The sequence below is a fragment of the Paeniglutamicibacter sp. MACA_103 genome (genome assembly GCF_045798555.1).
GTDB lineage: Bacteria > Actinomycetota > Actinomycetes > Actinomycetales > Micrococcaceae > Paeniglutamicibacter.
The window spans coordinates 1-112,991 of sequence record NZ_JBIXLN010000004.1; the positions used below are offsets into that span (position 1 = coordinate 1).

General features: G+C 65.1%; 102 protein-coding genes, 3 tRNA genes, 1 pseudogene and 2 riboswitches (1 of these 108 running past the window's edge). Of the genes and pseudogenes, 50 read left to right on the forward strand and 56 right to left on the reverse strand.

Going from position 1 to position 112,991, the window contains the following annotated elements; genetic code table 11:
* The first annotated feature begins 2 nt into the window (after nt 1-2).
* The 3 genes from ACIPVK_RS02710 (at nt 3) to ACIPVK_RS02720 (ending at nt 3,104) form a co-directional block, all read left to right on the forward strand.
* Nucleotides 3-1,082, forward strand: coding sequence for a carbohydrate ABC transporter permease (locus ACIPVK_RS02710; RefSeq protein ID WP_407610449.1), 1,080 nt, complete (start codon nt 3-5; stop codon nt 1,080-1,082).
* Nucleotides 1,082-2,029 (forward strand): carbohydrate ABC transporter permease, encoded by a 948-nt coding sequence (locus ACIPVK_RS02715; protein WP_407610450.1) that lies wholly within the window; start codon nt 1,082-1,084, stop codon nt 2,027-2,029. Before ACIPVK_RS02710 ends, ACIPVK_RS02715 begins: the two co-directional genes overlap by 1 nt.
* A gap of 82 nt (nt 2,030-2,111) precedes the next feature.
* Entirely contained in the window at nt 2,112-3,104 is a 993-nt protein-coding gene (locus ACIPVK_RS02720; protein WP_407610451.1) for a hypothetical protein, read from the forward strand.
* Nucleotides 3,105-3,128: 24 nt separating this feature from the next.
* Here ACIPVK_RS02720 and ACIPVK_RS02725 read toward each other — a convergent pair whose 3' ends face one another.
* From ACIPVK_RS02725 to ACIPVK_RS02750, 6 genes are all read right to left on the reverse strand, one after another.
* A complete protein-coding gene (locus ACIPVK_RS02725; protein ID WP_407610452.1) occupies nt 3,129-3,962 on the reverse strand; it encodes a glycerophosphodiester phosphodiesterase in 834 nt (277 codons plus the stop codon).
* A 48-nt stretch (nt 3,963-4,010) separates the two neighbouring features.
* Entirely contained in the window at nt 4,011-4,841 is an 831-nt protein-coding gene (locus tag ACIPVK_RS02730; protein WP_407610453.1) for an HAD family hydrolase, read from the reverse strand.
* A 15-nt stretch (nt 4,842-4,856) separates the two neighbouring features.
* Nucleotides 4,857-5,768: a carbohydrate kinase family protein gene (locus tag ACIPVK_RS02735; RefSeq protein ID WP_407610454.1), complete on the reverse strand. Its 912-nt coding sequence runs from the start codon at nt 5,766-5,768 to the stop codon at nt 4,857-4,859.
* Between the two features lie 10 nt (nt 5,769-5,778).
* Nucleotides 5,779-6,651 carry an alpha/beta hydrolase gene (locus ACIPVK_RS02740; RefSeq protein ID WP_407610455.1) on the reverse strand — a complete coding sequence of 291 codons (873 nt, stop codon included), beginning with the start codon at nt 6,649-6,651 and terminating at the stop codon, nt 5,779-5,781.
* Complete coding sequence (locus ACIPVK_RS02745; RefSeq protein WP_407610456.1) at nt 6,651-7,460, reverse strand: enoyl-CoA hydratase/isomerase family protein; 810 nt, start codon at nt 7,458-7,460, stop codon at nt 6,651-6,653. Before ACIPVK_RS02745 ends, ACIPVK_RS02740 begins: the two co-directional genes overlap by 1 nt.
* Nucleotides 7,461-7,583: 123 nt before the next feature.
* The gene (locus ACIPVK_RS02750; protein WP_407610457.1) at nt 7,584-8,336 is read right to left on the reverse strand and encodes a substrate-binding domain-containing protein; all 753 of its coding nucleotides are present in this window, start codon (nt 8,334-8,336) and stop codon (nt 7,584-7,586) included.
* A gap of 29 nt (nt 8,337-8,365) precedes the next feature.
* Here ACIPVK_RS02750 and ACIPVK_RS02755 point away from each other — a divergent pair, with 29 nt between their 5' ends.
* Entirely contained in the window at nt 8,366-8,752 is a 387-nt protein-coding gene (locus ACIPVK_RS02755; protein ID WP_407610458.1) for a DUF5997 family protein, read from the forward strand.
* A gap of 27 nt (nt 8,753-8,779) precedes the next feature.
* Here ACIPVK_RS02755 and ACIPVK_RS02760 read toward each other — a convergent pair whose 3' ends face one another.
* Together ACIPVK_RS02760 and ACIPVK_RS02765 are read right to left on the reverse strand one after the other, a co-directional pair.
* Complete coding sequence (locus tag ACIPVK_RS02760; protein ID WP_264271022.1) at nt 8,780-9,211, reverse strand: universal stress protein; 432 nt, start codon at nt 9,209-9,211, stop codon at nt 8,780-8,782.
* 60 nt (nt 9,212-9,271) lie between these two features.
* Nucleotides 9,272-9,970 (reverse strand): dienelactone hydrolase family protein, encoded by a 699-nt coding sequence (locus ACIPVK_RS02765; protein ID WP_407610459.1) that lies wholly within the window; start codon nt 9,968-9,970, stop codon nt 9,272-9,274.
* 265 nt (nt 9,971-10,235) lie between these two features.
* Between ACIPVK_RS02765 and aqpZ the strand changes: the two genes are divergently transcribed.
* The gene (gene aqpZ, locus ACIPVK_RS02770) at nt 10,236-11,054 is read left to right on the forward strand and encodes an aquaporin Z (RefSeq protein WP_407610460.1); all 819 of its coding nucleotides are present in this window, start codon (nt 10,236-10,238) and stop codon (nt 11,052-11,054) included.
* A gap of 181 nt (nt 11,055-11,235) precedes the next feature.
* Here aqpZ and ACIPVK_RS02775 read toward each other — a convergent pair.
* A tRNA-Leu gene (locus ACIPVK_RS02775) sits at nt 11,236-11,319 on the reverse strand.
* A 281-nt stretch (nt 11,320-11,600) separates the two neighbouring features.
* Between ACIPVK_RS02775 and ACIPVK_RS02780 the strand changes: the two genes are divergently transcribed.
* The 7 genes from ACIPVK_RS02780 to pknB are packed head-to-tail and all read left to right on the forward strand — an operon-like array spanning nt 11,601 to nt 20,795.
* Nucleotides 11,601-12,347: an FhaA domain-containing protein gene (locus ACIPVK_RS02780; protein ID WP_407610461.1), complete on the forward strand. Its 747-nt coding sequence runs from the start codon at nt 11,601-11,603 to the stop codon at nt 12,345-12,347.
* Nucleotides 12,344-12,826: an FHA domain-containing protein gene (locus ACIPVK_RS02785; RefSeq protein ID WP_407610462.1), complete on the forward strand. Its 483-nt coding sequence runs from the start codon at nt 12,344-12,346 to the stop codon at nt 12,824-12,826. Before ACIPVK_RS02780 ends, ACIPVK_RS02785 begins: the two co-directional genes overlap by 4 nt.
* A 2-nt stretch (nt 12,827-12,828) precedes the next feature.
* Nucleotides 12,829-14,250 (forward strand): PP2C family protein-serine/threonine phosphatase, encoded by a 1,422-nt coding sequence (locus tag ACIPVK_RS02790; protein WP_407610463.1) that lies wholly within the window; start codon nt 12,829-12,831, stop codon nt 14,248-14,250.
* Entirely contained in the window at nt 14,247-15,653 is a 1,407-nt protein-coding gene (locus tag ACIPVK_RS02795; RefSeq protein ID WP_407610464.1) for an FtsW/RodA/SpoVE family cell cycle protein, read from the forward strand. Before ACIPVK_RS02790 ends, ACIPVK_RS02795 begins: the two co-directional genes overlap by 4 nt.
* Nucleotides 15,650-17,101, forward strand: coding sequence for a penicillin-binding transpeptidase domain-containing protein (locus ACIPVK_RS02800; protein ID WP_407610465.1), 1,452 nt, complete (start codon nt 15,650-15,652; stop codon nt 17,099-17,101). The genes ACIPVK_RS02795 and ACIPVK_RS02800 overlap by 4 nt, the downstream gene beginning before the upstream one ends.
* Complete coding sequence (locus tag ACIPVK_RS02805) at nt 17,098-18,798, forward strand: protein kinase domain-containing protein (protein ID WP_407610466.1); 1,701 nt, start codon at nt 17,098-17,100, stop codon at nt 18,796-18,798. Before ACIPVK_RS02800 ends, ACIPVK_RS02805 begins: the two co-directional genes overlap by 4 nt.
* Nucleotides 18,799-18,815: 17 nt before the next feature.
* The gene (gene pknB / locus ACIPVK_RS02810) at nt 18,816-20,795 is read left to right on the forward strand and encodes a Stk1 family PASTA domain-containing Ser/Thr kinase (RefSeq protein ID WP_407610467.1); all 1,980 of its coding nucleotides are present in this window, start codon (nt 18,816-18,818) and stop codon (nt 20,793-20,795) included.
* A gap of 91 nt (nt 20,796-20,886) precedes the next feature.
* Here the strand turns inward: pknB and ACIPVK_RS02815 are convergent, their stop codons facing one another.
* Genes ACIPVK_RS02815 through ACIPVK_RS02825 form a run of 3 tightly spaced genes read right to left on the reverse strand, consistent with a single transcriptional unit; the run spans nt 20,887 to nt 22,468 of the window.
* Nucleotides 20,887-21,531, reverse strand: a complete 645-nt coding sequence (locus tag ACIPVK_RS02815; RefSeq protein ID WP_407610468.1) for an anthranilate synthase component II — start codon at nt 21,529-21,531, stop codon at nt 20,887-20,889.
* Entirely contained in the window at nt 21,528-21,695 is a 168-nt protein-coding gene (locus ACIPVK_RS02820) for a hypothetical protein (protein WP_407610469.1), read from the reverse strand. Before ACIPVK_RS02820 ends, ACIPVK_RS02815 begins: the two co-directional genes overlap by 4 nt.
* Before the next feature lie 11 nt (nt 21,696-21,706).
* Entirely contained in the window at nt 21,707-22,468 is a 762-nt protein-coding gene (locus ACIPVK_RS02825; RefSeq protein WP_407610470.1) for a class E sortase, read from the reverse strand.
* A gap of 181 nt (nt 22,469-22,649) precedes the next feature.
* Here ACIPVK_RS02825 and ACIPVK_RS02830 point away from each other — a divergent pair, with 181 nt between their 5' ends.
* Nucleotides 22,650-22,901 (forward strand): cell division protein CrgA, encoded by a 252-nt coding sequence (locus ACIPVK_RS02830; RefSeq protein WP_407610471.1) that lies wholly within the window; start codon nt 22,650-22,652, stop codon nt 22,899-22,901.
* Here the strand turns inward: ACIPVK_RS02830 and ACIPVK_RS02835 are convergent.
* Nucleotides 22,898-23,212, reverse strand: coding sequence for a DMT family transporter (locus tag ACIPVK_RS02835; RefSeq protein ID WP_407610472.1), 315 nt, complete (start codon nt 23,210-23,212; stop codon nt 22,898-22,900). The genes ACIPVK_RS02830 and ACIPVK_RS02835 overlap by 4 nt on opposite strands.
* A 22-nt stretch (nt 23,213-23,234) precedes the next feature.
* A riboswitch (guanidine-III (ykkC-III) riboswitch) is annotated at nt 23,235-23,298 on the reverse strand.
* A gap of 73 nt (nt 23,299-23,371) precedes the next feature.
* Here ACIPVK_RS02835 and ACIPVK_RS02840 point away from each other — a divergent pair.
* Nucleotides 23,372-23,881, forward strand: coding sequence for a DUF3817 domain-containing protein (locus tag ACIPVK_RS02840; protein ID WP_407610473.1), 510 nt, complete (start codon nt 23,372-23,374; stop codon nt 23,879-23,881).
* A gap of 130 nt (nt 23,882-24,011) precedes the next feature.
* Here ACIPVK_RS02840 and ACIPVK_RS02845 read toward each other — a convergent pair whose 3' ends face one another.
* Entirely contained in the window at nt 24,012-24,920 is a 909-nt protein-coding gene (locus tag ACIPVK_RS02845; protein ID WP_407610474.1) for an ArgP/LysG family DNA-binding transcriptional regulator, read from the reverse strand.
* Between the two features lie 69 nt (nt 24,921-24,989).
* Between ACIPVK_RS02845 and ACIPVK_RS02850 the strand changes: the two genes are divergently transcribed.
* Entirely contained in the window at nt 24,990-25,610 is a 621-nt protein-coding gene (locus ACIPVK_RS02850) for a LysE/ArgO family amino acid transporter (protein ID WP_407610475.1), read from the forward strand.
* Nucleotides 25,611-25,647: 37 nt separating this feature from the next.
* Here the strand turns inward: ACIPVK_RS02850 and ACIPVK_RS02855 are convergent, their stop codons facing one another.
* The 3 genes from ACIPVK_RS02855 to ACIPVK_RS02865 form a co-directional block, all read right to left on the reverse strand.
* Nucleotides 25,648-26,613, reverse strand: coding sequence for a GNAT family N-acetyltransferase (locus ACIPVK_RS02855; protein ID WP_407610476.1), 966 nt, complete (start codon nt 26,611-26,613; stop codon nt 25,648-25,650).
* 582 nt (nt 26,614-27,195) lie between these two features.
* Nucleotides 27,196-28,059, reverse strand: coding sequence for a rhomboid family intramembrane serine protease (locus tag ACIPVK_RS02860; RefSeq protein WP_407610477.1), 864 nt, complete (start codon nt 28,057-28,059; stop codon nt 27,196-27,198).
* 251 nt (nt 28,060-28,310) lie between these two features.
* Complete coding sequence (locus ACIPVK_RS02865) at nt 28,311-28,856, reverse strand: peptidylprolyl isomerase (RefSeq protein ID WP_407610478.1); 546 nt, start codon at nt 28,854-28,856, stop codon at nt 28,311-28,313.
* A gap of 257 nt (nt 28,857-29,113) precedes the next feature.
* Here ACIPVK_RS02865 and ACIPVK_RS02870 point away from each other — a divergent pair, with 257 nt between their 5' ends.
* The gene (locus ACIPVK_RS02870; RefSeq protein WP_407610479.1) at nt 29,114-30,004 is read left to right on the forward strand and encodes a hypothetical protein; all 891 of its coding nucleotides are present in this window, start codon (nt 29,114-29,116) and stop codon (nt 30,002-30,004) included.
* Nucleotides 30,005-30,113: 109 nt separating this feature from the next.
* Here the strand turns inward: ACIPVK_RS02870 and ACIPVK_RS02875 are convergent, their stop codons facing one another.
* The 11 genes from ACIPVK_RS02875 to dnaA form a co-directional block, all read right to left on the reverse strand.
* The gene (locus tag ACIPVK_RS02875) at nt 30,114-31,019 is read right to left on the reverse strand and encodes a DMT family transporter (RefSeq protein WP_407610480.1); all 906 of its coding nucleotides are present in this window, start codon (nt 31,017-31,019) and stop codon (nt 30,114-30,116) included.
* Nucleotides 31,020-31,181: 162 nt separating this feature from the next.
* A tRNA-Ala gene (locus tag ACIPVK_RS02880) sits at nt 31,182-31,254 on the reverse strand.
* 8 nt (nt 31,255-31,262) lie between these two features.
* Complete coding sequence (locus ACIPVK_RS02885) at nt 31,263-31,379, reverse strand: DLW-39 family protein (RefSeq protein WP_209905891.1); 117 nt, start codon at nt 31,377-31,379, stop codon at nt 31,263-31,265.
* Between the two features lie 41 nt (nt 31,380-31,420).
* Nucleotides 31,421-31,494 (reverse strand) — tRNA-Ile (locus tag ACIPVK_RS02890).
* A 121-nt stretch (nt 31,495-31,615) separates the two neighbouring features.
* Nucleotides 31,616-32,197: a DUF3566 domain-containing protein gene (locus ACIPVK_RS02895; RefSeq protein ID WP_407610481.1), complete on the reverse strand. Its 582-nt coding sequence runs from the start codon at nt 32,195-32,197 to the stop codon at nt 31,616-31,618.
* On the reverse strand, nt 32,194-34,884 hold the full coding sequence (gene gyrA, locus ACIPVK_RS02900) for a DNA gyrase subunit A (protein WP_407610482.1): 2,691 nt from the start codon (nt 34,882-34,884) through the stop codon (nt 32,194-32,196). The genes ACIPVK_RS02895 and gyrA overlap by 4 nt, the downstream gene beginning before the upstream one ends.
* Before the next feature lie 54 nt (nt 34,885-34,938).
* Complete coding sequence (gyrB, locus tag ACIPVK_RS02905) at nt 34,939-36,999, reverse strand: DNA topoisomerase (ATP-hydrolyzing) subunit B (protein WP_407610584.1); 2,061 nt, start codon at nt 36,997-36,999, stop codon at nt 34,939-34,941.
* Nucleotides 37,000-37,290: 291 nt separating this feature from the next.
* Complete coding sequence (locus ACIPVK_RS02910; RefSeq protein ID WP_407610483.1) at nt 37,291-37,842, reverse strand: DUF721 domain-containing protein; 552 nt, start codon at nt 37,840-37,842, stop codon at nt 37,291-37,293.
* The gene (gene recF / locus ACIPVK_RS02915) at nt 37,839-39,041 is read right to left on the reverse strand and encodes a DNA replication/repair protein RecF (RefSeq protein WP_407610484.1); all 1,203 of its coding nucleotides are present in this window, start codon (nt 39,039-39,041) and stop codon (nt 37,839-37,841) included. The genes ACIPVK_RS02910 and recF overlap by 4 nt, the downstream gene beginning before the upstream one ends.
* A 172-nt stretch (nt 39,042-39,213) precedes the next feature.
* A complete protein-coding gene (dnaN, locus tag ACIPVK_RS02920) occupies nt 39,214-40,344 on the reverse strand; it encodes a DNA polymerase III subunit beta (protein ID WP_407610485.1) in 1,131 nt (376 codons plus the stop codon).
* 965 nt (nt 40,345-41,309) lie between these two features.
* Nucleotides 41,310-42,722, reverse strand: a complete 1,413-nt coding sequence (gene dnaA / locus ACIPVK_RS02925) for a chromosomal replication initiator protein DnaA (RefSeq protein ID WP_407610486.1) — start codon at nt 42,720-42,722, stop codon at nt 41,310-41,312.
* Between the two features lie 501 nt (nt 42,723-43,223).
* On the opposite strand from dnaA, the gene rpmH reads away from it, so the two are divergent.
* The 10 genes from rpmH (at nt 43,224) to ACIPVK_RS02975 (ending at nt 51,374) form a co-directional block, all read left to right on the forward strand.
* A complete protein-coding gene (rpmH, locus tag ACIPVK_RS02930; protein WP_217390880.1) occupies nt 43,224-43,361 on the forward strand; it encodes a 50S ribosomal protein L34 in 138 nt (45 codons plus the stop codon).
* Nucleotides 43,362-43,436: 75 nt separating this feature from the next.
* Complete coding sequence (gene rnpA, locus ACIPVK_RS02935) at nt 43,437-43,805, forward strand: ribonuclease P protein component (protein WP_407610487.1); 369 nt, start codon at nt 43,437-43,439, stop codon at nt 43,803-43,805.
* Nucleotides 43,789-44,157 (forward strand): membrane protein insertion efficiency factor YidD, encoded by a 369-nt coding sequence (gene yidD / locus ACIPVK_RS02940; RefSeq protein ID WP_407610488.1) that lies wholly within the window; start codon nt 43,789-43,791, stop codon nt 44,155-44,157. Before rnpA ends, yidD begins: the two co-directional genes overlap by 17 nt.
* 6 nt (nt 44,158-44,163) lie before the next feature.
* Nucleotides 44,164-45,129, forward strand: a complete 966-nt coding sequence (gene yidC / locus ACIPVK_RS02945; RefSeq protein ID WP_407610489.1) for a membrane protein insertase YidC — start codon at nt 44,164-44,166, stop codon at nt 45,127-45,129.
* Between the two features lie 2 nt (nt 45,130-45,131).
* A complete protein-coding gene (locus ACIPVK_RS02950; RefSeq protein ID WP_407610490.1) occupies nt 45,132-45,680 on the forward strand; it encodes a protein jag in 549 nt (182 codons plus the stop codon).
* A gap of 26 nt (nt 45,681-45,706) precedes the next feature.
* On the forward strand, nt 45,707-46,348 hold the full coding sequence (gene rsmG, locus ACIPVK_RS02955) for a 16S rRNA (guanine(527)-N(7))-methyltransferase RsmG (RefSeq protein WP_407610491.1): 642 nt from the start codon (nt 45,707-45,709) through the stop codon (nt 46,346-46,348).
* A 65-nt stretch (nt 46,349-46,413) separates the two neighbouring features.
* Nucleotides 46,414-47,541: a ParA family protein gene (locus tag ACIPVK_RS02960; protein WP_407610492.1), complete on the forward strand. Its 1,128-nt coding sequence runs from the start codon at nt 46,414-46,416 to the stop codon at nt 47,539-47,541.
* Nucleotides 47,542-47,826: 285 nt separating this feature from the next.
* Nucleotides 47,827-49,026, forward strand: a complete 1,200-nt coding sequence (locus ACIPVK_RS02965) for a ParB/RepB/Spo0J family partition protein (RefSeq protein WP_407610493.1) — start codon at nt 47,827-47,829, stop codon at nt 49,024-49,026.
* Nucleotides 49,027-50,759: 1,733 nt separating this feature from the next.
* Entirely contained in the window at nt 50,760-51,101 is a 342-nt protein-coding gene (locus tag ACIPVK_RS02970) for a YciI family protein (protein ID WP_407610494.1), read from the forward strand.
* Between the two features lie 72 nt (nt 51,102-51,173).
* Nucleotides 51,174-51,374: a hypothetical protein gene (locus ACIPVK_RS02975; RefSeq protein ID WP_407610495.1), complete on the forward strand. Its 201-nt coding sequence runs from the start codon at nt 51,174-51,176 to the stop codon at nt 51,372-51,374.
* A 4,843-nt stretch (nt 51,375-56,217) separates the two neighbouring features.
* On the opposite strand, the gene trxA is transcribed toward ACIPVK_RS02975, so the two are convergent.
* The 5 genes from trxA to ACIPVK_RS03000 all read right to left on the reverse strand — a co-directional run bounded on the left by trxA (nt 56,218) and on the right by ACIPVK_RS03000 (nt 61,681).
* Nucleotides 56,218-56,541: a thioredoxin gene (gene trxA / locus ACIPVK_RS02980; protein WP_264271063.1), complete on the reverse strand. Its 324-nt coding sequence runs from the start codon at nt 56,539-56,541 to the stop codon at nt 56,218-56,220.
* Between the two features lie 49 nt (nt 56,542-56,590).
* Nucleotides 56,591-57,574, reverse strand: coding sequence for a thioredoxin-disulfide reductase (gene trxB / locus ACIPVK_RS02985; protein WP_407610496.1), 984 nt, complete (start codon nt 57,572-57,574; stop codon nt 56,591-56,593).
* 110 nt (nt 57,575-57,684) lie between these two features.
* On the reverse strand, nt 57,685-59,274 hold the full coding sequence (locus ACIPVK_RS02990; RefSeq protein WP_407610497.1) for a hypothetical protein: 1,590 nt from the start codon (nt 59,272-59,274) through the stop codon (nt 57,685-57,687).
* A 144-nt stretch (nt 59,275-59,418) separates the two neighbouring features.
* Entirely contained in the window at nt 59,419-61,152 is a 1,734-nt protein-coding gene (gene murJ, locus ACIPVK_RS02995; protein WP_407610498.1) for a murein biosynthesis integral membrane protein MurJ, read from the reverse strand.
* Nucleotides 61,136-61,681, reverse strand: a complete 546-nt coding sequence (locus ACIPVK_RS03000; RefSeq protein WP_407610499.1) for an NUDIX hydrolase — start codon at nt 61,679-61,681, stop codon at nt 61,136-61,138. The genes murJ and ACIPVK_RS03000 overlap by 17 nt, the downstream gene beginning before the upstream one ends.
* Before the next feature lie 171 nt (nt 61,682-61,852).
* Between ACIPVK_RS03000 and ACIPVK_RS03005 the strand changes: the two genes are divergently transcribed.
* Both ACIPVK_RS03005 and ACIPVK_RS03010 read left to right on the forward strand, forming a co-directional pair.
* Nucleotides 61,853-63,292, forward strand: a complete 1,440-nt coding sequence (locus ACIPVK_RS03005) for a CCA tRNA nucleotidyltransferase (protein ID WP_407610500.1) — start codon at nt 61,853-61,855, stop codon at nt 63,290-63,292.
* Between the two features lie 399 nt (nt 63,293-63,691).
* Complete coding sequence (locus ACIPVK_RS03010; protein ID WP_407610501.1) at nt 63,692-63,838, forward strand: hypothetical protein; 147 nt, start codon at nt 63,692-63,694, stop codon at nt 63,836-63,838.
* 305 nt (nt 63,839-64,143) lie between these two features.
* Here ACIPVK_RS03010 and ACIPVK_RS03015 read toward each other — a convergent pair whose 3' ends face one another.
* On the reverse strand, nt 64,144-65,028 hold the full coding sequence (locus ACIPVK_RS03015; protein ID WP_407610502.1) for a hypothetical protein: 885 nt from the start codon (nt 65,026-65,028) through the stop codon (nt 64,144-64,146).
* Nucleotides 65,029-65,370: 342 nt separating this feature from the next.
* Between ACIPVK_RS03015 and ACIPVK_RS03020 the strand changes: the two genes are divergently transcribed.
* Nucleotides 65,371-66,681 carry a PQQ-binding-like beta-propeller repeat protein gene (locus ACIPVK_RS03020; RefSeq protein ID WP_407610503.1) on the forward strand — a complete coding sequence of 437 codons (1,311 nt, stop codon included), beginning with the start codon at nt 65,371-65,373 and terminating at the stop codon, nt 66,679-66,681.
* 143 nt (nt 66,682-66,824) lie between these two features.
* The gene (locus ACIPVK_RS03025; protein WP_407610504.1) at nt 66,825-68,510 is read left to right on the forward strand and encodes a formate--tetrahydrofolate ligase; all 1,686 of its coding nucleotides are present in this window, start codon (nt 66,825-66,827) and stop codon (nt 68,508-68,510) included.
* 134 nt (nt 68,511-68,644) lie between these two features.
* Here ACIPVK_RS03025 and ACIPVK_RS03030 read toward each other — a convergent pair whose 3' ends face one another.
* The 7 genes from ACIPVK_RS03030 to ACIPVK_RS03060 form a co-directional block, all read right to left on the reverse strand.
* Nucleotides 68,645-69,730 (reverse strand): inositol-3-phosphate synthase, encoded by a 1,086-nt coding sequence (locus ACIPVK_RS03030; RefSeq protein WP_407610505.1) that lies wholly within the window; start codon nt 69,728-69,730, stop codon nt 68,645-68,647.
* A gap of 129 nt (nt 69,731-69,859) precedes the next feature.
* A complete protein-coding gene (locus ACIPVK_RS03035; protein ID WP_407610506.1) occupies nt 69,860-71,092 on the reverse strand; it encodes a DUF6716 putative glycosyltransferase in 1,233 nt (410 codons plus the stop codon).
* Complete coding sequence (locus ACIPVK_RS03040) at nt 71,089-72,120, reverse strand: hypothetical protein (RefSeq protein WP_407610507.1); 1,032 nt, start codon at nt 72,118-72,120, stop codon at nt 71,089-71,091. The genes ACIPVK_RS03035 and ACIPVK_RS03040 overlap by 4 nt, the downstream gene beginning before the upstream one ends.
* Nucleotides 72,092-73,456 (reverse strand): polysialyltransferase family glycosyltransferase, encoded by a 1,365-nt coding sequence (locus ACIPVK_RS03045; protein WP_407610508.1) that lies wholly within the window; start codon nt 73,454-73,456, stop codon nt 72,092-72,094. The genes ACIPVK_RS03040 and ACIPVK_RS03045 overlap by 29 nt, the downstream gene beginning before the upstream one ends.
* Nucleotides 73,453-74,478: a glycosyltransferase family 2 protein gene (locus tag ACIPVK_RS03050; protein ID WP_407610509.1), complete on the reverse strand. Its 1,026-nt coding sequence runs from the start codon at nt 74,476-74,478 to the stop codon at nt 73,453-73,455. The genes ACIPVK_RS03045 and ACIPVK_RS03050 overlap by 4 nt, the downstream gene beginning before the upstream one ends.
* A 130-nt stretch (nt 74,479-74,608) precedes the next feature.
* Complete coding sequence (locus ACIPVK_RS03055) at nt 74,609-75,502, reverse strand: N-acetylneuraminate synthase family protein (protein ID WP_407610510.1); 894 nt, start codon at nt 75,500-75,502, stop codon at nt 74,609-74,611.
* Nucleotides 75,503-75,587: 85 nt separating this feature from the next.
* A complete protein-coding gene (locus ACIPVK_RS03060; protein ID WP_407610511.1) occupies nt 75,588-76,811 on the reverse strand; it encodes a cytidylyltransferase domain-containing protein in 1,224 nt (407 codons plus the stop codon).
* 118 nt (nt 76,812-76,929) lie between these two features.
* Here ACIPVK_RS03060 and ACIPVK_RS03065 point away from each other — a divergent pair, with 118 nt between their 5' ends.
* The 7 genes from ACIPVK_RS03065 to ACIPVK_RS03095 all read left to right on the forward strand — a co-directional run bounded on the left by ACIPVK_RS03065 (nt 76,930) and on the right by ACIPVK_RS03095 (nt 80,926).
* Nucleotides 76,930-77,460 (forward strand): GNAT family N-acetyltransferase, encoded by a 531-nt coding sequence (locus tag ACIPVK_RS03065; protein WP_407610512.1) that lies wholly within the window; start codon nt 76,930-76,932, stop codon nt 77,458-77,460.
* Nucleotides 77,461-77,512: 52 nt separating this feature from the next.
* Nucleotides 77,513-77,965, forward strand: coding sequence for a MarR family winged helix-turn-helix transcriptional regulator (locus tag ACIPVK_RS03070; protein ID WP_407610513.1), 453 nt, complete (start codon nt 77,513-77,515; stop codon nt 77,963-77,965).
* A gap of 148 nt (nt 77,966-78,113) precedes the next feature.
* The gene (locus ACIPVK_RS03075) at nt 78,114-78,347 is read left to right on the forward strand and encodes a hypothetical protein (RefSeq protein ID WP_407610514.1); all 234 of its coding nucleotides are present in this window, start codon (nt 78,114-78,116) and stop codon (nt 78,345-78,347) included.
* A gap of 358 nt (nt 78,348-78,705) precedes the next feature.
* Complete coding sequence (locus tag ACIPVK_RS03080) at nt 78,706-79,230, forward strand: alternate-type signal peptide domain-containing protein (protein WP_407610515.1); 525 nt, start codon at nt 78,706-78,708, stop codon at nt 79,228-79,230.
* A 26-nt stretch (nt 79,231-79,256) separates the two neighbouring features.
* Nucleotides 79,257-79,799, forward strand: coding sequence for a hypothetical protein (locus ACIPVK_RS03085; RefSeq protein WP_407610516.1), 543 nt, complete (start codon nt 79,257-79,259; stop codon nt 79,797-79,799).
* Nucleotides 79,800-79,835: 36 nt separating this feature from the next.
* Entirely contained in the window at nt 79,836-80,438 is a 603-nt protein-coding gene (locus ACIPVK_RS03090) for a signal peptidase I (protein WP_407610517.1), read from the forward strand.
* Complete coding sequence (locus tag ACIPVK_RS03095) at nt 80,435-80,926, forward strand: hypothetical protein (RefSeq protein ID WP_407610518.1); 492 nt, start codon at nt 80,435-80,437, stop codon at nt 80,924-80,926. Before ACIPVK_RS03090 ends, ACIPVK_RS03095 begins: the two co-directional genes overlap by 4 nt.
* A 13-nt stretch (nt 80,927-80,939) precedes the next feature.
* On the opposite strand, the gene ACIPVK_RS03100 is transcribed toward ACIPVK_RS03095, so the two are convergent.
* Entirely contained in the window at nt 80,940-83,327 is a 2,388-nt protein-coding gene (locus ACIPVK_RS03100; RefSeq protein WP_407610519.1) for an ATP-binding cassette domain-containing protein, read from the reverse strand.
* Nucleotides 83,328-83,614: 287 nt separating this feature from the next.
* On the opposite strand from ACIPVK_RS03100, the pseudogene ACIPVK_RS03105 reads away from it, so the two are divergent.
* A pseudogene (locus tag ACIPVK_RS03105) lies at nt 83,615-83,839 on the forward strand (ABC transporter ATP-binding protein); the annotation flags it as partial.
* A gap of 300 nt (nt 83,840-84,139) precedes the next feature.
* On the opposite strand, the gene ACIPVK_RS03110 reads toward ACIPVK_RS03105, so the two are convergent.
* From ACIPVK_RS03110 to ACIPVK_RS03125, 4 genes are all read right to left on the reverse strand, one after another.
* Nucleotides 84,140-85,282, reverse strand: a complete 1,143-nt coding sequence (locus ACIPVK_RS03110; protein WP_407610520.1) for a glycerate kinase — start codon at nt 85,280-85,282, stop codon at nt 84,140-84,142.
* Nucleotides 85,279-86,694 carry a C4-dicarboxylate transporter DctA gene (gene dctA / locus ACIPVK_RS03115; protein ID WP_407610521.1) on the reverse strand — a complete coding sequence of 472 codons (1,416 nt, stop codon included), beginning with the start codon at nt 86,692-86,694 and terminating at the stop codon, nt 85,279-85,281. The genes ACIPVK_RS03110 and dctA overlap by 4 nt, the downstream gene beginning before the upstream one ends.
* A gap of 172 nt (nt 86,695-86,866) precedes the next feature.
* The gene (locus tag ACIPVK_RS03120) at nt 86,867-87,964 is read right to left on the reverse strand and encodes a tartrate dehydrogenase (RefSeq protein ID WP_407610522.1); all 1,098 of its coding nucleotides are present in this window, start codon (nt 87,962-87,964) and stop codon (nt 86,867-86,869) included.
* Nucleotides 87,965-88,077: 113 nt separating this feature from the next.
* Nucleotides 88,078-88,983 (reverse strand): LysR family transcriptional regulator, encoded by a 906-nt coding sequence (locus ACIPVK_RS03125; protein ID WP_407610523.1) that lies wholly within the window; start codon nt 88,981-88,983, stop codon nt 88,078-88,080.
* A 142-nt stretch (nt 88,984-89,125) separates the two neighbouring features.
* Here ACIPVK_RS03125 and ACIPVK_RS03130 point away from each other — a divergent pair, with 142 nt between their 5' ends.
* Complete coding sequence (locus ACIPVK_RS03130) at nt 89,126-90,238, forward strand: hypothetical protein (protein ID WP_407610524.1); 1,113 nt, start codon at nt 89,126-89,128, stop codon at nt 90,236-90,238.
* Nucleotides 90,239-90,332: 94 nt separating this feature from the next.
* Here the strand turns inward: ACIPVK_RS03130 and thiE are convergent, their stop codons facing one another.
* Nucleotides 90,333-91,013, reverse strand: a complete 681-nt coding sequence (gene thiE / locus ACIPVK_RS03135; RefSeq protein ID WP_407610525.1) for a thiamine phosphate synthase — start codon at nt 91,011-91,013, stop codon at nt 90,333-90,335.
* A gap of 14 nt (nt 91,014-91,027) precedes the next feature.
* A riboswitch (TPP riboswitch) is annotated at nt 91,028-91,163 on the forward strand.
* Between thiE and thiO the strand changes: the two genes are divergently transcribed.
* The 5 genes from thiO to moeB all read left to right on the forward strand — a co-directional run bounded on the left by thiO (nt 91,158) and on the right by moeB (nt 95,500).
* Nucleotides 91,158-92,390, forward strand: a complete 1,233-nt coding sequence (gene thiO / locus ACIPVK_RS03140; protein ID WP_407610526.1) for a glycine oxidase ThiO — start codon at nt 91,158-91,160, stop codon at nt 92,388-92,390. It overlaps the preceding riboswitch by 6 nt.
* A complete protein-coding gene (gene thiS / locus ACIPVK_RS03145; RefSeq protein WP_407610527.1) occupies nt 92,387-92,626 on the forward strand; it encodes a sulfur carrier protein ThiS in 240 nt (79 codons plus the stop codon). The genes thiO and thiS overlap by 4 nt, the downstream gene beginning before the upstream one ends.
* Nucleotides 92,627-92,680: 54 nt before the next feature.
* Nucleotides 92,681-93,484: a thiazole synthase gene (locus tag ACIPVK_RS03150; protein WP_407610528.1), complete on the forward strand. Its 804-nt coding sequence runs from the start codon at nt 92,681-92,683 to the stop codon at nt 93,482-93,484.
* A 23-nt stretch (nt 93,485-93,507) separates the two neighbouring features.
* On the forward strand, nt 93,508-94,188 hold the full coding sequence (locus tag ACIPVK_RS03155) for a 4a-hydroxytetrahydrobiopterin dehydratase (RefSeq protein ID WP_407610529.1): 681 nt from the start codon (nt 93,508-93,510) through the stop codon (nt 94,186-94,188).
* A 115-nt stretch (nt 94,189-94,303) separates the two neighbouring features.
* Entirely contained in the window at nt 94,304-95,500 is a 1,197-nt protein-coding gene (gene moeB / locus ACIPVK_RS03160) for a molybdopterin-synthase adenylyltransferase MoeB (protein WP_407610530.1), read from the forward strand.
* Here moeB and ACIPVK_RS03165 read toward each other — a convergent pair.
* Nucleotides 95,497-95,763, reverse strand: coding sequence for a DNA gyrase subunit A (locus ACIPVK_RS03165; protein ID WP_407610531.1), 267 nt, complete (start codon nt 95,761-95,763; stop codon nt 95,497-95,499). The genes moeB and ACIPVK_RS03165 overlap by 4 nt on opposite strands.
* 481 nt (nt 95,764-96,244) lie before the next feature.
* Here ACIPVK_RS03165 and ACIPVK_RS03170 point away from each other — a divergent pair, with 481 nt between their 5' ends.
* Together ACIPVK_RS03170 and ACIPVK_RS03175 are read left to right on the forward strand one after the other, a co-directional pair.
* Entirely contained in the window at nt 96,245-96,379 is a 135-nt protein-coding gene (locus ACIPVK_RS03170; RefSeq protein WP_407610532.1) for a zinc-binding dehydrogenase, read from the forward strand.
* A 57-nt stretch (nt 96,380-96,436) separates the two neighbouring features.
* The gene (locus tag ACIPVK_RS03175) at nt 96,437-97,564 is read left to right on the forward strand and encodes a PQQ-dependent sugar dehydrogenase (RefSeq protein WP_407610533.1); all 1,128 of its coding nucleotides are present in this window, start codon (nt 96,437-96,439) and stop codon (nt 97,562-97,564) included.
* A gap of 70 nt (nt 97,565-97,634) precedes the next feature.
* On the opposite strand, the gene ACIPVK_RS03180 is transcribed toward ACIPVK_RS03175, so the two are convergent.
* Nucleotides 97,635-98,678, reverse strand: a complete 1,044-nt coding sequence (locus ACIPVK_RS03180; protein ID WP_407610534.1) for an NAD(P)-dependent alcohol dehydrogenase — start codon at nt 98,676-98,678, stop codon at nt 97,635-97,637.
* Nucleotides 98,679-99,052: 374 nt separating this feature from the next.
* Here ACIPVK_RS03180 and ACIPVK_RS03185 point away from each other — a divergent pair, with 374 nt between their 5' ends.
* Nucleotides 99,053-99,856 (forward strand): IclR family transcriptional regulator, encoded by an 804-nt coding sequence (locus ACIPVK_RS03185; RefSeq protein ID WP_407610535.1) that lies wholly within the window; start codon nt 99,053-99,055, stop codon nt 99,854-99,856.
* Here ACIPVK_RS03185 and ACIPVK_RS03190 read toward each other — a convergent pair.
* From ACIPVK_RS03190 to ACIPVK_RS03210, 5 genes are read right to left on the reverse strand one after another with little or no spacing between them, the layout of a single operon-like run.
* Entirely contained in the window at nt 99,853-100,839 is a 987-nt protein-coding gene (locus ACIPVK_RS03190) for a glycerate kinase (protein ID WP_407610536.1), read from the reverse strand. The genes ACIPVK_RS03185 and ACIPVK_RS03190 overlap by 4 nt on opposite strands.
* Nucleotides 100,836-101,825, reverse strand: coding sequence for a 2-hydroxyacid dehydrogenase (locus tag ACIPVK_RS03195; protein WP_407610537.1), 990 nt, complete (start codon nt 101,823-101,825; stop codon nt 100,836-100,838). Before ACIPVK_RS03195 ends, ACIPVK_RS03190 begins: the two co-directional genes overlap by 4 nt.
* A complete protein-coding gene (locus ACIPVK_RS03200; protein ID WP_407610538.1) occupies nt 101,825-102,787 on the reverse strand; it encodes a hydroxymethylglutaryl-CoA lyase in 963 nt (320 codons plus the stop codon). The genes ACIPVK_RS03195 and ACIPVK_RS03200 overlap by 1 nt, the downstream gene beginning before the upstream one ends.
* A complete protein-coding gene (locus tag ACIPVK_RS03205) occupies nt 102,784-104,028 on the reverse strand; it encodes a CaiB/BaiF CoA transferase family protein (protein WP_407610539.1) in 1,245 nt (414 codons plus the stop codon). The genes ACIPVK_RS03200 and ACIPVK_RS03205 overlap by 4 nt, the downstream gene beginning before the upstream one ends.
* A gap of 29 nt (nt 104,029-104,057) precedes the next feature.
* A complete protein-coding gene (locus tag ACIPVK_RS03210) occupies nt 104,058-105,494 on the reverse strand; it encodes a GntP family permease (protein ID WP_407610540.1) in 1,437 nt (478 codons plus the stop codon).
* 349 nt (nt 105,495-105,843) lie between these two features.
* On the opposite strand from ACIPVK_RS03210, the gene panD reads away from it, so the two are divergent.
* Nucleotides 105,844-106,266, forward strand: coding sequence for an aspartate 1-decarboxylase (gene panD, locus ACIPVK_RS03215; protein WP_407610541.1), 423 nt, complete (start codon nt 105,844-105,846; stop codon nt 106,264-106,266).
* 48 nt (nt 106,267-106,314) lie between these two features.
* Nucleotides 106,315-108,003, forward strand: a complete 1,689-nt coding sequence (locus tag ACIPVK_RS03220; RefSeq protein WP_407610542.1) for a long-chain-fatty-acid--CoA ligase — start codon at nt 106,315-106,317, stop codon at nt 108,001-108,003.
* A 102-nt stretch (nt 108,004-108,105) separates the two neighbouring features.
* Here ACIPVK_RS03220 and ACIPVK_RS03225 read toward each other — a convergent pair whose 3' ends face one another.
* Entirely contained in the window at nt 108,106-110,007 is a 1,902-nt protein-coding gene (locus tag ACIPVK_RS03225) for a metallophosphoesterase family protein (RefSeq protein ID WP_407610543.1), read from the reverse strand.
* 223 nt (nt 110,008-110,230) lie between these two features.
* Between ACIPVK_RS03225 and ACIPVK_RS03230 the strand changes: the two genes are divergently transcribed.
* Nucleotides 110,231-111,379, forward strand: a complete 1,149-nt coding sequence (locus ACIPVK_RS03230) for an esterase-like activity of phytase family protein (RefSeq protein WP_407610544.1) — start codon at nt 110,231-110,233, stop codon at nt 111,377-111,379.
* A 122-nt stretch (nt 111,380-111,501) separates the two neighbouring features.
* Here the strand turns inward: ACIPVK_RS03230 and ACIPVK_RS03235 are convergent, their stop codons facing one another.
* Nucleotides 111,502-112,991, reverse strand: the 3' portion of a protein-coding gene (locus tag ACIPVK_RS03235) for a LuxR C-terminal-related transcriptional regulator (RefSeq protein WP_407610545.1). Its footprint extends 100 nt past the window's final position; the window shows 1,490 of its 1,590 coding nt (coding positions 101-1,590); the start codon falls outside the window, past its right edge — the gene reads right to left on this strand; it ends in the stop codon at nt 111,502-111,504.

Consider the following 112,991-nt stretch of genomic DNA (forward strand, 5'->3'; position numbering starts at 1 on the left):
CCATCGTCATCGGGGTGTTCCTTGCCGTGGTCCTTCTGCTGCTCTTCCTCATCGAACTGGCGCCGCGACGCGGGCGCAAATACACCCTGATCCGCGCCGCGGCCTGCGTCGTGTTCCCGCTGGCAATGGTCGCGATCCTGGATTCCTACACCTGGGCCATCATCGCCGCCGGGTTCCTGGGCCTGCTGCTTTTCTGGTTCGACCTTCGCTCGCGGCACGGGACCGGCTACCTCTTCGCACTCTTCGGGTTCCTCTCCCCCGCGCTGATCCTGCTGGCGGTGGGGCTGGTCATCCCGACCATCCAGACCACCATCGCCTCGTTCATGAACTCGCGCGGCACCGAATTCGTGGGGCTGGAGAACTTTGCCTGGATCTTCACCCAGCCGGCCGGCATCCGCACGGTGCTCAACACCGTTCTCTGGGTGCTGATCGCCCCGGCGGTCTCCACTATTGCCGGCCTGGCCTATGCGGTGTTCGTCGACAAGTCCCGCGGCGAGAAGTTCTTCAAGATCCTGGTTTTCATGCCGATGGCGATCTCGTTCGTCGGGGCATCGATCATCTGGCGCTTCGTCTACACCGCGCGGCCCGCCGATGCCGACCAGATCGGCCTGCTGAACCAGCTGATCGTCACCTTCGGCGGGGAACCGGTGCAGTTCCTGCAGAACGAGCCGTGGAACACCGTGGCGCTGATTGTCGTGCTGATCTGGGTGCAGACCGGCTTCGCCATGGTGCTCCTCTCCGCGGCGATCAAGGCGGTGCCCATCGAGCAACTGGAGGCCGCCGAGCTGGACGGAGCCACTGCATGGCAGCGCTTCGCCAACGTCACGCTGCCGGGCATCCGCTCCACGCTGGTGGTCGTGCTGACCACCATCTCGATCGCCTCGCTGAAGGTCTTCGACATCGTGCGCACCATGACCGCCGGTGCCAACGAAACCTCGGTGATCGCCAATGAGATGTACACCCAGTTCCGCAACTTCGAGGCCGGCCGTTCCGCGGCGTTCGCCGTCATCCTCTTCGTCATGGTGATGCCCATCGTCATCTACAACGCCCGGCAGATCAAATTGCAAAGGGAGATGCGCTGATGTCCACGGTAGCCAAGCCACTGCCCCTCGAAACGGCCGCCGGGGCTGCCCGGCGGCGCCGGCCCGTCTCGCTGGCAAAATCCCGGCTGACCAGCCGCTGGGCCACGCTCGCGGCGCTGGTGATTGCCGCTCTGTGGACCATCCCCACCATCGGCCTGCTGGTCTCCTCTTTCCGGCCGGCGCAGCTGGTGCGCACCACCGGCTGGTGGACGATCTTTGAAAACCCCGGATTCACCACCGAGAACTACACCTCGGTGTTGCAGGCCGGCAACTCCCAGCTGACCATGGCGGGGTCGTTCCTCAACTCCATCGCGATCACCCTGCCGGCCACGGTGATCCCGCTGGTGCTGGCCACCCTGGCGGCCTACGGATTCGCCTGGATGCGTTTCCCCGGCAAGGACCTGCTCTTCATCTTGGTCTTTGCCTTGCAGATCGTGCCCATCCAGATGGCGCTGGTACCGATGCTGCGGCTCTTCGCCGCCGGGGAGCTTTTCGGCTACCCGGTCATCGGGGCGTTCGGCCAGGCCGGATACGCGCAGGTGTGGATCGCCCACACGATCTTCGCGCTGCCGCTGGCGATCTTCCTGCTGCACAACTTCATTGCCGAGATCCCCAACGAGATCATCGAGGCGGCCCGGGTGGACGGGGCCAGCCACGGGCAGATCTTCTTCCGCATCGTGCTGCCGCTCACGGCCCCGGCCATCGCCGCATTCTCCATCTTCCAGTTCCTCTGGGTCTGGAACGACCTGCTGGTGGCGTTGATCTTCGCCGACGGGCCGGTCGCCCCGATCACCAAGCTGCTGGCGGAGATCACCGGCAGCCGCGGGCAGGACTGGCACCTGCTCACCGCCGGTGCCTTCCTGGCGATCATCGTGCCGCTTGCGGTGTTCTTCGCCCTGCAGCGCTACTTCGTGCGCGGGCTCATGGCCGGATCCGCCAAGGGCTAGGAAGGCCGCGCGGGCGCCCGCACCGGCCCCCGGGGCAGGGCCTCACAGGAAAGCCGACGCTTCACTGGCTAGGATGGTTGACGTGGCTCAGTGGATTAAGACATGGATGGATGACGGCTGGCGTGCCGAGGTGCTCGCGTGGGTGGACATGGCCTGCGAGGCATATTCCCTCAAGCGCATAGGTACACTTCAGGACGCATCTTCGTCGATCCGCGCGAAGCACCTGCGCGTTCCCACGGACGCCGGGACGCTCTTCTTCAAGGCAGTGGCGCCCGGCCAGCTTTTTGAGCCGCCGGTGACGGCGGCCGCCGCGACCCTGGCCCCGGACAGGTTGGTCATGCCCCTGGCCATCGACCCGGAACGCGGCTGGATGCTCTCCCCCGACTACGGTGCGACGCTCGACGAGCTGGCCACCACCCCCGAACTCTGGGCGCGGGCGCTCGGTGCCCTCGGCACCCTGCAGCGCGAGGTGGTGGACTCCGAGGAGGCCCTCTTCGACGCCGGCCTGCAGATCCAGGACCCCGCGTGGATCCCCGAGGAGTTCAACAACGCGCTCACGCTGCACGCCTCGCTGCCCGCCGAACACCCGCTGGGCATTCCGGCGCGCGACGCCGACCACGCCTTCTCCGCCTACAAGGACATCGAGGAGGCCTGCGCACAGCTTATCGCCGGGCCGATCCCGCTGAGCCTGGAACACGGCTCCTTCGACCGCCGCCGGGTGTTTGCGCCCACCGACGGGCAGACCGCGCCGCGGATCCTGAACCTGGGGGACGCGCACTGGGCACACCCCTTTGCCTCGCTGGCCCGGCCCATTGAGAGGATGCGGATCGATTTCCGCTCCCCGGCCGACGACCCGCGGATCATGGCCGCCATCGGCGCCTACCTGTCGGCGTGGGACGACTACGGGTCCCCGGACGAGCTCTACGAGCTGGTGGCACCGGCCCTGCGGATCTCCCCGCTGCACACCCACGAGACCTGGCTGCAATTGCTGGCCGATGCCGACGAGCCGGCGCTGCGCCGCTGGGCCCCGAAGGTGCTCGAGCCGCTCGCGTCCCTGGCGACCGCCAGCGCCTGAGCCCGGCCGCACGCCGTGCGGCCTTCAGCGCTCCTGCCGGGCTTGCGGCCAGGTGCCGCGTTCCTTCATGACACGGGCCAGCACGTCGGCGCGGTCGCTCATGATCCCGTCGACCCCCATCTCCAGCAGCCGGTGCATGGCTGGCTCGTCGTTGACGACCCACACGTGGACCTGCAGCCCGGCGGCGTGGGCATGGTCGAGGAACCTTTGCGTCACCACGCGGATGGGCCCGCGCCGTTCGGGGACCTGCAGCACATCGACCCGCCGGAACAGGGCACGCGGCAGCGGGGCCAGGGCGCCCAGCAGCACCGCCAAGCCCACCCCCGGTACGCCGGGGCTGGCTGCGATCCGCGGCCCCGGGGCCCGGCCGCCGGCCAGCAGGCGCTGGACGGTGCGCCGGCGCCGCCCGCTGAAGGACGCCACCAGCACCCGCTCGTGCGCACCGTGGCGCGCGATGGCATCGGCCAGCAGCGCGGCGGATCGGGCATCCTTGACATCGACGTTGAAGTGCGCGCGCGGAAAGGCGCGAAGCAGCTGGTCAAAAGCGGGAATGGGCTCGCCCTTGACCCGCAGGGCGGAGAGTTCGGCGGCGGTGCAGTCCGCCACCTTGCGCCGGTCCCCGGTGAGCCGGAACAGGTCCTCGTCGTGGAACACCACCAGCACCCCGTCCTGCGTGGCGCGGACGTCGGTCTCCAGGTAGGCGAAGCCCAGCTCGTGTGCGGCGGCGAAGGCCTTCAGCGTGTTCTCCGCGCCGTCGGGCGCGAACCCGCGGTGGGCGAACGCCAGCGGGGAGCCCGCCAGCGCGGAGCCCGCGGTGTTGAGCAGGTAGCGTGCGGTGCCGACCCGTGCGGTGTCCATCTTCTCCCCTTCCTCGGTGCGGATCGAGGGGATCCCGCCGTTCCCTGGCTAGCGGTCCCCGGGCAGCTGCCCGTGGGCGGCAAGGATGCCTTCCAGGATGCAGGCGACCCCGTCGTCCTCGACCCCCGGCGCCCGGTAGGCGGCGGCGTCCAGCGCCGAGCGGTGCCCGGAGGCCATCGCGTATCCGTGCCCGGCCCAGGCCAGCATCTGCAGGTCGTTGGGCATGTCCCCGAACGCCACGACCTCTCCCGGGTCGATGCCCAGGTCCGCGGCGTAGGCGGCGAGGGCCACCGACTTGTTGACGTCCACGTGCGCCATTTCCAGCAGCGAGACGTCGAACGCGGAGTGGGTCACCGACACCAGGTGCCCCAGGTCCTGCGCGACGGCCGCCATGAAGTCGTCGGAGTTCCGGGTGCGGGACTTGGCCAGGAACTTCACCACTCCCTCCTCGCGCAGCGCCGCGGAGCGCAGGTCAAGGGTGTTGACGGTGTCCAGCCTGGCGGTCTCGGCGCTATCGGCAAAGCCGGGTTCCAGGTGCAGGCCGCGGGTGGTCTCCGCGGCGAAGGTGGCACCCGGTTCGGCGCGCAGGATGATGCGCCTGGCCTCGATGAGCAGGTCCGGTTCGATGGTTTCGGCGCCCAGCAGCCGCTCGGTCTCCAGGTCGTAGAGCACCGCCCCGTTGGAGCAGATCACCGCGCCCAGGTGGCCGAAGGCCGTACGGATCGGTTCGAGCCAGCGCACCGGGCGCCCGGTGACGAACACGATGTGCATTCCGGCCTCGCGGGCGTGCCTGAATGCCTCGATGGTGCGCGGGGAAATCGTCCCGTCCGCGCGAATGATGGTTCCGTCCAGGTCGCTGGCGACCAACCGCACTTCCATGTCCCTCGCGCCCTGCTAGGAAATTTCGTTTCGGGCCGGCGGGTTGGCGCCGGGCCGCGAGACCGTGATGGCGGCGGCCCGGGCCGCGTAGTCAAGGACCTCGGCGAGCGTGGCGGTGTCCAGCTTGTGCAGGGCCTCGCGCCGCGCGCTGCCCAGCAGGCCGCGGACCTCGAGGGCGGAAATCATCGCCGAGATGAACGAGTCCCCGGCGCCCACGGTGTCGGCGACATCGACGACGGGCGCCTGGGTGCGTGCGGTCCCTGCCTTCACCAGCCCCCAGGGTCCGGCCGAGCCGTAGGTGGCCACGACCATTGCCGGCCCGGAGGCCAGCCAGGCCGCGGCGGTGTCCTCGACGCTGCGGTGCGGGTAGAGCCATTCAAGGTCGGAGTCCGAGGCCCTCACCACGTCGGCAAGCGCCACGAAGCGTTCGACGTTGGCGACCGCCGCACCGTGGTCGGTGACCAGCGAGGGGCGGATGTTCGGGTCGTAGGTGATGGTTGCGTGCGGGCGGGCCGCCTCGATGAGGCGCAGCACCTTGGACGCGCCCGGTTCCACCAGCGTGGCCAGCGAGCCGGTGTGCACCAGCTGGGCCTCGGCCAGCGCGGGGGTGTCGGCCGGCAGCTCCGGCAGGTCCCAATGCACGTCGAAGGTGTAGCTGGCGGCGCCCACGGGATCCAGGATGCCGCGCGCCGTGGAGGTCGGGTGTTCGTCGGGGCCGGCGATGTGCAGCACGTTGTTCGAATCCAGCGCGTGCCGGATCATCTTCCCGTATTCGTCGTGCCCCCAGCGTCCGATGAAGGTCACCGGGTGTCCCAGCTTGGCCAGGCCCACCGCGACGTTCAGCGGGCTGCCGCCGACGAAGGAACGCGGCGCGCTGATCCCGCCGGAAAGCACATCGACCAGGGCCTCGCCTATGACCGTCAGCACATCGGGCTCCTCATCGTTTTTCGGGGGGTGACGACTTCAATATACCGGTCGGTAGCCGGTGTACCGGCAGTTTGTGAGACTGCTCGCCCCGCGCAGCGCCGCCGCCGAGTTCCAGCAGGGCCGCCACGGTGGCCTCCCACGCCGGGTCCCCCGGGGTGATCAGCCCGTAGTGGTCCCCGTCGAATTCGCGGTAGTCGACGTTCGACCCGGCTTCCCGCGCCCGGGCGGCAAAGGACCGGGCCAGGTCAACCGGCACATCGGCGTCGGTGCGCCCGTGCAGCATCACCAGCGGCGCCTGGGGCAGGGGCCGGGCCGCGGGATCGGCAATGGCCCACTGCACGGGGCCGGTTTTCGGGGAACACCCCATCAACGTCCCGGCGGCGTCATCGCTCAGGCCCAACCGGTGGGCCAGGGCCAGGTCCAGCACGCCGGCCTGCGAAACGACCCCGTCCAGGGAGCGGCCTCCGTCGGGCAGCGCGCCCGGCGCCCCGGTGGGAAGCAGGGAGCGCCCCGCGGCCCAGAGCGCCAGGTGTCCGCCGGCCGAATGCCCGATCGCGATGCGCGGGCCGTCGGAGAGCCCGGCCGCGGCCAGCGCCGCATCCAGGGCGTCGATCCCCGCGGCGATGTCCAGGAAGGTCCCGGGGTAGCCGCCGTCTCCCCCGGCGGTGCGCCGGTATTCCAGGTTCCACGCCACGATGCCGCGAGCGGCCAGGTCGGCGGCCAGCGGGCGGCCCAGCTCGGCACCGTAGGTTTGCCGCCAGAAGCCGCCGTGCACGATGACGGCGACCACCTCGTGCAGCCGGGTCCCGGGAACCCACAATTCGGCATACTGGCTCGGGTGTTCCCCGTAGTCGTGCCGCACGGGGCGTGCTGTGCCCGCCACTAGCGTCCCGGGAACTCCGGGGACGCCTTGGCCACGAAGGCCGCGCGTCCCACGACCGAGTCCTCGGTCCCGAAGGCCTTGACGAAGGAGCGGGCCTCGGCCTCGAGCCCGTCGACCACGTTCAGCCCGGCGATCTCGTTGAGGGCGCCCTTCACGTTGGCAACCGCGGTCGGGGCCTTGGTCGCGATTTCCGCGATGGTTTCCTCGGCGGCCGCAAGCAGGGCCGCGTTGTCCTCAAGCACCCGGTTCACCAGTCCGATGCGCAGGGCCTCGGCGGCCTTGATGCGCCGGCCGGTGTAGATCAGTTCGCGGGCCATGCCGACGCCCACGCGCTGCTGCAGGCGCACGGAGCCGCCGAAGCCGGGAACCAGCCCGAGGTTGACCTCCGGCTGTCCGAAGCTGGCGTTCGCGGAGGCGTAGAGGAAGTCGCACGCCATGGCCAGCTCGCAGCCGCCGCCCAGGGCAAAGCCGTTCACCGCGGCGATCACGGGAACCGGCAGCGCCTCCAGGCGCAGCGTGACCTCGTGCATGCGCCGCCCGTAGGCCAGCGCGGCCTCGGGATCCATGGAATTCATCTCCACGATGTTTGCCCCGGCCACGAAGGACTTGTCCCCGGCCCCGGTGACGATGATTCCGCGCACCTGCCACCGGGCGTCGGTGCCGATGCCCGCCAGCACGCCGGTGAGGGCGTGGAGGTCCTCGACCACGGCCGCGGCCAGCGCGTTCATCGACGCGGGCTGGTTGATGGTCACGACCAACGCCTCGCCGCGCTGCTCGACGAGCAAAGTCTCGTAGGTCCCGAAATCCATGTGCACTCCCTTGTGATTGGCTTTTGAGACCAGCGTCTCATGTTTGCCCATCGCCTCCGGGTTGGCGCGCAGGAGAAACGGGTCCAGCCCGGCCCCGGGCCCGGGTGGGCACGGGCGGGCGAATCAGCGCTTGCGGCCCCGGGAGGCGGGCTTCGTCCCGCGCTTGGCGCCGGGCCGGCCCGAGCGTGCGGACTTCTTCTTGGCTTCCTTGGCGTTCTTGGCCGCCGCGGTGTCGGCGATCTGCCGCTTCTTGCGCGCTTCGACGGCCTGCTCCTGCTGCTTCTGGGCCACCGATGCCTGCCGGGAGGAGTTTTCCCCGCGTCCGCGCACCACCCCGATGAATTCCTCGAGCACCGGATCGGTGGGGTCGTCGCCCTCCGGGGCCAGCCAGGCGATGCCGATGACGGTATCCGGGACCCCGGACAATTCCTTGTGCACGACGTCCTTGCGGCTGTGGAGGCGCGCCACGCCCAACGGCAGGACCAACAGTCCGGCGCCCGAGGAGCACACCTCCATGGCCATCGCGGTGCCGCCGACGGATTCGGGGTAGTCGGCAAGGTCCAGGAAGTTCTCGCCCTTGAGCTCGTCGAGGGGCACGGGCTCGTCGTGAAGCTCGATGTCGTGGTCCTTGGGCGCGCAGACGACCTGTTGCTCTTCATAGAGCGGAATCACGTGGATCGCGGGGGTCTTGGGCGATGTTCCTGCCGCGAAGCGGACAAAGACGGCGTCCGACTCCCCGTTCGGCAGGCGCGCCAGGATCTCCCCTCCGTCGTAGCGCAGGGCCAGCAAGGGGTTTTGTGGATAGCGTTCGTTCCACCGGCTCAGCCATTTGCCGGGCGTGACACCCGGTACATAGGCGATTTTTAGTCCTGTCACCACCCCAGCGTACCGGTACGCTTGTTCACATGAGCGAGAAAACCCCACAGAACATGAAGCCGGCGACTGCCGCAAAGAAATTGGGCATCTACCTGCCCGCAGCTCCGGCCGAGTTCCAGGAGGGTCCGGTGTCCCGGGCCGAGCTCGACGAAATGCTGGCCAACCCGCCGGCGTGGCTTGAGGAATTGCGGGCCAACGGCCCGCACCCGCGCCCGGTCGTGGCGCACAAGCTGAATGTGTCGATTTCCGGCCTGGCGCGTGCGGAAATCACCGAGGCGCTGACCACCGAGGAAATCGAGGCACTGCTGGCAGATCGCCCGCAGTGGCTGCAGGAGGAGCGTGCCTCGCTGGCCGCCGTCCGTGCAGAGGAAAAGCGTGTCCGTGATGCTGCGGCCGCCAAGGGCGACCGCAGCTAACCACAGAAGAATCAGGGCCGCAGAGTATTACTTGACGGTCTTGACGATGTAGACGTCGCACGGTGCCGCGTGTGCCACGGAGGTGGCCACGGAGCCGAGCACGCGGCCCAGGCCCTTCATGCCGACGTTGCCGACCACGATCAGGGTGGCGTTCAGGCGCTCGGCCTCGGCGACCAGCACTTCCTGCGGCTTGCCGTGCGCCGCGGCCGCGGTGATCTTGGCGGTCGGCTCGGTGATGCGCAGCCCGGCCGCGCACTGCTCGGCGACCTTTCCGGCCTGCTCCGCGTCGTCAAGGATCCAGGTGTCGGTGCCGATCTTCACGACTTCGGTGTTGTCCGAGGTGTGGGCGGTCACGACGACCAGTTCGGCATCCATGCTGGTGGCGATGCGTGCCGCGCGTTCGGCGGCCCGCTGTGCGGTTTCGCTGCCGTCAACACCGACGATGATGGTTTCTGCCATGTTCTGACGCTCCTTTTGGTGTGGCCACCTGCGGCGGCCGGGGTTGGGTGGGAAAACTGTCTAGGAAATATTCTGCCGCAGGAAGTCAACCGACCTGTCCCACGCCAGGCGCGCAGCCTCGGGACGGTAGTTCCCCGACGGGTTCGCATCGTTGTGGAAGGCGTGCGGGGCGTCGTAGTAGTGGAACGTGACCTCGGTACCGGATTCCTCACGGATCTGCGCCTCCTGGGCGTACGCCTTCGCCACCGGGTAGGAAGTGTCCTCGTTGGCGTAGTGCCCCTGGATCTTGGCACGCACCCCCGAATACCCCTGCGGCACGCCTTGGCCCACCCCATAGAAGGGAACGGCTGCGGAGATCTTCTCCCCCTGCTGCGCCGCAAGCGCAAGCACGAAGCCGCCACCCATGCAGAACCCGATGGTTCCCACGGTGGCGCCGGTGACGGCATCCAGGTCCTGCAGGTAGTCGACGGCGCCCGCCAGCAGCTTTGCCCCGAGCTCCTCGGGAAGCTTCGCCATCATCTCGGCGGCTTCCGCCCCGTCGTGGGCCACCGAGCCGCCGAAGAGATCCGGCGCCAGGGCAACGAAGCCCTCTGCCGCCAAGCGGTCGGCCACGTCGCGGATGTGGTCGGTCAATCCCCACCATTCCTGGATGACGATGACACCGGCACCCTTGCCGCCTTCGGGCAACGCGAGGTATCCGTGTGCGCTCTGTCCTTCGGAGGGAAATGAGACGTTCTGGTGCGGTGTCTTGGACGCCATGCTTCCGATTGCTCCTGTCCTACATGCTTCTTCGCCGGTGGAAAAGCTCGAATGCCTTCCAGTCTATGCACGGCCATGGGGCTCCTCGCCATGAACCACCGATGGTTTCCTCACATCGGCGTTTTGCCACCGGACACACAAACCATGGAATCGCGATGAATTTTCCCTTTCACGTGACGGATTTTCCAAGCGGGTAGTGACCGCGACGCCTCCCCCGGTCTACGGTTAGGTGTCAAAACCGTTCGCTATTCAGTTTGGAGCCAAAATGTCCCATCCCATGTCATCGCGTTTGGCAGCCGAGTTTCTCGGTACCGGCGTACTCGTATTTGGAGGGTGTGGAGCTGCCATATTCTCGGCCAAGGTCGTCGCATCGAACACCATCAACATGGGGATCGGGTTCCTCGGAGTGGCGCTCGCCTTCGGCCTGACGGTCCTGGTCATGGTCTATGCAGTCGGCCACATCTCCGGTGGGCATTTCAACCCGGCGGTGACCTTCGGTGCCGCGTTGGCCGGACGCGTCGAATGGAAGGCCGTCCCCGCCTACATGATCACCCAGGTTGCCGGCGCCTCGGTGGCGGGCCTGGCCCTCTTTGCCATTGCCAGCGGCAAACACGGCTTTGATCCGGTCGCCTCCGGCTTCGCAACCAACGGCTACGCAGACCGTTCCCCCGACGGCTACGGCCTGCTTGCCGCCTTGCTGGTGGAAATCATCCTGACCGCGGTGTTCCTCTACGTCATCCTCGGTTCCACCGACGAGCGGGCGCCCAAGGGATTTGCCGGTATTTCCATCGGGCTCACCCTGACCCTGATCCATCTGGTGTCCATTCCGATCACCAACACCTCCGTGAACCCGGCCCGCTCCCTGGGTGTGGCATGGTTTGCCGGGCCGGAAGCGCTGGGTCAGGTGTGGTTGTTCATCGTTGCGCCGTTGATTGGGGCCGCCATTGCCGGCATGACCTATCCCCTGCTGTTCGCCTCCCCGCTGATCGAATCCGCCCTGCAGGCCGAGGAAGACGAGCCGGATCCGACGCTGTCGGAGGACGCAACCGCGGCCGAGGCCGGGGCCGGAAGCGAGGCCAAGTAGGTTCCGCGCCGGATTCACGCCCCTGACGAGGAAATCCCGATCCGGGCCCGTTGGGCCTTCGCGGATTGCCACGGACGGGGTCGCGGGGCGTCTGGGGGCATCAAGCCCGGCAATGGACTCACCGGGCAACGCAATCGACGAAAAACCCCCGGTCCAGGGACCGGGGGTTCTTTCTCATATGTGCGCGAAGGGGGACTTGAACCCCCACGCCCTTGCGAGCACTGGCACCTGAAGCCAGCGCGTCTACCAATTCCGCCATTCGCGCATTCACTGCTGTTTTCGTCGATGACTTCAACAGCGAGATCAATCATATACACAGGTTGCCCGGATCCACTAATCCACGGCGTCTTTGTGATCAGAGCCACGTTGGGGCAACCATTGCCCCCGTCCGTTCGTTGGGGAACTGAGGGCCACTTTCACCACATTTCGACCCACATGAATTTCAAGCCAAGTAGTATCGAACAAGGCGCAAGGCATCCACGCCCTGCACCGCAATGCCACTAACCGTGGAACAACACGCGTTAGAACCAGGAAGGGAGCGACGCGATGGGCCTCATCGACAATGTTGAGCGCGGACTTGAAAAGCTTGTCACCAGCGTCTTCCGCGGCTCCGGCAGCTCCGAGGTCAAGCCCGTGGAGATCGCTTCACGCCTGCGCAACCAGATGGATGCGAAGTCGCTGACCATTTCTCAGGCCCGCACCCTGGCGCCGAACCTCTTCACCATCCGCCTTGCGGACAATGATTTTGCCAGGGCCCGGGAATGGGGCGCCCCGTTGGCCAGGGAGCTGTGCACTACAGCCCTGGACCACGCCAAGAGCCAGGGCTACACCCTGCAGGGCGCCGTCGAGGTGAACTTTCGCAAGGACAGCGAACTCAAGCCGGGAGGCTTTGAGATCGACGCCACTTTCTCGGAAGCCTCGGCAGCCGAAGTGCGGAACTCCCCCGTCGCACCGCCGGCCCCGCCCGCACCTCCGCGCGGGGTGTCCAAGACGAAGCCGGTGCTCGACATTGCCGGCCAGCGCTATGCCTTGAACCATCCCACCATCGTCCTGGGGCGTTCGGCGGAGACCGACATCCCCATTGAAGATGCCGGCGTTTCACGCCGGCACTTGAAGATCGAGCAGCGTGGCACCACGACCTGGGCCGTTGACTTGGGCTCCACCAACGGGAGTTTCGTCAATGGCCAGAAAATCGTCGGCGAAACCGAGCTGCATGACGGCTCCAACATCGCCATGGGCCAAACGCGCATCGTCTTCAGGCTCCTCCCCCAATCTCAAGGAGACCGTGCGTGAACGACCTCGTGTTCACCGTGCTGCGGCTCGGATTTCTCATTTTGCTCTGGCTGCTCGTCTTGAGCATCATCGGTGCGCTTCGGCGCGATCTGGCCATCGGCGGCAGGGCCCGTGTTGGCGGCCCGTCCGCCCGGGAAATCCGCAAGGACCCCTCACTGGCATCGCCGCCGGAGGCCCCCGCCAAGCAGCAGGCAAAGACGCTGGCGATCCTGGAGGGTCCGCTGACCGGCCTTGAGCACCAGCTCACGGCCGGCCCGGTCCTGCTGGGCCGCGCCCAGGAGGCAACCATCGTGCTTGAGGACGACTACGCCTCCGGCCGCCACGCACGCCTGTTCCCCCAGGGAACCCGTTGGTTCATCGAGGATTTGGGTTCGACCAATGGCACGTTCCTGGGTGAAGCCCAGCTCACCCGTGCCCAGCCGGTCGAACTCGGCCAGAAGATCCGGATCGGCAAGACGGTCATGGAGTTGAGGCCCTAGACATGGCGTTGATGCTGAAGTTTGCGGCGCGAAGCGATGTCGGCAAGGTCCGGTCCAAGAATGACGACTCCGCCTACGCGGGACGCTACCTGGCCGTGGTGGCCGACGGCATGGGCGGGCACGTCGGCGGCGATGTCGCCAGCGCCTCCACCGTGCTGGACCTCGTCCACCTGGATGTCCCCGAGACTCCCGACGCGGAAACGGTGCTGCCCGATGAAATCCAGGCCGCAAACCTTGTCCTGAACGAACTGGTGAACGCCAATCCCAAGCTTTCGGGAATGGGCACCACCGTCACCGCCATGCTGTTGACCGGCGACGTGCTGCAATTTGCGCACATCGGCGATTCACGGGCCTACCGCCTGAAAAACGGCGTGTTCGAGCAGATCAGCCACGACCATACATTTGTCCAGCGCCTGGTCGACGAGGGTCGCCTGCGCCCCGAGGAAGCGGAGCTGCACCCCCACAAGAACGTGCTGTTGCGCGTGCTGGGCGATTCCGATGCCAGCCCCGAACTTGACGTCAACCAGTACCCGGTCGAGGCCGGGGAACGTTGGATGCTCTGCTCCGACGGCCTGAATGCCGTGGTGCCCGATTCCATCACCGAACGAATCATGCGCGGCACCGCCTCCCTCGAGGAGACGGTCGAGGACCTCGTCGAGACGACGTTGGCCCACGGCTCCCCCGACAACGTGACCATCGTCGTCTTTGAGGTCGTCGAGGACGACGGCGCCGACGAGCCGCTGCCGGCCGTTGACGACGTCCCGGCCGGCGAACCGGCCCCCGACACCGGGCAGCTGACCATTGCCGCCGGAGGCGACCTCGAGGCCAGCGCCGCGCTGATCCGCCACGAGATGTCCAAGCGCCCGCACCTCTTGGTCGGCGCGGCCGAACTGGCCACGCAGACCGGCAAGATCCCGGTCGTCACCCAACGCTCGGGCGAAAAACGAGCCGCGGCGATACTCACACACAAGACTCCCGCAGCGCAGGCATCGGCGGAACAAGACGAATTTGCGGCCCTGGACCGCAGGCCCCGGCGCTGGCTAGTCCCGACGTTCCTGGCGCTCATGGCCCTGATCCTTGCCGCGGTCTGCGTCTGGGGCTATCTGTGGACGCAGACCCAGTATTTCGTGGGCAACCAGGACGGCCGCGTGGCAATCTTCAAGGGCGTTTCACAAGACCTGGGTCCATTGAAGCTCTCGCACGTGGACACGGTGACCGAGATTCCCATGGACGCCCTTCCCCAGTACACGCAGCAGCGCATTGATTCCGCCCTTCCGGCCCGGGACCTGGCCCATGCCCAGACCATGGTCGGGGAACTTTTGGTGACGGCCAAGCAACGATGCCCCGTGATCGTTCCGGAAAACCCGGGCGAGGCCGGGACACTTCCGATCCTGCCCCCTTACTGCCAGGAGATCAGACCGTGAGCGAGCTGGAAACCGCACCCGTACCCCGCCGCAACATGGAATTGCTGTTGCTCCTTCTGGCGTTGGCGGTCGCCATGGGTGCCTACTACCTCGTAGGCATCAACAGCGACGACGGACCGAGTCGGGAATTCATCACCCAGGGCCTGTTCCTGGCAGGGCTGGCCTTGGTCTTCCATGTCATCCTGCGCATTTGGGCTAAATATGCCGATCCGGTGATACTTCCCGTCACGGTTGCCCTCAACGGCATCGGCCTGGCCATGATCCACCGGATCGACCTGGCACGCAACGACGACCAGGCCTTCCGCCAGATCCTCTGGACCGGGGTGGCGATGGCCGTTGCCTGCGTGACGCTGTGGGCCATCCGCGACCACCGCGTGCTGCGCCGCTTCACCTACATCGCCCTGGCGGTCTCGGTGCTGTTGCTGCTGCTGCCGCTGATCCCCAAGGTCGGCGTGGTGCTGAACGGCGCCCGAATCTGGGTGCATTTCTTTGGCTTGTCCTTCCAGCCCGGCGAACTGGCCAAGATCACCCTGGCTATATTCTTCGCCGGCTATTTGTCCTCAAACCGCGAGCTGATCCTGCTTGCGGGCCGGAAGATCGGCCCCCTGCAGCTTCCCCGCGCACGGGACCTCGGCCCCATGGTCGTCGCCTGGCTGGTGAGCATCGGCGTGTTGGTCGTCCAGCGCGACCTCGGCTCCTCCATCCTCTTCTTCGGCCTGTTCATGGTCATGATCTACGTCGCCACGGCGCGAGTGAGCTGGATCGTCATCGGAACCCTGATGCTGGTCGGCGGCGGCACCTTTGCCTACCTGACCATGAGCCACGTAACCCGGCGCATCGACGGCTGGCTCAACGCCTTCGACCCCGACATCTACCACGCCAGCGGCGGTAGCCGGCAGATCGTCGAGGGACTCTTCGGGCTCGCCAACGGCGGCCTGATGGGCACGGGCCTGGGCAACGGCAGCCCCTACATGGTGCCGCTGGCCAACAGCGACATGATCGTTGCCTCGCTCGGCGAGGAACTCGGCCTCATCGGCCTGAGCGCCATCGTCCTGCTCTACTTGATCCTTGTCAGCCGCGGCATGCGTGCCGCCCTGGGATCCCGCGACACCTTCGGCAAACTGCTGGCCACCGGGCTTTCCTTCACCATTGGGCTGCAGTGCTTCGTGGTGATCGGCGGAGTCACGCGCCTGATCCCGCTGACGGGGCTGACCACGCCGTTCATGGCCGCCGGCGGCTCGTCCCTGCTCTCGAACTGGATCATCGTCGCCTTGCTGCTGCTGATTTCGCACAATTCACGCCGCCCCATGCTCTCCGGCGTCTCGGCCACGGCAGAGGTGGCCACCAAGGCGCCCCGCCGTTCCCCGGGCCTCCTTGAGTCGCTAAAGGAGACCAAGCGATGAACCAAGCCATTCGCAACACCTGGATCGCCGTGATGCTCCTGTTCGTGTTGAGCCTTGGCGCGCTGAGCTACGTCCAGTTCCTGGCCTCGGAGAACCTCAACGAGAATGCGCTGAACAACCGGAAGCTGTTCCGTGAGTTCGATCTTCCCCGCGGGGCCATCCTGGTCGACGGCAAGCCCATTGCCGAGTCCAAGCCCTCGGAGGGACAGTTCAAGTACCAGCGCGTCTACACCGATCCCGAGCTCTATTCCCACTTGACCGGCTTCTATTCGTTGTCCAACGGTTCAACACAGCTCGAATCCGAGATGAACGACGAATTGACCGGCCAGAGCCAGAACCAGTTCTTCGACCGCGTGGTCAACCTGTTCTCCGGCAAGGCCAACGAGGGTGCCTCGGTCGAGCTCACCATCGACGGCGAGCTGCAGAAATACATCTACGGCCTGATTCCGGACGGAACCCGCGGGACCATCATCGTTTCCGAGCCCAAGACCGGAAACATCCTGGCCATGGCGTCCAAGCCCAGCTACGACACCAACAAGCTGGCGGTGCACAGCTCCAGCCAAGCGGCGGCCAACATGAAGGAGCTGCTGGAGGTCAAGGGCCTGAGCCCGTACCGGAACCCGGCCATCGGCAACCTCACGGCCCCCGGATCGACGTTCAAGATCTTCGACATGGTCGCGGCCCTGGAATCCGGGAAGTACACCGCCGACACGGTCCTGAAGAACCCCTCGAGCGTGATGCTGCCGGGAACCAAGACGCCCCTGCGCAACTTCTACGGCGGCAATTGCGCGGCGATCCCCGAGGCAACGTTCGCGGACATCGTGGCGCAAAGCTGCAACACCCCCTTCGTGGGCATCAGCGAGGACCTGGGCAGGGAACCGTTCGAGGACGTCACCGAGCGCTTCGGCTTCGGCCAGCAGGTTGAGATCCCGATGCGCGTGGTCCCCAGCGTCTTCCCCCCGGGCCTCGACCCGGCGGCGCTCGGCCAGTCGGTGATTGGCGAGCGCGATGTGCGGGCCACGGCCATGCAGATGAACATGGCCGCCATGGGCATCGCCAACGACGGGGTGATCATGCAGCCGAACCTGGTCAAGCAGGTCATTGCCCCCGACCTCCGGGTGCTTGCGGAGAGCAAGCCCAAGGAATTCAGCACCGCGACCAGCAAGGAGGTCGCCGACCAGGTCACCGACCTGATGCGCGGCCCGGTCAAGAAGGGCACGGCGGTCCGGGCACAGGTACCGGGTCTGGACATCGCCGCGAAGACCGGCACCTCGGTGGTCCAAAACACCGAAGAGGACCTGGTGAATTCCTGGATCACCGGGTTCGCCCCGGCGGACGACCCGCAGGTCGCGGTGACGATCGTGTTTGAAGAGATTGATTTCAAGACTGGTTCCTCGTTGACCAGTCCCAACCTGAAGAAGATTCTAGAGGCGGTGTTCAACCAGTGAGGCCAATTTCCGGTATCACCCTGGGCGGTCGATACAAGCTGACCGACCGTATTGCCATTGGTGGCATGGGTGAGGTGTGGAGGGCCAGGGATCAGGTCCTTGGCCGCCTGGTGGCTATCAAGATCCTCAAGGAGGAGTACACCGGCGATCCCGGCTTCCTCCAACGTTTCCGGGTCGAGGCCCGCCACACGGCCCTGCTGAACCACAACGGCATCGCGAGCGTCTTCGACTACGGCGAGGAGGAGGGCTCCGCCTACCTGGTCATGGAACTGGTTCCGGGCCAGCCCCTGTCGACCATCATCGAACGCGAACGCGTGCTCTCCCCGGACCGCACCCTGTCGATCATTTCGCAGACCGCCAAGGCGCTCGCGGCCGCCCACGTCCAGGGCCTGGTGCACCGCGACGTGAAGCCGGGCAACCTGTTGATGCTGCCCGACGGACGCGTCAAGATCACCGACTTCGGCATTGCCCGCATCGCCGACCAGGTCCCGCTCACGGCCACCGGCCAGGTCATGGGAACCGCCCAGTACCTCGCCCCCGAGCAGGCCACCGGCCAGCAGGCCACGGGCAGCTCGGACATCTACGCCCTGGGCGTGATCGGCTACGAGTTGCTTGCAGGGCGCCGCCCGTTCACCGGCGAATCGCAGATCGCCATCGCTCTGGCCCAGGTCAACGACACCCCGCCGCCGCTGCCGGAGACGATCCCGGTGCCCGTCCGCTCGCTGGTGATGTCGATGCTGGCCAAGGACCCGTCCGACCGCCCGGCCAACGCCGAGGCACTGGCCACCGCCGCCGACGCCATCCGCGCCGGAAACCCCGAAACGGCAACGCTTGCCGTGCCCGGGATGCTGCTCTTTTCAGGATCCGATGCCGCCACCCAGGCCATCAACCATGCCCCGATCACCCGGGGCAATGAGACCGTTGCAATGCCCCCTGCGGACCAGCCGGCGGCACCGCCAGCCACCAATGCCCTGCCGCAGGTTCCCTCGCAGGGTGCGGACGACAAGAGCTTCGATTCCTTCATGGGCGCCTCGCAGAGCTGGGAAGAGGAACCCGTTGGCGACTACGAGTCTGAGGTTGCCGACCGCCGCACCCCGCAGAAGAAGCGCAACCCCTGGACCGCGCCGCTGATTGCCCTGATCGCCTTGGTGGTCCTTGCAATCCTCGGTGCCTGGTTGTATCCGCTGCTCACCGCCCACAACTCGCCGGAAACCAGCCCGACCCCCACCATCGCCACTACACAAAGCAGCGAGGCGACCTCGGAAACCCCGTCGGAGACGCCCACCCCGACGCCTACACCGACACCTACGCCCACGCGGTCGAGCACTCCCACCGTCACGACGGTGGCCGTTCCCAACCTCTTTAGCATGGATGGGGAACAGGCTGCGGCAGCCCTGCGCGAGTTGGGTCTGACGCCCAACGAAGGCGAAGCCCAGGAGAGCGACCGTGTAGCCGGCACCGTGATTGACCAGAGCCCGCGCGTCGGCGTGAAGGTTGAACCTGGTACCACCATCACCTACATCCTGTCGCTGGGCCCGGCCGAGCCGACGCCTACACCGACACCCACGCCGACCGAAACCCCAAGCGAGACACCGACAACGCCTACGGAGAGCACCACGCCGACAACCGAGACCACGGAATCATCGGCGGACGCCGGTGCATCCAAGACCAGCGGCTCGCCCTCGGCGACCGAATAGATGATGGTGTTTTCACAGTGACCGAGGAACGAATTCTCAACGGCCGCTACGTCGTGGGCGAGCTCATTGGGCGCGGCGGAATGGCCGACGTGCACCTGGGCGTCGACCAGGTCTTGGGGCGCAAGGTCGCCATCAAGCTCCTGCGTGCCGAGATGGCACGCGACCCCATGGTGCAGGCGCGCTTCCGGCGCGAGGCCAAGGCGGTGGCCGGTCTCAACCACCCCAATATCGTCTCCGTCTTCGACACCGGCGAGGAAGAGCAGGAGTTTTCCGGTTCAACCGTGGAACTTCCCTTCATCGTGATGGAGTACGTCCGCGGACGCACCCTGCGCGACCTGCTCAAGTCCGGCGAGGTGACCCGCGATCTGGCCATCGAGTACGTGCTCGGGGTGCTCGAGGCGTTGGAGCACTCGCATTCCATGGGAATCGTGCACCGCGACATCAAGCCGGCGAACATCATGGTCACCGAACGCGGCGCCCTGAAGGTCATGGACTTCGGCATTGCCCGGGCCCTGGCCGATTCGGCCAGCACCATGACCCAGACGCAGACCGTGGTGGGCACCGCCCAGTACCTCTCTCCGGAGCAGGCCCGCGGCGAGGCCGTCGATGCCCGCACCGACCTGTATTCCACCGGCTGCCTGCTTTACGAACTGTTCACCGGACGGCCGCCCTTCACCGGGGATTCGCCGGTCTCGGTCGCCTACCAGCACGTGGGGGAGTATGCCCCGGCCCCGAGCACGTTGGTGCAGGCGCTGGACCCGATCTTTGACGCCGTGGTGCTCAAGGCCCTGGCCAAGGACCGCGAGGACCGCTACGCCGATGCCGCAGCGTTCGCGACGGCGCTTTCCAATGCCCGCAGCGGCATTGCCCTGCCAGCGGAGGAGCTCACGGCACCGCTGCCACGCGCCCAGGCAAACTCCGGGCATCTGTCGGCGGTCGCCCCGTTTGCGGCGCCTGCCGCAGCCTTTTCGCCGTCGACCCCCGACAGCACCGCGGCGGTGCCCGTCAACCAGACCGGATACCTTGAACCGGTAGCGGGGGATTCCCGCTGGGAAGCACCTCCGATCTGGGAACAAAACCTCCAACGCGAGCTCAACGAGCACCGCGCCAAGTCAAAGCGCAACTGGACCGTGGCGGTTTCGCTGGTGCTGGCCCTTGCCTTGGTGGTTTCCGGCCTCCTCTTCTACAACTGGATGCGCGCAGAGGCAGAACGCAACGCCCCCGTCGCCATCCCCACCTTGAAGGAAATGACCCAGGCGAAAGCCGAGGCAACCCTCACGCAGCTGCAATTGGTGCCCAGGGTCGAGTCGGTCTTCGACGACAAGATCGCGACAGGCCTGGTGGTCGAGTCGGATCCGGCCGCTCCCCGGGAAGTCCGCAAGGGCACCACGGTACGGCTGATGGTTTCCAAGGGACCTGAGGCCCGCGTCTTGCCGGAGAGCCTTTCCGGGCAGTCCGAAGTGGGTGCACGTCAGACGCTGCAGGACCTGGGGTTCGAGATTGGAACCGTTTCCCGGGTCAACCACCCCTCGATTCCCACCGACTGGCTGGTGAACACGGAACCGAAGCTTGGCAAAAAGGTCAAGGTCGGCACCAAGATCGATTTGGTCCTCTCCACCGGGATGGTCAATGTTCCGCAGCTCATTAATCTCACGGTCCCCGAGGCCACGAAGCTTCTTGAGGACCCCGAGGTGGGACTGGGGATCAAAACGGTTGAGGAACCAAGTGCCGTGGCTGAACCGGGCACGATCATCAACCAGGATCCGCCTAGCGGAACCACGACCCCGCAGGGCGGCACCGTCACCGTCACGGTTGCCGTGAAGCCCGAGGAACCGTCGCCGACACCGACACCGACACCGACTGACACCGCCACGGAAGCCCCCAGCGCCCCGCCGGAGTCCACCGGGACCACCCCATCTCCCGCGCCGACAGACAAATCGGGGAAGGGCAAGGAGCCTGGCCTTCAGCTACCGGTATTGCCGGTGCCAAACCCGTAGCCGGGCGGCTGCCACCCAAATGCGGCGAGAGTGCCGAGGGGCCCTGACACCAAAGTTCTTCGGTGTCAGGGCCCCTCCGCGTTAGATAGGTTCAGGCCTCGCGGATCAGCGGGCTCAGCGTTGCCGCATGCTCCGCGGCGCCGGCCAGGCCCAGGGATTCAAGCCAGTTCCCCAGCATTTGGTATCCGCCTTCGGTGAGGACCGATTCGGGGTGGAACTGCACGCCCCACAGGGGAGCGTCGCGGTGGGCCAGACCCATGATCACGCCGTTTTCCGTCTCCGCGGTGATCGCCAGGGAAGCGGGAATGCTGGAGCGCACGGCCGCCAGCGAATGGTAGCGGGTGGCGGTGAACGGGCTGGGGATGTGGGCGAAGATCGGGTGCCCGGTGTGGAGAACCGGGGAGGTCTTGCCGTGCATGAGCTCCTGCGCGTGCGTGACAACCCCGCCATAGGCCTCGGCCAGCGCCTGGTGGCCCAGGCAGACCCCGAGCATCGGCTTCCGGTGCTCGCCGCACCACTTGATGGTCTCGATGCAGACGCCGGCTTCCGCAGGGGTGCCGGGGCCGGGGGAAACCAGGACGCCGTCGCGTGCCTCGGCCAGTTCGATGACCTCGGCCAGGGACAGGTCGTCGTTGCGTATCACGGTGGTTTCGGCGCCCAGCTCTTGCAGGTAGCCAACCAGGGTGTAGACGAAACTGTCGTAGTTGTCGATCACCAGGATCTTGGGGGTGCTCACAGCAGCATCAGGCCAATCGTTGATTCGGTCCACGGGCTGTATTGGCTCAGCCAGGGGAAGACATAGGTCATGAGCAATAATACGGCGCACGCTATCAGCGCCACCGCCAGGATGACGCGGAACCACAGCGGTCCGGGGAGATGGGAGAAGATCCATGCATACATGTGTCGTGTTCCTAGTTTTCCATCGTCTTGGTCACCAGGTCGGCGATTTCCTGCGGGGGACCGGCATCGGCGGGACGCCAGGACTCCAGTTCGGCATACGCGATGATGCGCATCCGGGTGGTGAAGGGCGGATGGCAGCTGGTCATGGTCAGCATGGAGGCCGTCGGCTCGACCCCCGGCTGGTGCGGAACCGGCAGGAGCACCTCGCTCTGCGAGGGGTCAACGATCTCGGTGTCGCGCCACTCATAGGTGTAGAACCCCTCGCGTGTCTGCAGGTAGATCTTGTCCCCGTCCTGGAACTTGTCGATGTTCCAGAACACCTGGCCGTGCGTCTGCCGGTGGGCCGCAACGGCAAAGTTTCCCGGCTCACCCGGCTCCTGTGTTTCGGGATAGTGGCCGATGCCCACCGAGTTCAGCACATCCATGCCGACGCCGTTGGTCACCGGGTGGGCGAAGTCCTTCCCGAACCGCGGGATGTAGAAGATCCCGAAGGTTTCCCCGCCGGGGATCGTGGTGGTCGGGGCTGGGCCGAAATCCTCGTCCGGTCCCGCCTGCGAGTTCGGGGCATCGGGTCCCCCGACGTTGAGGCCCTGGGCAAATTCGGAGGTCACCTGTGATTGCGTGCGGCCGGCATCGATGTTGGTCCACCACAGTTCCCAGCCGACAAAGAGCAGCAGGACTATTCCAAGCGTGATGAGGATTTCACCGAATCCGCCCAATAGGCGCTGGCCGGTCGTAGCCTTGGCCCGCGTCCGCAATGCGGATCGTGTCATGCGAACTTCCCTAACTGTCACTTGGAGCACCGTGAAACCCGGTGGTGTCCAGTTTGAGCGGATAGTATTGGATGTAAGCGTGTTGGCGGGAGGAAGTTCCAGCCGACACCCACTTACCAGCCTACCGTTCGGACACGTACTCGTTGGATCGTGCCGGCGCCTGAAGACTCAAGGAGCAGCAGTGCCTGAATCCAAGACACGTCGGAAAAACCGCAAGCCGCAGGATGGCAGCCACGCGCAGACCTACGACAAGCCGTTGCCCAAGTGGTACAAGCCGGTCATGTTTGGCCTGATGATCCTCGGCCTGGTCTGGATCATGGTCTACTACATTTCCCAGACCCTGCTCCCGATCCCGGACATCGGCGGATGGAACATCGTCATCGGCTTTGGATTGGCCATGGTTGGCTTCTTCATGACCACGGGCTGGCGCTAGCCCACGGCTTTCAGCCCGACGATGCAGCCCACCAGCCCGATGATCAGCACGACCTTGATCAAGCTGATGGTCTCGCCGCCAAAGGCCATGCCGTAGACCACCGCAAGGCTTGCCCCGATTCCCACCCAGACCGCATAGGCGGTTCCCGTGGGGATCTCCTTCATGGCCCAGGCCAGTCCGGCCATGCTGATGATTAGCCCCGCCCCAAAAATCACGGTGGGGACGAGCTTGGTAAATCCCTCCGAGGCCCCCAGCGCGATGGCCCAGACGGCCTCAAATAGGCCTGAGACGATAAGTACTATCCACGACAAGTCGTAAGCACCGATTCCTTTCGGTGGCCGTCTTGTCGCTGTCCGGGTACGGCTCCCTCGTCCGGGGGAGCAGGGGCGCTCCGATAGGCACAGCCTAGCAACCTCCCCGGGCCTGCACACACCGTTCACGCCAACGACCAGAAAGGCATTCCAAAACCCATGGTTCGCCCCAGTCTTGCCGGAGGGTCTTCCTCCGTCGCCACCCTGTCAAAGCTCTCGCCGAAGCGCCTCTACGGTTTCCTGGCTGCCGGCGAGATGGTCACGTGGGCGTTGCTGATCATCGCCATGGTCATCAAGTACGGCGTGGGACCGGAGATCTACGTCCGCATCTTCGGCATGCTCCACGGCGTGGTGTTCATTGCCTACGGCCTGGTGACACTCTTTGTCTGGGCAAACGAGCGCTGGAGCATTCCCCGCGGGGTGCTGGGGCTGGCCTCCGCGGTCATTCCCTTCGCCACCCTCCCCTTCGAGCGGGCCATGTTGCGCCGCGGGCTGCTCAGCGACTCCTGGCGGCTGGCACCGGGCGGGGAGGCCCCCCAAGGGCTCGTCGAGAAGCTGCAGGCCACGGCATTGCGCCGCCCCTGGCTGGCGGCTGGTGCCGGCTTGGTCTTGGTTGCGGCGATCACTGCGGCGCTTCTGTTCGTCGGCCCTCCCGGTGGAGGAAACTAGCACCGCCCTGATTTCCGGGCGTACCAGGGCCGGGATCCTGCCGCCCGATCCGGGCCCGATGGTATTCCAGCTACCCCTGGAACCCAGGTGAGACGAAGTATTGCCGTGGATCGGCTTCCTGCCGGAAACCTCAACGCTCCGGGCGCAGCCCCGCGGTCCAGGCCGCGTCCAGCACCAGCCCGGTAAGCAGGTCCAAGGCGTGGGAGGGCACTTTCCACCGCTGCCAGTACAGGCGGACCTCGCTGGTCCACGCTTGGTTGATGCAAACCAGTGATCCGTCGCGAGGGTCCTGGATCTCGGGAATCATCCCCCAGCCCAGCGAAGCCGCCACGGCCGCCACATAGACCCTCGAATCGGGAACAAAATGCTCCACCGGTGGTTCGGGTGCCCGGCCGCCGACGATCCGTCGGCGAAGCGCCCGCTGCAGGTCGTCGCTCCGATCGAAACTCACCATGGGCGCGAGCGCCAGCTCGGTCTCCGGGTCGGCCCCTGCGAGCCATCGGTCCACGAAACCGGGACTGGCCATGGCCCGGTAGCGCATGGTTCCCAAATACACCGAGGAACATCCCTGGACGGGAGTGCTCTTAGTCGTCACCGCGCCCATGACCTGGCCCGACCGAAGCAACTCGGTGGAATGGGACTGGTCGTGGCGCAGGATCTCGCAGTTCATGACGTCCTGGGCGGCCAAGCCGTCGAGTACGGGGGCGAACCAGCTGGCCAGCGAATCGGCGTTCACTGCAATGCTGAGATCCGTGCGCCGGGACACCTGGTCGGTGGTCGGATCCAATCCAAGCGCCCGATGCGCTTCCGTGGACAACATCTGGATCTCGCGCGCCAAGCGCAGCAGCACGTCACCGCTGCCGGTGGTCCGAATCGGTCGGGAACGAATGAACAGCACGCTGCCGGAACGTTTTTCCAGGGCCTTGAGCCGTTGGCTCACGGCGGACGCTGTGATGTTCAGTTGCCGTGCAGCCCTTTCCAGGGTTCCGGCATCGATCACGGCCTTGAAAGTCTGAAGCTGCTCCGCGGGAAAGTCCATAGTTAGAAACCCTAATGGACCCTAAGAATCTTTAGCTAGACACGTCTTTGCCGGTCCACCTAATCTCGGTTGGTGACCTTCTTTCCTTTTGTTTCCGGCCTGGCCACGGGCCTTTCCTTGATTGTTGCCATCGGTGCCCAAAACGCGTTCGTCTTGCGCCAGGGCATCCGAAAGGAACATGTTGGCATGACGGTTCTGATTTGCCTGGCTTCCGATGCCGCCCTGATCTTCGCCGGTGTGGCCGGACTGGGTGCCCTGCTGGCGGTGGCCCCGTGGTTCATCGGCGTTGCACGAATCGGCGGTGCCGGATTCCTGCTGGCCTACGCTTTCTTTGCCGCCCGGAGGGCGACCAGCCCCCGGGGGATGGACACCAGCACCGCCATGGCACCCACCCCGCGGCACTCGGTGGCCCTTACCGCGCTCGCCCTGACGTGGCTCAACCCGCACGTCTATCTGGACACCGTGGTCCTGCTCGGCTCCATCGCCGCTGCCCAAGGCGGCTCCGGCCGCTGGGTTTTCGGAGCAGGCGCGGCACTTGCCAGCGTCCTGTGGTTCGTCGGCCTGGGATTCGGGGCGCGCTACCTGCGCGGATTCTTTGCCAGCCCCCGCGCCTGGCGCATCCTCGATGCCGTCATCGCCTCGCTCATGGCCCTGCTCGCCCTTTCGCTGCTGTTGCCGCTATTCGGCTGACCGCCCGAGCCGGGCCCGGACGCCACGCACCCACGGCTCATCTGGCCTGGACGGTCTTTCGGTACACCGTCCCCTGACGGACCAGCTCGAAACCCAGAAGGCGGTAGAGGCCCGCTGCCCGGGTTGGGCTTTGCGCGTCCACCGTCAGGTCCACCTTCGTGATTCCGGCGTCGAATGCGGATTGGACGGTCGCTGAGAGGGCCCAGGCCGCATAGCCGCGCCCCCGGGCTGCCCGCGCGGTTCCCACGCGGGAGACGTACAGTTCCCCGGGCACCCATTCGGCGGCCAAGACATAGCAAAGGACCATGGCTGGCGTCGTGCCGGCACCGGTTTCCAGAAGCACCCGCGAGTATTCGCTCCGGAAGGAACGGGCACTGGTCACGGCCGCCCATTCCTCGACGCTCTTCGGGGTCGAACCCCAGTGATCGGCGAATGCCTCGTTGTCCAATACCCGGACGGGCTCGGAAAGATCGGGGGAGTAGGCGACCAGCCGCGCATCCCCGGGGCCGGCCGCGGGACGTCCCCGAGGCTGGAAGCCAGCAGGCTTCACCGACATGTCCTGGAAATAGCGTGCCGCCTCGTAGCCCCGTGCCAGGGCCATGGCACCGGCGCTGTGCCCCGGCGCGTTTCCCCAGATGTCGATGGTGAAATCGATACCGGGATGGCGTTCCGCCATCTTTTCCGCCGCCCGGGATTCAAGGGTGTCCATGATTGCCGCACCATGGCCCAGCCGGCGGTATTCGGGGGCGACGCCGCCACCGATGGAAACCCGCCCGCGACCGTCGCGCAACTGTTCACCGAGCCGAAGCTGGCCGAAACCGATCATGCGGTCGTTGTCCCAGAGCCCCAGGGTGTCTCGCTCGGGATCGACGCCAGGTTCTTCGAGCTCTTCGGCGAGGTCCTCGACTTCATAGAATTCCTCGGTAGCGTCGGCGACCGCCAGCCGGTTGGTCAGACCGGCCCACGCAGGGACGTGTTCGGGACGGATCCAATCGCGGCGCATTTGGGGCCTCCGGGGTCGACGTGAAAACTCAGGGCTGGTGCAAAACTTCTGTCGGGTCCAGCTTTGCAGTCTTGCCCCACGATTCACAGAGGGAAGATCGTGACAAAACGGTGGGCGGACTTAGCAACATGCTGTGCACGAAAGTTATCCACAGGTGGGGATAAGGCTGTGGGTTTCGCCCTACTGCGCGCCAAACTAGCGACATTATGCGGTTTCGGCCATTGTGAATTACATGTGCGTAAGTTATTAACACTGTGGATAAGGAGTGTGGACAACGAGGGTCGCACGCGCCGCCCGGCGTCCGATTTTCCGCATGCCCTCGCGGATTAGTTAATATTTTCGAAGAATGTGAGTCGGTTGGTTTTCGAATCGGAGACCAATCACTGCACAGGTTGTGCACTAAGTTATCCACAGGTGTGGATGAAATTGTGAATACTTGGCGAAAACTGTCCACAATGACGACGGACCGGCGTCAGCGCGGGCGCTGGAGCCGGTCCGTTCCGTGTGAATTACATGGTTGTGAGTTATTAACAGTGTGGATAACCCGTGTGGACAACTTTTGCCGCCGCCACCTCTATTTTCCTATCCGAGTCGAATGTTGGCGGCACCATAGAAAGTCAAGGCCACCAGCAGCAGGACCAGCAATGCCGTGCCTGCCCACTGCATCAGGGCCCGCTGTTGTCCCTTCGGCGCGTAGGCCATGACGGCGGCCGTGGCGGCACCAACCACCAGCCCGCCCACGTGGGCTTCCCAGGCGATCCCCGGGAATATGAACCCGATGGCAAGGTTGATCGCGATCAGGACCAGAATCTGCATGGTCTGCACCCCGCGTGACCGCAGCAGCACGAACATGGCGGCAAAGAGGCCGAAGACCGCACCGGAGGCACCGAGAACCGGAGTCCGCGGATCGGTGATCAGGAGCACCGCAACGGAACCCCCCAACCCGGCGGCCAGATACAGGGCCAGGAATCGCAATCGGCCCAGCATCGGTTCGAGCACGCGACCGCAGATATACAGGGCGTACATGTTAAAGGCGACGTGGCCGATGAAGGATGTTGAATGGGCAAATGTCGAGGTGAGCATGCGCCATGGCTCGGGCTCCAGGTACGGACTGGTGTACAGCCCCGCATAGACAAGGTAGGTGCTGAAGTTGGGCAGCAGCATTTGCAGGCCGAAGACGACCATGTTGATCGCGATCAGCACGTAGGTCACCAGGGGACGTCCGTCCGTGGTCCTGCCACCAAAGACCGTGCGGGTGCTCGGCAACTGCTTGTTGGCCTCGCGCACACAGTCCACACATTGGGTTCCGACCGCCGCCGTCACCTGGCATTCGGGGCATGCGGGGCGCGCGCACCGCTGGCAGGTGACGTATGAAATCCGGTCGGGGTGCCTCGGACACACAGGGGCCTGCGCGGACTGGTTCGGGTTGGACAGTCCATAGGACATGGAATCGGTGCTCCTGGGTAAGTACGTTCATTGCCCCGTTGTCACGGGACCGGGGTTCGGGTGCCGCGGGCCCGGATCCGGGACCCGGGCCCGCGGCGGGGCGCATGGCCTGCCCGATCATGCAAAAGGCCCCATCCACCCGTCCCGCCGTCATCATTCACTTTGCAGGGCGAGGTGAAAAACAAACGGACGGGGCGGCAGATGGGGCCATCCACGGTTACCGGCGCATAAACCGCGCCGGAAGCACGTGGCTAGAGTGCCTTGACGTCGATGCTGCTGATGACGACGTCTTCCAGCGGCTTGTCGCGGCCATCGGTCGGAACGACGTTCAGCTGGTCAACGAGCTTGCGCGAAGCCTCTTCGGTGACCTCACCGAAGATGGTGTGCTTGCCCTGCAGCCAGGTGGTCGGGATCGAGGTGATGAAGAACTGGGAACCGTTGGTGCCCTGGCCCATCTGGATGCCGGCGTTGGCCATGGCCAGCTTGTAGGGCTCGCGGAAATCAAGCTCGGGGTTGATCTCGTCGTCGAAGCGGTAGCCCGGTCCGCCGGTGCCCTGGCCCAGCGGATCGCCGCCCTGGATCATGAAGTCGGAGATGATGCGGTGGAAGATCGTGCCGTTGTACAACGGGGTGTTGGCCTTCTCCTCGCCGCTGCGCGGGTCGGTCCAGGTCTGTTCGCCGGTGGCAAGCCCGACGAAGTTCTTCACGGTCTTGGGGGCGTGGTTGCCGAAGAGGTTCACGACGATGTCGCCCAAGTTGGTGTGGATGGTGGCTGTATGCGTAGGGATTGCAGTCATGCAGTTATTCTTCCATGCGCGCTTGAACCGCCGCTGCGAATGGCTACGCGTTCAGTGAACACAGCTACACGATTGTTTATATGCTGCTCAGGCAATGGCTGTAACCCAAGCGTAGGTCGTAGGCTAGGACGAAGCTTACGAAACGATCTAAGGGGTTCACTGTGAAGTCAGACCGTATTGCTCGAGACTTTGGTGAAAGTGTTGCCACCGGCGCCGAACAGGCATTGGATTGGGCAGCACCAAAGGTGGACACGGCCGTGAAGTGGGCCGTTCCGCGCATTGAAAAGGGCATCGAGACGGCATCCCCGAAGATCCAAGAGGGTCTGAACTGGGCTGCCAACGAACTGTCCGAGACCGTCGCGAAGGTCAGTCCCATGATCCAGGAATCCCTTGAACGGGTGGGCCCGCGGATCTCCGCGGCCATTGACGAAGCGACCCCCCGCGTGCAGAAGGCCGTTGACCGCGCCACTCCTGCGCTGAACGAGGCACTCGAGAAGGCGACCCCGGCCCTGAGCCACGCGCGCAATGTCGTGCTCAACGACTACCTGCCGGCGGCCAACGAAAAGATTGGCCAGGCGGCGGAGTTCACCGCGCGCAAGCTTGAGCAGGCCAGGGTCCCCGAGGCACTCCACCAGGTTTCCGACAAGCTCACGCCCAGCCCCGAAACCATCGAGCGTGTCCAGAGCGGCGCAAGCGCCGCCATGGGCCAAGTCAGCAAGGAGCTGAACAAGGTGCAGAAGCCCGCGAAGAAGAAAAAGGGGTGGCTCGTCGTAGCCGTCATTGCTGCCGCGGGCGCCGCGGCCGTAGCTGCATGGCGCGCCTCGAAGCCCATCGATGACCCGTGGAAGACCCCGGCACCGGTCGAGCCGACCACCGTGCGCGCCAGCGGCCCGGTGGAGGTCCCTGCAAGCGTGGAGGAAGTCCGCGACGAAGTGGCTTCATCCGCGGCCGAAGCAAAGGACGGCGCCACCGAAGCTGCCAAGGAAGCTGTCGCCGACACCAAGGAGAAGCTCTCAGCGACGGCCGAGGAGATTTCCGAGGCCGCCACCACGGCCAAGCACAAGGCCGAGGAAGCCGTGGACGCCAGCGCGGCCAAGGCCGCCGAGGGGGACACCGCGCCGAAGCCCGGGCCCCGCACCCGGAAATAGTTCTTCCCGGCCCCGCGGCATCCACGCCGGATGCCGCGGGGCCAACGACTTCAAGCAGCAGGGCAGCACGTGGCCCGTCGCCGACTCCGGTATCCGGGGGAGGGATGGATCAGGTGTTGCCCTGTTCTTTTGGCTGCGGTTCTCCGATGGCTTTGGCCTGTGCGTGTCCCTGGCCCCGCACCACGAAGAACAGGCCCACCAGGATGACCGCGAGCCCCGCGACGGTGCCGGCGGGCAATACCTGGCCGAGGAACAACGCGGCAAGCAGTGCGGCCCCCGGGATTTCCAGCAGGATCAGGGTGGACACCGTCAGCGGGCCCAACGAGCTCAAGAGGTGGTTCAAGGCCGAGTGGCCCAGGACCTGGGAACACAGCGCCAAGGCCAGGATGCCGATCCAGCCGTTGACGTCGAATCCCCAGACCGGTTCACCGGCCAGCAGGCACATCATCAGCAGCAGGATCGAGGTCAGCCCGTAGCAGACGGTGGTATAGGAGCTGGTGCTCATGGTCGCCCGGGCCTTTGACCCCGCCAACGTGTAGGCCGCGGCCAGGACGCCGCCTACCAGGGCAAGCCCGTCGCCGAGAAGTGCCTCCGTGCCCGAACCGATGTCGAACCCGGTGATCACCAGGACACCGGCGAAGGCCAGCAGGACGCCCAGTCCCACCCGCCAGCCGTACCTTGTTCCGCGCAGAGACTGGAAGAGGGCAATCCACGCGGCCTGCAGGCAGACGAGCGCGGTGGCCGCGGCAACGGTGGTCATGCGGATCGAGGTCATGAAGAAGGCAAAGTGCAGTGCCAGGGAGACCGCCGCCAGGGTACTCCAGCCCCATTCCCGGCGGCGCAGCCGGCCGAAGCTGCGCGGATCGTTCACCAGCGCGGGAACGGCCATCACGGCGGTGCCGACGGCGTTGCGCCACAGGGCCATGGAAAGGGCCGGAACCGCGGGAAACGCGGCAATGAGCGGGCCCGATGCGGCAACGCCTAGGACGCCCACCAGGGCCAGAAGGAAAGTCACTTGCCCACTCTATGGGTCGATGCGTCAGGCGGCCGAATGTGGGCTGCGGGGGAGCGGTCCCCGCTTTCCTGCCACGCTGGCGGACCCTGCTAAAACCCGGGACGGAAAGTCCGGATTAACCAGAAAAGGCCCGGAACTTTCGTTCCGGACCTTTTCCTTCGGTGGAGACTAGGGGGGTCGAACCCCTGACCTGAAGCTTGCAAAGCTACCGCTCTACCAACTGAGCTAAGTCCCCGAATGAATTCAGTTTACCTTATCGGTACCCTGACTCCAGGTGGCCTTTTCGGCCGAAGACTCCTTGTACTTCCGATAACCAATAATGCCTGCGGCTACTGCCACCAACACCAGAAACTTCCGCATGGGAACTTTCCTTTCACCTACCGGTCGGACGAGGGAATCCGTGGGCGTACCTGGACTTGAACCAGGGACCTCTTCGTTATCAGCGAAGCGCTCTAACCGCCTGAGCTATACGCCCTCTATGTTCCCGCCGGGAACGAGATAAAACTCTACCCGAGAAACCGCCCAAGAAACAAATCGGCCCTCGAAGGTCCCTTCGCGAAGGGTTTCGAGGGCCGAAATTGGCGTGTTTCCGCGAATTAATCGTCGGTCAGGGTCACGCCGATGCCGCCGACGAGGGTCGACGAGAGGTTGTAAAGCACCGCGGAGAGCATCGACAGCGCCGTGAGTAATACCACATTCACCACGGCGATGATGGTGGCGAACGAGGCGACCTGGCCCAGCGAGGCGATCTCCATCAAGTCGAACCCGGTTTCCGAGCCGATGATTTCGCGCAGCAGCCCGTTGATGGACTCGAAGATGCCGGTCAGGTCAAGCACCGACCACAGGACAACGCTGGCGACAACGGTGACGATGCCCAGGGCGACCGAAAGCAGGAATGCCATCTTCAGCACCGACCAGGGGTCGACCTTGGAGATGAGCAGGCGGGCCTTGCGGACCTTGGCCTTGGGCGCCGGGCGCACCAGCTGCTGCGGGCGGCCCTGTGCCGCGCCGGCAGGGCGGGGGGCGCCGGCCGGACGCTGTGCGGCCGCGGGCCGGGGCGCGGTTCCTGGCCGTGGTGCTCCCGCGGGGCGTTGGGCCCCTACGGGTGCCTGTCGTGGCGGTGCGGGACGGGTACCACCAGTGCCGCCCGCCGGGCGGGGCGTATTCGGGGTGCTCACGCGTTACCTCCGTCGTTGGTGGCCTCGTCGTCGTTCCCAAGGTTTTCCTCGGTTCCCGCCGGGTTTTCATCACCCGGAAGGGCCTCGGAGGCCGTTTCTTGTGTCTTTTCCGCGTTCAACGGTACTGCATCTTCCTCGGCGTTCTCTCCGAGGCCGCGCTCGGTGTTCCTCGCGACGGCGATGATGCGGTCCTTCTTGTCCGGCTTGGCAAAGATGACGCCCATGGTGTCGCGGCCCTTCGCCGGAACCTGCGAAACGTCGGAGCGGACGACCTTGCCGCCCTCCATGACCACCAGTACCTCGTCCTCATCGTGGACAATCAGGGCCCCGACGAGGTCGCCGCGGTCCTCGGCCAGCTTGGCGACCTTGATGCCGATGCCGCCGCGGGACTGCACGCGGTACTCGTCCACGGAGGTGCGCTTGGCGTAGCCGCCCTCTGTGACCACAAACACGTACGAATCCTCGGTGACCACGTCGGCTGCCAGCAGCTCGTCCGCCTCGCGGAACTTCATGCCGGTCACGCCGCTGGTCGCACGTCCCATGGGGCGCAGCGCGTCGTCGGTGGCGGTGAAGCGCACCGACTGGCCCTTGCGGGAGACCAGCATCAGGTCGTCGGTCTCGGAAATCAGCTGTGCGGAGACGAGCTCGTCGCCCTCGCGCAGGTTGATGGCGATGACCCCGGCGGTGCGGTTGGTGTCGTAGTCGGTCAGGCGGGTCTTCTTGACCAGGCCGTTGCGGGTGGCGAGCACCAGGTACGGCGCCTGCTCGTAGTTGCGCAGGTCCAGGACCTGGGCGATGTGCTCGTCGGGCTGGAAGGCCATCACGTTGGCCACGTGCTGGCCCTTGGCGTCGCGCCCGGCCTCGGCCAGCTCGTAGCACTTGGTGCGGTACACGCGGCCGTGGTTGGTGAAGAAGAGCAGCCAGTTGTGCGTGGTGGTGACGAAGAAGTGCTCCACCACGTCGTCGCCGCGCAGCTGCGCGCCCTTGATGCCCTTGCCGCCGCGGTGCTGCGAGCGGTAGTTGTCGCTCCGGGTGCGCTTGACGTAGCCGCCGCGGGTGATGGTGACGACCATTTCCTCTTCGGGGATCAGGTCCTCGACGCTCATGTCGCCGTCGTAGCCCATCAGCACCTTGGTGCGGCGGTCGTCCCCGTGCTTCTCGACGATCTCGGCGAGTTCCTCGGAGATGATGGTGCGCTGGCGCTGCGGATCGGCGATGATGACCTTGAACTCGGTGATCATGCCCTCGAGCTCGGTGTGGCGGTCCTGGATCTTCTGGCGTTCCAGGGCGGCGAGGCGGCGCAGCTGCATGTCCAGGATGGCCCGGGCCTGCAGTTCGTCGATCTCCAGCATTTCCATCAGGCCGTCGCGCGCGGCCTCGGTGGTGGAGGAGCGGCGGATCAACGCGATGACCTCGTCCAGCGCGTCAAGGGCCTTGAGCAGGCCGCGCAGGATGTGCGCTTCCTCCTCGGCCTTGCGCAGGCGGAACTGCGTGCGCCGGATGATGACTTCCATCTGGTGGGTGACCCAGTGGCGGATGAACGCGTCCAGCGAGAGGGTGCGCGGCACCCCGTCGACGATCGCGAGCATGTTCGCGGAGAAGTTGGACTGCAGCTCGGTGTGCTTGTAGAGGTTGTTCAGCACCACCTTGGCCACGGCGTCGCGCTTGAGCACGATGACCAGGCGCTGGCCGGTGCGGCCACTGGTCTCGTCGCGCAAGTCGGCGATGCCGGAGATCTTGCCGTCCTTGACCAGCTCGGCGATCTTCACCGCAAGGTTGTCCGGGTTGGCCTGGTAGGGCAGCTCGGTGACGACCAGGCAGGTGCGGCCCTGGAGTTCCTCGACGGAAACCACGGCGCGCATGGTGATGGAGCCGCGGCCGGTGCGGTAGGCGTCGGCGATGCCCTTGGTGCCCAGGATCATGGCGCCGGTGGGGAAGTCCGGGCCCTTGATGTGGCGCATCAGCTCTTCGAGCAGTTCCTCGCGGTTGGCCTCCGGGTGCTGGAGGTACCACTGGACGCCGGAGGCGACCTCGCGCAGGTTGTGCGGCGGGATGTTGGTGGCCATGCCCACGGCGATGCCGGAGGAGCCGTTGACCAAGAGGTTCGGGAAACGCGCCGGCAGGATGGTGGGTTCCTGGTTCTTGCCGTCGTAGTTGTCCTGGAAGTCAACGGTGTCCTCGTTGATGTCCCGGACCATCTCCATGGCCAGCTGGGCCATCTTGGTTTCGGTGTAACGCGGGGCGGCCGCGCCGTCGTTGCCCGGCGAGCCGAAGTTGCCCTGGCCCAGGGCCAGCGGGTAGCGCATGGTCCAGTCCTGGATCAGGCGGACCAGGGCGTCGTAGATCGCGGTGTCGCCGTGCGGGTGGTACTGGCCCATGACCTCGCCGACCACGCGGGCGCACTTGTTGTAGGAGCGCTCCGGGCGGTAGCCGCCGTCGTACATCGCGTAGATCACGCGGCGGTGCACGGGCTTCAGGCCGTCGCGCACGTCCGGCAGCGCGCGTCCCACGATGACCGCCATGGCGTAGTCAAGGTAGGAGCGCTGCATCTCGGTCTGCAGGTCGATCTGGTCGATCTTGTCGACGCCGAGGTTTACCGCCACGGCGTCGTCGATCACCGCGCCTTCAACGATCTCGTTGGCGGGCTCGGTGCCGTCCTGCGGGTTTTCGGGAGTCTGATCGCTCATCGATTTCTTCCTCTAGTCAAAAGTCTGTGTCTAAAACGCGTGCGTGCGGGTGGACTAGATGTCCAGGAAGCGCACGTCCTTCGCGTTTTGCTGGATGAAGTTTCGACGCGATTCGACGTCCTCGCCCATCAGCACGGAGAAGATCTGGTCGGCCGCGGCGGCGTCGTCCATGGTGATCTGGCGCAGCGTGCGGTGCTCGGGGTCCATGGTGGTGTCCCAGAGTTCCGAGTAGTCCATCTCGCCCAGGCCCTTGTAGCGCTGGATGCCGTTGTCCTTGGGCAGGCGCTTGTTCTTGGCGGCGCCGGTGGTCAGCGAGTCGTCGCGTTCCTTGTCCGAGTACACGTATTCGTGCGCGGCGTTGGACCACTTGATGCGGTACAGCGGCGGCATCGCCAGGTACACGTAGCCGTTTTCGATCAGCGGGCGCATGAAGCGGAAGAGCAGGGTCAGCAGCAGCGTGGTGATGTGCTGGCCGTCGACGTCGGCATCGGCCATCAGCACGATCTTGTGGTACCGCAGCTTGGCCATGTCGAATTCCTCGCCGATGCCGGTGCCGAAGGCCGTGATCATGGCCTGCACCTCCGCATTGCCCAGGGCGCGGTCCAGGCGGGCGCGCTCGACGTTCAGGATCTTGCCGCGCAGCGGCAGGATGGCCTGGACCCGCGGGTTGCGCCCGCGCTTGGCCGAGCCTCCTGCGGAGTCGCCCTCCACGATGAAGACCTCGCACTCGGCGGGGTTCTTCGAGGAGCAGTCCGAGAGCTTGCCGGGCATGCCGAAGGATTCCAGCGGCGACTTGCGTCGCGCGTTGTCGCGGGCCTTGCGCGCGGCCAGGCGGGCCTGGGAGGCGAGCTGGGCCTTGCGGATGATGTCGCGGGCGGTGTTCGGGTTGCGCTCGAGCCAGTCGCCGAGTTCCTCGTTGACCACGCCCTGGACGAAGCCCTTGGCCATCGAGTTGCCCAGCTTGGTCTTGGTCTGGCCCTCGAACTGCGGCTCGGAAAGCTTGACGGAGATGACCGCGGTCAACCCCTCGCGGATGTCGTCGCCCGTGAGGTTCTCGTCCTTTTCGCGCAGGATCGTCTTCTCGCGCGCATAGCGGTTGATCAGCGAGGTCATCGCGGCGCGGAAGCCCTCTTCGTGGGTGCCGCCCTCGTGGGTGTTGATGGTGTTGGCGTAGGTGTGCACCGACTCGGAGTACGAGTTGGTCCACTGCATGGCCACCTCGACGCTGATGCCCTTGGTGGTGTCCTCGGACTCGAAGGCGATGACGTCCTCGTGGACGAGCTCGACCTTCTTGGAGGAGTTCAGGTGCTTGACGTAGTCCAGCAGCCCGTCCTTGTAGAGGTAGTCCACCACGCGGTGCTTCGGGGTGGCGTCGTTGACCTCGTCTTCCTCGGTGGCGATCTCGTCACCGTCGTCGGCCAGGGTGCGCTCGTCGGTGAGCGTGAGGCGCAGGCCCTTGTTCAGGAAGGCCATCTGCTGGAAGCGGGCACGCAGGGTCTCGAAGTCGAAGTCGATGGTGTCGAAGATCGATGCGTCCGGGTAGAACGTCTGGATGGTGCCGGTGGCCTCGGTGTCCTCGCCCTTGACGAGGGTGCCCTGCGGCTTGCCGCCGTCGGCGAAGGACATCCGCCAGACGCTGCCCTGCCGGCGGATCTCGGTGTCCACGCGCGAGGACAGGGCGTTGACGACGGAGATGCCCACGCCGTGCAGCCCGCCGGAGACCGCGTAGCCGCCGCCGCCGAACTTGCCGCCGGCGTGCAGGATGGTCATGACGACCTCGACGGTCGGCTTTCCCTCGGTGGGGTGGATGTCCACGGGGATGCCGCGCCCGTTGTCTTCCACGCGCACGCCGCCATCGGCCCGCATGGTGACCTTGATGTGGTCGCAGTATCCGGCCAGGGCCTCGTCCACGGAGTTGTCCACGACTTCGTAGACCAGGTGGTGCAGGCCGCGCGCGGAGGTCGAACCGATGTACATGCCGGGGCGCTTGCGCACCGCTTCGAGGCCTTCAAGAACCGTGATGTCCTGGGCGCCGTAGGTGTGTTCCACCCGGCCGTTGACACTCTCTTCCGCCGGCTGCGCCGCGGGGGATTCGGCGGCCTCGACGGAATCGATAGGTTCCTGGGGTGTGGTGTTATCGGTAGACACAGGTGCTACAGACTCCTCAAACAGTGGAAGGCCGAACACCGAAGGTGCCCGATCATGAACCAGCGTCTTGTCGCACGGACAAAACGCCTGTTCCAATTCTACCGCGCCGGGCCAAATTATCCGGCCATTGACGGGCGGCAACATGCCGCCACTGGCCGCCAAGCAGGCTTAGGAGCGATTGATCCGGCCTCAGGTGGGGGGCTATGTGCCGTGCGCGGTCTCGGTGCGCCAGTCGGCCAGCTACGCGTTTTGGTTTTCCTACCCGTAGGTGTCGCGCGGACCGCGGCCCTTAACCGAGCGGCCGCCGTGGCGCCAGGTGGGTGCCGCCGGGCCCAGGACCCGGATCACGGTGATCACGCCGGCCCCCAGTTCCTTGTCGAAATGCTTGAGCAGTTCGTGGGAAAGCAGCCGCATCTGGGTGGCCCAGGTCGTGGAGTCGCAGCGCACCACCACGGTGGAATCCTCGAAGGACTCGGGGACGCAATGCGCGGCAATCTGCGGCCCCACCAGCTCGCTCCAGCGCGAAAGCACCGATCCCACGGCCACCGGCGCGCTCCAGCCCCGGTCGCGCACGATCTTGCCGAAGAGGTTGCCGATTTCCTGGGGGTCGCGCCCGTCGGTGTATTTCGCCGGCGCGGAGCTGGCCCGCCGCCGGGCCTTGCGCGCTGCCGCATTTTCCTCGAACTTGGCGGCCTTGGCCGCGTCGATCCGGGCCTCGCCCCGGCTCAGGGCGGACTCGCGCATGCGGTTGAGGATGGCGCGCGCGGCGTCCAGCGCCTCGGGGGCGTGCGGGTCCTTGTCCTCGCTCACGAGTGCACCACTCCCGGGCTGACCTTCAGGAAGGTGCCGCCGAGCTCCTCGGGCACGTCCGAGGCGACCGCGGCGGTGACAATCACCTGGTCCGCGCCGGCCACGATGGAGGCCAGGCGGGTGCGCCGGGTGGCATCGAGCTCGGCAAACACGTCGTCCAGGATCAGGATCGGTCCGGCCCCTGGCCGCGGATCGTCCTCGCCCATGACCTTGTAGGCAGCGAGCCGCAGCGCCAGTGCCAACGACCAGGTTTCCCCGTGGCTTGCGTATCCCTTCGCCGGGGCGCCGCCCAGGGTCAGCAGGACATCGTCGCGGTGCGGGCCGACCAGCGTGATGCCGCGTTCGAGTTCCTTGGCGCGGGTGTTCATCAGGGCCGCGAGGAACATTTCCTCGAGTTCCTCCGTGGTGGCGTCCAGCAGCGCGGCCGGGGCCACCCGTGAGGCATCTTCCTCGTCGGCCGGCGCCCCGACGGCGGACTCGTCCCCGTCGAAATCGGCCATGACCGTGGATTGGTAGTAGGCGCGGGCATCCTTGTTGGCGTCGGCCAGCGATGCATAGGCCGCACCCATGTAGGGCGAGAGCAGGCGGAGCACCTCAAGGCGTCCGCGCAGCACCCTGGCCCCGGCACGGGCGAGATGGGTGTCCCAGACATCGAGCGTGGATTCGTGGGCGCTCGAGGGCTTGCCCCCGACGCGGGCGGACTTCAGCAGGGCATTGCGCTGCTTGAGCGCTCGCTCGTAGTCCCCGCGGGTCGCGGCCTCCCCGGGCCGCAGGGTGACCAGCAATTCGTCAAGGAAGCGGCGGCGGTTGGAGGGATCTCCCTTGACCAGGGCGAGGTCCTCCGGGGCAAAGAGCACCGTGCGCACGATTCCCAGGATGTCCCGCGCGCGGACCGGGTTGGCGCGGTTGATCCGGGCACGGTTTGCCTTGCCGGCGGTGATTTCGACCTCGAGGGTCGTGACCAGCTTCGCCCGCTGGACGCGGGCCCGAACCAGTGCCCGCTCGGTGCCAAAGCGCAGCAGCGGCGCATCGTTGGTGACCCGGTGGGATGAAAGCGTCGCAAGGTAGCCAATGGCTTCGACGATGTTGGTCTTGCCAACCCCGTTGGAACCTACCAGGACGTTGGTGCCAGGCCCCAGCTCGACATCGGCTTGCGCATAAGAGCGGAAGTCGGTGAGAGAGACATGTGAGATATACACCTAAACGTCCTGCGGTGGGATCAAGGGGCGGGGTGCCAAAGATCGGGTGGTGACGGCTTGGCGGGAACCGCCAAGGAAAGTTGTGTTCGACCGCTCCGGTTGGAGCGGACGTGGAGCGGTCGAACACGAGATTGCGACGGGAAAGAAAACCAGGTTTTCCCCCGTGGGCAACCTAATTGGGCAAGTTTGGTAGGCGCACCGGCATGACCAGGTAGCGGTACTGGTCGCTGTCCTGTCCGTCCAGGGAGGACTGCGCCGTCATCATGGCGGGCTTCGGTGCACTGGTGAAGGAGAAACGCACGAACTCGCTGTCGAATGCGTTCAGTCCCTCGCTCAGGTATGCGGGGTTGAACGCGACGGTGATTTCCTCGCCGTCGATCTGCGCCTCGATGGACTCCTCGGCCTGGGCATCTTCACCGGTGCCGGCATCGAGGGAGAGCTGGCCGCCGGCGAAAGATAGCCGGACCGGGGTGTTGCGTTCGGCAACGACCGCCACGCGGCGGACCGCCTCCATGAGATCCGAGGTGCGCACGGTGGCGTGAATCGGCGTGTTTTCGGGGAAGAGCGAACGGATCTTCGGGTAGTCCCCGTCCACGAGCAACGAGGTCGTCCGGCGGTTTCCGCTTTCGAAGCCAATGAGTTCGTTGCCCTCGCCCAGTGCGATCTTCAGTTCGCCGGCGGAGCCCAAGGTCTTCGCGACCTCGTTCAGGGTCTTCGCCTTGACCAGGGCAGACGTGGAAATTCCGGCCTGCGAAGGCTTCCAGCGGACCTCGCGCATGGCCAAGCGGTAACGGTCGGTGGCCAGGAAAGTGATCAGGTCGTCTTCGATTTCCATCTTGACGCCGGTAAGGATCGGCAGTGTGTCGTCCTTGGACGCGGCGACGATGACCTGGTTGATCGCTTGTGCAAAAGCCTCGCCATCAACGACGCCGGTCACCTCAGGAAGCGTTGGAAGTTCCGGATATTCGGCCACGGGCATGGTGGCCAAGTGGAAGCGGCTTCGTCCGCAGGTGAGAGTGACCTTGGTGCCATCGGTTTCAATGACTGCGGTGGCGTTTGGAAGGCTGCGGCAGATTTCTGCCAGCAGTTTGCCCGATACCAGGATGGTTCCCTCCGCAGCGACATCTGCAGCGATCTCGAGGTGGGCAGAGATCTCGTAGTCGAATCCTGCCAGGGAAACGGTGCCACTGGTTGCGGTGATGAGAATGCCTGAGAGCACCGGGGAGGGCGGCCGTTGGGAAAGTGAACGGGCGGTCCAGGATACGGCTTCGGCCAATACATCCTTTTCAACGCTGAACTTCACGAAGTGGTCCGCCTTTCACGACGAAGTCGACAGTACATGACTTAAAGCAAGCTTAGCGGCTCGGAAAAAATCCAAAACCAGAACCGATCCTGAGAACGGTGTGAGTTGGCACGCTCGCTTTGTGAACCGACTGCATCTGATGGCAGAACTACGGCACAGCCTTCGAGCATACCGGCTTTTGCAAAGCCTTGATGATGACCCCGCTCGCGGCTTGGAGGGAAGCGGGCTTTGGTGGACTGGAGCTGAGCCCCACGTATGCCGGGATCAAGGAGGCAGCCGGTGTCTCCGGATTTTCGGGAACAACCATCCGGGTCCCAGTCGGCGGAGCACGACGAAATCACAAGTTCGGGGTTCAGCGAAGAGCAGGTGTATTCGGGGCCCACGTATTGCCCGGAGACGGTTGCCTGCGGACATTTATCCAAGGGAAGGCCTCTCCACCGGCGTGGACAAGGAATTCAAGTTGCGTGGATGTTTCGGCGCAGAAGGCGGTCAAGACAAAAGTTGGGGGAGGCAGCGTTCACTCGATGACCATGTGGTGTCCGATGCAGGTTCCAGCTTCACCAACGCGTCGTTCAACCGAGTACTTTCGGCGATCGGATCTCTTGACCAACCTGCAAGGCGCAATCCAGGACAACTAGGTCCGTGGGGAGGCATTTGACGTCGTTTGGGCGCTTGGGTGCAGAAAGGGACTTGTTATCTGGATGAATAAGAAAGATGGGATTAGTAGTGTTAATAACCCCTGTGGATACTGTGGATAAGTGCGCTCCGCCGCGGGAACGCACCAATTATGCATGTGCACAACATGTGACTGGGCGTGACACTCAGTGTCACGCCCAGGTGGATAACTTTCCGCATGAATTAAGGGATCCACAGCAGCCCCTGTAGTTATCCGCAGGGAATCGATGTAGTCCACTTAATGATCCACAGGTTTATCCACACCTGTGGTTATTGGATTTGCGGACCGTCTAGCCTTCGCGTTGGCGTTGCTTGATTCGGTTGGTCAGCTCAGTCACCTGATTGAAAATGGCCCGACGCTCGGCCATAAGTTCGCGAATCTTGCGGTCGGCGTGAATCACCGTGGTGTGGTCACGGCCGCCGAGCTCCTGGCCAATCTTTGGCAGCGACATATCCGTGAGTTCACGCAAGAGGTACATGGCGATTTGTCGCGCCGTCACCAGCGTCCTGGTTCTGGACTTGCTGTTGAGCTCCTCAATCGTGAGATTGAAGTACTCGGCGGTCTGGGCAACGATGGTGGCCGGCGTAATCTCTTGCGCGCCTTCGTCGGTGATCAAGTCCTTCAGGACCGTTTCGGCAAGGCTCATGTCCACGGTTTGGTTGTTGAGCGACGCGAAGGCGGTCACGCGGATCAAGGCGCCTTCAAGTTCACGGATATTCGTGGAGATCTTTGAAGCGATGTATTCCATGACCTCGTCGGGCGCTGAAAGATTCTCGGCAGTGGCCTTCTTGCGCAGAATGGCAATGCGGGTTTCAAGCTCCGGCGGTTGGATGTCGGTGAGCAGGCCCCATTCAAAACGTGAGCGCATGCGGTCTTCGAACCCCGACAACTGCTTTGGCGGCAGGTCAGAAGTGATCACCACCTGCTTGTTGTGGTTGTGCAGTGCATTGAAGGTGTGGAAGAACTCTTCCTGGGTGGCGTCTTTGTTGGCCAAGAACTGGATGTCGTCAATGAGCAGGATGTCGACGTTCCGGTAGGTCTGCTTGAAGCTGGCGCCCTCATCGTCCCGAATGGAGTTGATGAAGTCGTTCGTGAATTCCTCGGAATTCACGTAGCGGACTCGGATCCCGTTGTAGAGGTGGCGGGCATAGTGGCCAATGGCGTGAAGCAGGTGGGTCTTGCCCAGACCGGAATCCCCGTAGATAAACAAAGGGTTGTAGGCCTTGGCCGGTGCCTCGGCGACAGCCACGGCAGCGGCGTGGGCGAAACGGTTCGAAGATCCGATGACGAACGTATCGAAGATGTACTTGGGGTTCAGCCGGCCGAATTCCTGGGAGTTGGAAGGAGGCGAAGGCTGGGGAAGGGCATCGCTGATGCGAGCCTTGGGAACGGGCGGCAACTCGACGGGGGGGGCCGGCACCTCTTCCGGGACCAGGTCCGAGTCGATGCTGAACGCGCAGCGGATGTCTGATTGAAATACAAGCTTGAGCGACTGCTCAAGGGGATCCTTGAGCTGGGTCTGGAGAACGTCGCGAGTCAACTCGTTGGGGACTGCCAGCAAGAGTGTCGTTCCGATGAGCCCCTGGGGCTGAGCCAAGGCGGCAAATGCACGCTGCATGGGAGTCACTCGGTCGTCTTGTTCGATATGGCGAACTACCTGGCGCCAGGCACTGCCGACACTGTTGGTCTCGTCCGTGCTCACAATTAGGCCCCTTCGTTCTGTTACATCGACCAAACGGGCGACGAATGGGGCCCAGAACTACCGGACCCCAACGGAATGATTCTAGCCGTCATCCACAGCGTTATGCACAGACGGTGGATAACTTGAGGTGGATATCTCCCTAGGGCTTGCAAATCTGCGGGGTACCAAGTAAAAATTGACGTTTAGGATCAAGGTGTCAGACCCGGTATTCGGATATTTCCACGGTTTATCCACCGCGGTATCCACAATTAAGATCACACCGTGCACAGGGGCCCGACTGGCCATCGGTGGGCTCAATTTGACGTACCTTCACTTCCACCCCTATCGTTGTGTAGTCCTATGTGCGCACTTTTGGCACTGTGAGATGCCTTCGTAGGTCTGTTGACTGTCGAAAGCATGGAACAGTCCACGAGGGCCACCTGAATACGAGCGTCGGCCTGTTCTTCCCTACTTATTAGCAACGGGCAAGGCGCATCACATGATCGTCTTGGAGTTACTACCGTGAGCAAGCGGACTTTTCAGCCGAATAACCGTCGTCGTGCCAAGAAGCACGGTTTCCGACTTCGTATGCGTACCCGTGCAGGCCGTGCCATCTTGGCAACCCGCCGTGGCAAGGGCCGCGTCGAACTTTCTGCATAACCATTAAGCACTACTGTCCTGAAATAGCGCAGGTTTTCGTGGGTTCTTTGTTTTTCAGACTCGACGCGTGACGTCGTGTTGCCAAAGAATCAGCGATTGCGCCTTTCGCAGGACTTTACAGCCACTGTACGTTCCGGCGCCCGCACTGGGCGTCGGAACGTAGTGCTATATGCACGGGTTCGCTCTGTCGAACCCCAGGGTAATAACCGTTTTGGTTTTATCGTTTCCAAGGCCGTTGGCAATGCCGTGCACCGCAACCTCGTCAAGCGACGAATGCGTGCATTGGCCAAGCAGTTTACTGCGGATGCCATCGGCCTCGACGTCGTGCTCCGGGCATTGCCTGGATCCGCAGACGCCGAATGGGACGAGCTAAGCCAGCAGGTCCTCTCCGGACTTGAATCGGTTGTCCGTAAGGCAGGTGCCAAGCATGAAAAAGGATCCTAGGCCCAGAACCGGGCTCATCTGGTTCCTGATAGATATTCCCAGGAATCTTCTCATCGGGTTCCTCATGGTTTATCGCAAGATCATTTCGCCGGTCTACGGCGATGTTTGTCGCTACTTTCCCAGCTGCTCGGCCTACGGCCTTGAAGCGGTTACGGTACATGGCGCCATCAAAGGCATCGGATTAACCATCTGGCGTGTCTTAAGATGTAATCCTTTTAGCCATGGCGGGATCGATTACGTTCCCGACGGCCGACGAATTTGGCCAGAAGGCAAGACCCCCAAGATCATGGTGATGAATCATCCTCCGATTCCCGCCGACGAAGATGCCGCAGATGCGGCCAGAGGAGCATGACCGGTAATGACAAACTTCTTTGACCTGCTACTGAGCCCTTTTCGGTATGTAGTCTCGTGGATCCTCATGGCCTTCCACGAATTGTTCACCCGGATCGGACTTGATCCCAACTCGGGCTGGACATGGGCGCTGTCCATCATCTTCCTGGTGCTCTTGATTCGTACCGCCCTGATTCCGGTCTTCGTCAAGCAGATCAAGGCCCAGCGCGCCATGCAGGCCCTGCAGCCGGACCTGCGCAAGCTTCAGGCCAAGTACAAGGGCAAGAAGGACCAGCTCTCGCAGCAGGCCATGATTGCGGAGCAGCGACAGCTGTTCAAGAAGCACAAGACGAACCCCCTGTCGTCATGCCTGCCCATGCTCGTCCAGATGCCGTTCTTCTTCGCGTTGTTCACGGTTTTGAACAATGCCTCAAAGGCCAGCGCAAACAATGCCGGCGTTGGCGCACTTTCCGCCGATCACATCCGCAGCTTTGATTCTTCTTCCATCTTCGGAGCGCGCCTTTCAGACACCTTTCTGAACACCTTGAACTCGGGTTCCCCGAGCGCCGCGGTGATCATTGTCGCCGTCATCATGATTCTTGCCATGACGGCCTCGCAGTTCATCACGCAGAAGCAGATCATGTCCAAGAACATGACCAAGGAAGCCCTTGAGGGCCCCTTCATGCAGCAGCAGAAGATCATGCTCTACATCCTTCCGCTGGTCTTCGGCGTTGGTGGCATCAACTTCCCGATCGGTGTCCTGATCTACTGGACCGCCACGAACCTCTGGACCTTGGGCCAGCAGTACTACGTCATTCGTAACAACCCGACTCCGGGTTCACAGGCGGAGCGCGAGCTCAATGAGCGTCGTGCCGCCAAGGGACTTCCTCCGATCGGCCAGAAGAAGGCAGAAGCCGAAGCAGCTGCGGCGGTTGTCGAGGAGCCAAAGGTGCAGCGCGTACAGCCCCAGCGCAAGAACAGGAAGAAGAAGTAGCCATGAGCAATGTTGAGCAAAGCGATGCTGTCGATACCCCAAACCCCGTAGAGGAAAACGAAGTTCCTGATGAAGCCAGGAGCATCGAAGAGGAAGGCGACATCGCCGCGGACTACCTCGAGGAATTGCTTGATATTGCCGACCTCGATGGTGACATCGACATTGAAGTGCGTGGTGGGCGGACCTACATTTCAATTGCCGGCGAGCCCGAGGACGAAAAGTCGCTGCGCCGCCTGATCGGTTCCAAGGGTGAGGTATTGGACTCCCTGCAGGAGCTCACGCGACTTGCCGTCCTGACCGCCACGGGTAACCGTTCGCGTCTTGTCCTGGACATCACCGGCTACCGCCAGGGGCGTGCCGGAGAACTCAAGCGCATTGCCGAAGAAGCCGCGGCCAAGGTCGAGTCCAGCGGTGAAAGCGTGGCCCTCGAGCCAATGAGCGCCTATGAACGCAAGTTGGTACACGACTGCGTGGCCGCCCTGGGAATGCAAAGCGAGTCCGAGGGTGAGGGCCCCGGCCGCCACATCGTCGTGTCTCCCGCAGACTCCTAAGCCCGGAACCAAGGAACAACACTTTTATGAGCAACGAAGTAGAACTTACCGCCGAAGAGAGCCAGGCCGCCCGGACCGTGTTCGGTGACCGCCTGGGGCTCGCAGAGCGCTATGTTCAGCATTTGGCCACATCCGGCATGGAGCGCGGCCTGCTGGGCCCTCGTGAAGTCCCACGCCTGTGGTCTCGGCACGTCTTGAACTGTGCCGTCGTTGCCAACCTGATTGACGAGGGTGCCCATGTGGCAGACGTGGGTAGCGGGGCGGGACTTCCGGGACTGACGTTCGCCTTGGCCCGTGCCGACCTTCAGCTGACGTTGATCGAGCCACTTGAACGTCGCTGCATTTGGTTGCATGAAGTCGTCGAAGATCTTGGGTTGGAAAACGTCACCGTGATGCGTGGGCGCGCCGAACAAGTCGTTGACCACGTGAATGCGGACTTTGCCACGGCTCGCGCCGTATCGGCCCTTACGAACCTAGCCGGGCTTACCATCCCGTTGCTTCACGGGAAGGGGACGGTCCTTGCCATCAAGGGCCGCTCCGCGGCCGAGGAAGTCGAGAAGGCTGCGAAGATGATTCGTCGTCTCGGTGGCAAGAAAACCGAGGTCGTAACGGTCGGAGAAGAGATTCTCAGCGAACCGACGACAGTGGTGCGTATCAACGTAGGCTAGCGCATAAGCGATAGGCTGTATCAGGTGGCTCCATGCCACCTGCTGAGTTAGTAGAAAGAACTGTTTTGAAGCGTAGCGTTAACAAGATTCCACCGTTTGCAGCGCTTTTCGCTAGTTTTGGCTCACCGAACACTCAAGAGCAACCTAAAAAGATTGATTTGACCGAGACCGACGTTGTTTCACGTGAAACAATCTTTACCGCTGCAGCGCTTCTCGACGAGAACGAAACGGTGGAATTGACGGATTCCGATGGAGAGGACCCAGTGGTGGCGAAGGAACCTGCGATGGCACGAAACGTTTTCGATACCACTGACGACAGTTCTCCGCTGGCAAGCCAGCTGGCAAGTGAACACAAACGGCGTGAAAAGCTGAGCGGCCGAAAGCTGCCCAAGCCCGACACCACCCGCTACATGACCGTCAGCAACCAGAAGGGTGGCGTCGGTAAGACGACCACCACCGTGAACATTGCGGCAGCACTGGCCATTGCCGGCCTGAACGTCCTGGTGATTGACATCGATCCACAGGGCAACGCTTCGACCGCGTTGGGGATCGAGCATCACGCGGATGTAGACAGCATCTACGATGTCCTCATCAATGACCTGCCGCTTGCCGATGTCGTGGCCACTTGCCCGGACATCGACAACCTGACAGTGGCACCCGCAACCATCCACTTGGCGGGCGCGGAGATCGAACTGGTTTCGCTGGTGGCTCGCGAGCAACGGTTGCGACGTGCCTTGGAACAGTATGCACAATATCGTGACGAGAATGGCATGGACCGTCTGGACTATGTTTTCATCGATTGCCCGCCCAGCCTTGGGCTGTTGACGGTCAACGCCTTTGTTGCTGCCCGCGAGGTATTGATCCCGATCCAGTGCGAGTACTACGCATTGGAAGGCCTCAGCCAGCTACTGAAGAACATTGAGATGATCCAGAAGCATCTCAACTCGGATCTCACCGTCTCGACGATCCTCTTGACCATGTATGACGGCAGGACAAACCTTGCGGCACAGGTTGCGAGCGAGGTACGTGAGCACTTCCCCAACCAGGTGTTGCAGGCGCTGATTCCCCGGAGCGTCCGCATTTCTGAAGCGCCCAGCTATCAGCAAACTGTCATCACTTATGATTCGAGTTCCACGGGAGCGCTTTCGTATTTGGAGGCAGCTGCCGAAATCGCGGAGCGCGGTAACCACTAATACCGTGGAGCCCTCGGCCAATTTTCTTATCGGGTGTGCGGCATTGCGCTAGTCACCTGTTCGCAATCCATTAAGTATCCGATTTAGGTTGTTTTATCGCATGAGTGCCGAAGAATCGCTTGTGCGACGGATGCCTACGTGGCCTAGGGTCAGGTAGGGTGCAGAAAGCCGAACTTCCGGCGTCTGCGAGCCACACCCGTGAGCCGCGTTCTCAACAATCAAGCACCACCCAGTAGAATTGCCATGGGTCATGGTAGTAACGGTGTCGAAAGGGAGTAACATCCAATGTCGGAAAAGCGACGTGGTTTAGGACGAGGTCTTGGTGCATTGATTTCGAGCAGCCCTGTCGCGGAATCCGAGGAGGAGACTCCTGCGAAAGTTTCACGTGAAACATCTAGGCCGGCAGCCAAAACGGCAAAGGATCCGGAACTGACTGCCCCCAAACCTAAGACCGCCGCTAACGGCAAAAAAGCCCGCCCGGTCGACATGTTTTTCGTGCCTGGTAAGACCGAAGAAGAGGTTGCCGCGGAGAAATCCAAATCGACCTCAGGGCCGTCCGCGGCCGCCAAAAAGCGCCGCGCCCAGATGCCGGGTCTCATTGCATCCTCGGGACGCGCGGGTGAGGTGGAAGCGATTGATGCCGAGGTCAGCAACCTGGTAGAGGTGCCCGGCGCGAGTTTTGCCGAGCTGGCCGTGGATCAGATCCATCCGAACCGCAAGCAACCGCGTTCGTACTTCGACGAAGAACACATGGGCGAATTGGTCCATTCCATTCGTGAAGTCGGGCTGCTGCAGCCCATTGTTGTTCGCCCCTCCCGGGAGAACGACAAAGAACCGTACGAGATTGTCATGGGTGAACGCCGCTGGCGTGCCACTCAGGCAGCAGGCCTGACAACGATTCCGGCAATCGTCCGCGAAACGCAGGATGACGATCTGCTCCGAGATGCACTCCTGGAAAACCTCCATCGTTCGCAGCTCAACCCGCTCGAAGAGGCTGCGGCGTACCAGCAGCTTCTAAGCGAATTCGATTGCACACAGGAAGTCCTGTCGGAGCGCATCGGTCGTTCACGGTCGCAGATCTCCAACACGATCCGACTCATGAAGTTGCCTGCACTTGTGCAGCGACGCGTTGCCGTGGGAGTCATATCCGCGGGTCATGCGCGTGCGCTCTTGGGTCTTGCCAACGCGGCAGAGATTGAGCAATTGGCACAGCGGATCGTCAACGAGGGGATGTCTGTCCGGGCCACCGAAGAAGCCGTGGCGCTGAGTGACGGTCAGCAGAAGCCGCGCAAGGCCGCCGCGCCGAAGCTTACGCCGCGCCATGAACGATTGGATTTCCTGGCGACGTCACTCTCGGATCGCCTTGATACAAACGTCAAAATTTCGCTAGGCGCCCGCAAGGGCCGTGTCAGCATCGAATTTGCCAGCGTCGATGACCTGAACCGAATCATGAGCGTGCTGTCGCCGGAATCCGAAGCCAAGTAGGCCATGCAGCTGTAGTAGTTGGAGTGTTTCACGTGAAACACTCCAACTTCTGCTTTAACCATGTCCCCGGTTCGACTCATAGCCACCGAGACCTTCTTTCCTTCGGTGACGCCGCCAGCGACCATACCCGACCGCTCATGGGCCGCAGGCGCCCCGGGGGAGGGCCTGCGGCCTCATGTACGGCCCAAGGGGAGAATGGCCCTTCTGCGGGCCCCTGATGGCTCCTGGGGCAGGTCGTCGATGGAGCCGGTATCGACGATGACCGGTTCACGCATGTCTAAGACATGCGGCGAAGAGGAACGGGAACCCTTGTAGGGGCTCTCCTGCTTTTGATGGACGTGGGAAGCGGCGGCGGACATGGCCTGACTGACGACGTGAACGGATGATCGTCATTCCCGGCACATCCCCGATACCCGAGGCCATCGCACTGCGCAGCGCTTGCCTGGCAGCCACGCTTGGCGCCGCATGGGGGCCGCCCATAATGCGGTCGAGTGTCGCCCATCCCTCGACGTGCACCAACCTGAGGAGGAAGTCGATTAGACGCAGCCCCAGGATGACCCGCTGATTGCCTCGAGGCGAGTGGAAAATCGAGTTTCGTCCACTTCGGGCGCAATTGACAGATGATTGCTGCATCGCCCTGCCGGGCGCCACCCATCCATCCGCGTGAAGCACGTGGAACATGGCCACGACTCGGCCTCGGGGGGTAGGTTCCCAGCTCAAGCGTCGTGTGGGTTCTGAGCCTGCGAGTTCGCACTCGACTGACTGGAATTGAATAGCGGTGCCTTTACCACTTGCGAAGGGCCGAGTCGGGAGACTGCATCGCTGGACTGGGATCTTGGTTTCCCATCGCAGGTCGCATTGGGCGTCCATGGAGTTGCTGCGGTAGTCGCGTTGCCCGAGCAGTGGACCGCTCCAGCAACCGTGGTCTGATCAGGAAGTGATTGGCCATTTTGACCGGACCAATCGGTTCCATTCAATGTCAGGACGAAGCCCCGCATTCCATATCCGAGCCCGTGCGAGACCAAGAGAGCACCGGGAACGATGGATGTTTCACGTGAAACAAGATGACCTTCGTTGCTCACCGGCGACGTCGGCGTTGCGGTGACCTGTTTCGAATTCGCTGACGTTCCAACCGGACGCGGACGAGGAAGATGTAGAACGGCGGTCTCCCTCAGAAGCCTCCAAAGAACCTGTTCGATCAATTCGCGACGTGAAAATCATGCTGCCGTCCTTCAACGTTTGGTTTGGCTAGCCCCTCCAATGACGCCATTTCGCGTCTTGCGAAGTTGATGGTTCGGGGGAGTGAGTTGTCTTGGCAATTGGATCCTCGACGCCCACACAGTGTTGGGACATCCCTGGCATGGGAAGAAGGGATCGCACCGGGCTTCGCGATGCTCCTAATCGTGTCCCGCGCACTTGTACAGGACGAAACGTGGAACACGCCGACGACTCCCGGGAGGATGGTGCAGAGACCACCATCATCCGGAGACCTCGACCCGCGACACCCGCCGATCGCGATCGTGACGAAGGGAATCCTTGCTGCCCACTCCTTCGCGGGCCGAGAGAATTTGATCGCGATCTCCGACGGTACCGCTCGAGCAGGTTCTACGTGTCGGTCGCGACGCCCTACCTTGACCAGTGTTGGGCGCGGAAGCAATAATCGGGCTGGGCACCAGAGCGGTGCCGCAGAGAAGATCCGACGGAATGTACCGCCGGAGCAGAGGAGTCGTCTAATGACGAAGTTCCTGATCTCCTTCCCTGGTGAGGCCATGGTGTTCCCCGAGGAGGACTTCGAATCGGTGGCCAAAGCCGCGCATGCCGTCATCGACGATGCCAAGGCGGCGGGCGTGTACGTCTTCGCCGGCGGGATCAATGAGGATATAGATCCGGTGCTTGTGGCCGGCGACGGAACCATCACCGAGGGCACATACCCAGGCCACAAGGTGCCCAACGGCGGCTACACGGTGCTCGAGCTGCCCTCACGGGAGGCAGCATTCGAGTGGGCCGCGAAAATCGCGGTCGCCTGCCGTTGCCCGCAAGAAGTCCGGCAGTTCCAATACGACCCGGCCAGCTGACGAGGGCAACCTCAGCCAGATCGGCCGTGCGTCGTTCACCGTGCGCTCCTAGTGAATGGCGTGCAACAGCGCATGAGGCGGGTGGCCTCGACCAACGGCAGCTCGAAGGTGGACTCGTTGATCGGATCCGGGCGCAGCCGTCTCGAGCCGAGTTGGGAGCCGTCGATGGAACGCGCCTTCTACGCGCACTTGGCCGAGGGACATCTGCGCGTACGATACGACCTGGCCGAATATGGGCTCCCACCCCACGCGGCCACCGACGCGCCTTTCTGACCTTCAGCGTCAACCGTGAAGCACAACCATGCACTGCCTTCATCTCGGAGTGACCTACGATCATCGAGGCGCAGGCGACCTGCACATTCCTGTTGTGAGGGAAATTTCAGCGACGCAGTGCCACCCGATGGCCTCGCAGTCGGAGCAGGGTGCAGATGAGCTGGATCGAATCCAGCACTACCGCTGCAGCGAACTGCATGTGCAAGGAAGCATGAAATCATCTCTCGGACGCCAATATGGCGGGAAACCAAGCCGACGTGGTCTGATTCTTAGCGATGAAATCGCCGACTTAAGCCTGACGAAACACATTTCGACAGGGAAAGGGGGCAAACACGGCCCGGGCTACCTCCGAAGAACACGCACGAACCCTCGGGCCAATGCCGCGTGGCCAGCAAGGGAGACCCATCCTGGACCCAAGAGTCGGAGCTAAGCAGGTCACGGCGCCATCGTCATCGGGAGGCGCCGCGTGGCACACAGCTTCAGTCTATTTGGCAGGAGGAGCCCTCCTACTGGGGACATGGCTCCACAAGCCAGGTCACGTCCTTGACTGCATTCGAAGTCCATTGGCCGGTCCGGTGGGGTCCAGGGCTCGCGGCGAGGAGCGTTAATCGCACACTGGAAGTTGGAGCCATGCCGAAAGGGTTCGTGGTGATGGAGCAGGATCCGTCAGTTCCTTGGCCCGCCGGTGGTAACAAGGACGCCCCAAGGTCTGTCTCGCACCAGAGCATATTCGAAGACCTAGCTTGCAGGATTGCCTTCCCGTCCGGCAGATCTCCTGAGGCTGCCTGCCCCTAATGCGGGAACGACGGTCATGACTAGACAGGAGCACACCGCGGAGGCCGGGGCCACTAGCTGCGCTAGACCGTGACCTCGATACTTGAATTCACCGATGGCGAAGATACCCCGCTGAGCGCAAGGAGACACCTGAGCCAGATGCCGCCGCTGGAAATATCTTGCCGCGCTATTCGGCGTCGCTGTCGACGGTACACATCCGTGAATCGCTGGAGGGAACGCGCTCTTATTGCGGTTCAAAAGACATCGATAAACTAGCGGCTGCCATTGCTCCCAGCGCTGGGTCGAATATTCAAACCTCAGGTCGTCTTGGAGTTCCATACAGGGTCAGGGATTGTCGGGGGGGGGTGGAGAGCCCGTCCAGTCCTTCAGTAACGCTCCGCGTAGGCGAATCCAATGGCCTCTGGTATTCAATTCGCTTAGCGAAGTTGTTGGGAGGCAGGACGCCCGGACTTCGATTGCGAATCTTCCCCGCTTGGATTTCGCCACGAACCACATCTTGAGCGCCAGGAGGTCGGTCCCGGCCCTGGGCCCACTTCGGCGCTATCGGATTTGGCGAACGGCAGCTGGGTAGGTGGGGGCTATGACAGTCAGCAGATATGGGGCCGCACGGCAGAAATTCCCAAACGGCGTCCGGTACGGCTTCCCCGGACGCCTTGGCCCCAATTCCCCACGAGGACTGACACGATTCCTCCGGGCGTTGAGAGCACTACGCATGTGGGCATCCGCTCGCGATCGAGACCCTCATTGGAATAGACAGGATCAGCAGAGAAGTGTCCTCAGAAGATGATCGGGCAGGCCCCGGGCTCACATTCCGCCCGCAAAGGTGGTTTCCGGGGATCGAAGGAAAATGGCGCGGCGGCCACGCCCGCCGGCCCGTGCGTGGCCGATGCCGAAATCGTGGCCGTGCCCGCCGAGGCCGGCCCGTGGTCCAAGATTGCGTTGAACCGTGGTCGCAGAACATCCGAAATACTAGGGCAGGGCTGACCACCCTGGTAAGGCATTTGAAGCGCATAAGGAGCGCCGCGCCTTTGTCGCCGCGCAGCAATGCCAGCTTGGCAACGCAGCTGGCAAAGGGGGGCCGCACCGAGTGGAGGGGCGAATCGTCCCCTTACCAGGGGATGCTCAGGACCTGGCGGGGGAGAGCGAATGTCAGCCGCGGAAGCGGTCTGAGAACGGACGGATTTGGATCAGGGGTAGGACGGCCCCTATAGCAAGCTGCCGTGGAGATGAAGGATCTGAGCGTCACCGGCGGATCCTGGCCGTGCAAATTGATCCATTGCTGAACGAGCCGCAGCTTGGGATCTCGGACAGGTTTCGAACAGCAGTCTTGGTGGCGACAGGAAAGACCGGCCGCGACCGACGCCAGAAACTGCTTGGTCATGGACTTGACGCTGTGCGTCAGCAAGCGGACCCATCGCGTCTGATTGACGCCTTCGCCGTTGGCCTCTGGCATGATGATGTGGACCGCGCCTCACGAACCTGTTTCGTTGGATCACGTACGGACGGCATCTATTTCCATCGGTGCCGATGACAATCAGGGGCAATATGCCCACATCCCGGGGCTTCTTGAAGGGCGCATAATTGCCGAGGTGCGGGCGAGACCCGGCGAGAGGCGCCTACTCGAGGAAGCCGTCATCCTTGCGGTTCTCCCAGTCATCGGAGCCGACCGCGGAGACGGCGAAGGCAAGAGCCGCGGAAGGTGCGCGGAGAATGCCAGCATCCCGCCTCCTCGGGACCAGATGGTGTGGTCCGCAGCCAAGAGCATCAGGACAGTGGCGTTGGCAATGTGGAAGTGGAAGAGAGCGGTCCGTCAGGGGCTGGTAACAACGTTTCACGTGAAACATGCACGACGGGGTGTCTGGTGTTGCTCGCGGCGCTGACGGGTGTTTCACGTGAAACATCGCAGAACATCGTCCAATCCAGCATTGCATGTTTCACGTGAAACAGTATTGATCCACGCCAGCATATCGGCCTGTTCGCTCGCAGTGCGGTTGCGCGGCCTTGCTGCTGGCGACACTCCGCCGCACGGCGGGGGGGAGTGGTGAAGAAGAGCGCAGGTGTCGCGTACGGGGCGCCGGAGGGCCCGCCGCACACGCGGTGCTCATGGGGGCCGGCTTGTCCCTCCAGGCGGCGTAGTGGCCGTTCTCTGGCGCCGGAGGCAAGGTCGGGCATGCGTCATCACAGGCGCCTCGGGTAATACTCCCCGCTGGGGCGGTCGGCTTTGCCGCGGCGGGAACGTGCAAGGGGCGGCGCGCGGCCGGAGGCCGGTCCGTGTGTGATGGACGAGAACTGGCTGCGGAGCGTTCATCACCGGCAAAGAAGCCCGAACCAGGAACTACTCATTGGCGCCAACGAAACCAGCCAAAAGGGCGAGGTCGTAGGCGCCGACCACGAGTCGGAGCAATAGACGGAGAGATGCTGGGGCAGAGCCCGGGGATTCAACGAATGCGGCCAGCGCGCGGGGCGCGCACGCTAAGACAACGGGCACCAGCGCCCGGCAGCAGAGCTCCGCTGCCGGGCGCTGACCGCAGTCAATACGATGGCTCCACCCCATCCTAAGGAGGGATTCCCAGGACGGCGCGTGAGACCCGGTCCAACCCAGGAGCGGCGGCCCCCAAAACGGGGGAGGGGGCATCAGTTGCGCACCGCCACGCGGAAGCCGGTCATTGAGGCTTGCGGCCCTACCGGGAACAGCCCCGCAACTCACGGCAGGCTGTGCCGACGTGGGACACCGGTGGCACCGTTCATACGCTTCGGCACAAGCGGGCAAGATTGCCGTGCCCTGCGCCAGAAGGGCGCCGCCAAAGAGCTCTCCATGGGGCAGGACAAGTTCGATTGGCTTCGTGAAACCCTGCTCGCGATCCGCAATTCCCAGAATGACCAACAGGCATGTGCCGATTGGATCCCGATGCCGGCATGAGTATTCGAGCGTTTGGGGTCCACCCCTTATTGCCTTTGGGAGCCACTGGTATTGCCCCTGGGAACTGGCACCTCCCACGGAGGGAACCGCTGCAGCCAACGCCTCGATCTGATCCTGAACGGACCCGCTCAGCTCCCACGAGTCGCACCGTTCGGCCTCGATCCAGATTGTGGTTTGGATGATCCCATCGATGCGATCGCCGGAGAGTGGCTTCCGGCTCAAGCCCTTGTACGGATACGGAGACCGGAATACCATCCACACCGGTCCGTGGCGGTCTTACCGGAGAGCCAGGTGCAGGCGGAGCGAATCACCGACCGGAAGGCGCTCAGGGGCGCGGACGGAAATGCTCCCAAGCACCATGATGGCAATGGAAAATTGGATGGTTCCCGAGACCGCAGCAGGCGGCTTCCACGGAAAATATCCCCGGCATTCCGGAACGCCCCCCAACCTCAATATTGCCGCCACCGAAATGGGAACCGAGTCCAGGGATAAAACTGTCGGCCTCAGCGGCATGGGTGGATGGACAGAGCTGGTCGGGTGTCCGGAACGGGACGACTGCGATCGACGAGGAGCATGGTCATCGAGGCGTTCGAGCTCGAGGCGTGGCGGCAGCCTGCCGCACCCGCTCGGGTCCTGCCCCGCGCAGGTCCCGAGGAGCGAGAGCGACCCGTGGCCGACAAGCGCCGGCTCGCGTAAGGAGATGGCCAGCCAGGCTCAGCCAACGGCACGAGGTGCCGGACGCATGTCTCCCGGGCCGCAAGCGGAAGGGAGACTTTGGTGGAGTGTCCTCAAACGGGGAGCCAGCGATTGGTGGCGCTGCCCTTCTGGAACACCACTCGAATAGTGACTGAGTATCAGTGCTTGCCACCGGTGAAAGAGTATTCCCAAGGTAAGTTTCGATTCCTCGGGTCCGGGATGAAGCGAAATCGGGGAATCTGCCGCGAAGAGAGTGGCGAAATCGGAACCATTTCATAAAACAACTAATAATTGTTGCTTACGAAGCAGAATTCTGCCAGCGGGCGTCCTACAACGCTTTCTCCGTGAGCGGGCTCGGGGTAGGGCTTAAAAAGCTCGGTGCAGCCATCCCGAAGGAGTGGCTGCACCGAGCGGACAGAAAAGTTGCGTGCCTTACAGGTAGGCAGCGAACTCCTTTTCCAGGACCGGCTTCGGCTTGGCGCCGATCGAAGTGGCGACGTGCTCGCCACCCTGGAAGACGTAGACGGCCGGGATGCTGGTGATGCCGTACTTGGCGGCGATGGCCGGGTTGTCATCTACGTTGACCTTGACCACGTCGACCTTCTCGGCGTGCTCGGCGGCGATCTGCTCAAGGATCGGGGTCAGCTGGCGGCAGGGGCCGCACCACTCGGCCCAGAAGTCCACGATGACGGGCTTGGCGGCCTCGAGGACATCTGCCTGGAACGTTGCGTCGGTGACGTCTTTGGTCTGGCTCATGGCCTGCACCTTTCGTAAGAGTTTTCTTCCCGGGGTGGGAAGGGTTGGTCTAGTTGGAGACGGGGACGGCCTGGGCGGCCGCGTTGGCCTGCACGTCGGCGAGGTAGTGCTCGACGTCCAGAGCCGCGGCGCAGCCGGAACCGGCGGCGGTGATGGCCTGGCGGTAGGAGGAATCGATGACGTCGCCTGCGGCGAACACGCCCGGGAGGCTGGTCTTGGAGGTTCGGCCCTCGACGGCGATGGTGCCCTCGGCGGTCAGGTCCAAGACGTCCTTGATCAGGTCGGTGCGCGGGTCGTTGCCGATGGCCACGAACATGCCGGTGACCGGGACGTCCTGGCGGGCGTCGGTCTTGAGGTTGCGCAGGGTCATGCCGGTGACCTTCTGCTCGCCCGTGATGCCGACGACCTCGGAGTCCCAGATGAATTCGATCTTCGGGTGGGCCAGGGCGCGGTCGGCCATGATCTTGGAGGCACGCAGGGTGTCGCGGCGGTGGACCACGGTGACCTTGGAGGCGAACTTGGTCAGGAAGAGGGCTTCCTCCATGGCGGAGTCGCCGCCGCCGATGACGGCGATTTCCTGTTCGCGGAAGAAGAATCCGTCGCAGGTCGCGCACCAGGAAACGCCGTGGCCGGCCAGGCGCTTCTCGTCGGGCAGGCCGATCTCGCGGTAGGCGGAACCGGTGGACAGGATCACCGCGTGGGCGCGGTACACGGTGCCGTCGCCCAGCGTGACGACCTTGATGTCGCCGGCCAGCTCGACGGCGGTGACGTCGTCGAAGAGGATCTCGGCGCCGAAGCGCTCGGCCTGCTTCTGCATGCTGTCCATCAGGTCCGGGCCCATGATGCCCTCGGGGAAGCCGGGGAAGTTTTCCACGTCGGTGGTGTTCATGAGCTCGCCGCCGGCGGTCACCGAACCTGCGATGACCAGGGGCTGAAGGTTCGCCCGTGCCGTGTAGACGGCCGCGGTGTAGCCGGCGGGGCCGGAACCGATGATGATGACGTTGCGGATGGCATCTGGTGCTTCTGTGGCCACGGGTCGGTGAACCTTTCGTGAGTGCGGGCTGGTGTCAACCACGCCGCGGGTAAGGGGGACTGTCCGGCATAACAGCGAATGCCGTGTTGGTATTCCCGGCCCTGTATGGGCTAGGAGACGCGGAACTCGCCGATCTGCAGGCCGTAGGGGCGGGAGGCATTGGCACCCGAGGCCCGGCGGGGCAGCTCGGTGACGTTCAGGAATACGTATTGTCCCTTGACAGCCGCACCTTCCTCGCCACTGACCGGGACGGTGACGGTGGGTCCGGTGAAGGATCCGCTCGACACCACCTTGGCATCGGCTAGGTCGTCCGTCTTGCCCACGCGGAGCTCGAAGGAGCCGCCGGTGCTGTTCAGGCCCTCAAGCTGGATCTCCGAGACGTCGGAAAGCTTTTCCAGCTCGGCGATGAACACCATGTTGGATGCCAGGCCACCGAACTGCGGTGAGGTGAAGGAATAAGACTTGTAGAGGCTCGCCGGATTGCCGTCTATGGCCTTGGCCAGCGTGGCGTCGGTGTCCGCGTTGAGATCCTGGTTGCCCGGGACCATGCGTGAGAGATCGGCGACCACCGGCTTCACCGGTGCGGCGCTCAGCGATTCCGAGGCCTGCGGGCTGCCGGACTCGCTTGCGCTCTGCGTGGGGGAGCTGCTGGCAACCGGTGCCGGCGTGCGGCCGCCCAGGGCGTTGAAGGCGAAGACGACGGCAAGGACCAGTACTGCGCACAGCAGCGCGCCCACGAGCAGGCGCGTGGTCTTCTTTCCGCCTTCTCCGGCTTCCTCTTCCTCGTAGTCGTCCTGCGGCGGTTCCGAATAGGACTGGGCAGCTGCCGGGAAGCTGGCGGCGACGCGCTGGCCGGATTCGTCGACGGTGATGCCGCGGGACTTCTGCGCCGCGGCAAGGGCCGCAGCCGATGTCACGACGGGCTCATCGGTGTGGTCCGTCGCTTCCATCCGGGTGACCTTGGGAGTCGGCTTGACGGCGGGCGGTGCCGTGGGCGCCGGAGGAGTGGTGGGGGTCGCCTGGGTTGCGGCGGGGGTTTCGCGCTGCGCGGGCGCGGGGGAGGGCGCTACCGGGGCAGGGACGGAGGGCGAGGACGCCGAAACGGCCGGGGCCTGTTCCGTGCTCGAGCCCACCGAAGCCGCTGGCAGGACCGGCGGGACGGACGGCGGGGCCTGCTTGCCGCGGGCGAAACGGCCCTTGAGGCTGTTCAGCTTTTCATTGAGGCTGATCTCCGGCAGCCTGTCGAGCATGGACGGGCGCTGCTCTTCCTGGGCGCGCTGGTCCTCGTAGTATTCGGCGTCGTCCTCGTAGCTCGCAGGTTCCTTTGAACGGGTCACGCCGAAGATCTCGGTGCCCAGGGTGTCGGTGTAGAACGGCTCGACGTAGGGGGCATCGACCTGGACCACCAGGTCCAGGAGGTCTGCGGGCTCCGCAAGGTTGGTCACCAGGTAGGTGTTTCCCTCGGAAATTCCCAGGTCCAGGACCTGCACCGCGGCATAGCGTTCGCCGGTGGCGATTTCACGCGCACTCGTTGCCAGCTGCGAGGCGTTGGTCGTGGAACCGACAAGGATGCTGACGGGTCGGTTGAGCACCTGATCGATGCCACTGAGGACCTGGTCTCCGTCCGCCGAGGTCAAGACCGATTCGGTGACCTGGTAGCGGCCGCCAAGCATGGCTCCGGCGTCGATGGGCTGCGACACGATTCCCTCCCGGGATTACATTTGCGTTGCCGGCACCCTCATGGGTGCCCCGTTCCATGTTACCGGGATGGGCCGAGGATTTCGCGAAGTCCGGGGGCGATGTCGGGTGCGTGCCGGGCGCCCGGCAGAAGCGCGGGGCCCGATTTACCGTCGCAGGGCGGGGATCCGTCGGGCCAGCGGGCCCAGGAAGTCCTCAAGCTCCTCCGAGCGGACCAGGCGCAGCAAAATGATGTAGACCACGGCCATGACGGAGCCGACGACGGCAATCGAGATGACCGCGGCACCGATGGAACTCCATGCAAATCCCCAGTCGTAGCCGCCCAGCAGCCACAGCACCCCGGCCCCCACCGCCCCGGAGGCGGCAGCCATCACGCCGATCCTGACGTAGGCGTCCGCGACCCTGGCGCTGCCGTAGTCGCCGTAGCGGCGCACGATGAGGAAGTGGGCAATCACGGCGGAGAGCACATTGGTCGCCCCGTAGATCAGGGCCACGGCCCGGGCAATTTCCGTTGCGGGCAGGACCTGCACCGCAACGAAGGCCAACACGACGCAGAGGGTCGCGATGACGGTCTGGATCAGCATGGGGGTCTTGGTGTCTTCCTCGGCAAAGAACACCCGGATCATGAAGAAATGGATGGACTTGAACGGCAGCCCGAGCGTCGTGAGCAGGAGCAACTGCCCGATGGCGGCACCCTGCAACATCGCGGTCGACGAGCTGCCGGCAAATAGCCGGCCCAGCGGTCCCGCGAGCACGATGAAGGCCACCGTGGCAAAGACAATGGGCACGGCGCTGGTGCGCAGCCCGCGGGACAACAGCGGCGCAATGTCCCCGCGCCGCTTCTCGTGGAAGGCCTTGGTGAACTCGTTGAAGAGCATCGTGGCCAGGGTGAGGGCGAAGATGGAGTGGGGCAGCACGGTGATCAGCTGGGAGGTGTTCAGCGCCTGCTCGCCCGGAACCGAGGCCCCGCCGTCGGGCAACAGCAGACGCGCCGGGGAAGCGGCCGAGACGAACTTGGAGTTGACCAGGGAAGCGATGTTGCCGACCATCATCGACCCCAGCGTCCAGGCAGCCAGCTTGCCCACGTGGCGCAGGCCCATGCCGCGCCAGGAGAAATCCGGGCGCAGGTTCAGGCCGATCCGGCGCAAGGGCCAGAAAAGGGCCAGGGCCTGGACCACGATGCCCAGCGTGGCGCCACCCGCGAGCAGCACCGTCTGGTCCGAGGTCCAGGTGTCCATCTGGTCGTTGCCGCCGCCGTAGGCGCCGAAGAGCACGATGAACGTGCCGATGGTGCAGATCTGCACCAGGTTGTTGGCCACCGGCGCCCACATGTAGGCACCGAAGCGGTTGTGGGCGTTGAGTACCTGGCCGATGACGGCGTAGACGCCGTAGAAGAAGATCTGTGGCAGGCACCAATACGCAAACGTGGTGCCCATGGCGATCATGGGAGCCGTCCAGTTCAAGGTCAGGATCTTGATCAACGGTCCGGCCATGGAGACCAGCAGCACCGTCGCAAGGCCCATCACCACGATGGTGAGGGTCACGAGCTTGGAGGTGTATGCGGATCCGCGGTCGGCGGCCTTCGAGGCCTTGATGAGCTGGGGGACCAGCACCACGTTGAATATGCCGCCGGCCAGCAGCATGAAGATGATCGTCGGAATGACGTTCGCCTTCTCGAAGATGTCGGCCATCGTGGTGCTCGAGCCGATGGCAACGGCCAGCAGCGCGGTGCGGATGAACCCGAGCACGCGGGAGACCATGGTGCCCGAGGCCATCAGCGCATAGGCCTTGGAATGGCCGCGCGATTGCTGTTGGGTCGTGGCCTGCGGGGTCTTGGGCGGCGTGCTGGGGCGCGCGGGGTGTTTAGATACCTGGGACATAGTTGGGGAGTACTTCACGCGCAAGATCGGCGATGCGCCGCTCATTGGGGAAGGACAGGCGTTTGCCGAGATCAAGCAGCGGGACCCACGCCACGTCCACTGCTTCGTGGTCCGGGTCGTTTTCGATGGTCAGCTCGCCGCCGGTGGCACGCAGCAGGAAGTGGTGCACGGTCTTGTGGACGCGGTAACTGGTCACGGTGAACCAGTAGTCGACCGAACCCAGGGGAGCCAGGATGTCGCCGGCGATCCCGGTTTCCTCCTCGATCTCGCGGACTGCCGCCTCTTCGTTGGTTTCCGCGCCCTCGGGGTGGCCCTTGGGCAGGCACCATTCAAGCCGTCCGCCGCGGTTGTACCTGGCAATAATGGCCACCGGCAGGCTGGGAAGCGACGTGTCGATGACAACGCCGCCGGCCGAAATTTCCTCCACGGTGGGCAATGGGTGGTGACCGGTGCTCACCTGCGCCTGCGCATGCGCCATTGACGCAGTCAACGGCGTGCGCTTCGGGGCGCTGGGAACTGGATGAGCCATGGCAACCACTCTATCGGTTTTGCGTCGCATCGTGGCTTGCCCCGCCCGCTCGGCGCGTGATATCCATTCTTCGTTGCGGGGCTGCCGTCCTCCGGCGTGTGGAAGCTAACGCCGAATTGGGCCGGCCGCGAACGTGGCGCTGGCCGGAAAGTCTGGCACCCTTAAAGAACTATGCAGCAGCTACCGTCCCCTCAGGTCCTCACCGATATTTTGCCCCCCGTCATCTTTGAGCTGGGGCAGCGGTTTGTCGATTCCGGTTTCGAACTCTCCCTGGTGGGGGGCCCGGTGCGCGACCTCTTCCTGGGCCGGGTGTCCCCGGACCTGGACTTCACCACCAGCGCCTCCCCGGATGAAACCCTCGCGGCGGTGGCCGGCTGGGCCGATGCCACCTGGGAGGTGGGACGCGATTTCGGCACCATTGCGCTGCGCAAGGGCGAGCACACCATCGAGGTGACCACCTACCGGGCCGACGCGTACGATCCTTCCTCCCGCAAGCCCATCGTGGCCTTCGGCGACAAGCTGGAAGACGATCTCTACCGCCGCGACTTCACCATGAACGCGATGGCGCTGCGCCTGCCGAGCCTGGAGCTGGTCGATCCGTACAACGGCGCCGCCGACCTGGCCGAGGGCGAGGTCCGCACGCCGGGGGCTCCCTCGATGTCCTTCTCCGACGACCCGCTGCGGATGATGCGTGCCGCACGATTCGCGTCCCAGCTGGGGATCGGGGTCGCGGCCGATGTCCGGGTGGCGATGACGGAAATGGCCGAGCGGATCAAGATCATCTCCGCCGAGCGCGTCAGGGACGAGCTGGTGAAGCTGATCAACGGCGTTGATCCGCGCGCCGGCATCGACCTGCTGGTGGACACGGGTCTGGCCGACATCGTGCTCCCGGAGGTTTCGGCCCTGCGCCTGGAGCTCGACGAGCACCACCGCCACAAGGACGTCTACCAGCACTCCTTGACGGTGCTGGAGCAGGCCATGGAACTGGAAAGCGCCGCGGACGGTCCGGTTCCGGGCCCCGATTTCACTTTGCGCTTCGCCGCACTGATGCACGACATCGGCAAGCCGGCGACACGCAGGTTCGAACCCAACGGGGCGGTCAGCTTCCGACACCACGACGTCGTCGGCGCCAAGCAGGTCAAGGCCCGCATGCGCGCCCTGCGTTTCGACAACGACACCACCAAGGCGGTTGCCCGCCTGGTTGAGCTGCACATGCGCTTCTACGGTTACGGGGACGCCGGGTGGAGCGACTCGGCCGTGCGCCGCTACGTGCACGACGCAGGCGATTTGCTGCAGCGGCTGCATCGGTTGACGCGGTCGGATGTGACCACGCGCAACCGCAAGAAGGCCGACCGGCTCTCCTTCGCCTATGACGATCTCGAGGCACGCATCGAGGAAATCAGCGGCAAAGAGGAAATGGCGGCCGTGCGGCCGGACCTCAACGGGCAACAGATCATGGAGATCCTCCAGATCAAGCCCGGCCCCGTGGTGGGTCGCGCGTACAATTTCCTGCTGGAACGCCGTTTGGACAACGGCCCGATCGACGAAGACGAGGCAATTGCCGCGCTTCGCCAGTGGTGGGAACTGCAGCCGGAGTCAACCGAGCAATAGTCCGGGGAGTCCCTGGCAAAACCTTGCCCCGGCGTGTCGCACACAACACGCCGGGGCGAGGTTTCTCTTTTTAAAGTTTTCGCAAAATGAGTGGCGTAACCCGCGGGCAGTGTGTATCGTGGAACCTGTGATTGAGAAGTCTCAATGAGACATCGAGATCCACCAGACAATATTGGCGCCAGAACCCCTGGCATGTTCTTCCAGAAAAGGAGGTGGGAATGATGATTACTTCAAAGAATTTCGGCGGCTTCTATGTGCCCCGTCATGGCTTCGGCGGCTTTACCGCTCGAACCACTTCCCCCGCCTCCGGAACGGCGCCCTGCTAGCACTTCCCTAGCTTTTCAAAGTTCCCGAGGCTGATGAGTCATTTATCGACCAAATCCTTGAGGAACTTTCATCATGTCTACCCAGATCTCATCGATCTCCACTCAGGCTGCTCGCTCCGCTGAACTGATCTTCACCGGGCCGGAAACGCTGCATGCCCGCACCACGCGGCCCACGGAACAGGCCACCTTCCGCTCCTCCAACACCGTTGAGGGGAGGTAATCACCGTGAGTGCAAAAGACCGCAAGTCAAAGAACAAGTCTTGGCTTCAGACGCAGTTCAACCCCGATGCACGGGACCGCGAACTACGTCACCACCTTCCGATGGACATGATCTTCCGCGTGCGGTGAGTGAATTAGGATCAGGAATCCACAACGCCTGATTCGGAATTCAAGTCACTCACCCACCCAGGAGCATGACCCATGAACAAGATCGAAACCCACAGTGCAAAGCCCGCCGGCTTCACCGGCGGGCTTTGCCGCTTAAAACCGCTCCTCGACCTCTAGCCCTGGAGCACCGGCGGATGCTTAGCCAACCTGGGCACGCCAATGGCGGAGGAATGCCAGCCCTGCATGGTCGTGGATGACTTCCTGGCCTAGCCCCAGGTCCCTCGCGGTGAGCACCGGGTAGGGCTTCCCGGCCGGAATGCCGTCGCCAGGGCGCACGTCGACGTGGCTGACTCGGTGGCCGTGTTCCGCCAGCCAATCAGCCATGGCGTAGTCGGTCCGCGAATCGCCGACCGTGAACCATTCTGCGGGGACGATTCCGTCAGCCGCCAACAGCTCCAGTGTGCGCCTGGCACCGAGGTCCTTGCCCAGCTCCACCGATTCAATGTCGGTGGAGATGATGGTTGGATCCACGCGGTACGAGATTTCCTCATTCGCGTCCGGATGGCTAACCTCCAGGCGTTCAACGCCCATGCCCCCGCGGACCATCGCGTCCATGGCGGCAGAGTCGAAGTGCTCTTGGGCGCTCCGGTAGTCGCGGTTCTCCGCATCGATGTTCTGTTCCACCGAAACCATGGCTCGTTTGGTCTCGTCGAAGAACATGTGTTCATCGAAAGCGGAGGCCACCAGCTCTCGAATCTCATCGGAGTAGTGCCCGGGGACCGCGAGCTCGTGATCCACGTGTACTTCTCCGGCGCCGGTTGCGTCGAAGGTGAACCACGTCGCCCCCTTTTCGCAGATGGCGTGGATCTTCAGGTTCCCGGGCATGCCCGCTGCGATCATGGGACCCATCACCTGGCGCTTGATGAACTCGTCGGAACGCCCGGTGTTGAAGACAACGGGGATTCCCGAGACGGCAAGTTCCAGCAGCAGGGAGATGATCTCCGGGGCAACATCGCGCGTCACTGGGGACGCGATGGGGCCGTCGACATCGAGAAGCAAGGCAAATGGGGGAGTTGTGGGCATGACGTCCATTCTCCCATTGCGCGGTGGAGCAACGGAACCGCTGGCCCACCGCGCCGGAAGGCCACGGGTCGACTCCCAAAAATAGTTATCCACAGATTCGATGGCACCAGTCAAACAAGCGATGGAAATTTCTAGGATGGGGGCATGATCAAGGGAAAACGGAAATATGCCGTTGCAGTGGGGTTGTGTTGCGTTGGGCTGATGATTGGTTCCTGCACCCAGGGACCGGACCCGGCCCGTGGAGGCGTTTCGGACAAGGGAGCCGTAGCGCCCGAGGCCGATGCCGCGGCGGATCTGGCCAAGAGTCGCACCCAGATGGTCGAGCCTGCCTGGAGCGTGAAGATGAAGGTGCTGGACCGCCCCCAGGTCGTCAAGGGTGTGGTGGTGGTGCTCTCCGAAGGCGCAAAGGGCCTCGAGCTGACGGGGTTGAAGGAAGCGACCGGCAAGAAACTCTGGGCTGTGCCGGTGCACCCGGGTTGGGTCCCCAGCGGCGTCAACATGGGAGTGAACCTGAGCAAGACGGCCAAGGGGAAGAACGTGGCGCTGTTCCTGCAGAAGTCGAAACCCCGCGACGGCTGGACTGGCGACGTCTGGACCATGCCGGTTGCCGTGAACATCACGTCCGGCAAGGTCGTCTACAAGGGGCCGGCGCAGGTGATCACATCCCGCCCGCAAACATGTCCGGATGGCAAGGACATGTGTTACCTCTCGATCAATCCGTACATCGATGACAAGCAGAGGATGCGGGTCGATCTGGATCGCGGAACCCAGCGCACCCTCACGCCGCGGCACAAACTGGGGGATTCCATCTTCCCGATCAGCGGCGGGGAGCTCTATGGGCACTACAGCGGCAACAAGAGCAATCTCCTGCGCCTCAAGGGCAATGACAAACTGTGGGGACTGTCGTTGGCCAAGGCCATGGGGTCGACCTACACCCCGGGCGAAGGATGGAACATTGACTACTCGGAGAAACTCGGGATCTACTCGGGATGGATCGGCCACGAATCCAAGGAGACCAAGGGCAGCAAGGGAAAAGTGATTGCCCGGGATTCGGATTTCAGCCAGGAAATGATGATTGGGCTTGACGCCAAGACAGGAAAAACCCTGTGGAAGGCCAAGGGGGCCAGCACCTTCTGCCTGCCGCCCATGGGCAGGCGGAACACGGTGCTGGAGGATGGAAAATCCTATCCGGTGAGGTGCGTATTCGATTCGGGAACACTGGAAGAAGCCGAGGGCACCAAAAGCAAAATCAAGAACGGGAAACTCCACCTCGAAGGGTTTGACCCGAAGACCGGGAAAGTCATCTGGAAGACCAAAAATTACACGGTCGCCACCGACATAGACGTCGCCCATGTGCCCGACGATGGAGGAGCAAGCCTGTTTCTGGCCAAGGAAAAGAAGCCGACGGTGCTTGACACCCGGACCGGTGAAACCAGGAACATCACGGCGGAAGAGCGCTTCCTCTGCACCAAGGGGGTCCAATACGCGAAGCCCCAGGAAGGAACGGGTGGGACGATTCTCTTCCCCTGCACCGCGGATGGCAAGGAAGCCAAGGGCGTCAGCGCCGGAGCCCTTCAAGCCCAGGACGGTGAGGGCAGCCGTGTGGTTCTGGGGTTTGCCGGGTCGGTTGTTGCCTTCCCCTCGGAACCATAGGTCAAGACCTGCTGGGATCTCGGCGGCCGGGCATTCCCGACGTTCCGAGGCGGCGGTGATAGCTTGAGGGTGTATCGAGGAAAACCAAAGCCTTGGTCTTCCTCAATCCCCCCGCCACCGGGAATCCAGATAGGGGACACACGATGACAGCGATGCCAGAGACCGACATGAGTGATCTAGCGATTGCCTCGCGGGCCGTGCTCAAGCCAATTTCCGAGATTGCCGAATCGGCGGGGATCCCCGAGGATGCGCTTGAGGCCTATGGCCGATACAAGGCCAAGATCGACCCCGCACGCTTGACAGCCCGCGGCGTGAAGCCCGGAAAAGTGGTCTTGGTCAGCGGCATCTCCCCAACGCCTGCCGGGGAAGGGAAATCCACCGTCACCGTGGGTCTGGGGGATGCGCTGGCCGCCACTGGAACCAAGACGATGATTGCCCTGCGCGAACCGTCCCTGGGGCCGATCTTTGGAATGAAGGGCGGAGCCACCGGAGGCGGTTATTCGCAGGTCCTTCCCATGGATGAAATCAACATGCATTTCACCGGGGATTTCCATGCCATCACCAGCGCAAACAACCTGTTGATGGCACTCATCGACAACCACCTGCACCAAGGCAACGCATTGGGCATCGACCCGCGTCGAATCACGTTCAAGCGTGTCATGGACATGAACGACCGGGCCTTGCGCAATATCGTGATCGGGCTGGGAGGCCCGACCGAAGGCATTCCTCGTGAAACGGGGTTTGAAATCACCGTCGCCTCGGAAGTCATGGCGGTCTTCTGCCTGGCAACGGGTCTCGATGACCTGCGTACCCGCCTGGGTCGGATGACGATCGGGTACACCTACGACGGGACCCCGGTCACCGTCGCTGATCTCGGGGCGGCCGGCGCCATGACAATGCTGCTCAAGGACGCCATCAAGCCCAACCTGGTCCAGACCATGGCCGGAACGCCGGCATTCATCCACGGCGGACCGTTCGCCAACATCGCCCACGGCTGTAACTCGGCCATCGCCACCAACACTGCCCGTTCCCTGGCCGACATCGTGGTCACCGAGGCGGGCTTCGGGGCGGACTTGGGCGCCGAGAAATTCATGGACATCAAGGCCCGCTATGCCGGATGCGAACCCGATGCCGTGGTCCTGGTGACCACCATTCGCGCCTTGAAGATGCACGGCGGAGTGCCCAAGGACGCGTTGAAGAAAGAGAACGTCGAGGCAGTCCGCAGCGGCATGGCCAATCTCGTCCGACATGTCACGAACGTCAAGAAATTCGGGGTCCAGCCGGTCATCGGCATCAACCGGTTCACGATGGACACCGAGGACGAGATCGCGATCGTCACCGAGTGGGCAGCCGCGAACGGCATTGAATGCGCCGTGGCGGATGTCTGGGGACAGGGCGGAGCCGGCGCCGAAGAGCTGGCAGCCGCGGTGTTGCGGGCCATCGAGGCACCGGGCAATTTTGCCCCGCTCTACGAACTGGACCGGCCTGTCGAGGAAAAGATCCTGACCGTGGTGCGTGAGATCTACGGAGGCGACGAAGTCGAGTACTCCGCGGCCGCCCAGCGGATGCTCCGGCAAATCCACGAAAACGGCTGGGACAATCTCCCGGTGTGCATGGCCAAGACCCAATACTCGTTCTCCGACGATCCGACGCTGCTGGGTGCCCCCGAGGGCTTCACGCTACATGTGCGCGACCTCATCCCGAAGACCGGCGCCGGGTTCATCGTGGCGATCACCGGAGCCATCATGACCATGCCGGGCCTGCCCAAGGTTCCGGCGTCCCTGCGCATGGACGTTGATGAAAACGGGCAGGCCGTCGGTTTGTCATAGGCCCCAGGTCCCGGGACGCGGCAACGCGGGCCGGAATCCGAACGGAAATTCCCGATACGAGGTTAAACGGCGAAGCCACCACGAATGCACGTGGTGGCTTCGCCGAATCGCCGAGGCGCCGGTGCGGCTGTTCCTTAGCGCTCGATGTCGCCGCGGATGAAGGCCTCGACCTTTTCCTTGGCAATGTCGTCGTTGTACTGCTCCGGCGGGGACTTCATGAAGTACGAGGAAGCCGAGAGGATCGGTCCGCCGATGCCGCGATCCAGGGCGATCTTGGCGGCGCGCACGGCGTCGATGATGACACCTGCGGAGTTCGGGGAGTCCCACACCTCAAGCTTGTACTCCAGCGACACCGGGGCATCGCCGAAGTTGCGGCCCTCGAGGCGCACGAAGGCCCACTTGCGGTCATCAAGCCAGGCAACGTAGTCCGACGGGCCGATGTGCACGTCGTCGGCGCTCAGCTCGGCCGAGGTGTTGGAGGTGACGGCCTGGGTCTTGGAGATCTTCTTGGATTCCAGGCGGTCGCGCTCGAGCATGTTCTTGAAGTCCATGTTGCCGCCGACGTTGAGCTGGTAGGTGCGGTCCAGCGTCACGCCGCGGTCTTCGAAGAGCTTGGCCATCACGCGGTGCGTGATGGTGGCGCCGATCTGGGACTTGATATCGTCGCCAACGATCGGGACGCCCGCGGCGGTGAACTTGTCGGCCCACTCCTTGGTTCCGGCAATGAAGACCGGCAGGGCGTTGACGAAGGCCACGCCGGCGTCGATGCATGCCTGTGCGTAGAACTTGGCGGCGGCATCCGAGCCGACCGGCAGGTAGCAGACCAGGACGTCGACCTGTGCGGCCTTGAGCACTGCCACCATGTCGACGGGCTCGGCGGAGGACTCGGTGATCGTCTCGCGGTAGTACTTGCCCAGGCCATCGAGGGTGTGGCCGCGCTGCACCGTGATGCCCGTGGTCGGGACGTCGGCGATCTTGATGGTGTTGTTTTCGGAGGCGTGGATGGCGTCGGCCAGGTCCAGTCCGACCTTCTTCTCGTCCACGTCGAAAGCCGCTACGAATTGCACGTCATTGACGTGGTACTTGCCGAACTGGACGTGCATCAGGCCGGGAACAGTGGCCTGTGGGTCCGCATCACGGTAGTACTCGACACCTTGAACCAATGACGTGGCGCAGTTGCCTACGCCAACAATTGCAACCCGAATCGGATTTTCCGACACATTGTCTCCTCAAAATCAAAACTTCTGGGCAGGGGAAGGCCCACCGTCCAGCACATCTACAATGCTAAGTGAGAAATCGAGACGGTTATTCCCAACGGGCTTCTTCAGTGGTACAAGCGGGTGTGCGGATCAGGTCCGAGCGCCGCGTTCGCGCCGCCACCAGCGACGGATCCGCAGCAGCGCCTCGAGCGCCGGGCGCGGCAGGGAGGTACGCACCCGTTGCCGGAAGGCGACGTCCCTGACCATGGCCAGCTGCTCATCGGAGGTGGTCAGCGTCTGGTTCTGGGCGCGCTGGGCGTAGTGGGAAAGGGCCGAGACGAACTCCGGGCCGCGGCGGTGGAAGTAGTTTTCCCGCAGCCACGCGCGATTCGGGAAAGAAAAGTGCAAGGCCGCCGCGTCATCAAGGGTTCCCAGCAGCCCGGAACCGCGGAAGACCGAGTTGAGCATCTCGTCGTTGAGCCCGAAATCGGTCAGCACCAGCACCGGCAGGCCGCGGTCGACCGCTTCCAGGGCCGCGGTGGAGGAGACGGTGAGCAGGGCGGAACCGGGAACCAGCACCCGGTCCATGGCGCCGGTCACGAACTCCACATGCCCGGACCCGACCTTTCCGGCGGCCACCAGGTCGTCCCACAGGGTGTCAAAGGGGTGCGCCTCGGCGTGGGTCTGCGGTTCCCCTGCCCGCGCCCTGAGCTTGACGAGTACGCGCACCGCCGGATTCAGCCGGGCCACCTTCTCCAGCGCCAGCAGGATCTCTTCGCGCTCCGCGCGCTGGACGGGGACCTTGGCCTGGGAGGCGAACACCACGGTGTCGATGGGCGCGGACACCGGCTGCGGGAATCCGGCGGTCTTCAGGAAGGGGAGCTTCGAGACCAGGATGTCGGGGCAGTGCCCGGTTTCCAGTTCGGCCAGGTGCGAGAACTCGCGGGCCTCGGCATGGGAATGCACGATGAAGGCGTCCGCGCTGCGCCGGTAGGCCCAACCCTTGGCGGTGGCGGGGTACGCGACGCCGGGCAACGCGGAGATGAGTGCCGCGGGGCGCGGCGCATTGGCCTTGGAACGCAGGAGCTTGGTGAAAAGCTCGCTGACAACCGGTCCGGTGGCGGCGGCAAAGATGATGTGTTCCTCCAGCGAGTCGTAGTTCAGCGCGGCGCGCGGAACTACGGGGATGTCCTCGGCCTCGAAACAGGTGCCCGCGGTGGCGGCGGCAATCTGCTCGGCGGTGGGGGCGATGGGTGTGCGCACCAGCACCACGCGGCGATCCCACTCCGGTCCGAGGGCCGAAAGCGTGGTGCAGGCCAGCTTCAGGTACGAGTCCGAGTCGGCCACCGCCACGATGCTGGGCCTGAATGAAAGGGTGTTCATGAGGTCAATAGCTCCAGGGACGAGGACAAGTGGGAACGAAGTTCTGGGGAAGCGGCCGGCTTCCACCAGTCGGAGGGGATGCGCTGGCCGATGATCCGCACCCCGGACTCGCCCAGCAGCAGCCGCAGGGAGGGCAGCGCGGTGGACGGCAACGCACGCACGACCTGGCCGCGGCGCAGGGAGCGCAGGCGCATCTCAATGGGGATGGTGTGCTCGCGGACAACGATCCGCTCATGCTCCGCGAGCCGGGCGAGGAACTTTTCGGACTCGCGGCGGTGCGGGAAGTAGGCGACGGGCTCGTCGAGCGTCAGCGAATCCAGCCACCGGAAGTACGGCTCCTGGTGGATGAGTCCGTCCACGGCCATGGCCGAGCCGACCACCACGGTGGGCTCGTTGATGCGTTCGGTCATCGGCTGGGTGTTCAGCCATTCGAAGCGGTGCGCCTCCAGGTGCCCGCCCAGTGCCAGGAACCGCTGCGCGATCCCCGGATCCACCGGGAGGGCCGTGAAGACCAGCAGGCGGCCGGCCCGGGCCAGGGCGCGCAGGCGGTACCACGTGGCGATGCCCAGGGCCCGGCGCGCCGGGTTCGGGCGGGAGCGCGGGCGCACCAGGGAGGTCGGCTCGGTGGAGACCAGCGCCTTGATGAGCCCCAGGGTGGCCAGCCCGTCGTCGATGATCACGACTTCCTCCACGGCGATGTGCCCCAGCAGGGCGCGCTGGACTCGTCCCGAATACGCATCCCCGGTCACCCAGCGCCGGGCGCCGGCGGAACCCGGCGCGGGCGGGGACGCGCCGGCCGGCGCGAACTGCACGCCCGCCGGCGCCTGGGCAACGAGCGTGGCCAGGGTGGCGTCAAGCGTGGTCGTGCCCCCGCGCGGGTGGATCCGGCTGGTGGTTCCCAGCAGCCCGGCCCCGTGCGCCTCGATGGCGGAGAGCAGCTGCAGCGGGGACTCCACCCACACCTCGGCATGGCCGAAGCGGGGACGCGCGAGGGTTGATTCAGCGGGATACACGGGAAGAAGTCTCATGCAGCTTTCGTGCCAATTTCTCGAGCGACCGGGAGCCGGCCCGCAGGGCACGGCGCTTGATGCTCCGTCCCCAGGCGCGGCGGCGGTTCGCCCGCGTCGGATGGGCCCAGGTCGGGGGCAGGTCAAGGGCGGCCAGGCGGCGACGCTTGAAGTGCGCGGCAAATCGCGAGTAGTCCACGGCCAGGAACGCCGCGGCCTCCTCGCGCAGTCCGGGCAGGTTCTGGTACTGCATGCAATAGGCGACTGCGCGCAGCAGCGGCGTCAGTTCGTCGTTCGGCCCCGCTTCCGCGGGCGTTGGGAGCTTCTGGACGAGCAGGGCATCGACGATCGAGACGGGGATGCGGTTGGAGTTCTGGTAGGGGCTCAGTTCCTGCAGCAGCTCCCCGGTGCCCACGGCGATGACGGGGGTGCCGAGCATGTACCTGGCGCTGATCAATGCCGTGGAGAAGCAGGAGATGACCACCAGCGGCTTCATGAGCGTGATGACGGTTTCGGCCAGCAGGTCGGTCTGAAGGATCCGGAACCCCAGGCCCAGGGATTCTGCGCGGGCACGCAGCTGCAGTGCGGCCGTGGGCCCCGAACTCGGGTGCGGCTTGAAGACCACTTCCGATGCCCCGGCATCTTGGGCGGCCAGCAGCATGCCGTGGTGCAGCTCGAGTTCCGCGGCCGCGTCGAGGATGCCCAGCGAGCCCAGGTACTGGCCCACCACCAGGGCGGCACCGGAGGGCAGGTCGAGCTCGGCCGGATCCACGTCCGCTGCCAGTTCGGCAAAGACGGCGGCCAGCGACTCGAGCCGAAGGACCTTGCGTTGCACCGGGGCCTCGAGCAGCAGCATGGGCTCGAGCCCCGGGACAAGGTCGATGTGGATGGTCTCACGCAGGCGCTGGAGCATCTGCATCGACTGCTTGTTGCGTGTGGGACCGTAGGACATCAGTCCGTCCGAATGCACCGAGATCGGTGCGTCGAAGAAGATCCGCGCCAGTGCCTGGGCCGGGTTGACCTGGATGGATTCGAGCACCAGGGACACCCGCTCCTCGCCAAGGCCCCAGCGGTGGCGCAACAACTTCTCGAAGAGCGGCAGCTCCTCGTTCCGGGGGTTGAATTGCCCGGGGCGACGCGGCCACAGCAGTTCGCCCAGGTCCACCACGTCGTCGAAGCGCGCGGCCAGGGCATCGAATCCCGGGTTCTCGCGCAGCGGGGTGGTGATTTCGGGCATCTGGCTGCCGTTGACCAGCACCAGGACGCGGCGCTCGGCGTCCGGGAGCAGGCCCGCATCCACCATCGCCGCCAGCGAGACGACCTGGAAGTAGGCGGAGGCCTGGATAAGTTGGATCATTTGCTTTCCCCCTTGGCCGCGGCGGATGGCCGCAGGCCGGTCAATGTCTTGCGGCGCTTCGCGTCGAGTTCGGCCAACCCGTCATCCAACAGCGGCGCGGGCATCGCTGCGAGCCGCTCCGCGATGCCCGCGCGCAGGGCCTGGCGCAGGGCGGGAGGGAACTGGTCCGAGCGGCCCAGGTGGTGGCAGGAGATGGCAAGGAACTGGCGCAGTGCCTTGGGTCCGTGGGCCTCGTGCGCCGGGTCGCTCAGCACCATGTCCAGGATCCCGGCGAAGGCGCGAAGGAAATCCAGCTGGCGGTCGTCGAAGACCTGGGTGAGGGAGGCGGGAAGACCGCGGCGGTAGAAAACCCCGTGGGCGTTGAGTACCGCGTAGCTTTTTGCGTTGAGGGCGAGCTCCCAGAACCAGGGCCGGTCCTCACAGGTGCGCAGCTCCTCGTTGAAGCGCGGCGCGGCGGACTCCAGCACCTCGGCGCGGTACATGCCCGCCCAGACCAGGGGGTAGTCGATCATGGTCGCGGTGTGGATGGGGGAGATGTCGTCGGCCGGATCCAACACGACGTTTCGGTTCGCCTGCGGCGCGCGGTACAGCGTCCGGTTTCCGCCGGTGACGCGGACGTGGTCGCAGCGCACGTAGTCCACGTCCAGTGCCTCAAGCCCCTCGGCCAGCTGCGCGAGGTGGTTGGGGGCAAACCAGTCGTCGGGATCCAGGAACACCACGTATTCGCCGCTGGCGTGCTCCAGCCCGGTGTTGCGGGCGGCGGACACCCCGCGGTTGGTCGGGTGCGTGATGATCTTCAGGCCCGGGATCCGTGCGCCGAACTCCGCGGTGATCGCCGCGGTGGCATCGGTGGATCCGTCATCGACCACCAGGACTTCCAGTTCCCGTCCCTTCAGTCGTTGACGGGCCAGGGACGCCAGGGTGTCGCCAATGAAATCCTGCTGGTTCATCGCGGGGATGATGACGCTGATGCGCCCGGGGATGCGGGACGTGGCGGGAGGAAGCTCGGTGGTGGAAGGCATGGGGATCTCGGGGTGGTCCTTAAGTCTGGGGAAGCCGGTCGGCGGCGTTTTGGCCGCCTCATGCCGTTGGGGTGCCCGCCGGAAGGCGGACACCCCAACGGTCCTGAAACTATGCGAGGAATGCTACAGCTTAGGCATCAACGCGGCGCAGGCGGGACAGCGGTGCCAGCTCGCCCGGGAAGACCTTCTTGACGCCGTCGCCCATGGCCTGCTCCAGGATGCGGATGTCGCGGATCAGTGCCTCGAAGCCCTTCGGCTCCAGCGAGGAGGCCTGGTCCGAGCCCCACATGGTGCGGTCCAGGGTGATGTGGCGCTCGACGGTGACAGCGCCCAGGGCGACGGCAGCCAGCGAGATCTGCAGGCCGCGCTCGTGGCCCGAGTAGCCGACCGGAACCTGGTAGCGCTCCTGCAGCGTGGTGATCATGCGCAGGTTGGCCTCCTCGGGAGGCAGCGGGTAGGTGGAGGTTGCGTGCATCATGACGAGCTTGTCGGTGCCGAGGGTCTCCACGGCCTTGTCGATCTGCTCGATGGTGGACATGCCGGTGGAGAGGATGATCGGCTTGCCGGTCTCGGCCAGTGCCTTGAGCAGCTCGATGTCGGTGACCGAGGCCGAGGCGACCTTGTGGGTCACCGCGCCCTGCTCTTCCATGAACTCGACCGAGGGAACGTCCCACGGGGAGGCGAAGGCGTGCAGGCCCTGCGCGGCGGCGTAGCGGATCAGTTCCTTGTACTGCGCGGCATCGAACTCGACGCGGTAGCGGTAGTCCAGGTAGGTCATGTCGCCCCACGGGGTGGAGCGGATCTTGTCGCGCATGTCCATCGGGGTGGAGATGTCCGGGGTGCGCTTCTGGAACTTCACGGCGTTGGCGCCGGCCTTGGCGGAGACATCGATGAGCTGCTTGGCGATCTCCATGTCGCCGTTGTGGTTGATGCCGATCTCGCCGATGACGTAGACCTGCTGGCCGGCTCCCAGGAGCTGCTCGCCGATGGCGACGGGTGCGGTTTCGGTGGTGGTGATAGTCATGGGGGACTTGCCTTTCATCGTTTGCCGGACCGTTCGGGTTGGTTATGTGAGGGTCGCGGCGAGGATTGGTGGAAAACTATGGGGCCTAGTGGACCAGGGATGGTTCCAAGGGGCCGGATGCCGGGGCGGAGGCCGCCACGGTGTTTTGGATGGTGATGCCGGCCAGGATGAGGTCGGCCGCCTCGCGCACCGCACCGAGGCCGCCGGGCCGCGAGAGGCGGTGGCGGGCCGCCGGGTGGACGGATTCGCGTGCGTCCGCCACGGTCATCGGCCAGCCGACCTGGCTCATGGCGTCCAGGTCATTCACGTCGTTGCCCAGGTAGGCGACCCGTGCCGGATCCAGGCCGCGCTCGGCCATCCATTGGTTTAGGACTGTCGCCTTGTCGTTCACGGACTGGGCGACTTCCACGCCGAGCTTGGTGGCCCGGGCGGTGACTACGGGGTTGGTTTCCGTGGACAGGATCAGTAGCTGGATCCCGGCCTCCTTCAGCAGCGAGATGCCCATTCCGTCGGAGCGGGAGACCCGCACCGCTTCGCTGCCGTCCTGGTTGAGGTAGGCGGTGTCCGCGGTGTGCACTCCGTCGAAGTCGGTGACCAGCGCATCCACGTCGATCCCCGTCACGGGCCCGGTGTGCGACAGGCGCCATGCGGCCAACTCCAGGTCGGCCTCGGTGTCGATGTCGATGCCGTGCTCCTCCGGCACCTGGGCCAGGGCCAGGGAGCCGAAGAAACGGTGTTCTGCCTCGAGAAATCCGGCGGTGTCCATGACATAGAACGCCCCGGTTTCGCGGAACCGCGGTTCGCGGTCCTGTCGGCGCGGACGCCTGGCGGCGTCGTGTCCGCTGGCGTGGGCGGCGCCCGTTTCATCGCAGCTCCAGTGGAACCCGTGGTCGGGAACCGCGGCAAAGCTGACATCCGCCGCTCCGCTGGCGACCGTGTTGATGGCCGCCTGCAGGTCGTCCGGGTCGATGACCGGCGAGGTGCATTGGATGAAGATGGTGATTTGGGGGAGTACGTCCAGCGTGCCCAGGGCGTGCAACAACACCGATTCGCTGCTTGCTGTGTCACCGGCGATCTCTGCCGGGCGGTCGATGACTGTTGCGCCGTGCTTAAGCGCTTCCGCCTTGATGTCCGGGTGGTCCGTGCTGACCACGACGTCGAGAACTGACGGCGTGGCAAACGCGGATTCAATGGCCCGTGCCAACAAGGTTTGGCCGCCGATCCTGCGCAGGTTTTTTAGCGGGATTCCCTTCGATCCCCCGCGGGCCGGGATGATGGCCAAGGTCTTCGCTTCACTGTTCGTCCTCACAACCAAAGACGCTATCGACGCAAGTCAACGAACCGACCGCATTTAGGTTAACGGGAGGCGACAACTTGGGAACCAGTCGAAGATATTGCAAATAATCCCTTGTCAGTACACTGTTTCCATGGATGAGATTAAGGATTGCCTGTCGCTCAGGAGCCTCCTTGCCGCCGACGCGCCGTCCATCGCGGGCTGGGCGCGGGATCCGGAGTTCTGTCGCGAGGCGGGATGGTCGGTGGACCTGGGGCACCGGGCGCACCTCGAATTCCAGGAGCGGATCATCTCATCGCCGCCACCCGAGCTTGTGCGCTTGGGTGCCGTCGTTGCTGGCGTCCTGGTTGGCTATGTGGATATGCACGGCAGTGAACCGGGTACGCGCGAGTTGGGTTTCCTGATCGGGGAGAGAAGCCGCTGGGGCCGTGGTCTTGGCCGTCAGGCAGCGGCCGCCGGCCTGGACTACGGTTTCGGGGAAATGGGGCTGGAGGTGATCTGGGCCGAGGTTCTGGAGCGCAACGCACGCTCGATGAGCATCCTGCGGGGTTTGGATTTCACCGAGACCGGCACGGGAGGGGAAGGTGAGTTCATGGGAGAGCCCAGCGTCTACCGCCGATTCGCGCTGGATGCCGCGGACTGGGCCTCGCACGACGGGCGATGAATTCCCTACCTATGATGGAAGGGCCGATCCATCCACAAAAGCAGGGAACAAAGTGAGTGAAGAACCGCTGGCCGATCCGCTGGCGTTAGAGAACCAGGTTTGCTTTGCGCTGTCCTTGGCATCCCGCAGCGTGGTCGCGGCCTACCGGCCGGTCCTTGAGCCACTGGGGCTGACCCATCCGCAATACCTGGTCATGCTGGCCCTCTGGGAGCATGAACCTCTCTCCATCAAGGAATTGAGCAACCTGCTCCAGTTGGATCCCGGCACGCTTTCTCCCTTGGTCAAGCGGATTGAGGCACTTGGTTATGTGCAGCGTAGCCGCAGCGCAGCCGATGAGCGGACTCTCGAAATAGTCCTGACCGAAAAGGGCAGGGATGCCCGCGAACTTGCCCTGGAGGTGCCCAAGGAAATGATGCGGCGTCTCGACATGGACGGCGAAGAACTCGTCGCTCTCCACAAGACCATGCAGAAGGTTATCGGGGCCGCCTCGAGGGCTTCCCGCTAAGGGTTTTGATATTCATCCGTAGCTACCGCCACAAGAATAATTGGTGCACCAATTATTCACTTACAATTGGACTTGAGAGAGCTGGAAGCCCGAGGAGACTCCACCCGCAGCCACGGGTGGTTTTCCCACAGAAAGAGACCGGTAACCCATGAGTGACAAAAGATTGCCCATCGTCGAGGACACCACGGGACTGAGCCGCACCTACCGCGCCCTGTGGCGCTTGCAGTTTCTGGGATATTCCGTTTTTGGGCCCGCGGACCAGCTGCCGCACCGTGATCCGCGAGAACGCCTGAAGCGGGATCGTGCCCGGAAGGTGCTGAACGCCCACGAAGCGGCAGGGACCCAGGCTCCCGATGAGGTCATCGCGACAGCGCAACGCTGATCCAGCACATCTCGACTGATACAAAGTCGCCATAAAGGGCAATCTCCCCCTACCGGGACATTGCCCTTTGTTGTTCCTGGTGGGCTCCTCCGGCTGGTTTTGCCCTGGTGGGACCGCCTTGCGTACCCGCAAGCCGTGTGTTTTCCCCTGTCCGGGGCGCACGTTTTTGTGGCCGGCGTTGAGGAAACGCACGAACGATCAAGGTTTCGGCAAGATCGGCAACAGGGTCGCTTGAGCCGATTGCGGAAAGCTTGGCGGAAGCCTGCGGAAAAACCGATCTCCATCTTGTGTTTCGACGTGCACAGTTGACCTTGCACCGGTCGCTGGGGCCGGCGCAAGACTTTTGAGGATCGACATCATGAACAAGATGGCCAAGGGAACTCTTGCAATCGGCCTCGGCGTGGCACTGCTGCTCGGAGGCGGCGGAACGCTCGCCGTTTGGAACGCCTCCGTGGACACGCCGGCAGGGACCATCGCATCGGGCGACCTTCAGCTGACTGCGGGCGCTGGAACCTGGACCAATGGCGCGGGCACGGCGATCCAGCTTGATTCCTACAAGGTCGTCCCGGGCGACGAGCTGCGCTTCACGCAACCCGTCACCGTGAAGCTGGACGGAGATCTGATGAGCGCTTCGCTCACCCTGACGAACAGCTTGGCCTCGGCCGCCTCCTACCTCCAGGTCGGCAGTGCCACCCTGAAGGATCCAAGCGGAAACATTGTCACCGCCCCCCTTAACGCCGGCTCGGACGGTGATTACACCGCCTCGGTCAGCGTGAAGTTCCTGGAATCCACCACCGGGACCGTGGGGACCAAGGCGAGTAACGCCCTGGGAAGCATCGGCTTCAAGCTGGAGCAGATCGCGCCCGGCACCCCTTCCCCATAAGAAGCGGGCAGCACGAGGAGCACCGAATGGGCACCAAAACCACGCTTGGGATGGTTGCGATCTTGGGGGTCGCAACCATCCTGGCGCTGTTCACGGTGCAGGGAACCCTGGCCATGTGGAACCAAACGGCCACCTCGAAATCCCAGGTCGTCACCGGCGCCGACTTCTCACTGACAGTCAAGGCCTCCGGTGCCACGGCCCAACAGCTCTCGGTTTCAGGGCAAACCGTGACGATTCCCGGTATCACCGGAATGCTCCCGGGAACGACTCGCACCACCGCCGTCACGCTCACCAATTCAAGCAACGCCGGAAGCGGGACCTTCCGCATCGGGGTGGTACCGGGCCGGCCAACAACAACCGGGGCGCTGGCGTCACATATCGCCACCGACCTCTACGGGGTCCAAGGCACGGATTGCACCGCGACCCGAGTTTCCACGGCGATGGAGCTGGGGCAGGACCAAAATGGAACCCTCTGCCTGAGCGTCTCACTGAGCGCCAACACCCCGGCAACCCTCGGGGGAGCGGAAGCCGGCATCGGTTTCAACCTCAACGCCACCCAGCTCCAGTAACCCTCCACGCGCCCCGCGCAGTTAGGAAAGGTCCCGATGTCCCGGCACACGGCAGAGGATTCATTTTCCCTCCGCATCATATTGCGCCGGGCCGGAACCGCATTGAGCTTCGTCAGTCTTGTGGCCGCGGCCCTGGCTGCACTGGTGCTCGTTGCGGTCCCGCTGCTCACCGGGTCGCAGACCTACTCGGTGCTGACCAACTCCATGAAGCCGAACTACGGGCCGGGAACGCTGTTGGTCATCAAGCCGACGCCATTCGAATCGCTGAAGGTCGGCGACGTGGTGACCTACCAGCTTGCTTCCGGCCGCCCGGAGGTCATTACCCACCGCATCGAATCCATCGCCGCGGACCAGGAGGGCCACCGGACACTGGTGACCCGGGGCGACAACAACGATGTCGCCGACGACGCTCCCGTCACCGAGGTGCAGGTGCGGGGGAAGCTGTTCTACGCGGTGCCCTCCGCCGGGTTCGCGGCAAATTGGCTGGGAAGCCACGACCGCGGACTGGCGGGCAACCTCGCGGCGGCCGGACTGATTGGATACGGCGCATTCACCATCATCCGGGGTCTGCGCGCGCGCAGGCGCGACGCGGCGGTCCGCGGCCCCGGGAGCGAAAACGACGGGCGGGTGTCGGCATGAGCGCGCGCGGCAACCTCCTCCGGACACGTCAGCTGCGCACCGCGGCCATTGTCTACGCGGTCATCGTGGTCCTGGGGCTCGGTGCCACCGGCGCACACGCGCTGTGGTCGCTGAACGGGTCGGTGGCCTCAAACGCCACCGCCGGTGCCTGGGCGCCGCGGGGAGTTGACGCCGCAACGGTGACCTGCAGCCGCAAGGACGGGCCGCTGCTGGGCGATTCATACTCCGACCTGACCCTGAACTGGGGCGCGGTCGACGCCACCGGATACACGGTGCAAGCCGTGCGGAACTCGGTCACGACCACAAAAACCACATCGAACACAACGGCAACCTTGCGCCTGGACGGCGCGGCCCTGTTGGGCACCTACGTGTATGCGGTGACAATCACGCCCACGGCCTCGGGGCTCAGCGGGCCGCCGGCGCGCGTCACGGCGGAGCTGTCCAAGGTCCTGCTCGTGACCAGCGTGAAGTGCACCCCGGCCGCGTAGCGGGCCGGGACGGCTACGCGCCGATGTAGGCGGCCAGGTGCTTGCCGGTCAGCGTGGAGCGGTCGGCGACCAGGTCCGCGGGCGTGCCCTCAAAGACGACGGAGCCGCCGTCGTGGCCGGCGCCCGGACCCAGGTCGATGATCCAGTCGGCGTGCGCCATGACCGCCTGGTGGTGCTCGATCACGATGACCGACTTGCCCGACTCCACCAACCGGTCCAGCAGGCCCAGCAGCTCCTGCACGTCCGCCAGGTGCAGGCCCGTGGTCGGCTCGTCCAGGATGTAGATGCCGCCCTTGTCGCCCATGTGGGTGGCCAGTTTCAGGCGCTGGCGCTCGCCTCCCGAAAGCGTGGTCAGCGGCTGGCCGACGGTCAGGTAGCCCAGGCCCACCTCGGAAAGCCGGGTGAGGATCTTGTGCGCCGCGGGCAGCTTCGCCTCGCCGACGGCGAAGAATTCCTCGGCCTGCGCCACCGACATCGCCAGCACCTCGGAGATGTCCTTGCCGCCCAGGTGGTAGTCGAGGACCAGAGAGTCGAAGCGCTTGCCCTCGCACTCCTCGCAGGTGCTGGAGACCCCGGCCATCATGCCCAGGTCGGTGTAGATGACCCCGGCGCCGTTACAGGTGGGGCAGGCGCCCTCCGAATTCGCGCTGAAAAGCGCCGGCTTCACGCCGTTGGCCTTCGCGAAGGCCTTGCGGATAGGTTCCAGCAGCCCGGTGTAGGTGGCGGGGTTGGACCGCCGCGAGCCCTTGATCGCACCCTGGTCCACCGTGATGACACCCTCGCGCCCGGCGACCGAGCCGGTGATGAGCGAGCTCTTGCCCGAGCCGGCGACGCCCGTGAGCACCGTGAGCACGCCCAGCGGGATGTCCACGTCCACGTTCTTGAGGTTGTTGGTGTTCGCCCCGCGCACCTCGAGCGCCGAGGTCCAGGTGCGCACCGTTTCCTTCAGCGCCGCCCGGTCATCCAGGTGGCGCCCGGTGATGGTGTCACTGGCGCGCAGGCCCGCCACGCTGCCCTCGTACATGAGCTGCCCGCCGGCGGACCCGGCCTTCGGGCCCAGGTCCACGACGTGGTCGGCGATGGCGATGGCCTCGGGCTTGTGCTCGACGACCAGCACGGTGTTGCCCTTGTCGCGCAGGGCCAGCAGCAGCTCGTTCATCTTGTCGATGTCGTGCGGGTGCAGCCCGATGGTCGGCTCGTCGAAGACGTAGGTGACGTCGGTGAGCGAGGAACCCAGGTGGCGGATCATCTTGGTGCGCTGCGCCTCGCCGCCCGAGAGCGTGCCGGAGGGACGTTCCAGCGAGAGGTAGCCCAGCCCGATGTCGACGAAGGAGTCCAGCGTGTCCCCGAGCGCGCCCAGCAGCGGTGCGACCGAGGGCTCGCGGAGCCCGCGCACCCAGCCGGCCAGGTCGCTGATCTGCATGGAGCAGGCATCGGCGATGGACTTCCCGTCGATCCTCGAGTTGCGGGCGTGCTCGGCCAGGCGCGTGCCGCCGCACTCGGGGCAGGCGGTGAAGGTGATGGCGCGCTCGACGAAGGCGCGGATGTGCGGCTGCATGGCCTCGACGTCCTTGGCCAGGAACGACTTCTGCATCTTGGGGATGATGCCCTCGTAGGTGAGGTTGATGCCCTCGACCTTGATCTTGGTCGGCTCCCGGTGGAGCAGGTCATGCATTTCGGCCTTGGTGAACTTGGACAGCTTCTTGTCCATGTCGAAGTAGCCGGACCCGGAGAAGATGCGCCCGTACCAGCCGTCCATCGAGTAGCCGGGAACCGTCAGTGCCCCCTCGGACAGCGACTTGGTCTCGTCGAACAGCGCCGTGAGGTCGAAGTCGTTGACCTTGCCGCGGCCCTCGCAGTTCGGGCACATCCCGCCGGTGATGGAGAAGGAACGCCGTTCCTTGACCTTCTTTCCGGCCTTCTCGATGGTCACGGCGCCGGCGCCGGAGACCGAGGGGACGTTGAAGGAGTAGGCCTGCGGGGAGCCGATGTGCGGCTGGGCGAGCCGGGAGTAGACGATGCGCAACATCGCGTTGGCGTCGGTGACGGTGCCGACGGTGGAGCGCGGGTTCGCGCCCAGGCGTTCCTGGTCCACCAGGATCGCGGTGGTCAGCCCCTCGAGGGTGTCGACCTCGGGGCGGGCCAGGGTGGGCATGAAGCCCTGCACGAACGCGGAATAGGTCTCGTTGATCATGCGCTGTGACTCGGCGGCGATGGTGCCGAAGACCAGCGAGGACTTGCCGGAGCCGGAAACGCCGGTGAACACCGTGAGGCGGCGCTTGGGGATCTCGACGCTGATGTCCTTGAGGTTGTTCACCCGGGCCCCGCGCACGCGGATCACCTCGTGGCTGTCGGCGGCGTGCACCGGTGCTGGCGTGGTTCTCGTGGTCTCGCTGGTCATTGCATCTCCCATTCGTGCCGGTTCCGCGTCCCCGGAACCCCCGGAGCCTACCTTAGTGCCCCGCGCCCGGGACGGCTTCTTGGAAACTGCCCGGAAATTCCGTGCCCGACGGGGCGTGGCATCCGCCCGAAGGCGGGGACAAGTACCCTTGTGGAGGCCATGCACGGGGCTAGGTTCGGTACATGTCCGGTTCCCCACACCACCGCGCAGCCGAACCCCGGTGCGGAAGGATTGGCGGGAACATGCTGCTGCGCCTGCTCCATAACCACCTAGCGCCGACATGCTGGTCCGAGGTGCTGGTGCAGAAGGCCATGGCCGCGCTGCGCAGTGACAGGACCAGCTTCGTGATCGCCCAGAGGCTCCCCGCGACCCGCGACGCCGATTGGATCCTGGTGATGGATGCCGGGCGGATCGCCGAACAGGGGAGTCACGCGGAATTGCTGGCGGCCGGCGGCGCCTACCCGGAGCTTTACAACGCGCAATTCGCGCTGCCCGTCGATGACGGGATTTAGGCGCCGGTCACGAGGACTCAGCCCCACTTATCGACTCAAATTCTCCAGAAATTCCTGCTGGTGGGCATGTGTCATGAACTATACAGAAGTAGCACATGACAGGTGGACCTTTTGTGATCCGACATCCGGATCCTGCCGGGAGCTGTTGTGGACAGCAATTTATGGAACTGATGATTCCAATCCAACGATTTTGCGTGAGTAGTCAGGGGCAAGATCTAGGACAGATATGACCGGACGCCACAATGCGGGCCGACGGGCATTGATTCCCGGTCGGCCCGCTGGTGATTCTCCCAGGGTGGCTTAGGTGTGGAGGCGCCCCTGCGTCAGCTGGTGGCCGCAGGAGATCCGGGCCCCGATCTGCCGCAACAGGTCGGCCGAGAGCTCCGGGTCGCGTGAACTGTCGCGCCGAGTCATTGACTCCAGCGAGTGGATCGCCTCGATGTGGTAGTCCGGGAGTGACTTCACATCCAGGGCGTTGTGCCCGACCACCGCAATGACCGGGACAGGCCAAGCGCGGCGGGCAACGACCACTGGCAGCTTCCCGGCAAGGGTCTGCGTATCGAGCTTCCCTTCGCCGGTGATGACCATGTCGCAACCGGCCAACGCCGTCTCGAACTTGAGCAGGTCCAGGAAGAAGTCGGCTCCGGAGACCATGCGTGCGCCCAGCAACATCGCGGCGAAACCCAGCCCGCCGGCGCTGCCGGCCCCCGCCGCCCGGGCACATTCAGCGGCAGGAAGCCCGGCTTCCTCCAGTCGCAGCACCAAGTGCGCCAGTCCTGCTTCGAGCAGTTGCACCTCGGTGGCGTTGGCTCCTTTTTGCGGCCCGTACACGGCCGCGGCCCCGTCGGGACCCAGCAGTGGGTTCTGCACGTCGTTGGCGGCGATGAGGTCGACTCCGTCGAGGGGAACCAACCCGGAGTCATCGATGTACGAAATATCCTTCAGGGTGCCCCCGGAGGGAACGAAGGCGCGGTTTGAGTCGTCGAAGAAGCGCATCCCCAGTGCAGAGAGCATTCCCGCCCCGCCGTCGGTGGTGGCGCTGCCGCCCAGGGCCAGGACCACCTGGCGGGGCCCGTGGCCCAGGGCGGCAGCGATCCCCTGTCCGAAGCCGTCGCTGCTGCTGGAAAGGGGTGCCAGCGTCCCGGGGACGAGCATCTGCAGGCCCGACGTGGTGGCCACCTCGATGACGGCGGCCGTGCCGTTGAAGGCCAAGATGGCGTTGGCCGGCGTCCCGTCTGGCCCGGAGACCTGCACCGTCAGGGGAGTGAAGCCGGCAGCCAGTGCGGCCTGGACGCTGCCGTCCCCGCCATCGGCCAGCGGCAGGAAACGGCATTCGACATTGCTGCCGCCGGGTCCGGACCCCAGTCCGGCCGCGAGTGCGCCGGCCGCCTCGGAGGCGTTGAGCGATCCCTTGAACTTGTCCAGGGCCAACAGGATCCTCATCGTGCTGCTGCCCCCACCAGTGTCTCTTTGGTGGTAGCCGCTCCGTGCGACGCAAGAGGTGCAATGGCATCCGCGGCCTCGGGGGCATCGGCCCCGGCGGAATCCAGTGGCGGGACATCCTCGCCGTTGAACACCCGGCGGACCCTCTCGATGTCCAGGGATTTGTCCCACCAGGCGATGAAGAGGGTGGCGACCGCGTTGCCGCAGAAGTTCACCAGGGCGCGGCACTCGGACATGAACTTGTCGATGCCGAAGATCAGCATGATGCCGGCCGCCGGGATGGTTCCCAGGGTGCTCAGGGTCGCGGTCAGGGCGATGAAACCGCCGCCGGCCACGCCGGCCGCTCCCTTGGAGGTCAGCAGCATGACCGCGAGCATGCCCAGTTGCTGGCCGATGGTCAGCTCCGTGTTGGTGGCCTGGGCGATATAAACCGCGGCGAGCGAGAGGTAGATCGCGGCGCCGTCGAGGTTGAAGCTGTATCCGGTGGGCACCACCAGGCCGACGGTCTCCTTCTTCACCCCGGCATGCTCGAGCTTCTTCATGAGCCCGGGCAGCGCCGGTTCGGCGGTCGAGGTGCCCAGGATGAGCAGGAGTTCTTCCTTGAAGTGCCTGAACATCTTGAAGATGTTCAGGCCCAGGAAGGCCATGATCCCGCCGAGGAACACGATGACGAAGACGATGGAGGTGCCGTAGAAGAGCAGGATCAGCCAGCCGAGGCTGGAGAGGGTTTCCACGCCGTACTTGCCGACGGCGAAGGCCATGGCGCCGAAGGCGCCCAGTGGTGCGGCCTTCATGATGAAGTTCAGGACCTTGAAGACGATGGCGGTCAGCCGCTGGACCATGTCCAGGATCGGGGCCCCGATCTTGCCCACGGCGTTCAGCGCGATGCCGAATACGACGGCCATGAAGATGATCTGCAGGATGTCGCCCTCGACAAACGGGGAGGCCATGGAGCCGGGAATGATGTGGGTGAGGAATTCCCACCACTGCTGGTTTTCGCCTTTTTCGATCAGCTCGGCCGCCTTGCCCGTGGTCTCGATCTGGCTCGCATCGGCGTTGACGCCGTCACCCAGGCGGAAGATGTTGATCGCGACCAGGCCCAGGAGCATGGCGCAGATGGTGCCGATCTGGAAGTAGCCCAGGGCCTTCAGCCCGGTGGCCCCGACCTTCTTCAAATCCGCGACGCTGGCGATGCCGCCGACAATCGTCAGGAAGACGATGGGGCCGATGAGCATCCGCATGGCCTCGACGAACGTCGTGCCGATCGGTTGCATGGCCTCGCCGGTTGACGGTGTGAGCCAGCCGACGAAGATGCCGGCGACGATGGCGATCAACACCCAGAAGTAAAGCTGCCGGTACCAGCGCTTGGGCGCGGGCCGATTCAGGGTGTCGCTGTGCGTGGTGTTGCCCATGATTCCTACCTCGTTGTTGGAATAAGTCGTGCTCCGGGACTCTCACACATGCTCGGAGGCGGGACTTGAAAAGTGGTTGGGGGTCCCGGAAGGTGCAAGCACTTCGGGGTGTGGATCTTTAGGGGACCGGGCGACTGGTGCCGCGCGGCCCCCGCGGGACGTCGTACGGGAACTAGACTGCGGCGAGCGTGTGGCTCAGTGCCTCGACGATTGCCTCGGTGACGACCTCGGTGCCGGAGGATCCGCCGATGTCGCGGGTGAGGTGGCCGGCGCCGGTCGCCGCCTCGATGGCGGCCTCGACGCGGCGTGCCTCTTCGTGGAGGCCGAAGTGGTCCAGCATCAGGGCGGCGCTGGCGATCGCGCCGATCGGGTTGCTGATGCCCTGCCCGGCGATGTCCGGTGCGGTGCCGTGGACCGGTTCGAACATTGACGGGAAGCGGCGCTCCGGGTTCAGGTTGGCGCTGGCGGCCAGTCCCAGGCTGCCGGCCAGCGCCGAGCCCAGGTCCGAGAGGATGTCGGCGTTGAGGTTCGAGGCCACGACGACCGAGAGGTCCTCCGGGTTCAAGACGAACTTTGCGCTCATGGCGTCGACCAGCACGCTCTCGGTGCGAACGTCCGGGTAATCCAGTGCCACGCGGTTGAATGTCTCGTCCCAGAGCACCATGCCGTATTGCTGGGCGTTGGACTTGGTGACCGAGGAAACCTTCTTCACGGTGCGGGTGCGGGCGAGGTCGAAGGCGAAGCGGATGATGCGCTCGCAGCCCTTCTCGGTGAACAACGCGGTCTGCAGGGCGATCTCGTTGCCCGGGCCGCGGCCGGACAGGTTCCGCCCGCCCAGGCCCGCGTATTCGCCTTCGCTGTTTTCGCGCACGACGATCCAGTCGAGCTCGGTGTCATCGGCCTTGCGCAGCGGGGAAGTGACGCCTGTCAGGAACTTGACCGGGCGGATGTTGGCCCACTGGTCGAAGTTCTGCGTGATGTTCAGGCGAAGGCCCCAGAGGCTGATGTGGTCCGGAACGTTTTCCCAGCCGACGGCGCCGAAGTAGATCGAATCGAAGCCCTTCAGGGTCTCCAGGCCCTTGGGGTCCATCATGACACCGTGCTCGGCGTAGTATTCGCAGCCCCAGGGGAATTCGGTCCAGTTGAAGGCGAACTTGCCGTTGGACTGTTCGGCGACGGTGTCCAGCACGCGGCGTCCGGCGGCGACAACTTCCTTGCCGACTCCGTCTGCCGGGATCGATGCGATCTTGAAAATCTGGGTCTCACTCATGGGACAACTCCTAATTGAAAGTGCTCCGCATCACATGCGGTGTTGGGTTCAATTAGATCGGGCGTCATCAGATACGTCCAAGACTGAAATTGCATACGCCAAATAGGTAGAACCTATCCAATGTGGTCGATGCGGGATGCCGCATAGTCCCGGGCCACACCCAGGAAGGCTTTTGCTGCGGGTGTCAGGTTGGCCTGCCGGCTCAGGATCGCCACATGCAGTTCCGAGACCGGCTCGATGTGCACCACACGCAGGCCGGACTGCCGTGCCAGCGGTGCCCAGGAAAGCGGCATGACCGAATGGCCCACACCCGCCAGCACCAGCGGGAGCACCGAGGTGCGGTGCGCGACTTCGACGACGATCTCCACCTTGATTCCGCTGGCCAGGACGTTGTCGACCAATGAGCGCATGAGAGAGCCTCGTTGGGAAACCACCACCCGGTGACCATCCAGGTCCTGCGGAGAAATGACGTCGCGGTCCCCGAAATCATCTGCCTGCGGGTTGACTATCAGCACCAATGGCTGGCGCTCCAGTTGAAGGACATCGACGTCGGGGACCCGGATCGGCCGGTCCGATCCCAGTATGCCGACCTCGCTGCTTCCGTTGCGCACAGAGGACACCACATCATCCACCGTGAAGGCCGCATCCGTGCTCACCGTGATCGAAGGATGCAACCGGGCGTAGGTGGCGATCATCGTGGTCAGCGGTTCCACTCCCGGGGACGGCATGGCAATCAGTTCGAGCCGACCGCTGCGCACACCCTTCACATCCGCCATGGCCGACTGCGCAGCCTCCAGGTCCCTGACCACCAACCGCGCCGGTCCCACCAACGCCTTGCCCGCCTCGCTGAGCACAGCCCGGCGGCCCACGCGGTGGAACAACGGCACCCCAGCTTCCTGTTCCAGGGTCTTGATCGCTTGCGACAACGATGGCTGGGCGATGAGAAGTTTTTCGGCGGCCCGGTTGAACCCCTGATGGTCAACCACCGCCAGGAAATACCTCAATTGCCTGACATCCATTGGTGCTCCCCCCGGCCAAGACCCGCATCTGGGTTGGGCGGGTCAATTCCAACCATTATGTTCCCTGCGCACAGGTGTCCGTCTTTCATGACGGCGCCCGTGACCAGCGATTCCACGGATATCCGGCTGTTAGGCTGGCCGCATGGTGGATCAGATGCATCCGTTCCCGAGAGTCGCCGTGGGCGATGCCGTCATCTTCGTTGACCAAACGCGGCCCGTGGCAGTGGTGCGCGGGCCGGGCCTGCCCGATCATCCGGTGAGCTGGCCGGAGCTGGATATCGGTATCATTTCCCCCGAGATCTCGCTGCTCAGTGCCCCCGATGCGGCATGGGTAGTTTATGCCGGCTGCGCAGACGAGATCGGCCCAACGGCATTGGGTCCCCATGGGATCCAGGACATCACCGCTGTGCGGATCGGCGCCGACGGATCCGTCGGACACGTGGGGGCAAATAGGTCCCGCGTGCTGGGAGCAACCCGTCACGGATTATGGACAGCTCCGTTCGAGGTCTTGCCCATTGATGAAAGCTACTCCGGCGGTGAACTGCCCGAGGGTTGGGCCGCACCCATGGCGCTTGAAGTCCACATGCCCACCCAAGCAACGCGAAGGGTGGAATTCGACCGGCAGGTGGAATCCGTGGGCGACGAGGAGGCCGGGACGTCGTTCTTGGTGCAGCCCTCACCCCCGGTTGCGCACCGCGACAGCGATGGATTCTGTTTTGAATACCGACGGGCAACACTGGTTCTGCCCGTCGGTGCGGAATTGCCTGCACGGGTGCGGTTCAGGGACTTCGTGCCCCAAGGCTGGGGTGAGCTTGTCGAGGACCGTTGGGAAGACGAGCCATCCGCGTCGTCCGCCGATCCGGAGGACATCGACCTGGACGGGATTCCAGGGACCAGATGGAACCGGGCGGCGCCGACCGCGGCGCAGGAATTGGCTGCGGTCCACGGAATTACCGGACAGTTTGCCAACATGGAAGCGTATTGGCGCGACGCCAACGGGGAATCCTTCCCGATCGCGGACGGCGTCAGCGATGCGCGGGTGGACGTGGAGGGGCAGTGGCCACAGACCCGGGTCAGAATCTCCTTCCGGCATCCCTACTATCCCGGGGGCCGGCTCCGACGCTCGATCCGGGTCTTCGACGAGGCGGGCCGCATCATGATCCACGAGTACGCAGGCATTCACCTGATGGAGGACCTGGACACCAACGACCTCCCCGATATTGGCGAGGAGCACGGAAGCGTGCTCGAGATCTAGGGGCAGAAACGTCGATGCCACCCACGGGCCTGACGGTTGGCACCCGCCCGAGGGTGGGCGCCGAGAGCCTGCCGCGGCCGAAAGCAGTTGCCGCTCAGGCGAGTTCCGGCAACCGGGAGAGCAACTGGCGGGCTGCCGCGGTCGGGTCGTCCGCGTCGGTGATCGCGCGCACCACCACGATGCGCGAGGCACCCGCCTCGACGACCTGCTCCACGTTGCCCAGATCGATCCCTCCGATGGCGAACCACGGCTTGGCCGTTTCCAGGGAGGCGGCATGCGCCACCATTTCCAGTCCGACGGCCGCGCGCCCGGGCTTGGTGGGTGTGGCCCATAGCGGGCCGACGCAGAAGTAGTCGATGTCGGGGTCTGCCGCGGCCGCGGTGATCTGCGCAGGGTCGTGGCTGGAAAGCCCCACGGTGACGGAGGGGCCGAGCAGCGACCTGACGCCGGGCAGCGGCAGGTCCTTTTGGCCGACGTGGAACACCGGGGCTCCGGAGAGCATCGCCAGGTCCGCGCGGTCGTTCACCGACCACGACTTGCCGCATTCCTCGGCAACACCGCGCAGCACAAGGAGCAGTTCAAGTTCCTCGGCGGCGTCCAGGTTCTTGTCGCGCAGCTGGATGATGTCGACCCCTCCGGCATAGGCGGCGCGCAGGAAATCGGCGAAATCCCCACGCTCCTTCCGGGCATCGGTGCACAGGTACAGCCGCGCGGCGGCGAGGTCCGGGGCGGATAAGACGGGGGTCACTTCATCTTGGGTGGTGATCTGGCTCATGTCTCCTAGACTAGTTCAGTACCGCGGGAGCCAGGAAAGCTGGCTGAGAGGGCGCCGATTGCGCCGACCGACAGATGCCGCCTTCGAAACGAGGGTGGCGTGGAACCTGATCCGGCTAATACCGGCGTAGGGAAGGAGACCTCGATGGCGTGCACCGTGCCCGACCCCCTCATGTGCGATGTCGCCGTCATTGGCGGCGGAATCATCGGCCTGGGCATTGCCCTCGAAGCCCAGCGTGCCGGGCACCGCACCATGCTCATCGACCCGGATCCCGCCGCCGGCGCGACCTTTGCCGCCGCCGGCATGCTGGCCCCGGTCAGCGAACTGCACTACCAGGAAGAGGACCTGCTCTCCCTCACCCTGGCCTCGGCCGCCCGCTGGCCCGACTTTGCCCAAACCCTGGGCGCGGAGACCGGCCTGGACACCGGGTTCCGCACCAGCCCCACGCTGGCCCTCGGCGCAGATGCCGCCGACCGTGCCGCACTCGGCGACCTGCGTGAGGCGCAAGCCCGGCAGGGGCTCGGGGTCACCCGGCTGTCCACCCGCGAAGCACGGGAGCTCGAGCCGTTGCTGTCCCCGCACATTTCCGCCGCCCACCTGATCGAGATGGACCACCAGGTCGACCCCCGGGCCGTGGCACGGGCCATCATGGCGCGCCTGGAGGCCGTCGGAGCCGAACGCGACGCGGCGGCCCCGGGCCAGACCCTGGTGCGCTCCCGGGCAACCGCCCTGCTGCACGAAGACGCCGCGGATTCCGGCTCCCGGGTCACCGGGGTGCTGCTTGCCGACGGCACCGAGGTCCGTGCCCGCGAGACCGTTCTCGCCAACGGCCTGGGCGCCGCCGACTTCGGCGGGCTGCCCGATTCTCTGGTGCTTCCGCTGCGCCCGGTGTACGGGGACATCCTGCGGCTGCGCGTCCCCGAACACCTGCGCCCGCTTACCACTGCCACGCTGCGCGGGATGGTGCGCGGACTGCCGGTCTACGTGGTCCCGCGCGGGGATGACACGGTGGTCATCGGGGCGACCGCCCGCGAAGACGGCAACCCCGGGGTCAGCGCCGGGGGAGTGCACCAGCTGCTGCGCGATGCCCAGGTGCTGCTGCCCGCCGTCGCCGAGCTCGAGCTCATCGAAACCACGGCCCGCGCCCGCCCCGGCACGCCGGACAACGCGCCGCTGCTGGGGCGCGTGGCCTCGGGAGGCGGGACAGACGTTCCGGGGCTGCTGGTCGCCACCGGATTCTTCAGGCACGGCGTGCTGCTCACGCCGATCGCCGCCCACATCATCGTCGAGCTGATCGCCGGCCGCAGCAACCCCTCATGGGACCGCTTCCGACCCGACCGGTTTTCACCTGTACTGCAACCCAAGGAGTATGCATGAGCACCATCCAACTCAACGGAGCCCCCCGCCCGCTGGACGCCGGAACCACCCTGGCCCAGCTGGTCACCGCCGTCACCGGCCGCCAGCTGTTGCCCACCGGCAAGCCGGCCGACGGCGGACGCCTTGGCGTGGCCGTGGCCCGCAACTCGGGGATCGTCCCGCGCAGCCAGTGGTCGGCGACCGCGCTTGAGCAACATGACGACATCGAGATCGTCACCGCCGTCCAGGGCGGCTGACCACCAGCACCCACCGCACGTCCGCCCCACCGACTTGGAAGAAAGCGAAGGACCATGACGCAAACACTGACAGAAATCGACCCGCTGGTCATCGACGGCATCACCCTGGGCTCCCGGCTCATCATGGGCACCGGCGGCGCGCCGAGCCTGGACGGGCTGGGTGCCGCTCTGGTTGCCTCGGGCACCGAGCTGACCACGGTGGCCATGCGCCGCTACAGCGCGCCCGGCCCGGGATCCACCGGCGGCACCAACCTCTTTGACCTGCTTCTCGAGAACAACATCCGCGTGTTGCCCAACACCGCCGGGTGCTTCACCGCCCGCGAGGCGCTGATGACCGCCGAACTGGGCCGCGAGGCCCTGGAAACCGACTGGGTCAAGCTCGAGGTCATCGCCGACGAAAACACTCTGCTGCCCGACGCCGTCGAGCTGGTCGAGGCCACCGAGGCGCTGGTGGACCGCGGTTTCAAGGTCTTCGCCTACACCAACGACGATCCGGTGCTCGCCCTGCGACTGGAACAGCTCGGCGCCGCGGCCGTGATGCCGCTGGGCGCCCCCATCGGCACCGGACTCGGGATCCTGAACCCGCACAACATCGAATTGATCGTCTCCCGCGCCTCCGTCCCGGTCATCCTCGACGCCGGAATCGGCACGGCATCCGATGCGGCCCTGGCCATGGAGCTTGGGTGCGACGCGGTGCTGCTGGCCTCCGCCGTCACCCGCGCCCAGGACCCGGTCCGCATGGCCCAGGCCTTTAGACATGCGGTCATTGGTGGCAGACTGGCGGCACAAGCAGGGCGCATGCCCAGGCGCACACATGCCCTGGCATCCTCCGCCATGGAGGGACGCCCGGATCTCTGAACCGGAACCCGAAGGAGAGAACCATGCCCGCAAAAGACGTTCTGACCACCGAACAAGTCCAGGCGAACCTGCTGCAGCTGCCGCAATGGCGCTACGGACTCGGTGCCCTGCGCACCGCGCTGAAGTGCGAGTCCTCGGCCTCGGCCCTGGCGTTGTTCGCCACCATCGGCGCGTTGGCCCAGGAGGCCAACCACCACCCGGACATCGACTGGCGCTATGACACGTTGTTCATCACCCTGACCTCGCACGACGCGGGGAGCCGGGTGAGCGCACGGGATGCGGCGCTGGCCAGGTCGATTTCCGCCGAGGCACAGAACTCCGGTGCCACGGCCCGGCCGGACCTTTTGCGGGTCGTGGAGATCGCCATCGACACCGACGACGAGGACGCCATCTCGGAGACCTGGCGCACGGCGCTGGGCTACAAGCGGCAGAAGGACGGCAGCCTGGCCGACCCCTTCGGCCGCGGACCTGCCCTCTGGTTCCAGAAGACGGCCACGCCAAACGCCAACCGCTTCCACCTGGACATCACGGTGCCGCATAGCGAAAGCTCGGCCATCCTGGGCGCGCTGGACGCCACCGGCGCGGCGCTGGACCCGGAGTCCGCCCCCAGGTTCGTGGTGGCCACCGACGCGCAGGGAAACAGGCTGTGCCTCTGCACCGAGGAGGGTCGGGAAATCGACGGCTCGCCCTTGGGCGGCCTCTAGCCAAATAGTTTGAGGGCCGCTCCCGAAAGGGATTTTCGGGGGCGGCCAATCTTGTTCTGGGCGCAGACAATAAATCATTTGTTGTTGTCCCCTTAGGTTTATAAGGCAGGTTTCATTGAGTACAACGTTCGTCGAAAACAACATTGCATCGTTGCCGCCACTGGTGGAGCCGGGGCCGCCCCTGATCGCCGAGGAGCTCGAACGCTACTCCCGCCATGCCTTGATGCCGGAGATCGGGCTCGAGGGACAGCGAAGGCTGCGCAACGCCAAGGTGCTGGTCATCGGGGCCGGGGGCCTGGGCTCTCCGGCATTGCTGTATCTGGCCGCCGCCGGCGTGGGAACGCTGGGGATCGTGGACGATGACACCGTGGAGCTGAGCAACCTGCAGCGCCAGGTGATCCACGGGGTGCAAGACATCGGCCGCACCAAGCTGGAGTCAGCCCGCGACTCGGTTGCCGCCATCAACCCGGGCGTGGATGTCGTGTTGCACCCGGTGCGGCTGGATTCCTCCAACGTGCTGGAGATCTTCGCCGACTACGACGTCATCCTGGACGGTGCGGACAACTTCGCCACGCGCTACCTGGTCAACGACGCTGCCGCACTGCTGGGCAAGCCTTATGTGTGGGGTTCCATCCTGCGCTTCGACGGCCAGGTCAGCGTCTTCTGGGCAAAGCACGGCCCGAACTACCGAGACCTCTACCCGGAACCACCGGCGGCCGGAACCGTCCCCTCCTGCGCGGAGGGCGGGGTCTTCGGGATGCTGTGCGCCTCGATCGGGGCGATGATGGTCACCGAGGCCGTCAAGCTCATCACCGGGGTTGGCGAGACCCTTCTGGGCAGGCTGCTGGTCTTCGATGCGCTCGGCTCGCGCTGGCGCGAACTGCGCATCGCGAAGGACCCGGAGGCCGCCCCGATCACCGAACTCGTTGACTATGAGATCTTCTGCGGACTTGCCGCGGCCGGGGACCAAACTCCTGAGGACGACGCGTTGATTGGAGTCGATGAGCTGGCTGCCCGGCTGGCCAAGCGGGATACGGGGGAGGAAGACTTCGTGTTGCTCGACGTGCGCGAGCCGGTGGAATTCGAGATCTCACGCATTGAAGGGTCCGTGTTGGTTCCACTCGCCGGCATCAGGGACGGGTCCGCGCTGGCCGGGATCCCGCGCGGCGTGCCGCTGGTGCTGCACTGCAAGTCGGGCGTGCGTTCGGGGCAGGCGCTGGAAGCCCTGGCCGCAGCGGGCTACACCGACGTCGTCCACCTGGATGGCGGGATCGATGCCTGGTTGAATGCGGAAATCCGGGCGCGGACCTAGTCCGATTCCAGCTCGGCGCGCAGCACCGCAATGTGGTCGGTGATCTTGCGCAGTTCGCCCTGCGTCCACCGCCGGGCCTGCATGTCAAGCACGGCACGGGCCTGGATTTCCCCGACGCCCAGGAGTTTCGCCGCCGCGGCAATGGCCTCGTCATGGGTTTGCGTTGCTTCAATGGCAGTGAACAGTTCCGCCCGCCTGTCGATGGCTTGCACGATGGCTTCAAGGATCTGCAGCTCTGCGCGGGTGTTGTTGCGCGGGTCCATGTTGCCATCATGGCATGGGCGCATCGTCCCCACGCCCCCTGGCGCCGCGCCGCTGGCGGCTCTAAGGCGGGATGCGGGGGAGGAGGACTTCGTCCTCCTCGATGTGCGCGCGCCGGTCCGGTTACTGGTGTGCAGGTCGTGAGTTGAGGTGCACAGTCAGGGCATCCCTAAAAAATGTCGGTGGCCGTAGTGTGGATAGCGTGAACCACCGTCGGATGCGGACCAGAGTTGTTGAACTGCCCGTGCCCCCGGTTGGCAAGGGTGCAACCACTTCATCCTCAATGGAGGAAAACACCGCCGATTGTCTCCCGGTCACCGCGGCGGGCGGGCACGTGGTCAACATCGGGTGTCTCGCCGGGGCGCCGACCAAGATCGACATCGACGCCCTGTCCTGCCGCAACCTCACCGTGCACGGGGTCTTCTACGGGTTTGACGAGCGGGCCTGGGAACCGGGGAGAACTCCACCCGACTGCGCGGCGAGGTGTTGCCGGCGGTGGGACGCGGAGAGATCCGCCCGGTCATCGATAGCACGTTTGACAAGGAAAACCACGCCCAGGCCTCTGCCCGCCTGCTCTCCGGAGCTGCCCACGGCAAGATCGTGCTGGCCATCGGGTAGCAGCATCCGCAGACCGCTGATGTCCCCACGTTCCGGATTCATCGCCAGGAGACAACCATGAAACATGTACGCGCAGCCTCGGTGCTTGCAGCCGGGGTGGGGATCGCCTTCGTGCTGAGCTCATGCACCCCCGCCCCACCGCCCGGCCCGGCCCCCGCCACGCCCTCGCCGTCGGTCTCCGCATCCGGGACGGCCACCTCGGCACCGGCTCGGAGAGCGGCTCCGGAGGGCACTCCACGAGCCGTGGCCACGGACCTGCAGTCCCCGTGGTCGGTGGTGTTTCGCAACGGAACCCCATTGGTCAGCGAACGCGACACAGCTCGAATCCTTGAGCTCGCCGATGACGGGACCACGCGCACCGTGGGAACCGTCGACGGTGTGGAACACGGCGGCGAGGGCGGCCTCCTGGGCCTCGCGATTGATGAAAGCGATCGCCTGTACGTGTACTCGACCGGGGCTGGGGGCAACCGGATCCAACGTTTCACCCTGACCGGTGCGCCGGGGTCACTGGCCCTGGGCAACGCGGACACGATCATGGAGGGAATCCCCGCGGCGGGATTCCACAACGGCGGACGCCTGGCCTTTGGCCCGGACGGAATGCTCTACGCCACGGCGGGCGACGCCGGAGAGGGCAGCCGGGCGCAGGACCTGGACTTCCTGGGCGGCAAGATCCTGAGGATGACCGCCGACGGAGCGGTCCCGGAGGACAACCCCTGGCCCGGGTCCCTGGTTTACACCTATGGGCACCGCAACCCGCAAGGCTTGGCCTGGGCGGAAGACGGCACCATGTTCGCCACCGAATTCGGGCAAAACACCTGGGACGAACTGAACATCATCACCCCGGGTGCCAACTACGGCTGGCCAACGGTCGAAGGCATCGCCGACGGGCAGGGCTTCACGAACCCGGTGCAGCAGTGGGAGCCCGGCGTTGCCAGCCCCAGCGGCATGGTGCACGTCGACGGGACGTTGTTCATCGCGAACCTGCGCGGGTCGGTGCTGCGGGAGGTGCCGGTCGCCGATCCTTCCACCTCCACCGAGCACTACAACGGCGAGTTTGGCAGGATCCGGGACGTGGCTCTCTCCCCGGAGGGGGACCTGTGGTTCCTCACCAACAACACCGACGGTCGGGGCAACCCCGGTCCCGACGACGACCGCGTCATGGGCGTGGGCCTGGGAAGAGGATAAGGGGCCACCGATCCCTCGTGACGGGGGAACCCCAACCCGGAGACCAGAAACCGGGCCGGACCGTGAAGAGCTAGGCCAGCGTTGCCGCGTCGATCACGAAGCGGTAGTGCACATCCGAGGCGAGCACGCGTTCGTAGGCCTTGTTGATGTCTTCGGCCGCGATGACCTCGACCTCGGCGGCGATTTGGTGCTCGGCGCAGAAGTCAAGCATCTCCTGGGTCTCGCGGATGCCGCCGATCATGGAGCCGGCAAACGACCGCCGGCCGGTGATCAGCGAGAAGACGTTGACCGGCAGCGGTTCGGCCGGGGCGCCGACGTTGACCAGCGTGCCGTCAAGGGCCAGCAGCTGCAGGAAGGCGCTGATGTCGATGCCGGCACTGACGGTGTTGATGATCAGGTCGAAAGAGCCGGCGAGCACCTCGAACGTTTCGGGGTTTTCCGTGGCGAAGTAGTTATCGGCGCCGAGCTTCAGGCCGTCTTCCTGCTTCTTGAGCGTCCGCGACAGGACGGTGACCTCCGCGCCCATGGAGTGCGCAATCTTGACTGCCATGTGCCCGAGCCCCCCGAGCCCGATGACCGCTACCTTCTTGCCCGGGCCCGCACCCCAGTGGCGCAGCGGGGAGTAGGTGGTGATTCCGGCGCAGAGCAGCGGTGCGGCGACGTCGAGTTCGAGGGCCGCGGGGATGTTCGCCACGAAGTCCTCGTTGACCACCACGGCCGTGGCGTATCCGCCCTGGGTGATGGTCCCGTCGACGTCCGTGGCGCCATAGGTGCCGATGTTGCCTTTCAGGCAGTACTGCTCCTCGCCTGCCAGGCAGTGGACGCATTCGCGGCAGGAGTTGACCATGCAGCCGACACCCACGCGGTCGCCCACGGCGTGCCGGGTGACCGAGGAGCCGACCTCGGTGACGATTCCGGCAATCTCATGCCCCGGAACCAGCGGGTATTGCTGGGGGCCCCAATCCCCGCGGACGGTGTGGATGTCGGAGTGGCAGATCCCGGAGTACTTGATATTGATCAGCACATCGTGCTCTCCGACTTCACGGCGATCGATGCGGGTGGGAACGAGGTCTTCCGTTGCGGACGGTGCGGCGTAGGCGTTGATCTCAAACATGGTTCTCCGTATGGCGATGGGAAGTTTTTCACTGCGGGAGGGACCCGGTACACACCGTTAGGTGCGCCGATCCGTCCGCGTCAATCAAATCATCAGGTGTGCGGGCCGCGGGAGGCCCTGTCGATACATGTACTGGCAGGGCACCCCTGGCCGTTCCGGTGATCCGCGAATTCCCGGTGCCGCGGCCGTCCGGGAGAACCGTTCAAGAGGCATGCCTCACGGTACGGCGTGCCCGGGCCGGTGAACCTTCCGGGGGAACCGGACGGCCCCGGCGATTTGCGCTTCCGGCCCAGGTGAAGGGCCCGGAATGTCGATCCGGAGACCCGAAGCAAAGTGATTGGACGCGCCCGGTCCCATGGTCTAGCGTCAAGTTCATGTCGAAGGCCGAAGCACCAACGAAAAACCAGAACCCGCTGCTCGTGCTGGGCAAGATCAGCGCCATCCTCGATTCGTTCTCGCTTCGCCAGCCGGTGCTGACCCTGGCGGACATCCGGGTGGCCACCGGGATGCCGACCTCCACGGTGCAGCGACTGGTGGCCAACCTGGTTGGCCAGGGATTCCTGGACCGGGACGGCGATGCCTTCCGCATCGGCATGAAGATGGCCTACTGGGCTGCCCCCGCCACGCGGGGCAAGGAAATCCTGGACGTGATCAGCCCGCTGCTGGCGGAGCTGCGGGACACCACGGGCGAGACCGCCTGCCTGTTCCGCGCCGAGGAGCAGTACCGGGTCTGCGTCGGAATGGCCGAAACCAAGCACGCGCTGCGCCGTGAAATGCACCTCGGGAAGCTTGCGCCGCTTCACGCGGGGTCGGCCGGGCGGGTGCTGCTGGCCTGGAACCCGGACCTCCTGGCGATGGTGTTGGACGCCCCCCTGGAGCATTTCACCGGCGCAACCATCACGAGCGCGGCGGATCTTCGCGACGTGATTTCCCGGACGCGCGCGGACGGCTTTGCGATCACCACCGGGGAGCGGGAGAGCGGCGCCTCCGGTCTCTCGGCCCCGGTGTTCGACGCGGCGGCGGGCCTGGTCGCGGCGGTGACCATCAGCGGCCCGACCATGCGCATGCCCCGCTCGGTGTGCGAAGGGTGGATCGAGCCGTTGTTGGAGACCGCGGAGCGCATGACACGCCTGATCGGCGGCCGGTTCCCCGGGGAGGCCGCGGCCCCGCGCAGCTAGTCGGCCGGCTGCCGCAGCGCGGCCTGGACCTCCAGGCCGGCACGGACCATGGCCTCCGGCGCGGAGGCCACCATCACATCGGCGAAGAAGTCGCGGGCCTGCCCCAGGTCCTCGCCAACCGATCCCACCACCGCAAAGACCGGCACGTGCGGTGCCATGGCAGCCACCCGCCCCAGGATCACCGAGATGATCTTCCCGCCCATGGACTGCCCATCGAGCCGTCCCTCGCCCACCACCACGGCGGTGGAACCGGCCAGGTGCCGGTCGAAGTCGAGAGCATCGAGCACGAAGTCGGCACCGGAGACCAGTTCCGCCCCGAAGTGCGCCCACATGCCGCCGGCAAAGCCGCCCGCGGCCCCGGTTCCCGGGACCCCGGAAGGGTCGCGGGGGAAGGTGCGCGCCTGCGCCCGAAGCCTCGCCGCCAGCAGCTCGACGGTGGCCGGGTCCGCGCCCTTTTGCGGGCCGAAAATCCTGGCGGCATCCAGGAATTTCGTCGTGACGTCGGAGAGCACGATGATTTCGGCACCCTGCAGGCCGCCGGCCTCCTCGATGGCGCGCACCGCGCCGGTCCCGCCGTCGCTTGTGGCCGAACCGCCGGCCGCGACCAGGATGCGCCGGGCACCGCGGGCGACGGCCTCGACGACCAGCTGGCCGGTGCCGTAGGTGTCGGCGGTGAGGGGGTCGCGGTCCCCGTCGTGGGGCACATGCAACCCGGAGGCCTGCGCCAGCTCGACGACGGCGGTGTCACCGGCCAGGCCCAGGGTCGCGGTGACCGGTGCGCCCCAGGGATTGAGGACCACCACCTCCAGCGGCACGGCGTCCAGCCCGGCGCAGAGCGCGTCGAAGGTTCCCTCGCCGCCGTCGGCCACCGGGATGCCCACGGCCGTGCCGCCGGCGCGCCTGACACCCGTGGCGATGTGACGGGCAACCTCGGCGGCGCTGTAGGTTCCCTTGAAGCTGTCCGGGACGATCAGCACGCTCATGCGTAGACCTCCGGATTCACCGGGTGCGCGGGAACCTGGCCGGCGGCAATGGCGATGGCGTTCAGGGCGCTCAGCCGCGCCATTTCGGCGCGCACCGGCACCGTGGCGCTGCCCACGTGCGGCAGCAGGACGGTGTTGGGCAGCTGCGCCAGCCCTTCTGCCAGCAGCGGCTCGTTCTCGAACACATCCAGCCCGGCGCCGGCGATCTGCCCCGTGGACAGGGCGTGGACCAGCGCCTCCTCATCGACGATGGGACCGCGGGCCGTGTTGATGAGGATGGCAGAGGGCTTCATCCGCTGCAGCACCGCGGCGTCCACCAGATGCCGGGTGTCCTGGTTCAACGGCACGTGCAGGGACAGGTAGTCGCTGGACGCCACGAGCTCGTCCCAGGGAACCTGGCGCACCTTGCCGGCGAACTCGCCCAGCTCCGCGGCTCCCACGATCCTGTCGCCCGGCGGGCGTGGGGCAAAGAGCACTTCCATCCCGAATCCCAGCGCCCGGCGGGCCGTGGCCCGGGCGATGCGCCCGAACCCGGCAAGTCCCAGGGTGCGTCCCGAGACGTCGGAGCCGAGCAGGAGCTCGGGTTCCCATCCGGTGAAGCGTCCCTCGCGGACCAGCCGGTCCGCCTCGATGACGCGCCGCGCGGTGCCCAGGATCAGCAGCATGGCGATGTCCGCGGTGGCGTCGGTGAGCACGCCGGGGGTGTTGGCCACCGCGATGCCGTGCCGGGTGGCGGCCGCAACGTCGATGTTGTTGTATCCGACGGCGTAGTTGGAGATTCCCCTGACCCGCGCCCGGGCCAGCAGCGGAGCATCGATCACATCGCGCAGCTGGGTGAGCACCACGTCGAAGTCCCCGCTGGCGCACAGCGCATCGAGTTCCGCATAGTTGGGCGGTGCATCCAGGACGGTCAGCTCCCCGGCCGCGGCCAGCAATGACGGCGCGGGCTCCGGCAGGGGCGTGGTCAGCAGGATCCGTGCCCCCACTACAGGGAACCCTCGCACGCAGGGACCCGGTCCGAGGCGATGACCCACTCGAAGGCCGCGGCATTGGACCGCGCCCCCTGGGCCGACTTCGAGCGGTTGGGTTCGCCCAGTTCACCCAGCAGCTCCTCGGAGAGTTCCACCAGGCCGGCGAAGGCCTGCGGGTCCAGCCACTCGGGGCGGGTGGCAAAGAGGATGTCCTCGCTGGAGGTGTTTCCGCTGGCCCCGGGGGCAAAGGGGCAGCCGCCCAGCCCGCCGAGGGCCCCGTCCACCACACCGGCCCCGGCGCCGATGGCCGCGAGCGTGTTGGCCACGCCCAGGCCCCAGGTGTCGTGGCCGTGGTAGACGATGCGCCGTGCCGGGGTCTCGTCGCGGACCCGACCGATGAGGCTGGCCACCTGTGCGGGGACCGCCTGGCCCAGGGTGTCGCAAATGACGATGTCGCAGGTGCCTTCGGCGCGCGGGTCGTTGGCGATGTCGAGGACCCGCTGCTCGGGGACCTGCCCGTCGAAGGGGCAGGTGAAGGAGGTGGCGATGCAGAGCTGGATGCGGCCGTCCACGGCGCGGGCGTACTCGATGGCCTGCGGCAGGGCGGCGAGGCTGGCCTCGGTGCTCCGTCCGATGTTCGCCTGGTTGTGGGCGTCGGAGGCGGAGAGGCAGTACTGGAAGTTGCGGATGCCGGCCGCCGCTGCCTTGGCGACGTGCCCGGGGGTGGCGACCCAGATCCAGCACTTCTCCAGTTCCTCGGCGGTCAATGCCGCGGCGACCTCCAGGGTGTTGGCCATGGGCGGGACCAGGTCCGCCCGGGCCATGGAGCCCAGCTCGATTTCCGGCACGCCCAGGCGGATCAGTTCGCGCACGGTTTCCACCTTCCGTTCGGTGGAAAGCATCTTTCCGGTCAGCTGCAGGCCGTCGCGCAGGGTCACGTCGCGCAGCACGGCGCGGGGTTCAAGGGTGTGGTTCATGCCGGGGTCCTCTCGGGGTTTGATGCTGCGGTGATCTCGTCGGCGTCCATGCCCAGCAGGCCGCCGAGCACCTCCTGCGTGTGTTCGCCGAGGTCCGGGCCGAGGGTGCGGATCGGCAGCGAGGTGCCGCCGATGACCGGGACGATGCCGGGGAACCCGACGCCCTCGAGGATCTCCTCGCCCGTGGAGACGTCGAAGGACTGGATCATGTTGCGGGCGGCGTATTGCGGTTCGTTGACGATGTCTTCGGCGGTGTAGATGGGCCCGGCGGGGACGCCGGCGGCGTCGAGCATCCCAAGCGCCTCGGCCGAAGGCAGCGTTGCCGTCCACACGCCGATGGCCGCGTCGAGCTCGATGCGCCGTTCCCAACGCTCGGCGTTGGATTGCAGGGACGGGTCGCTGCCCAGGTCCGGGCGCCCGATGGTCTCCATGTAGCGGCGGAAGATCGCATCCCCGTTGCCGGCCACCACGATGCTGGCACCGTCCTTGCAGACGTAGGCGTTGGACGGGGCGATCCCCTCCATGCGTCCGCCCACCCGGCTGCGCCTGTCTCCGTAGGCGCCGAGGTCGGGGATGAGTGACTCCATCATGGAGAACATGGCCTCGTGCAGGGCCACGTCGATGACGCGTTCGCCCAGGGGCACCTTCACTGCGGTGCCGCGGCGGGTTTCGCGTTGGAACAGCGACATGACCGAACCGAAGGCCGCATACAGACCGGCGATCGAATCGCCGATCGATACGCCCACGCGCACCGGGGCGCGGTCCGGGTCCCCGACGAGGTTGCGGAATCCGCTGAAGGCCTCGGCGACAGCCGCGAATCCGGGGCGTTCGGAAAGCGGGCCGGTCTGGCCGAAGGCCGAGATCCGGGTGATCACCAGGTCGGGGTTGGCCGCATTGAGGACCTCGGGGCCCAGGCCCCACTTCTCCAGGGTTCCGGGACGGAAGTTCTCCAGCAGGATGTCGCACTGCTTGACCAGGTCCAGGACGGCCGCTCGTCCGGCGTCGCTGCGCAAGTCCAGCACCACGGACTTCTTGTTGCGGTTGATTGTCCGGTAGAGCATGGACACGCTGCCCTTTTTCAGCCGCCAGTTGCGCAGCTCGTCGCCGGTGCCTGGGCGCTCGACCTTGATGACCTCGGCGCCGAAATCGGCCAGCAGGCGTCCGGCGGTCGGCGCGGCAATGTAGTTTCCGAGTTCCAGGACCCGGACTCCGGCCAGTGGGGCAATAACTTTTTCAGGCAATGGGGGGACTTCCTTGGGTGTGGCGGTGGCTAGATGAAGATGGACAGGACCAGGACAACGAGCATGGCGACTACCGAGGCGACCGAGACTCCCACGGTGACGGATTTGAGGGCGCCGCGAACGGTTTGCCCCAGCAGTGACTGCAAGAGCCAGAAGGTGTTCGAAGTGACATGGACCATGAACAGGGAGCCGGCCCCGGCGGCCAGGGCAATGAGCACCGGGTCGATCCCCAGCGCTGGTGCGATCGGTGCGAGCAGGCCAGCGGCGGTGATGGCGGAAAGGGTCACGGACCCCACGGCGATGTGAAGGACCGCGGCAATGGCCCAGACCACCAACAACGGGGCCACGGGGCTGGCGGTGAAGAATCCGCCCAGGATGTCGCCGAGTCCCGCAGCTGCGACGGTTGCCGCCAGGGATCCGCCCACGCCGGTGAGCAGCAGGATCTGGCCGCTTTCCTTGAAGCCCGACGAGATAGCGTTTTCCACTGCCTTCTGGCCCACGGTGTATCGGCCCACGATGGAGGTGCCGATCAAGCCGATCAGCAGTGCGACCACGGGATTGCCCAACAGCTCCAGGCCAGCGATCTTCAGGTCGAGGATTTCGACCAGTGCGCCACCGGCGATCAGGACCAGTGACAGCAGCAAGGGGGAGAAAAGCAGGAGCAGGGGTGCTTCGCGCTTTACTTCATCCACAACAGTTGCCAGCGCCGGGGATCCTTCCTGCAGCGTGCCAGCCGAGCCGGCCTCCATGGAAACGCCGTAGGCGTCCGGCCCATGGGATGCGCCCGTCTTGGCCCGGGGGAAGTCCTCTTCCTCGAAGAGGTTCTGCTCGTCGCGATCCGACTTCCAGAATCCACGCTTGAACAGGAACGTCATGATGGCGATGGAGACGATGACGGTGGGAACGACGACGAGGAAGCCGAAGACCAGCATCTTGCCCAAGGGAACCCCGAGCAATCCGGCCAGGGCCAGGGAGCCGACGCCGGGAACCATGAAGATGATGCCGCACTCGAGTCCGATGGCCATGGCCGTGGCCATGCGGGCGGTTCCCAGCTTGCCGATTTTCGGTGACATGCGGCGGGCCAGAGGCGCGGAAATCACCAGCAGGACGTCGAGGAAAATCGACTGAAGCGCCGTGCCCATGGCCAGGGCCATGGTGTAGGGGAGGCGCTCCGGGCCGAAGACCCGCAGGAGGTGCTCAACCAGCCGCCGGATGGCGCCCGTCTCGTTCAGGATCGATCCCATGAGAACGCCGAAGGCAATCAGCAACCCCACCTCGACCATGATCTCGCCGAAGCCGCCGGTGATGGTTTCAATGGTCTTGGTGACCCCAAGGCCCGTCGACAATCCCAGATAGAGCGATCCAAGGACCAAAGAGATGACGGGATTGACCTTGAATCTAACAATCAGCAGCACGGTGGCGAGGACGGCCACGGCGGTGTTGATCAGAATCGCAGTTTCTGACATGAATTGATCCGATCTTGAGGGCGGGAGGACTGCGCGCATCGTGATGTGCGCCACTTCGTTCGGCCCATACTATGGGTTTAAGCTCACCATGTAAACATTTTGGAGTTTAGGTGTCGATGGATCGGGTCCCGACGTGTGCCATGGCCCCGGCTGAATGCTGCCCGACCCCGGAAAGCCACGAGGTTTCCGCTGCACCCAAGCACCCGAAATGCGTCACAGACAACCGGAAGTCGGCGCGTCTACAATGTCTTAGGCGCCGGAACACTCACTGCACCAAGCCGGCGGCCCGGGGCGGGCATCCAAGGATGAATGCCGACCCCTGCACAACCCCCTCCAGGAGATCCCCCCTATGCAGCGCACCATGTTCAAGTCCAAGATCCACCGCGCCACCGTCACCCATGCGGACCTGCACTACGTCGGGTCCATCACCATCGACGCCGACCTGCTGGACGCCGCGGACATCCTGCCCGGAGAGCTGGTCTCGATCGTCGATGTCACCAACGGCGCCCGGCTGGAGACGTACACGATCGCGGGGGAGCGCGGTTCCGGTGTCATCGGCATCAACGGTGCCGCTGCCCACCTGGTCAACGTCGGGGACCTGGTCATCATCATCACCTACGCCTCCATGAACAATGCCGAGGCCCGGTCCTACAAGCCCTCGGTGGTGCACGTCGATGAACGCAACGCCATCCTCGCGCTGGGATCCAACCCGGCCGAGGCGCTCGCCGACGGCCTGGAAACGCCGCCGTTCGCCATATTCGCCGACGCGTGAGAATCCGCCAAGTCGTTCCCTGAACGACAAAAGCGGCATGATGGAACCATGGAGAACACCGCCGCACGCCCCTGGACCAAGAACTACCAGCCGGGCGTCCCGGCCGAGATCGAGCTCCCCACCGAATCGCTGAGTGCGATGTTCGAGCGCTCCGTCGCCGAGGCCGGGGAGAGTCCCGCCACCGAGTTCTTCGGGAAGCGCACCAGCTACCGCGAACTGGGCGAACAGGTGGAACGTGCGGCCGAGGGGTTGCGCAACCTCGGCGTGCGGGCCGGGGACCGGGTCGCGCTGATCCTGCCCAACTGCCCGCAGCACGTCATTGCGTTCTACGCGGTGCTGCGCCTGGGCGCGGTGGTCGTCGAACACAACCCGCTGTACACCTCCCGCGAACTGCGCCACCAATTCGAGGACCACCAGGCCCGCATCGTCATCGCCTGGGACAAGGCCGCCGATTCCGTGCGCCAGTTCCCGCAGGACATGCGCATCGACACCGTCATCTCGGTCAACCTGCTCGAGGCGTTCCCCGCAGTGAAGCGCCTGGCACTGAACCTGCCGCTGAAAAAGCTGCGCGCCTCCAAGACCGCACTGACCGCGGCGGCACCAGGGACCATGCCCTGGAAGGACCTGCTCAAGGCCGAGCGGCTCGATGCCGCCCACTCGCGCCCGGCCGTGGAAGACCTGGCGGTCATCCAGTACACCTCCGGGACCACGGGCAACCCCAAGGGCGCCATGCTCACCCACTTCAACCTGTATGCCAACGCGCTGCAGGGCGAGGCGTGGATGGCAGGGGCCCAGGAACGCAAGGAGATCCTCTACGCGATCCTGCCGATGTTCCACGCCTTCGGCATGACCCTCTACCTGACCTTCGGCGTGAAGAAGCAGGGCCTGCTGGTGCTTTTCCCGAAGTTCGACCCGGACCTGGTCCTGGCGGCGATGAAGAAGTCCCCGGCCACCGTGTACTGCGCCGTGCCGCCGATCTATGAGCGCACCGCGATGGCCGCGAAGGAAAAGGGCGTTTCGCTGCGCTCGGCGAAGTACTGCATCTCCGGGGCCATGAACCTGCCCGATTCCGTGGTCGAGCTCTGGGAATCGCTCTCCGGCGGCCTGCTGGTCGAGGGCTACGGCATGACCGAATCCTCCCCGGTGGCACTGGGCAACCCGTTCCACCCGACCCGGCGCACCGGCACCATCGGGGTGCCGTTCCCCTCCACCCTGATGAAGGTCGTGGACCTGGATGACCCGGCGACCGAGGTGGCCCAAGGGGAACCGGGCGAGCTGCTGCTCAAGGGACCGCAGGTGTTCGCCGGCTACTGGAACAACCCGGAGGAGACCGCCAAGTCGCTCACCGCTGACGGCTGGCTGCGCACCGGGGACGTCGTGACGGTGGACGCCGACGGCTTCACCACGATCGTTGACCGGGCCAAGGAACTGATCATCACCGGCGGCTTCAACGTCTCGCCCACCGAGGTCGAGTCGGTGCTGCGCGCGCACCCCGACGTGCGCGATGCGGCGGCCTTCGGCAAGCCGCTGGAGCGCGGCGGGGAAATGGTGGTTGCCGCGGTGGAGCTCGAGCCCGGGACGGTGCTGGACGAGGACGCGCTGCGCGAGCACTGCCGCACCCAGCTGGCCGGCTACAAGGTGCCCAAGCGGATCGTGGCCATCGATCAGATGCCGCGCTCGCTGCTCGGCAAGATCCTGCGCAAGCAGGTCCGGGAGCAGGTCAACCCCGGCTTGTAGGGGCCGTTGGCGCGCCCGCACGGGCAATCGCAAACGGCGACGCCCCGGTGCGGAGCTCGGCCGGGGCCGGGTCCCGCACCGGGGCGTCGTTGGTTTATCTGACTACTTCTTGGCGGTGCCGTCGGCTCCTACCGCAATGCTCACGACGTCGTCGTAGACGCGGCGTTCGGTCTTCACCAGGTTGTAGTCCTGATCCAGGACCGGGAAGAGGTAGACCGGGCTGAGCGTGATCTCGGCCCCGGACCCCTGCCGTTTGATGTCGATCTGCAGGTGCCCGTAGTGCAGGCCGCCGTCGAGCAATTGCGGGGTCCCGGTCTCGTCGGTGGCCCAGGTTTCGGGCTGGTTGGCCGCGGCGGACCACTTCGAGTGGGTGTTGAAGCGCAGCGGCTCGTACTCGCCCTCGGCATTCTTCACCAGCTGCTCGCCGCGCAGCCCGTCGGAGGCGACGCCGACGTCGTAGGAGTGGAAGCCCTGTCCGTCACCGTCCTCGTCGACCCAGGAGCGCTCGAACATCTCGTCGTGCCCGGAGATCACCGCGGCGACCCCGAACTTTTCGAAGAGCGGGGAGTAGGCGCGCATCGCGGTCCCGGACTGGTTGTCCGCATGTTCGTGGTTCGGCGGGGTGCCGTGCACGCCGGAGGAGTAGGCGGCATGGTGGAACTGCACGATCACGATCTGCCCCTGCTCGCGGGCCTCGGCCAGCTGCGCCTCGGCCCACTTCCACTGCTCGCCGCCGACGGACATGTTCGGCAGGTCCGAGTCCGCGGCCGTGGTGCCCTCGAAGACCTCCGTGTACGCCTTGGCATAGTCGGCGTCGGTGAATTCGCCCTGTGTGTCCGTGGAGAGGTTCGCCGCGGTGAGGTTGCTGTCGTCCCCGGAGAAGCGTTCCCCGGAGAGCGTGCCGGTCTTGGTGTTCTCGTCCGGTTCGCCGTTGGTCGAGTCCAGGGTCAGCACTGTCACCGGTCCGTGGTCGGTGCGGTAGTAGGAGCCCTGGGCCGCCGGGTTCGCGGCGTCCCCGTCGTTGTCGAAGTAGGAGAGGTACTTGTTCCGCGAGATCACCGCGGGGGACTGGTCGGCGGGTGTGCCGTAGCCGCCGTTGATCGCCGCGTAGGTCTCCCAGTTGCCGATCGCGGTCAGCAGCGGGACCTGGGAGGCCAGGTCGCCGTGCTCGCCGGCGACGTAGCCGAAGAACTCGTCCCAGGCAGGCTGGTAGCCGGCGCCCTGGACCAGGTCCCCCGCGATCAGCATCAAATCCGGGTCGGCGGCCTCGATCGCGACCATGTTCTCGCGCATTGCGGTGTCCTGGCTGAGCGGGTAGCGCAGCGTGAAGTCCCCGTACCGGGTGGTGGAGCCGAACTTCTGCGCCCAAGCGGAGCCGGCTCCGGGACGCTGCTCGGAGTCGGCCGTGTACCCGTTGGCCGGGTTCAGTTCCCATTCGCGGTGTTCGGTGCGGCCCATGGGTTCGGTCTCGGAATCGGAGAACGCGATCAGCCGCAGGTCCTCCCAGGACTCGGCGTCCGGGGCCGTGGTGAAGGTGCCCTCGTGGAGTTTTCCGCCCTGGGCCACCGTGTAGTTGTAGTCCTTGCCGGACTTCAGCCCCTCGAGCGTGAGCGTGTGCTTGTAATTGGTGTTGGCCTTGAGCCAGGATCCCTTCACCAGTCCGGTGATGGACTGGTCCAGTTCCTTCTGCGTGTATTCCATCAGCGGCAGGTAGTCGGGAACGGATTCCAACACGCGCTGGTTGCCGGCTCCGCGGCCCTTGCCGTTGCCGATGCCCGGACCGGAGACGGTCAGGGTGCCCGGATCGGCGGTTTCGCTGATCCAACTGATGGTCATGGCATCGGACTTCGGGTTCTGCAGGTAGGGCAGGACGCGGAAACCGGGCTGGGCTTCACGGGTGCCGACCGTGGTGTTGGCCGGTTCGGGATTGGCGCCGGCCGGTGTGGCCAGCAGGGGAGTGGCCAGGACGGCAAGGGCCAAGGCGGCGGACAGGGACTTCTTCATGGGTTGCCTCACGGTGCGGTGTCAAGGATGGCGCGGCCAGGGGAGCGGCGTGCGCCCTTATCCTCCCCGACCCCAGCCAACCGAAGATGGCGCACCGGTAAACGGACAGTGATAGTGAGGCGCCGTTCACCAAGTGTTCGGCCGGCCGCCATCTGGCTGCCCTAGCCTCAAACCGGGCCGCCAACCCCAGCGGCGCCCAACCGCTCCAGAGAAAGGCACTCCCATGTCCCGTTTCCCCCGCACCCGCCGCACGGCGGCCGCCGTCCTGGCCGGCGGTCTGTCGTTGGGCCTGCTGCCCGCCCTCGCCGCTCCGGCCGCGGCAGCCGACCTGAAGCCCAACTTCGCCCTCGAGTACGTCGACTCGATGGTCCTGCCGGCCTCGCCGGAGTACTTCGGAGCCCCGTTCGGCGGGATCTCCGGCCTCGACTATGTCGCCCGCGAAGGGCACTTCCTCGCCCAGTCCGACGACCGCTCGCAGCATGCCCCTGCCCGCTTCTACGAGCTCGTGCTGCCCTTTGGGGAAGACGGCTTCGACGAGGCGGGGTTTGCGGTGAAATCACGCATCGACCTGCTCGATGCCAACGGCGAGACCTATGCGGCCGGAACCATCGATCCCGAGTCGATCCGCTACGACAAGCGCAGCGGCACCGCCTTGGTCTCCGACGAGGGCGACGCCCGGCAACTGATCGCCCCGGCGCTGCGTGAAACCACGCTGGACGGCGAGCTGGTGCGCGAGTACGAGGTCCCTGCCGAGTTCGTCCCTGCCGTTGACGCCAACGGCGTGCAGGTCTCCGGGGTGCGCAACAACCAGGCCTTTGAGAATCTTTCGCTGTCCAGGAACGGCAAGACCGTCTCGCTGATGACTGAGGGCGCTTTGGTCCAGGACGGCCCGCTGGCCGGTCCGGAAACAGGCTCCCCTCTCCGGCTGACCCAGTTGGACCGCAAGAGCGGCGGGGTGGAAGGGCAGTTCATCTACGAGGTCGAGGCGATGGCCGGGGTGGAGCCCGGTGCCGGAGGGGACCGTGGCGCGGTGGAGATCCTGCAGGTGTCGGCGCACGGTTATCTGGTCGTCGAACGACAGTACTCGGCCGGCAAGAACAGCATCCAGGTCTTCGAGGCCTCCACGAAGGGCGCGACCGACGTGTCCGGGCAGGCCGCCCTGGACGGGACCGCGGTCCCGATGGCCAAGGAGCTGCTCATGGACCTCGAGGTCGCCGATGTGCACCCTGACAATGTGGAGTCGATCAGCTGGGGACCTGAGTTCGCCGACGGCTCGGCGTCGCTGCTCCTGGCCGCCGACGACAACTTCTCCAGCCTGGGCGGCGGCACCCAGCGCACCACCTTCCACCTGCTGAAGGTCTCCGAAGAGTAGGAGGTTGGCCCGGGCGCCTTCCACGGGCGCCGCGTCCCTCTTGACCCCCAGGGTACTCTTCCTGCTGATGATCGGCGGCGGCGGCGTGGGCCTGAAATCGCTTCACTCGTAGCGGCCCGGGCCTATGGCTCCCGGGCGTTGTTCTCCGGCTGCCGGTTCAGGGCGTGCCAGACCGCTATCTCCGAGCGCGACGAGAACCCGAGTTTGCGCAGCGAGCTGCTGACGTGGTTCTCCACGGTCCGCTCAGACAGGAACAGCTGCCCGGCGATCGCCCGGTTGCTCAAGCCCTTGGCCAGCAGGCCCGCGACCTCGTCCTCCCGCGCCGACAAACGCTCCGGCAGGTCGGGCAACATTGCCAGCTGCTCCGTGGCCCGCTTGACGTGGTGGGGCGAATTGAGCGATGCGGCCTGGGCCAGGGCGGCCCCAAGGTGCCGGCGGGCGCTGCCGGTGTCGCCCAGCAACGCCGCCAGCCGCCCCAGGTAAAGGGCCACCGGCCCGTCGGATGGCGTGAGCGCATTGCCGATCGCCTGGAATTGCCCGAAGGGCAGGAGCTCGGCGTAGAGCCGGCCTGCGGTTGCGCGGTCCCCGAAGGCCACGCACAAGTCCGCATGCGTGGTCGTGGCCACGATCCATTCGGCGGTGTGGTGCCGCACCTCATCGAGATGCGGCACGATGGCGCGCCACAGGGCCAGAGATTCCTCGCGCCGCCCGCCCGCCAGCAGGACCACGGCCAGCCAACCCCTGGCGAAATAGGGCAGGGAATCGACGGCACGGCGGACCTTGGCCTCGGCCTCCTCGAGCCCCGTGCCGGTGAGCCCGGCGATGCTGGAGACCATGACCAGGTGGGTCAGCATCGCCGTGCCGTCGGCCGCGGAGCCGCGGTCCTCCAGGGCACGGTCCGCCGCCGCTCGGGCCTCGTCGAAACGGCCCTCCAGATGCAGGAGCATGGCCCGGACCATGGCAAGGCGCCAGTGCCACTGGCCGTCGCGCAGCCGCTGCACCAGCGGGCCAAGCACCGAGACTTCCTCGGTGAGATCGACGATGCGTCCGAGCTGCGCAAAGGCCTCGATCCGCCACAACAACCCCCAGGCCGTGTAGTCGTCGTTGCCGATCCGGCGGCCGAGCGCCGTGGCACGGCGCGCCAGTTCGAGCCGTTCCTCGACGTGCTCGAGGCCCACGAACCGGGCATGGTCGGCCTGCATGGCAATGAACTCCGCCTCTGGATCCCTCGTGCCGTCGTCGCGCCCTGACGCATCGAGGTCGTAGTAGCGTTCGCCCTGCCACTCGTCGCCGGTGGCTGCCAGCTGTGCGCGGAGCCTGCTGCGTCGGACCCGGTCCTGGTCGCCGAGCAGCGGCAGTGCCTCGATGCATAGGGCATGGATGCGTGCGGCCAGCGCGCGGTCGGAAACCCCCTGCAACACCGTGGCCGTGTCTGCAAGCAGGGTTCCGTCATCGGTTTCACGGGCCAGGGCTATCGCCGCCTCGCAGGCGCCCCACGCGGCTGCAATATCGCCGGCATGGAAATGGGCGCCGGCCAAGGCCAGATGCAGGCCGCCGAGGGGAATCCCGGGTCGCGGCGTTTTCCCGTAGGCCGCGATGGCCTCGGAGAATT

Excerpts from the sequence above, each read along its gene's own strand:
- ACIPVK_RS02715 (WP_407610450.1), top strand. The coding sequence starts at position 1,082 with ATGTCCACGGTAGCCAAGCCACTGCCCCTCGAAACGGCCGCCGGGGCT.
- ACIPVK_RS02725 (WP_407610452.1), bottom strand. The coding sequence starts at position 3,962 with ATGGACACCGCACGGGTCGGCACCGCACGCTACCTGCTCAACACCGCG.
- ACIPVK_RS02730 (WP_407610453.1), bottom strand. The coding sequence starts at position 4,841 with ATGGAAGTGCGGTTGGTCGCCAGCGACCTGGACGGAACCATCATTCGC.
- ACIPVK_RS02745 (WP_407610456.1), bottom strand. The coding sequence starts at position 7,460 with ATGGATTTCGGGACCTACGAGACTTTGCTCGTCGAGCAGCGCGGCGAG.
- ACIPVK_RS02755 (WP_407610458.1), top strand. The coding sequence starts at position 8,366 with ATGAGCGAGAAAACCCCACAGAACATGAAGCCGGCGACTGCCGCAAAG.
- ACIPVK_RS02760 (WP_264271022.1), bottom strand. The coding sequence starts at position 9,211 with ATGGCAGAAACCATCATCGTCGGTGTTGACGGCAGCGAAACCGCACAG.
- ACIPVK_RS02765 (WP_407610459.1), bottom strand. The coding sequence starts at position 9,970 with ATGGCGTCCAAGACACCGCACCAGAACGTCTCATTTCCCTCCGAAGGA.
- aqpZ (WP_407610460.1), top strand. The coding sequence starts at position 10,236 with ATGTCCCATCCCATGTCATCGCGTTTGGCAGCCGAGTTTCTCGGTACC.
- ACIPVK_RS02780 (WP_407610461.1), top strand. The coding sequence starts at position 11,601 with ATGGGCCTCATCGACAATGTTGAGCGCGGACTTGAAAAGCTTGTCACC.
- ACIPVK_RS02790 (WP_407610463.1), top strand. The coding sequence starts at position 12,829 with ATGGCGTTGATGCTGAAGTTTGCGGCGCGAAGCGATGTCGGCAAGGTC.
- ACIPVK_RS02800 (WP_407610465.1), top strand. The coding sequence starts at position 15,650 with ATGAACCAAGCCATTCGCAACACCTGGATCGCCGTGATGCTCCTGTTC.
- ACIPVK_RS02820 (WP_407610469.1), bottom strand. The coding sequence starts at position 21,695 with ATGTATGCATGGATCTTCTCCCATCTCCCCGGACCGCTGTGGTTCCGC.
- ACIPVK_RS02825 (WP_407610470.1), bottom strand. The coding sequence starts at position 22,468 with ATGACACGATCCGCATTGCGGACGCGGGCCAAGGCTACGACCGGCCAG.
- ACIPVK_RS02840 (WP_407610473.1), top strand. The coding sequence starts at position 23,372 with ATGGTTCGCCCCAGTCTTGCCGGAGGGTCTTCCTCCGTCGCCACCCTG.
- ACIPVK_RS02845 (WP_407610474.1), bottom strand. The coding sequence starts at position 24,920 with ATGGACTTTCCCGCGGAGCAGCTTCAGACTTTCAAGGCCGTGATCGAT.
- ACIPVK_RS02855 (WP_407610476.1), bottom strand. The coding sequence starts at position 26,613 with ATGCGCCGCGATTGGATCCGTCCCGAACACGTCCCTGCGTGGGCCGGT.
- ACIPVK_RS02860 (WP_407610477.1), bottom strand. The coding sequence starts at position 28,059 with ATGTCCTATGGACTGTCCAACCCGAACCAGTCCGCGCAGGCCCCTGTG.
- ACIPVK_RS02865 (WP_407610478.1), bottom strand. The coding sequence starts at position 28,856 with ATGACTGCAATCCCTACGCATACAGCCACCATCCACACCAACTTGGGC.
- ACIPVK_RS02885 (WP_209905891.1), bottom strand. The coding sequence starts at position 31,379 with ATGCGGAAGTTTCTGGTGTTGGTGGCAGTAGCCGCAGGCATTATTGGT.
- gyrA (WP_407610482.1), bottom strand. The coding sequence starts at position 34,884 with ATGAGCGATCAGACTCCCGAAAACCCGCAGGACGGCACCGAGCCCGCC.
- yidD (WP_407610488.1), top strand. The coding sequence starts at position 43,789 with ATGAAAAAGGATCCTAGGCCCAGAACCGGGCTCATCTGGTTCCTGATA.
- yidC (WP_407610489.1), top strand. The coding sequence starts at position 44,164 with ATGACAAACTTCTTTGACCTGCTACTGAGCCCTTTTCGGTATGTAGTC.
- ACIPVK_RS02950 (WP_407610490.1), top strand. The coding sequence starts at position 45,132 with ATGAGCAATGTTGAGCAAAGCGATGCTGTCGATACCCCAAACCCCGTA.
- rsmG (WP_407610491.1), top strand. The coding sequence starts at position 45,707 with ATGAGCAACGAAGTAGAACTTACCGCCGAAGAGAGCCAGGCCGCCCGG.
- ACIPVK_RS02965 (WP_407610493.1), top strand. The coding sequence starts at position 47,827 with ATGTCGGAAAAGCGACGTGGTTTAGGACGAGGTCTTGGTGCATTGATT.
- ACIPVK_RS02970 (WP_407610494.1), top strand. The coding sequence starts at position 50,760 with ATGACGAAGTTCCTGATCTCCTTCCCTGGTGAGGCCATGGTGTTCCCC.
- ACIPVK_RS02975 (WP_407610495.1), top strand. The coding sequence starts at position 51,174 with ATGAGGCGGGTGGCCTCGACCAACGGCAGCTCGAAGGTGGACTCGTTG.
- trxA (WP_264271063.1), bottom strand. The coding sequence starts at position 56,541 with ATGAGCCAGACCAAAGACGTCACCGACGCAACGTTCCAGGCAGATGTC.
- murJ (WP_407610498.1), bottom strand. The coding sequence starts at position 61,152 with ATGTCCCAGGTATCTAAACACCCCGCGCGCCCCAGCACGCCGCCCAAG.
- ACIPVK_RS03000 (WP_407610499.1), bottom strand. The coding sequence starts at position 61,681 with ATGGCTCATCCAGTTCCCAGCGCCCCGAAGCGCACGCCGTTGACTGCG.
- ACIPVK_RS03005 (WP_407610500.1), top strand. The coding sequence starts at position 61,853 with ATGCAGCAGCTACCGTCCCCTCAGGTCCTCACCGATATTTTGCCCCCC.
- ACIPVK_RS03010 (WP_407610501.1), top strand. The coding sequence starts at position 63,692 with ATGTCTACCCAGATCTCATCGATCTCCACTCAGGCTGCTCGCTCCGCT.
- ACIPVK_RS03015 (WP_407610502.1), bottom strand. The coding sequence starts at position 65,028 with ATGCCCACAACTCCCCCATTTGCCTTGCTTCTCGATGTCGACGGCCCC.
- ACIPVK_RS03020 (WP_407610503.1), top strand. The coding sequence starts at position 65,371 with ATGAAGGTGCTGGACCGCCCCCAGGTCGTCAAGGGTGTGGTGGTGGTG.
- ACIPVK_RS03025 (WP_407610504.1), top strand. The coding sequence starts at position 66,825 with ATGACAGCGATGCCAGAGACCGACATGAGTGATCTAGCGATTGCCTCG.
- ACIPVK_RS03035 (WP_407610506.1), bottom strand. The coding sequence starts at position 71,092 with ATGAACACCCTTTCATTCAGGCCCAGCATCGTGGCGGTGGCCGACTCG.
- ACIPVK_RS03040 (WP_407610507.1), bottom strand. The coding sequence starts at position 72,120 with ATGAGACTTCTTCCCGTGTATCCCGCTGAATCAACCCTCGCGCGTCCC.
- ACIPVK_RS03045 (WP_407610508.1), bottom strand. The coding sequence starts at position 73,456 with ATGATCCAACTTATCCAGGCCTCCGCCTACTTCCAGGTCGTCTCGCTG.
- ACIPVK_RS03050 (WP_407610509.1), bottom strand. The coding sequence starts at position 74,478 with ATGCCTTCCACCACCGAGCTTCCTCCCGCCACGTCCCGCATCCCCGGG.
- ACIPVK_RS03055 (WP_407610510.1), bottom strand. The coding sequence starts at position 75,502 with ATGACTATCACCACCACCGAAACCGCACCCGTCGCCATCGGCGAGCAG.
- ACIPVK_RS03065 (WP_407610512.1), top strand. The coding sequence starts at position 76,930 with ATGGATGAGATTAAGGATTGCCTGTCGCTCAGGAGCCTCCTTGCCGCC.
- ACIPVK_RS03075 (WP_407610514.1), top strand. The coding sequence starts at position 78,114 with ATGAGTGACAAAAGATTGCCCATCGTCGAGGACACCACGGGACTGAGC.
- ACIPVK_RS03080 (WP_407610515.1), top strand. The coding sequence starts at position 78,706 with ATGAACAAGATGGCCAAGGGAACTCTTGCAATCGGCCTCGGCGTGGCA.
- ACIPVK_RS03085 (WP_407610516.1), top strand. The coding sequence starts at position 79,257 with ATGGGCACCAAAACCACGCTTGGGATGGTTGCGATCTTGGGGGTCGCA.
- ACIPVK_RS03090 (WP_407610517.1), top strand. The coding sequence starts at position 79,836 with ATGTCCCGGCACACGGCAGAGGATTCATTTTCCCTCCGCATCATATTG.
- ACIPVK_RS03095 (WP_407610518.1), top strand. The coding sequence starts at position 80,435 with ATGAGCGCGCGCGGCAACCTCCTCCGGACACGTCAGCTGCGCACCGCG.
- ACIPVK_RS03100 (WP_407610519.1), bottom strand. The coding sequence starts at position 83,327 with ATGACCAGCGAGACCACGAGAACCACGCCAGCACCGGTGCACGCCGCC.
- ACIPVK_RS03110 (WP_407610520.1), bottom strand. The coding sequence starts at position 85,282 with ATGAGGATCCTGTTGGCCCTGGACAAGTTCAAGGGATCGCTCAACGCC.
- dctA (WP_407610521.1), bottom strand. The coding sequence starts at position 86,694 with ATGGGCAACACCACGCACAGCGACACCCTGAATCGGCCCGCGCCCAAG.
- ACIPVK_RS03120 (WP_407610522.1), bottom strand. The coding sequence starts at position 87,964 with ATGAGTGAGACCCAGATTTTCAAGATCGCATCGATCCCGGCAGACGGA.
- ACIPVK_RS03125 (WP_407610523.1), bottom strand. The coding sequence starts at position 88,983 with ATGGATGTCAGGCAATTGAGGTATTTCCTGGCGGTGGTTGACCATCAG.
- ACIPVK_RS03130 (WP_407610524.1), top strand. The coding sequence starts at position 89,126 with ATGGTGGATCAGATGCATCCGTTCCCGAGAGTCGCCGTGGGCGATGCC.
- thiE (WP_407610525.1), bottom strand. The coding sequence starts at position 91,013 with ATGAGCCAGATCACCACCCAAGATGAAGTGACCCCCGTCTTATCCGCC.
- thiO (WP_407610526.1), top strand. The coding sequence starts at position 91,158 with ATGGCGTGCACCGTGCCCGACCCCCTCATGTGCGATGTCGCCGTCATT.
- thiS (WP_407610527.1), top strand. The coding sequence starts at position 92,387 with ATGAGCACCATCCAACTCAACGGAGCCCCCCGCCCGCTGGACGCCGGA.
- ACIPVK_RS03150 (WP_407610528.1), top strand. The coding sequence starts at position 92,681 with ATGACGCAAACACTGACAGAAATCGACCCGCTGGTCATCGACGGCATC.
- ACIPVK_RS03155 (WP_407610529.1), top strand. The coding sequence starts at position 93,508 with ATGCCCGCAAAAGACGTTCTGACCACCGAACAAGTCCAGGCGAACCTG.
- ACIPVK_RS03165 (WP_407610531.1), bottom strand. The coding sequence starts at position 95,763 with ATGGACCCGCGCAACAACACCCGCGCAGAGCTGCAGATCCTTGAAGCC.
- ACIPVK_RS03175 (WP_407610533.1), top strand. The coding sequence starts at position 96,437 with ATGAAACATGTACGCGCAGCCTCGGTGCTTGCAGCCGGGGTGGGGATC.
- ACIPVK_RS03180 (WP_407610534.1), bottom strand. The coding sequence starts at position 98,678 with ATGTTTGAGATCAACGCCTACGCCGCACCGTCCGCAACGGAAGACCTC.
- ACIPVK_RS03185 (WP_407610535.1), top strand. The coding sequence starts at position 99,053 with ATGTCGAAGGCCGAAGCACCAACGAAAAACCAGAACCCGCTGCTCGTG.
- ACIPVK_RS03190 (WP_407610536.1), bottom strand. The coding sequence starts at position 100,839 with ATGAGCGTGCTGATCGTCCCGGACAGCTTCAAGGGAACCTACAGCGCC.
- ACIPVK_RS03200 (WP_407610538.1), bottom strand. The coding sequence starts at position 102,787 with ATGAACCACACCCTTGAACCCCGCGCCGTGCTGCGCGACGTGACCCTG.
- ACIPVK_RS03210 (WP_407610540.1), bottom strand. The coding sequence starts at position 105,494 with ATGTCAGAAACTGCGATTCTGATCAACACCGCCGTGGCCGTCCTCGCC.
- panD (WP_407610541.1), top strand. The coding sequence starts at position 105,844 with ATGCAGCGCACCATGTTCAAGTCCAAGATCCACCGCGCCACCGTCACC.
- ACIPVK_RS03220 (WP_407610542.1), top strand. The coding sequence starts at position 106,315 with ATGGAGAACACCGCCGCACGCCCCTGGACCAAGAACTACCAGCCGGGC.
- ACIPVK_RS03225 (WP_407610543.1), bottom strand. The coding sequence starts at position 110,007 with ATGAAGAAGTCCCTGTCCGCCGCCTTGGCCCTTGCCGTCCTGGCCACT.
- ACIPVK_RS03230 (WP_407610544.1), top strand. The coding sequence starts at position 110,231 with ATGTCCCGTTTCCCCCGCACCCGCCGCACGGCGGCCGCCGTCCTGGCC.